Below are 115343 nucleotides of genomic sequence, written 5' to 3' on the forward strand. Positions count from 1 at the left end.
GCCTTCAAAATAAAGACCATCAAGACAGTTGCTCCCACATTTAATCGGTGTTAATTGATAATCACCGGCTCACTCAACTCCTCCAACGTCTTGCCCCGGGTCTCCATCCCGAACATCCACACCACCCCCGCCGCAATCGCAAAACACATCGCCCCCAGCGCAAACACCCCGCCTTGCCCGGTCATCGGGAACACCAACCCGGTCACCAACGGCCCGAGCAACGACCCCACGCGGCCGATGGCTGAGGCGAACCCCGAGCCCGTGGCGCGTGCCGATGTCGGGTACAACTCAGGGGTGTAGGTGTAGAGCACCGCCCACATGCCGAACAGAAAGAACTGCATCAGCAGCCCCGAGGTAATCAACAGACTGACGTTGCCGCCGAACACCGCACTCTGGCCATAAAGAAACGCCATGACGCCGCCGCCGAGCAATGTCACGACGCACACCGGTTTACGCCCCCAACGCTCCACCAGCCAGGCAGCCATGAGGAAACCGGGGATCCCGCCAAGAGAAATCAGCACCGTGTAATACACCGACTGGGTCACGGCGAAACCCGACTGTTGCAACAACGCGCTGAGCCAGGACGTCAGGCCATAGAAACCCAGCAAAGCGAAGAACCACACGCTCCAGATCATCATCGTGCGCTGACGATACTGCGGCGACCAGATCTCCCCTAGCGCAGAGAAGAAAGTACCCGGTTGACTCGCCATCCGTGGCAGGCGAATGGGTTCAGGCAAATCCGCACGGCCCAGTGAAGCCCGAACCCGGTCTTCGATGCCGAGCAAGACCTTATCCGCCGCGTCATGATGCCCGGCCTGCTCCAGCCAGCGCGGTGACTCGGGAATGAAAAAACGAATCGCCAGGACGAACACCGCCGGCACCGCCAACACCAGAAAGATGTCGCGCCAGCCAATCACCGGCAACAGGAAGTACGACAGCACCCCGGCCGCGACGAAACCGAGCGGCCAAAAACCATCCATCAACGCGATGTAACGCCCACGTCTCTTTGCCGGAATCAGCTCGGACAGCATCGACTGCGCAATCGGAAACTCCATGCCCATGCCGATCCCCAACAGGACTCGGAACAACGTCAGCGTTTCGACGTTCTGCGCCGTGGAGCACAGGTAGCTGGCGATGCCCCACAGCACAATGCTCCACTGGAACACCGGTTTGCGTCCGAAGCGGTCGGCCAACATGCCGGACAGCGATGCGCCCAGAACCATGCCGAAGAAACTCGAACTGGCCAGCAACCCGGCCTGCGCTGTGCTCAGGCCGAACTCGGTTTTGATCGAGCCGAGGAGGAAGGTCATCATCGCCAGGTCCATGGAGTCGAAGAAAAACGCCAAGGCAATGATGATGAAAATAATGCGGTGATAACCGCTGATGGGCAGCCGCTCCAATCGTTCTGCCGCGCTGAAGCTTCGTGTTTCCATGCCACATTCCCCCAATCCTGAAAGTCCCCGGATCGAGTGTGCGCGATAGCGGCTGGGGGTTATTGCTGGATACGACCTGTCCACAGCTCTGAACGACGCCTGAAACAAAGATCCCGGACGTCGCACCTCGATGGCTCTAAAGCGCCATTTCCAGTTCGGTTTCCTTGGCGAAGCGATGAATCTCCCGTTGCCCCGCAGCGGTGATCTGCAACGCTCGCGAATCGTTGGGCAGGCTCAACCAGCCCGATTGCATGAACAGCTGCAACAACGCCGCGCCCAATGATCCGCCCATGTGCGGACGTCTTTCGCTCCAGTCCGGGCAAGCGCAAGCGACTCTGCTGTTGCGATGAGCCAGCGCCTGGATGAACACACCGCGTGTTGCCAATTGTGTGGCGCCCTTGTGAGTGATCATGACCCGCTGATCGAATTGCTCGATCCATCCCGCATCCAGCAGGCGCTGGTAGAGGTCGGCGGCCAGGGTACCGCCCAGATGGTCGTCGCAGAGTCTGGCCCGCAGAAGTGACGAAGGCGCCGCCTGAGGTTTGGCGATAGGGCTGGTGCGTTTGAAAACCTCTGGAATGTCCCGAGGAGCGCTGGCCAGGGTTGCGCTGGCCAAGGCCTCTATCGCGGCGCCGACTTCGGGCGCGGCAAGCCGGAAAAACCGTTTGCGTCCACGGGTTTCGACTTTCAACAGACCTCCGGCGGACAAACGCCCTAAATGCGCACTGGCCGAAGACGGCGACAGGCCGGCCAGCAGCGCCAGTTCCTCGGTTTGCCGCGCCGAGCCGTCCATCAAAGCCCACATCATTGCGCTGCGCTTTGGGTCAGCCAGCAATGTGGCGATCTGGCTGATGCAAGGTGCATGTTCCATGTATTCACTCCCTGTTGAATCGTTTCGTCTACTGCTCAGAGACATCTTGACCAGTAATGTGTCGTCGGCCAAGACGCGAAAACCGCCATAAACCGGGCAAAGTCACCCACTCACCCAGGCCATTGCTTCGCGGGTGCAACGAAGGTCGGTAATGACCATGGGGTCTGACCGAATCGAACCTGAACTCGCCATTGCGAGGTCGACGGTGCGTACATGAGGCGGGCGCTAGTATAAGCGGGTTAACCGCCGGTTCCTGCTCTCGGGGATCTTTTGGTGGTGATAGTTCCTGACAGAAATTTCGCTATTTGCCTGCGACTAATGATCGACATCCGATTTCGTCGGAAATTGACTGCTTATGCGAGCGCATCGGCTGGCAAGCATTTCCCGCAAAAGGTTCACCGGCTTACTCAATTGTGCGCGATGGGCGCACAGCAAATTCAGCGGTGCGCGCTCACAGAGCAACTCCGGCATCAACACGTTCAATCGACCGGCCAGCACATCGGCAGCGACATCGAGCCAGGACTTATACGCAATCCCCGCCCCCGCCATGGCCCACAGACGCACAACATCGGCGTCATCACTGAAGCGATCGCCACTGACCGTCAGGCTTACTTCGCGTTTGCCATCGTGGAAACTCCAATGATCGTGAACCCGGCTACCGAGCATGAACAACAGGCAATTGTGCTGAGCCAGTTGCTCCAGATGCCGAGGTTCGCCATGCCGGGCCAGATAACTCGGCGCTGCACAGAGCACGCGACGGTTCTGCGGGGCGATGGGCAACGCCACCAGGCTCGAGTCTTCCGGCTCGCCATAACGCAGGGCAATGTCCACCGGTTGGCGGAACAGGTCGGCGATGCGGTCGCCCAGCAGCAACCGTACCGTGAGTTTCGGATGCTCGCGCTGAAACTCGTCAAGCCACGGCAACAACAGGTTGCGACCGAAATCCGAAGGCGCCGACAGCTGCAAAATCCCGCTGACCTGATCCTGCCCACTGGCCAGCAAGCGGCGGCCCTCATCGAGATTGCTCAAGGCTGCCCGGGCGTATTCCAGAAAGCCCTCGCCTTCAGCGGTCAGGCGCAGACTGCGGGTAGAACGGGCGAGCAAGCGCGCGCCGAGTTGCTGTTCGATGCGCTTTAACGCCGCACTGGCCACCGCCGCCGACATATCCATCACCCGCGCAGCCGCTGACAGACTGCCCAGGTCCGCGGCCCGGACGAACAACTGCAAGTCATCGAAACGCAACATCGTCAGCCTCGATTATCAAAAAAATATTGAAAGAGACTGCTCTTTTAGCGGGTTTTATCTTGCCGGGAAATAACCAATCATCTGTCCCATCGAAATCATTCCCTCTGAGGAACCCACCATGAAAGCCATTGCCTACTACGCCTCCCTGCCCATCAGCGACGAAAAATCCCTGCAAGACATCGAACTGCCAGAACCGGTCGCCGGTCCGCGCGACCTGTTGGTGGAGGTCAAAGCCATCTCGGTCAACCCGGTGGACACCAAGGTCCGCCAGAACGTCCAGCCTGAAGGTGGCGCGGCAAAGGTGCTGGGCTGGGACGTGGCCGGTGTGGTCAAGGCTGTCGGCAGCGAAGTGACCTTGTTCAAGGCTGGCGACAAGGTGTTCTACGCCGGCTCCATCGCCCGTGCCGGCGGCAATAGCGAGTTGCATGTGGTGGACGAGCGAATCGTCGGCCATATGCCGAAAACCCTCGGTTTCGCCGAAGCCGCCGCCCTGCCGCTGACCGCCATCACCGCGTGGGAACTGCTGTTCGAACGCCTGCAAGTGCGCGAAGGCAAAACCGATGAGGGCCAGAGCCTGCTGATCGTCGGTGCCGCTGGCGGTGTGGGTTCGATCCTCACGCAACTGGCCAGCCAGCTCACCGGGCTGAAGGTCATCGGCACCGCTTCCCGTGCACAAACCCAGAGTTGGGTGCGTGACCTGGGCGCCGATCAGGTGATCGATCATAGCCAGCCGCTGAGTGAAGAACTCAAACGTGCCGGGTTCGAGCATGTGACCCACGTCGCCAGTCTGACCCAGACCGATCAACACCTGGATCAACTGGTAGAGGCGTTGGCGCCGCAAGGCAAACTGGCGTTGATCGATGATCCGAAGTCCCTGGACGTGACCAAGCTCAAGCGCAAGAGCCTGTCGCTGCACTGGGAGTTCATGTACACCCGCTCGCTGTTCGAAACCGCAGACATGATCGAGCAGCACAAACTGCTCAACCGCGTCGCCGGGCTGATCGATGCAGGCACGTTGAAAACCACGGTCGGCGAACACTTCGGGACCATCAACGCGGCCAACCTGCGGCGTGCCCATGAGCTGCTGGAGAGCGGCAAGTCCAAGGGCAAGATTGTGCTTGAAGGATTCTGACCTGAAGATCAAAAGATCGCTGCCTTTGTGGGAGCCGGCGATCTTTTGCCGTCAGTCAGAGAATTGACCGTTGTCACAATTGCGATCGTATTCAGGTCTACAATCGAAATCTCTGCAAACAATCATTTACGTGATGTCTTTTACGAGACGTCTTTTACGATAGGAGCTCAGCAATGAAGATCCTGATAAAAGAAGTGGCAAAATCCCGCTGGCAGGTCCGCCTGGATCAACACGCTGTGATGTTCCGCAGTGAGGCCGAAGCCTTGGCCTTCACTAAAACGCTTGAAGCGCGCTTGCACGCGCCCCATCAGATTCCCGACCGTCAGCAGCGCGCTGCTGGCTGAGTCCGTCCTCAGACCTGGGCCTGCGCCAGCGCCCGGGTATTTTGCAAACGTCGGGTGAGCATCGCTGCGCTCACCACCAGAATCCCGCACAGGCTGATGACCATGGCCATCGGCATGGCGCTGCCATCGTGCAAAACACCCACCAATGCTGCGGCCCCGGCGGCGACGCTGAACTGCAGGCAACCGAGCATCGCCGATGCACTGCCCGCCCGCGCGCCCTGCCCGTTCATGGCGCAGGCCGAGGCGTTGGGCACAATACAACCCAGGCTGGCAATGCAGAGGAAAAGCGGAATCAGCAACGGCCACAACTGCGCGGTGTGCAACGCGCTGACCGCCAACAGAGCCAGACCGCCCGCCAGATAGAGCCAGACAGTACGCGCCAGTAAAAACGCCGGACCGCGCTTGGCCAGCATCCGGGCATTGACCTGGGCCACCAGAATGAAACCCGCCGCATTAATGCCGAACAGCCAGCCGAAATGCTCGGCCGGCACACCATAGAGTTTGATGAAGACGAACGGTGAACCGGCAATGTAGGCAAACATCCCGGCGATGGCGACACCACCGGTCAGGGCATGGCCGAGGAAGATGGGGTCCGCCAACAACCGACCGTACTGACGCAGCGCGCCCGACAACGGTTGGCGCGGCACATGGGCCGGCAGACTTTCCGGCAGCCCGAGGGCCACTGCCAATCCTGCCAGTGCACTGAAACCGGTCAGCACCAGAAAGATCGATTGCCAGCCAGTCGTGTTAACCAGCAACCCGCCCAGCATCGGCGCAAGAATCGGCGCCAGGCCCATCACCAGCATCAACTGCGAAAAGACCTTCGCCGAACCCACCGCATCGCATTTATCGCTGACCACCGCCCGCGAAATCACCATGCCCGCGCAACCGCCCAGCGCCTGGATGAAACGTGCGCCGATCAGCCACTCCAGCGTCGGCGCATAAGCACAGGCCAATGAAGCGGCGGTGAACAAGCCGAGCCCTGTCAGCAAGGGAATCCGTCGCCCAAAGCGATCAGCCACCGGGCCGTACGCCAGTTGGCCAATGGACAGGCCGAGGAAATAGGCCGCCAGGGTCAGTTGAACGTGTTTTTCGTCGGTACCGAAAGCGAGCGCCATCGCCGGGAATGCCGGCAGGTAGAAATCGATCGCCAACGGACCGAAAGCGCTCAAGGCGCCGAGAATCAGGATTGTACGGAGGTTCATCAGGCGTCCAGGTTAGGCATGCAGGTTGGCCATGGATCGGCAGGCCAACAGTCTAGCCGGGCGTGGACGCCTTGAACATTCCGTTAGGTCGCTAACTATTAAAAAACTCAGGCCAATTTGACGCCATAACCTTCTTCGCTGATCGCGGCGATCACTTGATCGGCCGTCAGCGCACTTTCAACGCCGACTTCTTTTGCCGCCAGATCAATGCGCACGCTGGCCGCGGGATCCTTGGCTTGCAGCGCCTGAGTAATGGCCTTTACGCAATGACCGCAGGACATGCCTTCAACATTGAACACTTGCATGGGACGTCTCCTTAATGGGGCCCGTTAATCGGGTTAAGGGCAGTCTCGAGCTTGCCACCATGGCAAGGTCAAGTTCTGAAGCAAGCTGCCGGGCTGGCAATCGGCGTCGTGCTCGGCCAAGCTGCGTCCATCTATGACTCGACATCAGGAGATTCAGCCATGCGCTGGTCAGTTCTCAGCCTGTTTGGCTTCCTCAGCCTATTTGCCGCGACACCATCGGTTCAAGCCGCCGGGGAGGATTATGGCGTGCTGATCATTTCCCGCGAGCGCCTGGAAGTGTCGACTTCCTGCGAAATCGGTGTGTACATCCAGGATCAGCTATCGGCGCGACTGTTCCAGGAACAGAGCACCTCGTTCAACCTGCCGCCGGGCAATGTGTCTCTGCGCCTCAAACTGCTGCCGGGCCAGGCCCTGGGTTGCAACCCTGGCATGCTCGCACCGGGTTCGCAGAACATCACGCTCAAGGCCGGGGATGTGTTGAAGTTCCGGATTGCGATGACGCAGGAAGGGATGTACCTCAAGCCTGCGGCTTTGGAATACTGAGTCGGCTGCGATCTTTTGATCTGAGACATGGCACTTGACCTTGCCAGCATGGCAAGGTTGATCCTGTAGGCAATCTCTACAGGGAGCGTGACCGATGTCCGAATCCACCACCTTCGATCTGCCGATTGCCGGCATGACCTGCGCCAGTTGCGCCGGGCGTGTCGAGCGTGCCTTGAGCAAAGTCATCGGCGCCACAGCCGTCAGCGTCAACCTGGCCACCGAACTGGCCCGGGTTCAAGCGCCCAGTGACAGCCTGCCGGCGTTGATGGAGGCGGTGCAGCAGGCCGGTTACAGCGTGCCACAGCAGACCCTGGAATTGAGCATCGAAGGCATGACCTGCGCGTCCTGCGTCGGTCGCGTCGAACGGGCGCTGACCAAGGTGCCGGGGGTCAAAAGTGTCAGCGTCAACCTGGCCAACGAGCGTGCACACCTCGAGCTGCTCGGCCAGGTCGACCCGCAAACCCTGATCGGCGCAGTGACCAAGGCCGGTTACTCCGCCAGCGTCTGGGAAGTTGAACACCCGCAAACCGACAATCAACAACAACGATTGCACCGCGAACGCTGGGCTTTGCTGGCGGCTATCGCCCTCGCCTTGCCGCTGGTGCTGCCAATGGTGCTGCAACCTTTCGGCGTGCACTGGATGCTCCCGGCGTGGGTGCAGTTCGCGTTGGCGACGCCGGTGCAATTCATCTTCGGCGCGCGCTTCTATGTCGCTGCGTGGAAAGCCGTGCGTGCTGGTGCCGGCAACATGGATTTGCTGGTAGCCCTGGGCACCAGCGCCGGCTACGGCTTGAGCGTTTACGAGTGGGCCACCGCCGCCGGCCGCCTGCCGCACCTGTATTTCGAAGCCTCGGCGGTGGTGATCGCTTTGGTATTGCTAGGCAAATACCTGGAAAGCCGCGCCAAGCGCCAGACCGCCAGCGCCATTCGCGCCCTTGAAGCCCTGCGTCCGGAGCGAGCCATTCAGGTTATCGATGGCCGCGAACAGGAGGTTGCGATCAGCGCTTTGCGCCTCAACGATCTGGTTATGGTCAAACCCGGTGAACGCTTCCCGGTGGATGGCGAAGTGGTGGAAGGCCAGAGCCACGCCGATGAAGCACTGATCAGCGGCGAGAGCCTGCCGGTGCCAAAACAGCCGGGTGACAAGGTCACCGGCGGCGCGATCAATGGCGAAGGTCGGCTGCTGGTTCGGACCTTGGCGCTCGGCGCAGAAACCGTGCTGGCGCGGATCATCCGCCTGGTGGAAGACGCGCAAGCGGCAAAAGCACCGATCCAGAAACTGGTGGATAAAGTCAGCCAGGTGTTCGTGCCGGCGGTGCTGCTGATCGCGCTAGCGACCTTGATCGGTTGGTGGCTGTACGGCGCGCCACTGGAAACTGCGTTGATCAATGCGGTCGCGGTATTGGTAATCGCCTGCCCTTGTGCACTCGGGCTGGCCACGCCGACGGCAATCATGGCCGGCACCGGTGTGGCGGCGCGCTACGGGATTTTGATCAAGGACGCCGAAGCTTTGGAGCGTGCCCATGAAGTCAGCGCCGTGGTGTTCGACAAGACCGGCACGCTGACTTCGGGTACGCCGCGCATCGCGCATTTGAGTGCCATCGAGGGTGATGAAGCTGCCCTGCTGCAAATGGCTGGTGCGCTGCAACGCGGCAGTGAACACCCGCTGGCCAAGGCTGTGCTGGATGCCTGCACCGAGCGCGGCCTGACCGTGGCGGATGTCAGCGACAGTCAATCGCTGACCGGGCGCGGTATTGCCGGCAATCTCGATGGTCGGCGATTGGCTTTGGGCAATCGGCGTCTGCTGGAAGAAAGCGGACTGAGCGCCGAACCATTGGCCGACTCCGCAACCGCTTGGGAAACCGAAGGCCGGACCCTGTCCTGGCTGATCGAACAAAGCCCTGAACCACGGGTGCTCGGCCTGTTCGCCTTCGGTGACACGCTCAAACCCGGCGCCTTGCAAGCAGTGCAACAGCTGAATGCACGGAACATCAGCAGCCACCTGCTGACCGGCGATAACCGCGGCAGCGCCAAGGTGGTCGCCGAGGCACTGGGCATCAGCGATGTCCACGCTGAAGTATTACCGGCGGACAAAGCCGCCACCGTCGCCGCACTGAAAAAAACCGGCGTGGTGGCAATGGTCGGCGATGGCATCAACGACGCACCGGCCCTTGCCGCGGCAGACATTGGCATCGCCATGGGCGGCGGCACCGACGTCGCCATGCACGCTGCCGGGATCACCTTGATGCGCGGCGATCCACGGCTGGTGCCGGCGGCGCTGGAAATCAGCCGCAAGACCTACGCGAAGATTCGCCAAAACCTGTTCTGGGCCTTCGTTTATAACCTGATCGGCCTGCCACTGGCGGCGTTCGGCTTCCTCAACCCGGTGCTGGCCGGTGCGGCCATGGCGCTGTCGAGCGTCAGCGTGGTGAGCAATGCGTTACTGTTGAAAACCTGGAAACCCAAAGACCTGGAGGACAACCGATGAACATTGGCCAAGCGGCCCGCCAGAGCGGCCTGAGCGCGAAGATGATTCGTTACTACGAGTCCATCGGCCTGCTCAAGGCGGCCCATCGCACCGACAGCGGCTACCGGGTCTATGGCGATGACGATCTGCATACTCTGGCGTTCATCAAGCGCTCTCGGGATCTGGGTTTCTCGCTGGAAGAGGTCGGCAAACTGCTGACCCTCTGGCAAGACCGTCAGCGAGCCAGTGCCGATGTGAAGGCGCTGGCCCGTCAGCACATCGACGAGCTGAACCAGAAGATTCGCGAACTCGGGCAACTGCGCGACACCCTGCAAGACCTGGTAGAACATTGCCACGGTGACCACCGCCCGGACTGCCCGATCCTCAAGGAGCTGGCGTCGGGCTGCTGCGCCGAACCCGCCCATTCCTGAACGCCAACCCCTTCGCCACCAGCAACGTGGTGAGGAGAATGCCTTGGAACAACACCACTGCGCCGGGCGTCCACCAGGAATAGAACGGCGCGGCGATCAACATGCCGATACCGAACCCGGTCATTTGCAGCAGCGTCAGGAAACTGAAAATCGGCAGGCGCAGGTTTTCCCACAGGTCAGGTATCGATCATAGAATCCGGGGGCAACACAACACTTGTGGGAGCGGGCTTGCCCGCGATGCAGACGACACGGCTCCAAAAAAGCATCTACAAAAAACCCGGCCGAAGCCGGGTTTTGGGTCAACCGATTACTGCATCCAAGGTGGAGGCGGCTCTTCGGTCTTGCTCGGTGGCGCGTCGTCCGCAGTGCGGATCGCTTGCTTGCGCTCTTCATCAAGACGGGCCGCCTCGATCTCGCGCATGATTCCGCCAACGTCCGCCAGTTCTTCCGGCTCGTCGAACTCGCCGGTCAACACACTGGCCGGGTGCAAAGTGCCGGCTTCGTACAACGCCCACATTTCCTTGGCGTACTTAGTGCGTTTCAGCTCCGGTGCAAAACGACCGAAGTAAGACGCCATGTTGCCCACGTCCCGCTCCAGCATGTTGAACGCGTGGTTGTTGCCCGCCGCATCCACCGCTTGCGGCAGGTCGATGATGACCGGGCCGGTCGGCGTCAGCAGTACGTTGAACTCGGACAGGTCACCGTGCACCAAACCGGTACACAACATCAGCACGATTTGCGAAATCAGAAACGCGTGATATTCGCGCGCCTGGTCCGGCTCCAGCACCACATCGTTCAGACGCGGTGCGGCATCGCCGTACTCGTCGGCCACCAGCTCCATCAGCAGCACGCCTTCGAGGAAGTCATACGGCTTGGGTACCCGCACACCGGCACCGGCCAGCCGGAACAACGCCGCCACTTCGGCATTCTGCCAGGCGTCTTCGGTTTCTTTCTTGCCGAACTTGGAGCCCTTGGCCATCGCTCGAGCCTGCCGGCTGTTGCGCACCTTACGGCCTTCCTGATACTCGGCCGCCTGACGAAAACTGCGTTTATTCGCCTCCTTGTAGACCTTGGCACAACGCAGCTCGTTGCCGCAGCGCACCACATAAACAGCTGCTTCTTTACCACTCATGAGTGGGCGCAGCACCTCGTCGACCAGACCGTCCTCGATCAGGGGTTCAATGCGTTTTGGAGTCTTCATCAGCTTTTATTGTGGGTCCTTTATTACCAAACACGCGAAAGTCATTCGTTATACGGCAATCCTCTCATTCGCGGGAGGGGTTGCCGACCTATGAACGTTCCCATGAACATCAAGAAGCACACAATGTGCCGGATTAATCGGACACAACCCATTGACCGCTCAGGATCATAGCTGAGCCTGCGCCACTTGTTGACGAAGGGCTACAAGGGCATTTGCGACAGAATCTGACACGTAGATCCCTACCCTTCGCCGGATTTCTCTCAACAGACCTCAATTTCCTCGCTCATCAGCCGAAGGCATTAGAGGGAACAGAAATTGTCCGACGATCGTAAACGTTTACAGCTGCCAATAATCCGCGAGTCATCTGCACTGCGTGGGCCTACAAGAAAAAACTGGAGCGCGGATGAACATCAAACAGAAGTTGACCTGGGCGTTTGCAATCATCGCCTGCTTGCCCGTGGTGCTGGTCGCCACCCTCGTGGTGCTGAACTTGCGCAGCGATGCCAAGGATAATTTTGTCGACGGCAGCGGCCGCGAGATTCGTCAGGTCAGCAATGCCATGCAGCTGTTCTTTGACGGCATCAGCCAGAACGTCGATTACCTGGCCACCCAACCGCTGATCAAGAACTCCGACGACAGCCTCAAGACCTACATGAGCGCCAACGCCGAGAGTATTCCCCAAGGCGAGTCGGACAAAAAAATCTTCGCCCTCCTCCAGGACCTGGGCAACAGCCACCCGGCCTATGCTTATGCCATCCTTGGCACCGCAGCGGGCGGTTACGTGTCCTGGCCAGACGATGCGAAGCTGAGCAATTACGACCCGCGCCAGCGCCCTTGGTATAAAGCCGCGCAGGCCAAACCCGGCAAGCCATTTCGCACCGAAGCCTATTACTGGGCTCAGGATGACGCGACTTACGTCAGCACCGTGCGCACCATCGATAACAAACTGGGCAGCAATGGCGGCGTGGTCAGCATCGACGTGACACTCAAGCAGCTCACCGAAATCGTCAAACAGATCAAACTCGGCGAAACCGGCTACCTGATGCTGGTGGAAAACACCGGCACAATACTGGTCGATCCGAAGCAACCAGCACACAACTTCAAGGCCCTCAACAGTCTCGGCGATGGCTACGCGCAACTGGCCAAGGCCGGCAAAGGGCTGGTGGAAATCGAGCTCAATGGCGAGCGCTACATGGCCAACGTCTGGCCGTCGGAACAACTGGGCTGGACCTTTATCGGCCTGATCAAGCAGACCGACGTGATGAGCTCGGCCACTCAACTGACCTGGCTGATCGCGATCATCGCCGCCGTGCTGGCGGTGTTCTTCGCCATCGTCGGCGCCAGTTTCGCCAGCCTGATCGTACGGCCGATCCGCAGCGTGGCCAGTGGTCTGGAAGGCATCGCCCAAGGTGAAGGCGACCTGACCAAGAACCTGCAAATCCGTGGCAGCGATGAAACTGCGCAACTGGCCAACTGGTTCAACCAGTTTCTGGCGGCGATTCGCAACCTGATCCAAAGCATCGGCGGCGCCGCGACCAAAATCCTCGCCACCTCCCAGAGCTCGACCCAAGTGTCCAGCGACATGGCCGAAGCCGCCGGGCGCCAGCGTGAAGCGGTGGACATGGTGTCCACGGCGTTCCACGAAATGGTCGCCACCGCCAACGAAGTTGCACGCTCCTGCAGTCAGGCCGCCGAGTCGGCCGACAGCGGCCAGCGCCAGGCGCGTGAAGGTCAGCAGCAGATCGATGCCGCAGTGAGCAGTGTTGATCGCTTGAGCCAGGAAATCGAACAGTCGGCGCAATCGATGCAACAGCTTGAGCGCGATAGCAACGACATTCAGTCGATCCTCGGGACCATTCGTTCCATTGCCGAACAGACCAACCTGCTGGCGCTGAACGCCGCCATCGAAGCGGCCCGAGCCGGTGAGCAGGGTCGTGGTTTTGCGGTGGTGGCGGATGAAGTTCGCGCCCTGGCCAAACGCACTGCCGACTCCACGGCGGAAATCGACGGGTTGCTGGGCAACCTGGCCAAGCGCACCAGCCAGGTGACGCAGCAGATGCATGCGAGCCTGGAAGTGTCGCAGCAATCGGTGACGCGGATCGGTGAAGCGCGCAGCAGCTTCGGGCAGATTCGTGAGTCGGTGGATGTGATTCGCGACATGAACACTCAGATCGCCACGGCGGCGGAGGAACAGCATCAAGTGGCGGAAGACATCAATCGCCACATCAGCCAGATTCATGGCGACGCGCAGTTGGTGGCGGAACTGGCGAACTCGGCGCGGCTGGATTCTCAGAGCCTGGCGGGGTTGTCGAATGAGCTGGATGGGTTGGTCCGGCGGTTCAGAACCTGAGTAGGCATGATCGTTCCCACGCTCTGCGTGGGAATGCCTCAATGGACGCTCCGCGTCCGCTTCGGCAGGGACGCGGAGCGTCCCGGGCTGCATTCCTTTGCTGCGCGTGGGAACGATCATTCAACTACTGTTTGAACAACTCCCCGGGGGTAAACCCGAACAACCCCTTGAACGCCGCAATAAACGCCGACGTCGAGTCATACCCGCAAGACAGCGCGGCATGGGTCACGCTGTTCCCCTCCTCCAGCAAACTCAACGATGACAGCAGTCGCATGCGTTGACGCCAGCCGCGGAAGCTCAAGCCGGTTTCACGCTGAAACAAGCGCATCAAGGTTTTCTCCGACGTGCCCAAACGCTCGGCCCACTCCTGCAAGGTCGCATTGCGCTCAGGGCTGTCGATCAGCTCGTTGCATAAGCCCAGCAAACGTTCATGCCTGGGTAGCGGCAAGGAAAACCCCACCTCCGGCAGACTCGCCAACTGATCCAGCAACACGCCCACCAACCGCGCCTCCTGGCTGTCGCCCTGTGGATATTCCACCGGCAACAAGCAAAAACGCTTGATCAACTCCCGCGCCAATGGCGTGACTTCCAGCACCCGGCAACGCCCGTCCGCCCATGGGCAATCCTCGCGGCGCACGTACAGGCTGCGCATCTCGGCACGCATTGAGGTCACGACCTGATGCTCGAGATCCGCCGGAATCCAGATGCCCCATTGCGGCGGCGCAAAGAAACTGCCCTCGGCGGTATGCACACCGAGAACGCCGCTGATGGCGTAGGAAAACTGCACCCAATCGTGACGATGGGGCGGTGTCCACGAACCGGCGTTCAGACTTTCCGCCCGCGCATACAACGGTCGCGGCAACACGGTGAGCGTAGGAATGATTCGTTCGAGGGAAAGTTGTCCGTTAGTCGGCATTGATTGGCCTTATGTCGCAAGACGGCTGATGAGGCCGACGTTAGGCTAAGTCATCAATTCTTACAAATGGATTCGGTGCCGGTCATGCATGCCTTCAAACACCTCAAACGCGTGGTCACCGACTGGTTCTTGTGCGGCATGCTGATCGCCACGCTGCTGGCGTATGTCTTCCCGACCTTCGGCGCCACCGGCGGCGGGATGCACGCGGAGTACGTGATCAACATCGGCGTGTTTCTGGTGTTCTTCCTCCATGGGGTCAACCTCTCCAGCGAGCAGATCCGCCATGGGCTGAAAAACTGGAAGCTGCACGTGATGGTTCAAACCTTCACCTTTGCGGTGTTTCCGTTGATCTGGCTGCTGAGCGACAAACTGCTGGGTTCGCACATTCCCTCACTGCTGATGCTCGGTTTCCTCTACCTCTGCGCCCTGCCTTCGACCATTTCCTCGTCCGTGGCCCTGACCGGTAGCGCCGGCGGCAACGTACCGGCAGCGATTCTCAACGCAAGCCTGTCCAGCGTGCTGGGGATTTTTCTGACACCGTTGCTGGTGAGTTTCGTGGTCGGTAGCGGCGCGGGGGGTATCGAACTCGGTGCAACCCTGCTCGACTTGTGCGCCATGCTGCTATTGCCACTGGTGCTCGGGCAATTGCTGCGGCCGTGGCTGGGCAAATTTTTCGCTCGGCACAAGCGCTACACCAACATCGCCGACAAACTGGTGATCCTGCTGCTGGTGTACTCGGCGTTTTGCAATTCGATGGTGTCGGGGATGTGGCAACAACAGGGCAACAGCGTGATTCTCACCGCGTTGATTGGCAGTGCGATTCTGCTGGCGATCATTCTGTGGATGACCACCCGCACCGCTCGCGCGCTCAAGTTCAGCCCTGCCGATGAGATTGCCGCGGTGTTCTGCGCCAGCAAGAAATCCCTGGCGGCCGGTGCGCCGATGGCGGCACTGATCTTCGGTGCCAACCCCGGCCTTGGCTTGATCCTGCTGCCGATCATGATCTATCACCCGTTGCAGTTGATCGTCTGCTCGGTGATGGCCGAGGGTTACGCCAACCGCAACCGGGAACTGGCCGCGCAGCAACGCGCGACACTACTCAACCCCCAGTAATCAGGAATCAGTAATCAGCGCTCGATAATCGCCGTCACGCCCTGACCGCCTGCGGCGCAGATCGAAATCAAACCTCGCCCCTTGCCCGCCGCACTCAGCAGCTTCGCCAGGTTAGCGACGATACGTGCACCGGTGGCCGCAAACGGATGCCCGGCGGCCAGTGAACTGCCCTTGACGTTCAAGCGGCTGCGGTCGATGGAGCCCAGCGGCGCGTCGAGGCCGAGACGGGTTTTGCAGAACTGCGGATCTTCCCAGGCCTTGAGTGTGCAGAGCACCTGCGCGGCGAACGCTTCGTGGATTTCGTAGTAATCGAAGTCCTGCAAGGTCAGGCCATTGCGCGCCAGTAAACGCGGCACCGCATAAGCCGGCGCCATCAGCAGGCCTTCGGCACCGTTGACGAAATCCACCGCCGCCGCTTCGCCGTCACGCCAATAGGCGAGGATCGGCAGGCCGCGCTCTTTCGCCCAGTCCTCACTCCCCAGCAACACCACCGACGCGCCATCGGTGAGTGGCGTGGAATTGCCCGCGGTCAGGGTGCCCTTGGCGCTTTTCTCGAAGGCCGGTTTTAGTGAGGCGAGTTTTTCCAGGGTCAGATCCGGGCGCAGGTTGTTGTCCCGGGTCAGGCCGAGGAACGGCGTCATCAAATCGTTGTGCCAGCCTTCGGCATAGGACGCGGCCAGTTTCTGATGGCTTTGCTGGGTCAACTGATCCTGCTCGTCACGCGGGATGCTCCAGGTCTGGGCCATCAGCTCACAGTGTTCGCCCATCGACCGGCCGGTGCGTGGCTCGCCGATGCTTGGAAAGTCGGGCATCAAGTGGCGGGGACGCAGTTGCAGGAAAGTTTTCAGTTTGTCGGCGGTGCTTCGGGCGCGGTTGGCCTGCAAGAGGATCTTGCGCAGGCTTTCGTTGACGCCGATCGGCACGTCCGAGGCGGTGTCGACACCGCCGGCAATGCCACATTCGATCTGACCCAGGGCGATTTTGTTCGCCACCAACAACGTAGCCTCCAGGCCCGTACCGCAGGCTTGCTGGATGTCGTAGGCCGGCGTCATCGGCGACAACCGCGAGCCCAGCACGCATTCGCGGGTCAGGCCGTAGTCCCGCAAATACTTGAGCAGTGCACCTGCCGCCACTTCACCCATGCGCACACCGTGCAGGTTATAGCGCTCGATCAGGCCTTCCAGCGCTGCGGTGAACATCGCCTGGTTACTGGCAGTGGCGTACGGCCCGTTGGACCGGGCAAAGGGGATACGGTTACCACCGATAATCGCGACGCGACGCAGCTGAGTCATGAAAAGCTCCCTATTCTGGTGAAGACTACAATCCTCAAGCGTAGGCCGTATCTCGTGGATCGAACGACTAATTGCCATTCCTGGTCCACACTTTTAACCCCAGCTGCTGGAGCGTGATCCATGTCTGACCGCTATATCGACTTCGCCAATTCGTCCATAGGCCATCGTGTGGTCGGTGCCCTGGGTCTGCCGTCGCCGGTACGACTGGAACGCTGGCAAGCAGGCCGGCTACGGCCAATCGAGGGGGCGCTGTTGATTGGCGGCGGCCCGCTGACAGAAAAAGTCGGCAGCCTCGCCAACCGCCTGACCGACACGATTTACAGCTACGGCACCGATCCGACCCTGGCCACCGCGTGGATTCCCGGCCATGGTCAGAAACTCAAAGCCGTGGTGTACGACGCCAGTGATCTGGTGCAGGTCGATCAGCTGAAACAGCTGCGCGAGTTCTTCCAGCCGCTGATGAAAAACCTCGATCACCATGCGCATCTGGTGATTCTTGGCCGGGCGCCAGAGACTTTGAGCGACCCGTTCGCCGCCAGCGCCCAACGCGCCCTGGAGGGTTTCAGCCGTTCGCTGGCCAAGGAACTGCGTAGCGGCGGTACTTTGCAGCTGATCTATGTCGGCGAAGGTGCCGAAGATCAACTGGAAGGCCCATTGCGGTTTTTCCTCTCGCCCAAAAGCGCGTTCATTTCCGGACAAGTCATTCGCTTGAAGGCGTGTGAGGCGCAGGTGATGGACTGGAGTCGCCCCTTGTCGGGACGCAAGGCATTGGTGACGGGCGCGGCTCGCGGCATCGGCGCCTCGATCGCCGAAACCCTGGCCCGCGACGGCGCCGAGGTGATCCTGCTCGACGTGCCACCGGCCAAGAGCGATCTCGAGGCCCTGGCTGCACGCCTCGGCGGACGCGGCATCACCCTGGACATCTGCGCCGAAGACGCCGCCGCACAATTGATCGAGCACTTGCCGGACGGTGTCGACATCGTGGTCCACAACGCAGGCATCACCCGGGACAAAACCCTGGCCAACATGACCCCGGAATTCTGGGACGCGGTGTTGGCGGTCAATCTCAACGCGCCGCAAGTGCTGACCAAGGCTTTGCTCGACAGCGGCACTCTGCGCGACGACGGCCGAGTGATCCTGCTGGCGTCCATCAGCGGCATCGCCGGCAATCGCGGGCAAACCAATTACGCGGCGAGCAAGGCCGGGTTGATCGGCCTGGCCCAGGCCTGGGCGCCGCTGCTGAGTGAACGTGGCATCAGCATCAATGCCGTGGCGCCAGGGTTCATCGAAACCCAAATGACCGCGCACCTGCCCTTCGGCCTGCGGGAAGCCGGGCGGCGTATGAGTTCGTTGGGCCAGGGCGGCCTGCCGCAAGACGTCGCCGAAGCCGTGGCCTGGCTGGCACAACCGGGCACCGGAGCGTTTACCGGGCAGGCGTTGCGCGTGTGTGGGCAAAGCGTTTTGGGAGCCTGACCATGACCACCGACTGGCAAACACTCAATAGCGAACCGGGCCTGCAAACGCTGTATGTGAAGGCGGCAACGCGACGCAAAATCACCGGCACCACCCTGCCTGACCTGGGTTATCACTGCTGGGTCAATGTCGATCCGAAACGCCTGGAGGCTTATCGCAAGGTCTGTGGTTTCGCCGACAACGGGCTGCTACCACCGACGTATCCACACATCCTGGCGTTTGCCTTGCAGATGCAATTGCTCACGGCCAAGGCGTTTCCATTCCCGCTCCTGGGGCTGATTCACTTGAGCAATCGCATCCGCATCTTGCGCCCCATGGGTGGTGTGCACCGGGTGCGGGTCAGCGTGAAAGTGCAGAACCTGCAACCCCATGCCAAGGGTGCGACGTTCGAGTTGGTGACGACGCTCGACGATCAGTTGGGGCCGCTGTGGGAGGCTGAAAGCCAGATGCTTTGTCGCGGCGTCAAACTGGAAGGCGAGCCCGTCGAAGAAGCTTTTGCGTCGACGCTGTCGCTGGCCGAAGTCGCCCACTGGAAAGCGCCGGCGGACATTGGCCGTCGATACGCCAAGGTGTCTGGAGACTACAACCCGATCCACCTGAGTGCGATCAGCGCGAAGCTCTTCGGTTTTCCCAGCGCCATCGCCCATGGTCTATGGAACAAGGCCCGTACGCTGGCAGCCCTGACCGATCATTTACCAACGGCCAACGTCGAGATTGCGGTGCAGTTCAGGAAACCGGTGCGCCTTCCCAGTGAAGTGACGCTGATGTCCAGCGCGGCGGGGTCCAGCGGGGATTTTCAGTTGATGGGCGCGGGGGATCTGGAACACATGGTTGGGCAGTGGCGGCCGGTTGCCTGATGGTTCGGTCTGATCGTTCCCACGCTCTGCGTGGGAATGCAGCCCGGGACGCTCCGCGTCCCAAGAGCCGAACGCAGAGCGTCCGTAGAGGCGTTCCCACGCAGAGCGTGGGAACGATCAAAACAGTGGGGCAGCGTACATCCGGGAGAGACTGGTTGGCTGTCAGGCCGCCAAGATCAGGAACTAACCACCCCAGGAAACAAATTGTTCAACGTCTCCAACAACCGCACGTGATAAATCGGCTTGCGAAACAAATCCAGCACCTGCAACCGCAACATATCACTCACATCCTCCATATCCGCATGCCCCGACGTCACAATCACCGGCAAATGCTGACGAGCCGTATGCTCACGCAATCGCTTGATCAACGACATGCCACTCTCCTCCGGCATCCGCAAATCAGTAATCACCAGCGCAATATCAGGATGACAAGTCAAATGATGAAGGGCGAGTTTGACCGACGTTGCGGTAAAACAAGTAAAGCCCTCGCCCTCCAGCAACTCCGCCAGTTCCAGTAACGCATCCTCCTCATCGTCGACCAGAAGAAGCTGTTGCCGAGGAATCGCTGGAGCGTTCATGGGTAACACCTGCAATGGACTAAGCCTTGACGTTAGAAGCCCTTTGCGGGATTGGCAAATGAATGCCTGTTGCCAACCTTCAAATCAAAGCGCGGCTGAAATTGTGGTGAACATTGCGGTGACACTCGCGGCGATGGGTGTCGCAAATGCTGCCAGCGCAACGGCCACCATACCCGCAATAATCGCGTACTCGATACCCGAAGCACCTTCAGTATCTTTGGCCAGACCTCTGTAAAAAACGAATTCGGATTTGATCTTCTGAACAACTTTAATAAAGGACATGACGTGTCTCCTATGACAGCGGATGTTGCACGGCCGCAACATGATTCCCCTATGCCAGCATCAGCATTGTCGGCAAACCCAAGACCAACAACTGTAAGAACCTATTAATACTTAAGTAGTAACCGGTTCATTGACGTCATAAAACAGCGTTTTTGGCTTCGAGCCGTTACTTTTGTCAGATATTTACCGCCCTGTAATGGCGTTTTGCTCTACCTGCGCTACCGTCAAATAGCGAAATAGTTCCATGTTCATAGCTGCCTGATTGCGAAGTCATCTCATTGAAGCTCCTGGGGGGCGTTAACGCAGCAGGAAAGGGAGAGCCTTCATGAACAGTCGCGTCACCATGGGCCTGGCCGGGCTGTTTCTGGTAGGCGCCATCATTGCCGGTTACTGGGGGCTGGCGTTGAGTCGCCAACCGGCACCCGAATCCGTCGCGCAACCCGGCACATCATCGGCCCCAATACTGGCGCCGGCGGACGACCCGACCCGCCAGCCGGTGGTTGTGCTGCTGCGTGACATCGCGCCGTTCGAGCAAATCACCGCCGCCGACGTGACCGTGGAAAAACTCCGTACCGCCCCGGCCGGCAGCCTGTCCCGTCTCGATCAAGCCATTGGCCGTATGCCTTGGCGCACGCTGACTGCCGGCAGTTGGCTCAATGATGAAAGTTTCGAAACCGGCGGGGCGCTGGCGCGAATGATCCGCCCCGATGAGCGTGCCCTCGCCGTGGCGGCGGATGACGTGGTCAATGTCGGCGGTCAACTGAGCCCCGGCGACTATGTCGACGTCCTGCTGTTTCTGCGCATGGACACCAACAACCTCCAGCAATCGGCCCAGGTCGTAGTCCCGGCATTGCGGGTGCTGGGTGTCGGCGACCAGTTGGGGCTGATGAACGATGGGCAGCCTGCCAACCCGGCGCGCAGTCACGAAGAGCGACTCAAGCAGGAACAACTGCGCGCCAACGCCCGCACCGTTTTGCTCGCGGTCCCCGAAGCCCTCTTGAGTCGCCTGATGCTCGCGGCTCAGGTCGGGGTTTTACGCCTGGCCGTGCGCAGTGCCGAAGAAAAACGTCTGAACCAATACTGGGCCGGCAACCGTGATTCAAAGGCGAGCCTGGCCAGTGCCAACCGCGAACTGGTGCAGTTCAGTCAACTGGCCCTGGCCGGCACACCCAAACCTGCCACCGGCGGCGCAGCACCGCGCAAGACGAGCGTGGAAGTCATCCGCGGCAATGAAGTCACCCAACAAACGCCCTGAATCGAGCGAGGACGCTTCTCCATGCGCAGACGTTTCACGCAGTACTTGCTCGACAACGGCTGTTTCGATAAATGCAGCGGATTATCGCTATGAGCCAACCCCAGAACCTGAGTCAGACGTTCCTCGCGATCACGCGCAACAGCACCGACTTCGAGTGGCTGCAAGGTGCCCTTGCCCCTTTGGGCCGAGTGATCAGCGCCGGTGGCGGCAACCTCGATGAACTCTTGACGCTGGTGGACGTGACCTTTGCCAGCCTGGTGTTCGTGGGTCTGGACCGTGAGCATGTGGTGGCCCAGAGCGCGTTGATCGAGGGTGCCCTGGAAGCCAAACCAATGCTGGCGATCGTTGCCTTGGGCGACGGCATGGACAACCAACTCGTGCTCAATGCCATGCGTGCCGGCGCGCGGGATTTCGTCTCTTACGGCTCGCGCTCCAGTGAAGTTGCCGGGCTGGTGCGACGCCTGAGCAAACGCCTGCCGACCGTGGCGCCAAACCTGCAACAGAGTCAACAGGGTGGCCTGACCGTGCTTTACGGTGCGCAGAGCAATGCCGACGGAGCGTTGCTCGCCAACCACCTGGCGCACGTGGTGCAAAAGAGCGGCCAGCAGACACTGTTGCTGGATCTGGGCCTGCCGCGTGGCGACAGCCTTGCGTTGCTGGGGCTGGAGAGCTCGTTTCATTTCGGCGATGCGTTGCGCCATCTGAGGCGCCTCGACGCGACGCTGATCGACAGCGCCTTCACCACCTGTGACGCCGGGCTGCGGATTCTTGCCTATGCCAGCAACGACGAACCGCTGGAACAGACCAGTGCCGCCGAGCTGTACATGTTGCTCAGCGCCTTGCGTCAACATTTCCAACACATCGTGGTGAACCTCACCGGCCAGTCGGACAGCGAAGCCTTGCGCACCTTCGTCAGCCATTGCGACAAGTTGCTGTGGTACACCGATCAGAATGTGCTCGACTGCCGACGCAACCTTGAGGTGCTCGGCCGCTGGCGCGAAAAAGGCCTCAAGCTCGATCACGCCAGGTTGCTGGTAGACCGCTATCTGCGCAACGTCGCGCCAGACTCCGACACCTTGAGCAAAAGCTTCGGCATGGAGGTTATGGCGGTCCTTGCCTACAGCCCTGAAGTACGGCTCAACGCAAAAAATCAGGGGGTGAGCCTGTTCGAACTGGCTCCGCGCGAAGGCCTGACCCAAAGCCTGCGCGCCCTCGGCGAACGTCTGGCTAAACGCTCCGAAGACCTGGATAAACCCAAGGCTGGCTGGTTTGACCGATTGAGGGGCGCGCAATGAGCGGGGAAAGACTCTTCGGCGCGCCCTCCCACGGGTCGGCCGGCAATACCGACCACGAGGGCCTGAAACTGGTGCTGCACCGCTACATCATCGACGCCATCGAAGAGTCCGGAAAAAACCTGCTGGAAGGTTCGCGGCCAATGCTGTCGCAGTTCGTCATCGACAAAGTCGCCGAGTACATCGCCCGTCTGCACTTGGCGATTTCCCGTTATGAGATGGAGCGGCTGGCTGAGGAAATCGTCGACGAGCTCACCGGTTTCGGTCCGCTAGAGGTGTTGCTGCGTGACTCGACGGTGACCGAAATTCTGGTCAACGGCCCGCACCGGGTGTTCGTCGAACGCGACGGTGTGTTGCACCTGAGTGACCTGCGATTCATCGACGACCACCACGTCGAGCGGGTGATGCAACGAATTCTCGCGCCTCTGGGCCGACGGCTCGACGAGTCTTCGCCGATGGTCGATGCGCGCCTGCCCGATGGCAGCCGGGTCAACGCGATCATCCCGCCCATTGCCCTCGATGGCCCGTGCCTGTCGATTCGAAAATTCCGCAAGGACATGCTCAAAAGCTCCGACCTGATGGCGATGCAAACCATCGATCAGGCGATCTTTGAATTTATTCAGGAGGCCGTGGGCAAGCGTTGCAACATCCTTGTCAGCGGCGGTACCGGCACCGGCAAGACCACGCTGCTGAACATTCTCAGCCAGTTGATCGCCCCTCACGAACGCCTGGTCACCATCGAAGACGTCGCCGAATTGCAACTGGGCCATCCTCATGTGGTGCGCCTGGAAACCCGACCGCCGAATGCCGAAGGCCACGGCGAAGTGAAGGCCAGCGATCTGATTCGCAACGCACTGCGGATGCGCCCGGACCGGATCATCCTCGGCGAGATTCGCGGCGTCGAAGTGGTTGACGTGCTTACCGCGATGAACACCGGGCACGACGGTTCCATGAGCACCGTACACGCCAACAATGCCCAGGATGCGCTGTTGCGCCTCGAGACCCTGGTGGGCCTGACCGGACGCGCCATCGCCGAACGCACCCTGCGGCAAATGATCTGTGCGGCGCTGGACGTGGTGATCCAACTGACGCGCCTGCCCGATGGTCGCCGCTGCGTCAGCGAAGTGGTGGAGGTCGTCGGTATTCGTGATGATATCTATGTGACCAATACGCTGTTCCGCTTCGACCGACGCACCGGTTTCGGTTTTCTGCGCGAGGCGGTCAACCCCGCTGGCGATAAACTGCGTCGTGAGTCGGCGCTCTCTCCCTTATCGCACTGAAGGGTCATGGCATGCTCAAACCGACGCTGCTCATCCTGATTTGCCTGACGTTGCTGGGCCTGTCGATCCGTTTGTTCTACAACGGTTTGCGCCAGAGCGGCATCGATCGAACCCTCGGTCGCTTGATGCAGGGGCAACCGCAACTGGCGGTGGCGAAATCATCCTGGGCTGGCCTGGAACGAGCCTTTCTACGCGCCGGCCTCGGTCGGCCCACCGAGCGCTTGGGGTTGTGGCTGTTGCTCTGGGCCTTGGGCATCTTGCTGGGCGTTGCCCTCGCGGGCTGGATCGGTTTGCTGGCGTTGTTGCTGATGCCGCCGCTGGCTTTGCGGCTGTACATCAGTTGGTGCTATCAGCGCCGGCTCAAGCGCATGATCGAACAACTACCACCGTTGCTCGATCACACGGTGCGCAGCCTGAAATCCGGACGCACCCTGGCCGATGCGGTACTGGTCGCCATCGACGCCGCCGAAGACCCACTGAAAAACGCCATGGGCCGGGTTCAGCGCAACGTGCAACTGGGCGTCAGCCTGCCTGATGCTGTCACGGACTTCGCCGAACTGTACGAGAAAGACGAGTTTCGCTTGTTCGCGCTGGGCCTGAAGGTCAATCACCGCTACGGCGGTAATGCCAGTGAGCTGTTTGAGAACCTGATCAAAATGATCCGCGAACGAGACCAGGCTGCGCGCCAATTGCGCGCCATGACGGGCGAAACCCGCATCACCGCGGTGGTGCTGGCCCTGATGCCGGTGGGGCTCGCCGCTTATTTCTTGCTGTCCAATCCGAAATACCTGCTCGCCATGTGGAACAGCAGCTCGGGGCAAATGATGCTCGCGACCGCGTTCGGCCTGCAGGTCGTGGGTTGCCTGGCGCTGTGGCGCATGTTGCGTAGCGTATGAAAATAGCCCTGCTGATCAGCGCATTGTTGTTTCTGGCGGCCACGCTGTTGCTGCTCAGTGGGCTGCTGGACCAACATCGGCGTGCTCGCCAAGTGGCTCAACGACTGGACGGCAAACCACTGAGCGACCATCGCGTCCGTCACTGGTTGCAAGTGCTGGGCGACAGCCGCATCGGTCAGCGCTCGGTCAAACTGGACAACGAAACCCAAATGCTGCTCAACCGCCTCGGCTGGCGCAGCGCTCGGCAACGCTCGCTGTTCGCTGCCTGCCAGATCGGCATACCGGTGCTTGCGTTGGTCCTGAGTCTATTGATCCAGAGTGTGTTCTTTGCGCAGGTTAACAACCCTTGGATCACCCCGGCCTTCGCCACTGCCCTCGGTTACTTACTGCCCAAACGCTTGCTGGCCGCTGCCGCACACCGTCGACAAAAACAACTGGCGATCGAGATTTCCACCTTCATTCCGCTGCTGCGCATCCTGTTCGAATCCGGCATGGCGGTGGAGCAGTCGCTGCGCGTGCTGAGCATCGAAGGCAAACAATTACTTCCAGCCCTGACCCATGAACTGCGCCTGATACTGACGCGGGTCGACTCCGGTCTGGAACTGGGCGAAGAACTGAACAAGGCCACCCAGTTACTGGCGGTGGACGAATTCACCGACACCTGCGTGATTCTTCAGCAATTGATCCACCAGGGCGGCGGCGCCATGAAATCACTGCTGGGGCTCAAGCTACTGCTCGATGACCGACGCCTGACACGCTTGCAGGAATACATCTCCAAGATGTCCGCGAAAATGTCCGTCGTGATGATGTTGTTTCTCTTCCCGGCATTGCTGATCGTACTGGCCGGCCCCAGCTTCACCGCTTTGGCCCGGGCCTTTGTTCGTTGAAAGGCCAACGGCGATCCCGTAGAAGCGAGGCTTGCCCGCCAAGGCGACCTGACAGCCAACCAATCCCTCGCAGATGCACACGATTCAATTGCGGGAGCGAGCCTGCTCGCGATGGCGGCGTGTCAGACGACATCCATGTTGAATGTGAAATCGCCTTCGCGGGCAAGCCTCGCTCCTACAGGGGGTCAGCTGTGTGGCGCGTTTTTTGGTATGGCAACGTTATCCAGCATCCGGTTCACCGCCAGTTCTGCCAGCATGACGATCTGTTGAATCGCCATCGCCGTGTGCCGGTGCGGCCCTTCCAGATACCCTGCAAAATCACTCGCCATCACACTGGCCTGGGCCAACGATTCACAGGTGTGGGCCAACAGGTCTTCGTCTTTGATATCCGGCGCAACCATATACATCGTGCTCGGCTTGCGGGCCACGGGGGATTTGAGGGCGGATGGGTTGAGATAGTGATCGAGCGCGCGGTTAGCGGCGTCGTGGAATTTTTTTGAATCAGCAGATTCGTAAGGGGAAACGTTGTCGGTTTCTGGGGGATTTGGGGTTGCTTTGAACATGGTTACACCTCCGGGATGAAATGGAGCCACTTCCAAATTGCCGCGACGCAATTTGGGGTGGCAGCTGTACGCGGGTTCGCGGACCGATCCCTGAGGCTTGCTCGGCATACCCGAAGGTATCCCGCGCACAGTCGCCATGACACGAAACGACAGACACCCAAAAGTGTTGTAGTTCGGTGGAGCGATTATGCCTCAAGAATCGAGCCGCGACGCCCGGTCGCTGAATTGTCAGCGACGGACAAAGGCTAGAGACGCAGCGTCCGACGGGCAACCTGAAAAACATGTGGGAAGGTTCTGATGTTTTTACTGATCAATAAACATCATTGCCTGTAAGCCCGCCATCGCGAGCAGGCTCGCTCCCACAGTGGAGCGGCGTACGCCCGCCCCTCACCACTCAATAGGCCGAGCGTTAGCTCGCCTGCAGCTTTTGATCTGGCTTTTGATTTTGATCCACCCGCCCCTTCGGGAGGCTGAGTGGAGGTGTTCATCTGGGGATTGGCGCGCAGCGCCGTTCGACGCAGTCGAACCCATCGCATGTAGGTCGTAGCGAAGCAGACCGTAGGGCGATGCCCCCAGATGGATACCGGAGCGAAGGAACGCCGAGCCTTAGCGAGGGGCCGTACGCTTGGGGCGAGACCTTTTGGTTCCTTTTGGGGCGTTTGCCAAAAGGGACTCGCCGTAAGGGCGAAACCGTAAGCCGCCGTTACCGCAGAAATGGATATGTACACCATGAAACAGCGTACACCCGAAAAACTCAGTGCGCAGTAAGCCGCCGCACACCAGCATTACCAGGCGACAACGCCAACGCCACTTGCGTGCGGTTATGCATATGCGTCAACCGCAACACCTGCGACACATAAAGCTTCACCGTGTTCTCGGTAATCCCCAACTCACAGGCAATCTGATAATTGGTCTGCCCCTTGCCCACCAACTGCGCCACTTCCAACTGCCGCGGTGACAGCTGATTGAAAACCGCTGGCATCTCCACCCGCTCAACCTCACTGAATGCACCGTCAGCCGAATCAGACGAAGACACCGAAGACGGTCCCCGACGAACCTTGTCCAGATCCTGATACAACTCGTCGATCGACTCACAAAGGTACTGCAACTTCTGACTCAAATGCCCCAACTGCAGGTTTTTCTGCCGCTCCTGCAAGACCTCTTCCTGGCGCTGCAAACCTTCAAGCAACTCAGCCAGATCTATCGGTTTCTGATAGTAGTCAGCGAACCCGGCGCGCAACGCCTTGATCACATCCTGCTTGTCTGCGCGACCGGTGAGCATGATCGCCTCGAACGCCCGGTGCTTGCCGGACAGCTGTTGCAACGCCTGGACGAGTTGAATGCCATCCATGTCAGGCATCCGCAAATCACAGAGCACCAGGCCGATATCCTCATACTCATTGAAACGCTCGATCGCCTGCTTGCCGGACTGACAAGGAACACAGCGATAACCATTGCGCTCGATGAACTCGCAAAGTTCTTCGACAATCAATGGTTCGTCATCGACCACAAGGACTTTTATTGCCGAGATACGCTTGTTCACGTGTCACTCCATGCCAAGTCTGGCTTGACCGTTCCTGTACCCACTTCCAAAGGCTGTACAACAACTGTTTTGAAAGTAGACGCACTTTCCAACGATGTACATAGAACGAGTGGCGCCCGGCGACTAATGCATCCAGACCAGGGTGAGCAACATGCCTACCAGTACGAACGGGGCAAAGGGCTGCTTTTTTGACGTTCCTGGTCCCAGGTAACGAAGACGATCCCTAAGCCCCTGCCCCATATACAGCCAGAGTCTTGGCGCCAACAGCAGCCAGAACGCACTGGCCAATCCAGCGCCGATGAAGCCACCGAGCAGGTGCATACCGTCCGTCGCAAGACCCAGCGTCGCCATCAGTTTCACGTCGCCCGCCCCCAGACGTTTCAATGCATAACCGGGCAAGGTGAAAGCCAGAGCCAACAACAAAGCCCAGCCGCCCTGCGCAGCCTCGGCCCCCAACCATGTGGTGCCCGTCCACAACAGATACGTCAGCGCCAATACGCCCACGCCAAGGGTCAGGCCATTGGCGATGTGCCGCTCCCGGACATCCTGAGCTGCGCAAAGCGTCAGCCAGATCAGTAGGACAAAGTTCTGCATCCGGTAAAAACCGTCCGTTTTGGCTGAATGATTCTATGCTGATACTACGTCGTGATGGTCAGGGTAGACGCACTCATGAAAACAGGCCTCCCCCGCAAACAAAAAGGTGCCGTGGCGATTGAATTCGCTTTGGTGTTCATCATCTTTTTCGCCGTGTTTTATGGGCTGGTCAGTTACAGCCTGCCGCTGTTGCTGATGCAATCGTTCAATCAATCGACGGCCGAAGCGGTGCGCCGCAGTGTGGCGCTGGACCCGAGCACCGCCAATTACGACACCGCCGTCAGAAACATAGCGACCACCGAACTGACCCGGCAGCTGGCCTGGATTCCCGCCGCGCTGAACTTCAATGTGGCCACCGACGCCAGTGCCACCTACACCGGTGGCGTACTGACGGTCACCATCAATTACCCCACCAGCAAACTGAATCAAGTCCTGCCGTTTTTGGTGCTACCGGGGATCGGCTCGGTGCCCAATCTGCCGGCAACCCTTACCGCCCAATCGAGCCTGCAATTTTGAGTTCCGGAGACAAGCTCTTCGGGCGCCTGCTCAATCGCCAACCTCCACAGCCCTCCAACAGTGCGGACACTGCGAGCGTGCAACGTGTGGGTTTGCAGTTGCATCTGAATGACGAGGGCCGGGTGATTCAGCTGAGCGGCCCGCTGCGGCATCTGCTGGCGCAACAAATGCCCGGCGCACAGACACCGCATCTGCTCGATTACCTCATGCCCCACAGCAGCCTGTCAGTCGAAGGCACGCCTGCCGAGTGGCAGGGACAGAGTCTGGACCTGGATTTTTTCAGCCTCGGCGAACAACCGCTGCATCTGCGTGGCTGGGTGCAGCCGTTGGGCGAAAACTGGCTGTTGCAGTTGATCGACATCGGCGACCTGTTGCTCGAACGACGACAAGCGCGCAGCCGCGAACAATGCCAATTACTCTCCGCGCAGATCAGCGAACAGTTGCGCCTGTGCAGTTTGACGCGCTTGCCCGAGGTGCTGGCGGAGCAACTGCAAGGCTTGGCTCAGCGTTTTCAGATCCCGTGCATCGCCATGGCCTTGCTCGATGAACAGGCCGAGGGTTGGCTGATCCACCAGCATTACGCGGCCTTCGATGCACCCGGGTTGTGGAAAATCGATCAACGCCTGGGTACCGGCCTCGACAGTTTGAATGGCTCCGTCCCCCAGCAACTGAGCCCCAGCGAACACCCGCGCCTGCAAGGCATCTTCGGCAATGCCGAAGGGTTCGCGGTGCCGTACCACAATGCCCAAGGCGTGGTGGCCTGGTTACTTTGTGGTCTCTACCCGGTGCAAGAACGTGCCCCCGACCTGAGCGAGCGCGACTGGCTGCAACTCACCGCCGCGCTAGCCGGCCCGCTGCTGGAGCGCTTGCGCGAGCATCAGCACCATCTGCAACTGGAGCGGCTGGAGTCTCTGCAAGCTTTGCTCGGTACCGGCTGGTGGGAGGTCTTCAGCGATAGTGCCGAGGTGCAATTGGCGCCATCGCTGGCCGGTATGCTCAACCTTGCGAGCACTCGTTTGCCGCTGCACGACTGGCTCGAACAGATCCACCCCGCCGACCGTGAAGAGCTGACGATGCGCCTGCAAACCTTGCAGGACGAAGGTGCGCCATTGCTGCTGTGCGTGCGCCTGCATCGCCCCGACGTGGCGCAAACGCCGATCTGGTATCGACTGCAAGGGCAAGCCCTGGGCATCGGTAGAAACCGGCGGCTGGTGGGCTTCATGCTCGACATCAGTGACATCAAAAATCAGCAGCAGAACGCCGCTGCCGCCCATGCCCGGCTGGACAATCTGATCGCCAGTTCACCGGCGGTGATCTACGTGCAGCGCTATGTCGAAGGTGCGCTGCAACCGACATTTTTCAGCGACAGCCTGTTGCCGCTGCTCGGTTGGTCGCTCGCCGATTGTGCCGCCGGCGCGCTGGTGGAACGGGTCCACCCCGAGGACCGTGACTGCTATTTTGAGCGCACCCGGCAACTGCTGCGCGAAGGCTCCGTGCGTGCCCGTTATCGGCTGCGCGACAGTCGCGGCGATTATCACTGGCTGCTCGACGAAGCCAAACTGCTGCGCGACGACCTTGGGCTGCCGGTGGAAGCCGTGGGGCTGTGGCTGGATGTCACCGAAGCGACCCTGGCCGCCGAGCAAGTAAAACAGAGTGAAGAGCGCTATCGGATCCTGGTGGAAGATTCCCCGGCGATGATCTGCCGCTACCTTCCAGATCTGACACTGACCTTCGGCAACCGCCCGCTGGCGACCTACCTGGAATGCCAGCCCGAGAAGCTGCCGGGAGTGAACCTGGGCAGCTGGATGTCGCCGGAGCAGCGCGAAGCGTTCCTCCAGCGGCTCAGTCACCTGAGCCCGGAGTTCCCGGTCAGCACCGCGGAAATCAACCTGCAACTGCCAGGACGGGAACACGCCTGGTGGGTCTGGTCGGATCGCGGAGTGTTCGACGAACAGGGGCAGTTGCTTGAAATACAGGCGGTGGGCCGCGACAACACCGAAGTCCGGCGCGCCCAACAGCAGCTCACCCAGAGCGCGAAAATGGCCACCCTCGGCGAAATGGCCACCGGGCTGGCCCATGAAATCAATCAGCCGCTGAACGTGATGCGCATGGCCATCGTCAATGTACTCAAGCGCCTGAGCAATGGCGACGCGCAAATCGATTACCTGACAGACAAGCTCAACCGCATCGACGCGCAAGTCCAGCGTGCGGCGCGGGTGGTGGATCACATGCGGGTATTCGGTCGGCGTTCAGAGATCGAGCAGCACCCGTTCAATCCGGCTCAAGCCATTGAAGGCACGCTGTCACTGCTGTCCGAAGGCATGCGCGGCAAAGGCGTCGAGCTGCGGGTCAGCGAGACCGGATTCGAAGTGCAAGTGCGCGGTTACGTCGATCAGCTGGAACAGGTGCTGATCAATCTGATGGTCAATGCGCGGGATGCGCTGCTGAGCAAACGCGAGGCCGACCGGGAGTTCAAACCGTGGATTTCGGTGTACGCCGAACGCGATGAACACTGGGTGCGACTGTGGGTTGAGGACAACGGTGGCGGTATCGATCCACGGCTGCTGGAGCGGATTTTCGAACCCTTCTTCACCACCAAACCGGTGGGCATCGGCACCGGGCTCGGGTTGTCGGTGAGTTACGGCATCGTCGCAAACATGGGCGGACGTTTAAGTGTAAGAAACTCGACCGAGGGCGCGCGGTTTTGTATCGAGTTGCCGATTGTCACGGGCGATCAGATCACCAGCGTCGCCCGCCCCGAGTGACAGCTGAGGTTGGCGCCGACGTCGACCTTGTTCAAATCAATCCCAAGGCTTAACAGCAAGGTGTTGGTCAAGCTGTCGAGCAACGGGCTGAGCACGCTGTTGATCGCGCTGATCAGCAAGGTGGTGACGTTGCTCAGGATGGCTCCCAGACCGCTGACAAGACTGCCCGACGGGCCATACATGTCCACATGAATGTTAACCGGCGTGTTGAGCAGGTTGCTGACAATACTGCTGGTGGTGAACGAGTAGTAGAACGGTGGCTGGTTGATTTCCGGCAGGCTGCTGGCAGGCGGTGCGGAGTAGACGTGGGAAATGTTGGCGTTCGCCGCCACACTGGTGTCGGCGATGATATCGATGCCACCACCGACGCCGGGCACACGCGGATCGCAGGTGATGGGCAAGAACAGAAGCCTGTGACAGGTTTTGATCCCGATATCGATCACCTTCAACGGCTGCACCGTGACCGTTGGTGGCGTGGTGTTGCTGCCGAACATGCTGGCCGCATCGATCCGGCCAATTTTCAGGTTCACCAGCGACGTAGTGGTGTTGGTGGTCAGGGTCTTATTGGTGTTGCTGATGCAGCTGTAGGCCGTGACGTAACTGCTGGCACTGGCGACGTCCAGCGCAACGTCGAGCCGTATCGGCCCCGGCAACACCATAATGTCAGGCGTCTGGCAGGGCACGCCGATGGCACAGGTCAGTGAATTGAGCACCGCCACCAGGTCGAGATTGAGCAACGCATTGAGGGTGTTGGTCAACGGTCCTGCCAGATCCGCCGCCGCATTGACCAGCGCCGCGATGGCGTCCAGCGCTGGCAAGTCGATCGACAGCAATGTGCGAACCTGCGCGGTTCTCACGTAGATCCGATTGGGTCCCAATGGATCCAGCACCGCGTTTTTCGGATTGCCGATCGCCGAGAGTTGCGGCGGTTCCAGCACCTGCACCCGAGCCGTGATTTGCGCCAGCCCCGCCAGATTGATCGGCAGTGTCGCCACCAGGCCGTTCTTCTTGTTGGCCAGTTGCACGATGCCTTCGATCAGGTCGAACACGCTCACGTTAATCGTCGACGCCGACAGGTTGCTGCCATTCTCGACGTGCAACAAGTTGCCCAGCACCACGGTCGTCGAGCCAGCGGCAACCTTGAGTGCTTGCAGGCCGACAATGGTCGCCGTCGCGCCGAGTGTGCCACCGGGGTCCAGCACATTGACGGCGGTCTGGATCAACTGGCTGACGGCTACCGAAGTGCCCAACACCTGGCTATACCCGGCGGCGTTGACGCCAAGGTCGACCTTCAGTCGATCGAGGTAACCGAGCAGGCTGATGTTGGTGTTCAGCAACCCTTCCCAACCTGCCACGGAGAGGTTCAGATTGCCGCCCAACAAACCACCGAACAGCGCATTGAGGGTGGCCGACTTGCTGGTATCGACACTCAACACCGTAGTGCGAATGGTCAGCGATGCCAGCGGTGGCGGCAACGTGGCGACGGCGGTTGCGGTCAGGTTGAGGGTCTCACCGGCCGGAGCACCGCCGAACACGGCACCAATACCACCGGCGACACTCTGCAGAATCGAATGGCTGACGGTCACCCGAATGGCTTCGCTGCTGCTCGGATCAGCCATAAAAACCCGAAGATTGTTGGCGTCCAGGGTCAAGGCGCCACAGGCCACCGTCAGGTTGCGCGTGGGGTCAGGCAGGGTGAAATTGTTGCGGTTTGCGCTGGCGGTGGCATAGGCCGTAGCGGTGGCACCTGCGGCGCAATCACCGTTGCGCGTGGCAGCCTCCAGCGCGGCCATATCCGCCACCCGTTGCAAGCTGCGTTTTTCCAGGTACAGGCGACCGCTGTCGACCACCAGCAGCAGGAACACCAAGGCCATGCCCAGAGCCAGCACCGCCATCAATCCGATCGCTCCCCGTTGCCGGGCCGGGCTACGAAACTGCAAGCAGGGAGACATGGCTCACTCCTTTGCCGGCGCACTGCCGAGGGCTACCTCCAACGATGTGAAGCAGTGTAGACAAGGGTCCGCCAGATTGCTGGCAACATGCTACTGCCGATGACAAAGAAACCATGAGGAGCGAGCCTGCTCGCGATGACGGCGGCACATCTGAAGTTGATGTGACTGACAGACCGCTATCGCGAGCAGGCTCGCCCCCACAGTGGATCGGTGGTGTTGGTTTAGTGTGGTGGATAGTTAGCCAATATCCGCGCGACCGTCTCGCGGATCGTATTGCTGCGGTCCTGTGGATTCGGAGTACGGCTGAGCGTCTGCTCGTCGCTGCCGCGCCACACCAGCTTGCCGTCCTTGCCATCGAGCAGGTCGACCTGGATGGTCGCCACCTTGTAGCTGATGTTGCGGGTTTCGTTGTACATCGGCCCGCCCCAGTAGCCGTACCATGGGCCACCATAACCGCCGCCATAGTAGGTGGTCACTTGTTGCTGGCGATCTTCGACGATCAAATAGGCCTGTACCTTCAGGTCCGAGCTGGCACCGGCGGCGGCCGGGCGCAAGCCGCGTTGATCCAGCTGATCGGCAACGGACTGGCGGATGCGTTGTTCGGTCAGGTCACTTTTGATCCGTGGATCATCGGGACGGTATTGCACGGCGGGCTCTTTCCAGCTCCAGCTACGATAGGCGGCAAAGTCGCGGCTGGCATCGAAATCATGATTGACCTGATTGGCGGTGCAGGCAGAGAGCAGCGCGGCCATGGTCAGTAAAGCGAGACGGCGGAACATGATTTTTCTCCGGTAGAAGACATGCACCTGCGGGAGACTTCCTGTAAAGGAAGCTAACTAGGAGGATACGCCGACATGGCCTTTTCGACAGCTTCGCGTATGGCATCGGTACGCTCGCTCTGGCTGCCCTGACTGCTGGTTTCGGCACTGGCACTCCATACCGGCTCGCCAGTGCTCGCGTCGAACAGATCGACGCGCACCACCACGACTTGTACCTGATAGGTACGGATGACCGGCACCGTGTTGTACATGCCGTAACCGCTACCGTAGCGGTTGTAACCGCCATAACCACCGCCGTAGTAGCCCCCGCCATAACCATAGTCATCCCGAACCTGACGCAAGCGGGTTTCCAGACGCAGTTCGGCGCTGACCAACAGGTCCGCCGGGCGGTTGCCGTGCAGTGGGCGCAAGCCGCGTTGATCAAGGGCATTACTGACCGCTTCGGCCACCTGCGCCGAGTCGGCCCAGGCCGTGCCCGGTGGCAGGCGTCCGTTAAGCCAGGCCCAGCTGCGATAGCGTCCGTAGTCGCGTGGCGGTGCCGGGTAGGCGCTGCGGTCAAAGGAGGTGGCGGCCTGGGGCGGTGCCGGCGGCAGGGGATTGGAGGTCGCGACATAAGGGTTGCTGCCCTGACAGGCCGCCAACCCGAGACAGATCACCAGTAACCCTGAACGACTTTTCATTTCGCGCTCCGGTCAGATCGGCCGACAGATCCAGTGCAGGTAACGCCCAAGCCCGGCGAAGCTTGGGTGACGGCGGTGGGCCAGTTCCATTTCGAGCAAGTCCGGCAGTTCGACGCGAGCCTGAAATTCCACCGGCATGTAGTCGTAAAAAACCCGCACCCCACTCTGGGTTTCGACCTGCCACATGCTCTCAAGTTGCGCCGCCAGTTCCCGTGGATCCAGTGGTTGCTGCGGTGTCAGGCTCTGCTTTTCACCGGCCATGTCGTTCTTGCGCATCTTGCGGAAATGGCCCTTGAGCAGGTTGCGATAGATCAACGCATCGCGGTTGTAGAACGCCAGGGACAACCAGCCGTCCGGCTTCGTCAACTGATGCAGCACCGGCAGAATCGCATGGGGTTCTGCCAGCCATTCCAGCACGGCGTGGCACAGCACCAGGTCATAAGGTTCGGTGAGCTGTCCGAGCAGGTCCTGCCATGGCGCCTGGATGAATGTCGCCGCTTGCCCCGCTTCGGCGAAGCGCTGACGGGCGCCTTCAAGCATTGGTTCGGCGGGCTCGGCGAGGGTCACCTGATGACCGCGCTCGGCCAGCCACAACGACATGTGGCCCAGGCCGGCGCCGATATCCAGCACGCGCAACGGGCGGTCTGGCAGGGTTTCGGCCAGATCGGCCTGCAGCACCGCGAGCCGGATCGCACCTTTGGCGCCACCGTAGATTTTTTCGGCGAAGCGAGTCGCCAGTTGATCGAAATGACGGTCGCTCATCAGCTGAACCGCCGTTCGCTGTCCGCGAGTTTGCCGCGCACCACTTCATTCATGTCCAACCCCAACTCGCTGCACAGCAGCAGTAGATACAGCACGATGTCGCCCACTTCCTGCCCGACATGGGCAAGCTTGTCCGCCGGCAACTGGCGCGACTGGTCTTCGGTCAGCCACTGGAAAATTTCCACCAGTTCGGACATTTCCACGCTTGCGGCCATGGCCAGGTTTTTCGGGCTGTGAAATTGCCGCCAGTCATTGCGGTCGCGAATGGCGTGCAGGCGTTCGGTCAGTTCAACAAGGTTCATCGGGCTCTCCTGAAGGCGTATAGCTTCGGGGGGATGGAGGGTGAAGGCAAGTAGCAGCGTTGTGCCTGCGCACTTTGCGCCATACTCCAAAAGATCGAAGCCTTCGGCAGCTCGGGAACTCAACAGCACGATCAATAGCCCAAGGCTCGGATCCGGCAACCACGCCACCACTCCATCAGGACGTACACATGCAGGTAGAAAGCTTTTTCGAATGGCTCGGCCAGATAATCGGTTCGGCCATCCGGTTCATCATCGATGCCCTCAGTGGTCTGTTCAACCTGTTGAGCAACGCCGGCAGCAATTTTGTCGAAGGGTTGGCCCAGGCGCTGGGCATGGACACTTCGATCGTCAGCATCATCACGCTGATCATCGGGTTGATGCTGCTGTGGGCGGCGATCCGCGCCTTCATGAACGCCTCGATCATCATGGGGATTATCTGGTTGTTGCTGGGGTTGTGGTTGCTGAGCTGGATTATTCACTAACACCCTTCCCTCCTGCCCTGATCGTTCCCACACTCTTCGTGGGAATGCAGCCCGGGACGCTCCGCGTCCTTGACAGCGTGACGCAGAGCGTCACAGGAGTCATTCCCACGCAGAGCATGAGAACGATCATGCAAAACAATCTGCCGCTACAATGCAGGCGCCCCCAAGGAGCCTGCATGCCCAACCTGATTGCCGACTGGCGCGACCGTCCGACCCATCGTCGAGTCTGGGCGCTCGCCGCCCCGATGATTCTCTCGAACATTTCCGTACCGCTGGTGGCGCTGGTCGACAGTACCGTCGTCGGCCACCTGCCCCATGCTCACCAGCTCGGTGCTGTCGCGGTGGGCGCCAGTCTGTATACCTTTCTTGCCTGGGCCATGGGCTTTCTGCGCATGGGCTCCACCGGGTTCGCCGCCCAGGCTGCCGGGCGCGGGGATGGCGCAGCGTTGCGGCAGATTTTGCTTCAAGGTCTGTTGTTGGCCATGGGTCTGGCCATTTTGTTGGGCGCATTGGGCGTGCCGTTGAGCGGGGTCGCGTTGCACTTCATGCAACCGTCGGCGGAGCTGGATCAGCTGACCCGCGAGTTCTTCCACACACGGCTGTTCGGCCTCCCTGCGGCGCTGGCCAGTTACGCGCTGGTGGGCTGGTTTCTCGGCACTCAGAACGCCCGGGCGCCGCTGGCGATTTTGCTGAGCACCAACCTGGTCAATATCGCACTGAATCTGTGGTTCGTGCTCGGCCTGGAGTGGGGTGTGGTCGGCGCGGCCCGGGCCTCGGTGATCGCCGAGTGGACCGGCGCACTGATCGGCCTGTTCATGACCCGCAACGCCCTGCGCGCCTATCCCGGCCATATCGCCTGGGCAGCGCTGGCGTTGTGGCAGAGCTGGCGCCCATTGCTGGCGGTCAATCGCGACATTTTCATTCGCAGCCTGGCGTTGCAGTCCGTGTTTTTCCTGATCACCGTGCAGGGTGCGCGGCTGGGCGATGCCACGGTCGCCGCCAATGCGTTGCTGCTCAACGGCCTGCTGCTGACCGCCCACGCGCTGGACGGTTTGGCCCACGCGGTCGAAGCACTGTGCGGACACGCCATCGGTGCTCGCGACCGAGAGGCCCTGCGCCGCTCATTGGTGGTGGCGTGCGGTTGGTCGTTGCTGGCGAGTGTGGGGTTTGCCTTGCTGTTTCTGTTCGCCGGGCACCTGTTCATCGAGATGCAGACCGACATCCAGAGCGTGCGCGACACCGCATTCGTCTATCTGCCTTACCTCGCCACGCTGCCGCTGATTGCCGTCTGGAGTTACCTGCTCGACGGCCTGTTCATCGGCGCCACCCGCGCCCGGGAAATGCGCAACGGCATGCTGCTGACGGTGATCCTGTTGTTGCCCTTCGCCTGGGCGCTGCAAGGTTTGGGCAACCATGGACTGTGGATAACCTTCCTGTTGTTCATGTTGCTGCGCAGCCTGACCCTCGGCGCGTTCGCCTGGTACTTGCGCAAACAAGACAGCTGGCTCAACGGATGACGAGGGTTAGCTTCAGGGTTGATCGTTCTGCCACAGGTTGCGCAGGCTATCGAGACGCTCCTGCTGGGTGATTCCCGACAACGACTGCCCAGGCACTGCGTCGGGGTGCTGCAAGCGCAACCATAACCAGCCATCGAGCACCGGACGTTCGCTGAAACCCAGCGCCAGCCCTTCCTGCAAGTAAGCCCATACGTTGTTGTAGTCGGTGCCTGTGGATCGGCTCCAGCGCCAGGCGTGTTGTTCCAGCAGGCAGGTTTGCAAGGTGTCTCGCTGACGCGGGCTGAGGTTTTCTTCGATGGCCAGCGGCCGGACCGCAAGCCGCGGATTGAACAACTGCTGCCAGCCCTGACAGCCTATGGCCCGGTCGGCCCAAGTGCCGCCGAACCAGCGCAACTGATCGATTGGACCGAGCCAGCGACTCAGCTCCTGCGCATCGCAGGCATCAAAAAAATAACTCGCCGTGTGTGGGTTGTAGTAATTCAGCAAGGCCCGGTGATGCAGACCCAAAGTGACCGTGAGCATGCGTCGCAAATGCTCCAGCAACCGCGATGGCGATGCTTCACTGGCCAGCAGCAACCCGCTCCAGGTATCTGGCGCACTTTGGCACAACTCGGCCAGCGCCGGGCATTCGCGAAGGTTGACCAATACCGGCCCATACTCACGCAATGGGTGAAACTCGGTGCCTTCGAAAAGCCGGAACCATCGGACATGAGCAAACTGTTGTCGCAAACCCGCGTCGGCCTGAAGCACGTCCGGCACATCGAACAACAGCCATTGCGGGGTCGAGTCGGCCGCCTGAACGGCGATCATGCCGCACCGCTCTGGCCGAGCTGCGTCGCCGCCCGGCAGGTGCAAAAGGATTGTGCGCAATGACTGAAACTGCCGCCGCCGGGTAACAGGCACAGGAGCACCAAGGGTTCGCTGGATTGCAGCAAGCCCTGCAAGCCCTCGAGCACCGGGCTGACATCGGTCGTCAAGGTGGGTTGCAGGTCGGGTATGACTGGCTCTGCACTGGAGGCTGCGCCGGGAAGAAATCCGCTGATCAAGGGTTGATCCGGATCGCCTTCGATAAAGCTCACCAGCACCTGCGCCCCTTCACTCAACGGCAGGGTGCCCGCGCCTTCCAGCTCGGGAGCCAACGGCAACCAGCAGTGGCTGGGCGCTGCGCCCTCTCCCTGGTAAAGCCAGTCAAACTGCACGGCAACCGGTCTGGACGGATCCGGTTGAAATTCATCGACCTCGACCACCCACGCCCGCTGCAGGCTGTGCATCCTGGGTTTCACGCCCGAATGAGGTGCCACGAAAGGCATTTCCTGCACAACGGCCCGTAGTTGGTTGCTATAAGGAAGCTCTGGTTGCTGCCCTCCCTGATGCTCGACATGGGTCAATAGCCAGAGACGATTCCAGTCCACACACGGATGGCCGGACAGCGGCATCAGTTGGCCGCTGCGCAGGGTCGCCAGATTGGTCTGGCCTTCGGCGATTTGCCCGCAGCCGTGCAGCTTGAACTGACGCACACCTGGTTGTTCGTTCTCACCCTTGAAGACGCTCTCTTCGCCACGGCTAAACTGCCCCAGGCCATCACCGAAAACCAGACAGTGTCCGCGTGAGCGGTGTTCGAAGTAGTAATGAAGCCGTTCCTGGGCGCACAGGCGCTGGAGAAATTGCAGGTCTGATTCCCGGTACTGCGTGCAGAAATCACGGGACGGGTACTCGCCGCTCAGGTCGAAGCGCCGATCCTTGCCGGCAATGCCGTGCTCCTTGAGTACTTGAGCGAGAATATCCGGCACCGAGCGCTGGCTGAAGATTCGCTGATTGAAGCGCTGGGCCAGACACGCCAGCCTGGGCCCCAGACGCACACGGCAAAGCCCGGGTTCGCCACCATGGCCAAGCTGAACGAGGCCAAGCAACTGCCCGTGAATACCCTGCCCCCGGGGCCCGAAGTGTAAAAAGGCCGAGCGGTACAGCAGGTTCGCAAGGTCCAGCGTCGGGTCATCGTTCAGCAGATCCACCTCGAACACAAAAGGCTCGCTGATGGCTTCACTACCGGTAAAGGCCAAAACCTCAAAGGGATCGGGAAGACCCGCTATATCCAGACGAAATGACGGCTCGTTGACTGGATCGAACATCGGCGATTCTCTACAGGAGGGGCGGCTGGGGATTCTCGCTGAGAGACATGGCCGAGTAGAGTGCCGAAGTACAACTTAGGAAATGACCTACGTGAAAAGAAGACCACATCCCTTGGATAGCCCGGTGCGTGGGTCATTTCGCTTGAAAAAAGAGAAGTCCCGCACCAGGCCATCTGAAATTTCCCTCAACGAATGGAGAATTTTCAGACAACCCGATGAGAACGGAGCGTTACCTCAAGAAGACAGGTAAGACGAACGGGTCAGGCCCAGACGCAAGGCATCGAGGAACTGGGTGCGCTCGGCGGCGCTGATGCGGGCACTGGCGCACTTGTCGCGGTAGTGGGTCATCAGCTCTTCCGGCGACAAGTGCACGTAACGCAGCATGTCTTCGATGGTGTCGTGGGTTTCGATACCGGCGTGGTACACGCTGCCGTCGGCATTCTGATAGATGTTCACCGAGTCGGTGTCACCGAACAGGTTGTGCATGTCACCGAGAATTTCCTGATAAGCACCCACGAGGAAGATCCCCAGCAGATAGTCTTCACCTTCGTTCAGACCGTGTACCGGCAAGCTGGTCTCGATGCTCTGCTCGTCGACGTATTGCTTGATCTTGCCGTCGGAATCGCAGGTCAGGTCTTGCAGCACCGCACGGCGCAGTGGCTCTTCGTCGAGACGGTGCAGCGGCAAAATCGGCAGGACCTGGCCGATGGCCCAGGTGTCCGGCAGGCTCTGGAATACCGAGAAGTTGCAGATGTACTTGTCGGCCAGCTTGTCGTTGAGTTCGTCGAGCACCTGACGGTGGGAACGCTGACGGGCCTTCAACGAGTTGTGCAAGCGGCGGCAAACGGCGAAGTAGCATTGCTCGGCCAGGGCTTTTTGCGCCAGGGTCAGTTTGCCATCGGCGTATTGAGTGGCCACGTCGCTCATGTAGTGCGTGGCGCGCCAGTAGGTCTCGGTGACCATTTCGATGTCGGTCGGGCCAAGCAGGTCAACCAGCCACTGCACGGTTTCCGGCAGCTCTTCCTTGTTTTCGATCTTCGGCACGTCGTCGTTGTGTTTCTCGACGTCGGTCACCTGCACCACCAGCATGGCGTGGTGAGCAGTCAGGGAGCGACCGCTTTCAGAGAAGATGTTCGGGTGCGGCAGGCTCTGCGCGTCGCAGAACTCCTTGAGCATCCCGACCACGACACCGGCGTAATCGTCCATGTCGTAGTTGATCGAACTGGCGTTACGCGAGTGAGTACCGTCGTAGTCCACGCCCAAGCCGCCGCCGACATCGATGTGATCCACCGGCAGGCCAAGGTTGCGCAACTCGCCGTAGTAACGGATCGCTTCCTTGAAACCGTGCTGGTAGTCCGCCAGGTTGGCGATCTGCGAGCCCATGTGGAAGTGCAGCAGGCGAATGCCCTGATCCAGACCGGCAGCGCGGAAACGCTCGACCACCGACAGCAGTTGCGCCGCCGACAAGCCGAACTTGGATTTTTCGCCACCGGTGTCTGCCCACTTGCTCGACGCCAGGGACGACAGACGCACGCGCAGGCCGACCTGCGGCTTGACCTTGAGCGACGCCGCTTCTTCGATCACCAGACCGACTTCGGACTCTTTCTCGATCACGATGAACACGTTGTGACCGAGCTTCTGGCCCATCAGCGCCAGACGGATGAACTCGCGGTCCTTGTAACCGTTGCAGACGATGGTGCCGCCCTTCGGCGCCAGCGCCAGTACCGCCAGCAGCTCAGGCTTGGAGCCGGCTTCCAGACCGATCGATACGTTCTGGGTGGCGATGATGTTTTCAATCACCGCTTCCTGCTGGTTGACCTTGATCGGGTACAGCGCGGTGTACTTGCTCTGGTATTCCAGGCGCTCGATGTTGGCGTCGAATGCACCGGTCAGCTGACGTACACGGTCTTGCAGGATGTCAGGGAAACGCACCAGCAACGGCAAGGACAAACCGCTTTTGCGCAGTTGATCGACTTGCTCGAAGAGGTCGATAGGCGAACTGGTCGGACCGTTCGGACGAACTTCGACGCGACCGGCGTCATTGATCGCGAAATACCCGGCCCCCCAATGGCGAATCCCGTAAACACTGCGGCTGTCCGCAACTGTCCATTGGCTGCCATCGTCTTTGCGTGTGCGTCGTACGGACATTGAAGTCCCCTATAAAGAAGTCATAGAGCGTCGCCTGGGTTCAGGCCGGCGCAGTCTAAAGAATGAAAATGACGGTTCGTCAACGAGGGGGTAGACCTCGCTGACCGCAGTGAGTTTAGAAACCGGTCATGAACAGGCTCTGTGAAAACCATGGAGACGACGCCAGGCCGAAATGAAATCAGGGCTGGATCAAGCCGCGGGTGGTTTTCACAGAGGCTGCTAGCCGCCGGACTTCTTCGCCTTGAAACCGTGTTTGATCAGCTCGGCCAAGAGTAGCTCGACATGATCGCCCTGGATTTCGATGATCCCGTCTTTCAACGCCCCACCGGTCCCACAACGTTTCTTCAACGTGGTGGCCAGTTCCTTGAGCGCGTCTTCGGCCAGCGGCACGCCGGTGATGGTGGTCACCGTCTTGCCGCCACGGCCCTTGCTTTCGCGACGCACGCGAGCGATGCCGTCGCCGGCCGGGATAACGGTTTGTTTGCAGATGCAGGCATCCACCGGTTGACTGCAATCCGGGCAATGACGACCTGCGTCGGTGGAAAATACCAGGCCACCAAGGGCGGCGAAGGATGCGGCTTTTTTGGCCACCGGCAATCCTCTTGGGAGGACAAAGACTGGTCGTGGCAGGGCCATCGACCGCGAAGCCCCACTCAGGCAGGGGCAGCGCTACTGACCGGACGCCCTTACAAAAGGAGTACCGGTTCAGCTTGAAAAGGTCGCGCAGTGTAACGGCAAAAAGCCGACTTGCTAAGAGCCAATCGGCGCCAATTTATAGCTCTTTTGCGACGCCATCCCCTTGGGCGCGAAGATAGCGCTGCAAGGCCGCCAGAGAGTCCGGGCAATAAGGCTTCTGCGTGATTTCCAGCAGGACCTGATCGATCGGGATGAAGCGCGCTTCTAGCACTTCTTCCGGTTGCAGGATCAACGGACCGTCCCACACCGCCGAAAACGCCGAACACCAGAGTCGGTTGCCGGTGTCCTCGAAGAAAAAGTGATCATGGGCAGTCAGTTCCACACCGCTCACGCCCAGCTCTTCTTCCAGCTCACGGGCCGCCGATTCGGCGTAAGTCTCGGTGGCCAACACCATGCCGCCGGCCGCCACGTCCCAGTAACCGGGGTATATCGCTTTGCTCAGGGTGCGCCGGTGCACGCACAGCTCACCGGCAGAATTGAACAGCATGATGTAGGTGCCGCGGCCGATCAGCTCGCGTTCGCGCAGCTCGGAACGGACCAGAGCGCCGAGCAGGTTGTCCTGCTCGTCGACCCAGGCGATCTGTTCGGCATCGGAGGCCGCGCGATGGGCGGCCTCCCGCATGCTATCGACCAAGCTATCGGCCATGACTCAGCCCTGATTGAGCAGTTGACGCAAATCGATCACCGCGGCGTTGGCCCGGGAGATGTAGTTGGCCATGACCAGCGAGTGGTTGGCCAGCACACCGAAGCCGCTGCCGTTGAGGATCATCGGGCTCCAGACCGGCTCTTGCGAGGCTTCCAGCTCACGAATGATCTGGCGCACGCTGACCGTGGCGTTCTTCTTCGCCAGCACATCGGCGAAATCGACTTCGATGGCACGCAGCAGGTGAGACAACGCCCAGGCCTGACCGCGGGCTTCGTAGAACACGTTATCGATCTGCAGCCACGGGGTTTCGATGACTTCTTCGTCAACCTGCGGCACCTGCCCCAGCGCCGGGACTTCGGTTTTCAGCGCGGTGTTGAGCTTGACCCGGCCAACACTGGCCGACAGCCGTTGCGACAGCGAACCCAGACGGGTTCCGACATCACCCAGCCAGTTGTTCAGGTTGTCGGCGCGGGCATAGAACAGCGCACTTTTCTGGTCAGGCCCCGACAGACGTGCCTGATAGCGGCTCAGGGAATTGATGCCTTCCAGGTACTCGGATTCACTGGATGGCAGCACCCAGCTTTTGTTGTCAAAGTTGAAACGCGGCTCGGCCTTGGCCAGGTCGGCGTCTTCGGCGGACTGCGACTGGGAACGGGCGAAGTCTTTACGCAGCGCACGACTCAGGTCGCGGACCTGGACCAGCACGCCATATTCCCAGCTCGGCATGTTGTCCATCCACAGGCCCGGCGGGAAACGGTCGTTGGAAATATAGCCGCCCGGTTTGGTCAGCAAAGTGCCGGCAACGGTCTTGAGGGTTTCCACCGTGGTGTACCCGACAACCATTTGCTTGCCATCTTTCTCGGCCGCCACCTGAGCATTCTGCTGAACCGGAAACAGCGCAGGCTCCTGGCTCCAGTACCAGCCCAGCGCGATCGCCACCAACAGGTAAAGAACAATCAGAGTAGCCAGCGCCCGGCTGAACAACAGGCCGCCAAAATAACTGCGGGTGGCCGATTTCGGTTCAGCGGCACGTTCAGGCGCGCTGCCTGTGCGGTTCTTCCAGTCCAGCATGGCGGTATCCTTTCAATCACTTGAGTTCATCGGTTCGACCACAACCCTACGCCATCGTGCGTCATTTGCCCGCATTAAATCCGGCGGGACACAGCGAACCACACAATGACTGCAGCCGAGTCGCCACTATAAATGAAGCACAGCGTTGAGCCTATGCGACCAGTCGGTCAGAAACTGAATGAAGTCGCTTTGCAGATTATTGACCTACGACACTCATGCAATCGAAAAGAGGTGCTAGCATAGAGCCACCAGTCGATCTCAGCATGCACCCTAACTAGTAGTCAGGATATGACCGAGCCAGAAGACCCCAGCCGTGAGCGCCTCAAGCACCACTTTGCCCAGCGGGTAATTCATCAGGCACGTCAGATTCTTGAGATATGGCAACGCCTGCAACGCAACGAATGGTCCACCACCGACTTGTCGGAGCTGAGTGAGGCCAATCTGCGCTTGCTGCGCTTTGCCGAACGTTTCGAACAACCGGAACACACCCAGCTGGCGCGCCACATCGGCCAGTCGCTGGAAGCGGTCGATGCCAACCGCGGACGCCTGAGCAGCGGACTGATCACTGACCTCAATCGCCTGATGCAGCGCCTGTCCCGCACCGGCCTGCGCCATGGCGACCAGCTCGAACAAACCTTCCTGCCGCCGCTGCGCAAACCGATCTACGTGATGTTGCAGGATCACGACCGGGCTGAGCGGCTGGCCAAGCAACTTGAATTCTTCGGGCTCAGCGCTCAATCCCTCGACAGTGTCGCCGCGTTCCGCTCCTCGATGGTCGAGCGGTTGCCGGCGGCGATTGTCATGGACGTCGACTTCAGTGGCACCGGCATCGGCCTGAAACTGGCGGCCGAAGCCCAGGAAGGCCTCGATCAACCCCTGCCGCTGTTGTTTTTCAGCCTGCACGAAACCGATACCCCGACCCGCCTCGCCGCCGTGCGCGCCGGTGGCCAGGAGTTCCTCACCGGCACCCTCGAAGCCTCGAGCCTGCTGGAAAAGATCGAAGTCCTGACCTGCGTCGCCCAGTACGAACCTTATAAAGTGCTGATCATCGACGACTCCCGCGCCCAGGCCTTGCACACCGAACGCCTGCTCAATAGCGCAGGGATTGTCACGCGGACCTTGATCGAACCGATCCAGGCCATGGCCGAACTGGCGGACTTCCAGCCGGACCTGATCATCCTCGACATGTACATGCCGGCCTGCACCGGTACTGAGTTGGCCAAGGTGATCCGGCATAACGACCGCTATGTCAGCGTGCCGATCATTTATTTGTCGGCCGAAGACGACCTGGACAAGCAGCTCGACGCCATGAGCGAAGGCGGCGACGATTTCCTGACCAAACCGATCAAGCCACGGCACCTGATCACCACCGTGCGCAACCGCGCGGCGCGGGCGCGCAATCTGAAAGCGCGGATGGTGCGCGACAGCCTGACCGGCTTGTACAACCACACCCACATTCTGCAATTGCTCGAAGACTGTTCATTCCGCGCCCGGCGCGAAAACAAGCCGCTGAGCTTTGCGATGCTCGATATCGACCACTTCAAACGGGTCAACGACAGCCACGGCCATCCCATGGGCGACCGGGTGATCAAGAGCCTGGCGCTGTTCCTCAAGCAACGGTTGCGCAAGACCGACTTCATTGGCCGTTACGGCGGTGAAGAGTTCGCCATCGTCATGCCGGACACGGATATCGAATCGGCCTACAAGGTGCTCGATGAAATCCGCCAGCGCTTTGCCGAAATTCATTACCCGGCTCAGCCGCAGGATCTCTGGTGCACCTTCAGCGCCGGCGTCGTTGAACTGCGCGAAGACTCTGACAGCCTTCTGATGGCCAGTCAGGCAGACGAGGCGCTGTACCGCGCCAAAGACGCCGGACGCAACCGCGTGCAAGCCGCGCGGGAATCAAAGCAAAGTGCCACTTTTTCATCGGAATCGACCCATTCGGTCATAACTCTGTAATAGAAACGCAATAACTTCAGGCACTTACCATTCTGCCGTTGGTAGACCATGATGCGCCTGAAGCTGTTGACCAATCTCAATACCCTCCTTCTGGTCGCCGTGTGCGTGGCCCTTGGCGCCACACTCTGGTGGTCGCAAAAAGCCCTGGAACGCCCTTATCTGTTGATGGAGCGTTACTTGGGTCTGTCTCAGCAGTTCCAAAATGAAGTGGCGCGCAACGTCGAGGATTACCTGACCAGCGGCGATGCCCTGCGTCTGAGCAATGCCAGCCTGGCCATCAGTAGCCTGCAAAAGGAACTCGGTGAGTTGCCGCCGGTATTGGCTGACACCTTGCGTCCGAGCCTGACGAATCTGGATGAATTCAGCAAAACTGATCTGTTGGCCGCTGGCAAACTCGCTGGCGACCCGCAAGCACTGCTGCTGCAAGCCGAACGCGAACTCGGTGCCAGTCTTGATCAGATCAGCCAATACGCCAGCGGCAACGCGGCGTACCTGACGCCCTTGCTGATTGCCTCCCAGCACTTGGGCAAATTGTCCTTGGCTCGGGACAAACTGGTCAGCAGTGGTCGCAGCGAACTGGCCGCTGATGTCGAACGCGAAGTCGCTAACATCCGCACTCAAGCCGAGCAACTGGACGCTTTACCGCTGCTGGGTGTGACCGCCAGCACCGAATCGAACACCGATGATTTCGCCGCGATGATGGGGCTGGATAACACCGAGAAAACCGTCGCCGAAGATGCCGGCGTCGGCCTCAAGCGTGAACTCAACAGCCTGCTCACCCGCTACCCTTCGGAACTGGCGCGCACTCGCGAACAGATCCAGAAACGTACCGACCTCAGCACCGCGACGCACTTGAAAATCGCCGCCGTGCAGCAGTCCATCGCCGGGCTGGAACCGGTGGTGCGTGCCCAGCACGGGCAGATCCAGAGCGAAGTGCGGTTGATGCAAGGGGTGATGATCGGGCTGATTTTGCTGATCGCATTGCTCATCGATACCTTGCAGCGACGCCTGGCCCGAACCCTGACCAACCTCGCCCCGGCGCTGTCGACCTGGGCCGAAGGTGACTTCAGCCGCGACATTCAACTGGGCGCGACCAACCGCGAACTGCATGACATTCAAGCCTCGCTCAATCGCTTGCGCGCCTATCTGGTCGACCTGGTGGGCACCATTCGCCTCAACGCCGAGCAAGTCGCCGGCAGCAGCCGAACGTTGGCCGAATTAAGCAATGACCTGCACAGCGGCGCCGAGCATCAGGCCGGCGACACTGCGTTGATCCGCGATTCTCTCGGTGAACTCGAGGCGACAATTCAACAAGTCGCCGGTGACGCCAGCCAGGCTGCCGATGCCAGTCGTCATGCGGGACTGGCGGTGGAACACGGTCAGAAAGTGATCGGCCTGAGCCTCACTGGGCTGCATGCGCTGGTGGGCGAAGTGCAAGGCAACGCGCAGATGATCGAACATCTGGCTGAAGAGTCGGCGACCATCGGCGGCGTGCTGACGGTGATCCGCTCGATTGCCGACCAGACAAACCTGCTGGCCCTGAACGCCGCCATCGAAGCGGCCCGCGCCGGAGAAATGGGCCGAGGGTTTGCGGTAGTGGCCGAAGAGGTTCGCTCACTGGCACAACGCACCGCCGGGGCCACCGCCGAGATCCAGACCCTGATCGCCGGCCTGCAAACCGCCGCGCGGCAATCGGTCGAAGGCATGCGCGCCCAGGTCGAACACGCCGAAGCCACGGCCAATCAGGCCCAGGCGGCTGACGGTGCGCTGGATAAAATCGTCGGGGCGATCCAGACCATTTCCGACACCGCCGTGCGCATCGCCGATGTCACCGCCCAGCAAAGCGGCGCTGTCAGCGAAATCCGCGATCACAGTGAGCGGATTCACCAATTGGGTGGGGATAACCTGCTGCGCATCGGCGAGGGGCGTGAGCAAGGGGAGAATTTGTTGGTGCTGGGCGGGCGGTTGCATACAGCCGTTCAGGCCTTTCGGGTCTGACAGTTTCTCTTCCCAATGATCGTTCCCACGCTCTGCGTGGGAATGCCTCAATAGATGCTCTGCGTCCGCTGTTGGGACGCAGAGCGTCCCGGGCTGCATTCCCACGCAGAGCGTGGGAACGATCATGCCTCCTGCATACCCTTCCGACGTCCGCTATCATGCCCACACTTTCGATACGCGAGATTGTCATGCGCCGTTTGCTCTGCCTGTTGTTTTTAGTGCTCGCCCTGCCGGCCTTTGCCGCCGGGTTGCTGGACAGTCGGCCCAGTTCCACGCTGGGTTCGATCAACAACAGCGCCGACTTCCTGCCGGTGCGCGAAGCCTTTAAGTTGAGCCTGGTAGAAAGCACGCCGCAATCAATCAAGCTGCGCTTCGTCGCCACCGAAGGTTATTACCTCTATCGCCATCGCTTCCAGTTTCGCGCCGACCCGGCCGACATTGGCCTCGGTGCGACGCAACTGCCCAAGGGCGAACAAAAACACGATGAGTACTTCGGCGATGTCGAGGTTTATCACGGCATTCTCGACATAGAACTGCCGCGCACGGATTCCCGCGCCTTTACGCTGGTCGTGAGCTATCAGGGCTGCGCCGACAAAGGCCTGTGCTACCCACCCGAGACCGAACGCCTGAGTATTGAGGGCAGCGGCGCCACGACCACAACCTGGGACTGGCGCGAACTGGCGCTGTTTTTCCTCGCCGGTGTTGGCCTGACCTTCACCCCCTGCGTGCTGCCGATGCTGCCAATCCTCTCCGGGGTGGTCCTGCGCGGGCAGGTCGGTGGTTTACGCGGCTTCAACCTGTCGTTGGCTTATGTGCTGCCGATGGCCGTGTGTTTCGCCCTGCTCGGTGCCTTGATGGGAATGTTCGGCGCGCAGCTCAATCTTCAGGCGCGCTTGCAGTCGGCCTGGGTGCTGGTGCCATTCGCGATGTTTTTCGCGGTATTTGCATTGGCCATGTTTGGCGTCTTCGAACTGAAACTCCCCCACGCCATCAGTAGCCGCCTGGACCGGATTGCCGGGCGTACCGAAGGCGGCTCACTGTGGGGCGCGGCGGTGCTGGGCGTGGTGTCGAGCCTGCTGGTTTCGCCTTGTGTATCGGCACCGTTGGCCGGCGCGCTGCTGTACATCAGCGCCAGTGGCGACGCTCTGGGCGGCGGCTTGAAATTGTTCATGCTCGGCCTGGGCATGGGCGCGCCGCTGTTGCTGGTGGCGACCGGTGGCGCGGCCTGGTTGCCGAAAAGCGGCCCGTGGCTGATCTACGTGAAAAACGCGATTGGGGTGCTACTGCTGGGGCTGGCGATTGCTTTGCTCAGTCGGGTATTGCCGGGCCAGATCACCTTGCTGTTGATCGGCTTGCTCGCCGGCGGCGTCGGGTTATTTATGGGCGCGCTGGAATTTGTCTATAAACCGCCGAGAAAACGCCTGGGACAATTGCTCGGGATGCTCCTGCTGTTTTATGCCCTGGCCTGTTGGTACGGCGCGTTCAGTGGCCAGACCGACCCGCTCAACCCCATCGGCCAACCGCGCATTGTCGTGGACAACAGTCAACCGCAAATCGTCGGCAACTGGCAAACCATCACCACTCCAGCGGAACTGGACCGCGTCCTCGCCGAAGCCAAATCCTCCGGCACGCCGCTGCTGCTCGACTGGTACGCCGACTGGTGCATCAGTTGCAAAGTCATCGAACACGAAGTTCTCAACGATGCCAAGGTCATCGAAAGCCTCAAAGGCTATCGATTGATCCGTTTCGACATCACCGCCAGCAATGTCGAACAACGCGCCCTACTCGACCGCTACACGCTATTCGGCCCTCCGGCGCTGATGTTTTTTGGTAAAGATGGCGTCGAACGTGCCGATGTGCGGGTGATCGGTGAGATCAGCGCGAAGAACTTCGCCGAACGTGTTGCGAAAGCAAATGACCGGAATTAATTACCTGGTCATATATTTCGCGTAAACATCGGCCATCGTGCCGGCTATTGCATAGAACTGGACAGTCACAAAGGCTTTGCGGCATAGTCGCCTGGTTCTGACAATTGCACACAGATGACAAAGGAGCAGCAGATGGCGACCCTATTGGTTTTACACGGCCCCAACCTGAACTTGCTCGGCACCCGGGAACCGGGCGTCTACGGTGCAACAACGCTGGCGCAGATCAATCAGGATCTGGAACAGCGAGCACGCAATGCCGGCCACCATTTGCTCTACCTGCAAAGCAACGCCGAGTACGAATTGATCGATCGCATCCACGCTGCTCGCGGCGAAGGTGTGGACTTCATTCTGATCAATCCAGCAGCTTTTACGCATACAAGTGTCGCATTACGTGACGCGCTGCTGGCCGTGAGCATCCCATTCATCGAAGTGCATTTGTCTAACGTGCACAAACGCGAACCTTTCCGCCATCACTCTTACTTCTCCGACGTTGCGGTGGGAGTGATCTGCGGCCTTGGCGCCAGCGGTTATCGACTGGCCCTGGAGGCCGCACTAGAGCAGCTTGAAAGACAGGCAACGGCTTGAACAACAAGCGTTAAACGCCCCTGACCGACCCTTGGGAGTTGATGATTCATGGATATCCGTAAAGTTAAGAAACTGATCGAATTGCTGGAAGAGTCCGGTATCGACGAACTCGAGATCAAGGAAGGCGAAGAGTCCGTACGCATCAGCCGTCACAGCAAGACGCCGGCTCAGCAGTACTACGCTCCCGCTCCTATGCATGCTCCGGCGCCTGCGCCTGTTGCTGCTGCTCCGGTTGCCGCCGCAGCTGCTGCTCCGGCTGCTCCGGCTGCCCCAACGCTGAACGGCAACGTTGCCCGTTCGCCGATGGTCGGCACGTTCTATCGCAAATCTTCGCCGTCCTCGCCGTCCTTCGTTGAAGTCGGCCAGACCGTGAAGAAAGGCGACACCCTGTGCATCGTCGAAGCCATGAAGATGATGAACCACATCGAAGCTGAAGCCAGCGGTGTGATCGAATCCATCCTCGTCGAAGACGGCCAGCCGGTTGAGTACGACCAACCGCTGTTCACCATCGTTTGAACCGCGGAGAAACTTTGATGACTGCGAAGTTGGAAAAAGTTCTGATCGCCAACCGCGGTGAGATTGCCCTGCGGATTCTACGTGCCTGCAAAGAGATGGGCATCAAGACTGTCGCCGTTTATTCCAAGGCCGACAAAGAGCTGATGCACCTGGGACTGGCAGACGAATCCGTCTGCATCGGTCCGGCCTCGGCCGCGCACTCTTACCTGCACATTCCGGCCATCATCGCCGCTGCTGAAGTGACTGGCGCTACCGCCATCCACCCAGGCTACGGCTTCCTTGCGGAAAACGCCGACTTTGCCGAACAGGTCGAGAACTCCGGGTTCGCGTTCATTGGCCCGAAAGCCGAGACCATCCGCCTGATGGGCGACAAGGTATCGGCCAAGCACGCCATGATCGCTGCCGGCGTGCCGACCGTTCCGGGTTCCGACGGCCCACTGCCTGAAGACGAAGAAACCGCTCTGCGCATCGGTCGCGAAGTCGGTTACCCAGTGATCATCAAAGCCGCTGGCGGCGGTGGTGGTCGCGGGATGCGCGTAGTTCACAAGGAAGAAGACCTGATCTCCTCGGCGAAACTGACCCGCTCCGAAGCGGGCGCAGCGTTCGGCAACCCGATGGTCTATCTGGAAAAATTCCTGACCAACCCACGCCACGTGGAAGTTCAGGTGCTTTCCGATGGCCAGGGCCATGCGATTCATCTGGGTGACCGCGATTGCTCGCTGCAACGTCGCCACCAGAAGGTTCTCGAAGAAGCACCGGCACCGGGCATCGACGAGAACGCGCGCGAAGAAGTCCTCGCACGCTGCGTCAGGGCTTGTATCGACATTGGCTATCGTGGCGCCGGCACCTTCGAGTTCCTGTACGAAAACGGCCACTTCTACTTCATCGAGATGAATACTCGTGTCCAGGTAGAGCACCCGGTTTCGGAAATGGTCACCGGCATCGACATCGTCAAGGAGATGCTCAGCATCGCCGCTGGCAACAAGTTGTCGTACACCCAGAATGACGTCGTTATCCGCGGTCACGCGCTGGAATGCCGGATCAACGCCGAAGACCCGAAAACGTTCATGCCTAGCCCAGGCACGGTCAAGCATTTCCACGCTCCAGGCGGCAACGGCGTCCGCGTCGATTCGCACCTGTACAGTGGCTATGCCGTTCCGCCGAACTACGATTCGTTGATCGGCAAGCTGATCACCTACGGCGCAACCCGTGATGAAGCCATGGCGCGCATGCGCAATGCGCTGGACGAAATCGTTGTCGACGGGATCAAGACCAACATCCCGCTGCACCGCGATCTGGTCCGTGATGCTGGCTTCTGCGAAGGCGGAGTCAACATCCACTATCTGGAACACAAGCTGGCTGGCGAAAAGCATTAAGCAGTGATCCATACCAACAAAGCCGCTCTCGAGCGGCTTTGTTGTTTCTGGACATTGCCCGGCCCTACAAAAAAGCATGCACGTATCGGCCTTGTCGTCTTCTGCCTCGCGCTCGCGTAAACTTGCGCGCTTCTCGCAGCCCGCTAGGCTGCAATCTATATTTTTCAAAGGTGCCCGCCATGCCTTGGCTGCAAGTCCGTCTCGCCATCAGCCCAGAACAAGCCGAAACCTACGAAGACGCTTTCCTGGAAGTGGGCGCCGTATCGGTGACTTTCATGGACGCCGAAGATCAGCCGATTTTCGAGCCGGAACTCAATACCACCCCGCTGTGGTCGCACACGCACCTGCTGGCGCTGTTCGAAGGTGGCACCGAAGCCTCCAGCGTGCTGGCCCATCTCGAGTTGCTGACCGGCAGCCCGTTGCCGGAGCATCACAGCGAAGTGATCGAAGACCAGGACTGGGAACGCAGCTGGATGGACGGTTTCCAGCCGATGCGTTTCGGCCAGCGCCTGTGGATCGTGCCGAGCTGGCACGCCGCGCCAGAGCCTGACGCGGTGAACCTGTTGCTAGACCCGGGGCTGGCGTTCGGCACTGGCACTCACCCGACCACTGCGCTGTGCCTGGAATGGCTCGACGGTCAGGACCTGAAAGGTTGCAACGTGCTCGATTTCGGTTGCGGCTCGGGGATTCTGGCGATTGCCGCGCTGTTGCTGGGTGCCAAGCAAGCCGTCGGCACCGATATCGACGTGCAGGCACTGGAAGCCTCCCGCGACAATGCCGGTCGCAACAACATTGCTGACGAACTCTTCCCGCTGTATTTGCCGCAAGACCTGCCACAGGTTCAGGCCGACGTGCTGGTGGCCAACATTCTTGCCGGCCCGCTGGTTTCGCTGGCGCCGCAACTGTCTAGCCTGGTCAAGCCGGGCGGTCGCTTGGCGCTGTCGGGCATCCTCGCCGAACAAGGTGAAGAAGTCGCCGCCGCCTACGCTCAGGACTTTGATCTGGACCCGATTGCCAATCGCGACGGCTGGGTACGCATTACTGGCCGTCGGCGCTAGAATGAGCGCCTGCATAAACCGGATTGCCGCATGACCGACAGCTTCGTCACTCAGTGCCCGCATTGCCAAACCAGCTTCCGCGTCAGCCATGCTCAGTTGAGCGTGGCCCGTGGAGTGGTTCGTTGCGGCTCGTGCTTGCAGGTGTTCAACGCCGCCAAGCAGTTGCTCGAGCAGCGGGCCGGCAAGGAGACGGTCAAACCGGTTGCACCGGCGCCCGTCGAACCGCCCGTACAGCGAGCCATCAGCCAAAAGCAATGGACCGCTGCGGAAATGGATCTGGACAGCCTGGATCTCGACGAAGAGCTCGCCCGGCTCGAACAGCGGGAAATCCAGCCAACTACGGAATTCACTCGGCCCCGCGAAGACAGCCTCAGCGCTCGCCGCGATACCACCGAGCACGACCAGGCCCCATGGTCCGACAGTCTCTTCAGTGAATCGGCCGCCGATCGTGCAAAAACCGCCGACGCACCCACGCCAGAACCGACGATCGAGCCGAGCAAACACTCGCGCACCGAGCCTTCGCTGTCGCTGGAGCCCGCGGATCTGGACGACGAACCCGAGATCCAACAGCTGCGCCTGCACGACCCGCTCGACGCCCCGATCCCCTTTGGCAGCCTGTCGGCGACTCCCGATGAAGTCGACGACGACCTGCCCTCGGTCGAGCCCCTGCGCAAGCGACGCGAACGCAGCGGGCCGGCTCTGCGCGCGGAAGAGCTGGAGGATCTGACCGACGACCCGTTGCAACTGGACTGGCAAAAACGTCGCTCACCCTGGGGCCGGCGCTTTTTCTGGCTGCTGCTGATCCTGCTCGGCGCCGCCGGCCTCGCCGGTCAATACGTCGCCTACCACTTCGACGAACTGGCGCGCCAGGACCAGTACCGTCCGTGGTTCCAGCAACTGTGCCCGCAGATCGGCTGCACCGTGCCATCCAAAGTCGACATCGCGAAGGTCAAAAGCAGCAATCTGGTGGTCCGCAGCCACCCGGACTTCAACGGCGCCCTGGTGGTCGATGCCATCATCTACAACCGTGCGCCCTTCTCCCAGCCCTTTCCGCTGCTGGAGCTGCGCTTTGCCGACCTCAACGGCCACCTGATCGCCAGCCGTCGCTTCAAGCCCGGTGAGTACCTCAACGGCGACCTCGAAGGCCAGGCGGAAATGCCGCCGCAAACGCCGATCCACATCGCGCTGGACATTCTCGACCCAGGCCCCAAAGCGGTGAACTACAGCCTGAGCTTCCATTCGCCCGAGTGAAACACTCAAGCGTTGCAGGCTTGACGGCGGTTTCCTGACTTTGGCCGTTCAAACCAAACCGCTGGCGATAACGAATTAGTTGTTCAGATTTTGTTCAATTCAGCCTTTATCCAGTCATCGAGAGCGGGTATCATGCCAACCCTTTTTCGAACTCTCATGATCCGGCCCCACAACAGGGAAGTCCTATGTCGGCGGTACGCATCGGTCCATATACATTGCACAACGGCTTGATCCTCGCCCCCATGGCGGGCGTCACCGACCAGCCCTTTCGTCAGCTGTGCAAACGACTGGGCGCGGGCCTTGTAGTCTCGGAAATGGTCACCAGCGACATGAGCTTGTGGAACACCCGCAAATCTCGGATGCGCATGATCCACGAAGGCGATCCCGAGCCCCGCTCGGTACAGATCGCTGGCGGAGATGCGCAGATGCTGGCGGATGCAGCCCGGGCCAACGTTGAACTGGGCGCACAGATTATTGATATCAACATGGGCTGTCCGGCCAAGAAGGTCTGCAACAAGGCCGCCGGCTCCGCCCTGTTGAAAGATGAAGCGTTGGTGACCGAGATCCTGCAGGCCGTGGTGGCCGCAGTCGATGTGCCGGTCACCCTGAAGATCCGCACCGGCTGGGACCGGGCGAACAAGAACGGCCTGACCGTGGCGAAGATCGCCGAACAGGCAGGCATTACGGCGTTGGCGGTGCATGGCCGCACCCGTGCAGATCTGTACACCGGTGAAGCCGAGTACGACACCATTGCCGCGATCAAGCAGGCGGTGTCGATCCCGGTCTTCGCCAATGGCGATATCGATTCGCCCGAGAAGGCCCGGTACGTCCTCGACGCGACCGGTGCCGATGGCCTGTTGGTAGGTCGGGCTGCCCAGGGGCAGCCATGGATTTTTCGTGAAATCGACCATTATCTGCGTACCGGCGAAAAACTCCCGGCACCGGAACTGATCGAGGTGGAACGTATTCTGCTTGAGCATCTGGCTGCGCTGCATGCCTTCTATGGCGACGTCATGGGCGTGCGCATAGCTCGCAAGCATGTGGGCTGGTATCTCGCAACCTTGCCGGGCGCCAGGGAGTTCCGCGCCCACTTCAATCGTTTGGAAGATACGGAAGCACAATGCGCCTACGTTCGGGCCTTCTTCGCCGAACGCTACAAGAGCCTGACAGGGGACGGAGAAGGGGTGGCTGCATGACGATGATGACCGAGACTTTAGTGAGTGGAACAACACCCGTGAGCGACAACGTGAATTTGAAACAGCACCTCAACACGCCGAGCGAAGAAGGTCAGACCCTTCGCGGGAGTGTCGAGAAGGCGCTGCACAATTATTTCGCCCACCTTGAGGGCGCTGCCGTCACGGATGTGTACAACCTGGTGCTTTCCGAAGTCGAGGCTCCCCTGCTCGAATGCGTGATGAACTACGTCAAGGGCAACCAGACCAAGGCCAGTGAGCTGCTCGGGCTGAACCGGGGCACCCTGCGCAAGAAACTCAAGCAGTACGATTTGCTGTAAGCATTCAATCAAACCAGAAAGGCGCCCGCGTAAAACCGGTCGCCTTTTTTGCTGACTCCTTTGCTTTTGATGGAAATTGAAATGACCGACCAGACTACCCGCCTGCCGATCCGCCGCGCCTTGATCAGCGTTTCCGACAAGACCGGGATCCTTGAATTCGCCAAGGAGCTCGAAGCCCTGGGCGTCGAGATCCTTTCCACCGGCGGGACGTTCAAGCTGCTGCGTGACAACGGTGTTGCCGCAGTGGAAGTCGCGGATTACACCGGTTTCGCAGAAATGATGGACGGTCGGGTGAAAACCCTGCACCCGAAAATCCACGGCGGGATCCTCGGTCGTCGCGGTATCGACGACGCCATCATGAACGAGCACGGCATCAAGCCGATCGATCTGGTTGCGGTCAACCTGTACCCGTTCGAAGCCACCATCAACAAGCCAGGCTGCGACCTGCCGACCGCCATCGAAAACATCGACATCGGCGGCCCGACCATGGTCCGTTCGGCAGCCAAGAACCACAAAGACGTAGCTATCGTGGTGAATGCCAGCGATTACGCCAACGTCCTGGAAAGCCTCAAGGCCGGCGGCCTGACCTACGCTCAGCGTTTCGACCTGATGCTCAAGGCCTTCGAACACACCGCCGCCTATGACGGCATGATCGCCAACTACATGGGCACCGTGAACCAGGCGGCTGAAACACTCAGCACCGAAGGTCGCAGCGAATTTCCGCGCACCTTCAACAGCCAGTTCATCAAGGCCCAGGAAATGCGCTACGGCGAGAACCCGCACCAGAGCGCGGCGTTCTACGTTGAAGCCAAGCCTGCGGAAGTCGGCATCGCCACCGCGACCCAACTGCAAGGCAAAGAGCTGTCGTTCAACAATGTGGCCGACACCGACGCCGCGCTGGAATGTGTGAAGAGCTTCGTCAAACCGGCCTGCGTGATCGTCAAGCACGCCAACCCGTGCGGCGTGGCCGTGAGCCCGGACGCTGAAGGCGGCATCCGTCAGGCTTACGAACTGGCCTACGCCACCGACACCGAATCGGCGTTTGGCGGCATCATCGCGTTCAACCGCGAGCTGGATGCTGAAACCGCCAAGGCCATCGTCGAGCGTCAGTTCGTCGAAGTGATCATCGCCCCTAGCGTCAGCGAAGAAGCTCGCGCCATCGTTGCTGCCAAAGCCAACGTACGCCTGCTGGCCTGCGGCGAGTGGTCAGCTGATCGCGCTCCGGCCTGGGACTACAAACGCGTCAATGGCGGTTTGCTGGTGCAGAGCCGCGACATCGGCATGATCAGCAGCGAAGACCTGAAAGTGGTGACCAAGCGCGCACCAACCGAACAGGAAATCAACGACCTGATCTTCGCCTGGAAAGTCGCCAAGTACGTTAAATCCAACGCCATCGTCTACGCCAAGAACCGTCAGACCATCGGTGTCGGCGCTGGCCAGATGAGCCGCGTGAACTCCGCGCGTATTGCCGCGATCAAGGCTGAACACGCCGGGTTGCAGGTAGCAGGCTCGGTGATGGCCTCCGACGCCTTTTTCCCGTTCCGTGATGGTCTGGACAACGCGGCCAAGGTCGGCATCACTGCGGTGATCCAGCCGGGCGGCTCGATGCGTGATAACGAAGTGATTGCTGCTGCCGATGAAGCCGGTATCGCCATGGTCTTCACCGGCATGCGCCACTTCCGTCACTAACTAGACGACGGCCGCACTGAAGCCGGCATCTGCTGCGTTGGAGCCGACCTCGATGATGCTCATTGCCAAAAGGCAACTCCGCTCATCGAGATCGACTCCGCCTTGCATCTACCGACTTCATTGCGACCTCCTACAGCGTGAAGCGCTTTAGGTTCTAAAAACAGAATTAGCGTCATCCGAGGTTTTTGAAATGAATGTTTTGATCATTGGCAGCGGTGGCCGTGAACACGCCCTGGCCTGGAAAGTGGCTCAGGATCCGCGCGTGCAGAAAGTTTTCGTTGCCCCGGGCAACGCCGGCACCGCCATTGAAGCCAAGTGCGAGAACGTCGCTATCGACGTGCTCGCCCTCGAGCAGCTTGCAGATTTCGCGGAGAAAAACGTTTCCCTCACCATCGTCGGCCCGGAAGTGCCGCTGGTCGCCGGTGTCGTCGATCTGTTCCGCTCCCGTGGCCTGGATTGCTTCGGCCCGACCGCTGGCGCTGCTCAGCTGGAAGGTTCGAAAGCCTTCACCAAAGACTTCCTGGCACGCCACAAGATTCCGACTGCCGATTACCAGAACTTCACCGAGATCGAGCCGGCCCTGGCTTATCTGCGTGAAAAAGGCGCACCGATCGTGATCAAGGCCGATGGCCTGGCCGCCGGTAAAGGCGTGATCGTGGCCATGACCCTGGGCGAAGCCGAAGACGCGGTGCGCGACATGCTCGCCGGCAACGCGTTTGGCGACGCCGGCTCCCGCGTGGTGATCGAAGAGTTCCTGGACGGCGAAGAAGCCAGCTTCATCGTCATGGTCGACGGCAAGAACGTATTGCCGATGGCCACCAGCCAGGACCACAAACGCGTCGGCGACGGCGATACCGGCCCGAACACCGGCGGCATGGGCGCTTACTCCCCGGCACCGGTCGTCACGGCCGAAGTCCATCAGCGGGTCATGGACCTTGTGATCTGGCCGACCGTGCGTGGCATGGCCGAGGAAGGTAACGTTTATACCGGCTTCCTCTATGCGGGCTTGATGATCGACAAGGCTGGTAATCCAAAAGTTATCGAGTTCAACTGCCGTTTCGGCGATCCTGAGACCCAACCGGTGATGCTGCGCTTGCAGTCGAGCCTGGTGTTGCTGGTCGAAGCGGCTCTGGCGCAAGCGCTGGACAAGGTCGAAGCGCAATGGGATCCACGTCCGAGCGTCGGCATTGTATTGGCCGCGGGCGGGTATCCGGGTGACTACGCCAAAGGCGCTGCCATCAACGGCCTGGACGCAGCCGCGACACTGGAAGGCAAAGTCTTTCATGCCGGCACTGCGCTCAAGAGCGGTCAAGTGGTGACCGCCGGTGGTCGAGTGCTGTGCGCTACCGCCATGGGCACCAGCGTCGATGCAGCCCAGCAGCAGGCTTACAAACTGGCGGCTAAAATCGACTGGGAAGGCTGCTTCTACCGCAAGGACATTGGCTACCGCGCCATTGCCCGCGAGCGTGGCGAAAATCAGGAATAAGCTATCCATCCGGCCAGGCAAGGGCTTGCGGCCCTTGCCTGACTATTCCGGCGCCGCGCATAGTTATACTCTGGCATCAACCTATGAAGGGATTTCGCCGTGCGCTGGCTCAGGATTGCCATAGGCTTCACCGTCACTCTGCTGACCTTGCTCTGCATGCTCCCGGCCCAAGCCGCGCAAGGCAGTGGCTGGGCGGTATTGCTCGACGAACAGGGCGACCTGCAGCTGAGCGACATCCGCTCCAGCCGCTACACCAATCAATTCAGCCCCATTGAACTCGAGCGCCTCACCGCGGCCGCGCCCGAGGGTGCGCTATGGCTGCGTTTCAGGCTCGCGCCCGGCAAGCATGAACAGTTGCTGCGAGTGTTCGCGCCGGACCTGTCGCACCTCAATCTGTATGTGCTCGACGGCGACCAGTTGATCGATCAACTGAATACCGGTGCCGGGCAGCTCCAGGCTACCCGCCCCCTCCCCAGCAGCGACTTCATGTTGCCACTGCCACAAAGCGACAAAACCCTCGATGTCTACCTGCGGTTGGTCTCCGAACACCAGTTGCGGCCTTACATCACCCTGCAATCGGCGGTCATGAGCGCAGCCACTCAGAACCTGACGCTGATCTACGGCCTGCTCTTTGGCTGCCTCGGGATGCTGATCCTGCATAACCTGACCCGTTACATCTACACCCGCTCGCGCAGCAGCCTTTGGCTGGCAGCGTGCGAAGGGCTGCTGATGCTCAGCCTGGTGTTGCTGCTGAACCTGGCCCGGCCATGGTTGCCGAACTGGTCCGCCGTGCAAACACCCGGCGCCTACCTCGCCTTGCTGATGACCGCACCTTGCGGCCTGATGTTCGCCTACCGTTTCTTCGCTCCGCTCGGCCCCCACCCGCTGAACAAGCTGCTGCTGGGGGACATCCTGTTCATCGTGGTCTGCGGTTTGCTATTGCTGTTCGTCAACACACTGCCACTGAACCTGATCACCTACGGGCTGGTTGCTCTGGCGGGCCTGAGTATGTTGTTCGCCGGTGCCCATCACTGGCAAAAAGGTTATCGCCCGGCGCGCCTGTTCGTGGCGGCCATGGTGGTATTCAACCTCGGCACATTGATTATCCTGCCCGCGCTGCAGGGGCTGACCCTGGTCGCTCCGCAAGGCCTGATCATCATTCTGCTGGTGTTTATCTGTATCAGTGGCCTGTTGATGAGTATTGCCTTGGGCGAGCGACAGCGCAGCATCACCGAAGACCGTTTCAGCGTCAGTCGCGATCTGGCCGCGAGCAACGCCGAAATCAACGCAAAAGCCGAATTTCTGGCGAAGATCAGCCACGAAATCCGCACCCCGATGAATGGCGTGCTGGGCATGACCGAACTTCTGCTGGGCACACCGTTGTCGGTCAAGCAGCGTGATTACGTGCAGACCATCCACAGCGCCGGCAACGAACTGCTGACCCTGATCAACGAGATTCTCGACATTTCCAAACTCGAGTCCGGGCAGATCGAACTGGACGACGTGCAGTTCGACCTCAACGCGCTGATCGAAGACTGCCTGAGCATCTTCCGCGCCAAGGCCGAGCAACAGAACGTCGAGCTGATCAGCTTTATCCAGCCACAGGTGCCACGTGTCATCAGCGGAGATCCGACGCGCCTGCGCCAGACCCTGCTGAGCCTGCTGGAAAACGCTCTGAAGAAGACCGACGAAGGCGAGATCCTGATCGTCGTCGCTCTGGATGAACGCAACGCCAAACCGCGACTGCGCATCGCCGTGCAGGACAGCGGCCAGCCCATGGAGGCGGAAGAACGCGACGCGCTGATGCATGCCGAACTGCACAGCAAACACTTTCTCTCGGCCACCAGCCTGGGGGGCAATCTTGGACTGGTCATCGCCCGTCAGCTGATCCGTTTGATGCAGGGTGAATTCGGCATCAAGAGCGGCGCCAACCAGGGCAGCACTTTGTGGCTGACCCTGCCACTGGACCCGGACCGTCTCGAACATCCGACGTCGGACCTGGACAGCCCGCTGCAAGGCGCACGCGTACTGGTCGTGGACGACAACGACACCTGTCGCAAGGTGCTGGTGCAGCAGTGCAGCGCCTGGGGTCTGAATGTCAGCGCGGTGCCGTCCGGCAAGGAAGCCCTGGCGCTGCTGCGCACCAAGGCCCACCTGCGCGATTACTTCGACGTGGTCCTGCTGGACCAGAACATGCCCGGCATGACCGGCATGCAACTGGCTGCCAAGATCAAGGAAGACCCGAGCCTGAATCATGACATTCTGCTGATCATGCTCACCGGCATCAGCAACGCCCCGAGCAAGATCATCGCGCGCAATTCCGGGATCAAGCGAATTCTCGCCAAACCGGTGGCCGGCTACACCCTCAAGACCACGCTGGCGGACGAACTGAACCAGCGCAACAAAGGCCTGTCCGTCTCCCAGCAACTGCCCACCGGCCCTACCCTTCCGGTCAAGGTGCCTAGCGATTTCCGCATTCTGGTGGCCGAAGACAACAGCATCTCGACCAAGGTCATACGCGGCATGCTGGGCAAACTCAATCTGCAACCGGACACCGCCTGCAATGGCGAAGAAGCCCTGGCGGCGATGAAAGCCCAGCGCTACGACCTGGTGCTGATGGACTGTGAAATGCCGATCCTCGACGGTTTCTCCGCCACCCAGCAACTGCGTGCCTGGGAAGTCGGCAACCAACGGATACGCACCCCCGTGGTGGCGTTGACCGCACACATCCTCGCCGAACACAAAGAGCGCGCGCGCCAGGCGGGCATGGACGGGCACATGGCCAAACCGGTCGAGCTGTCGCAACTGCGCGATCTGATCGAGCATTGGGTTGCACAGCGCGATCATCAGAGTCGGGCGACGGCTCAAACCTCCTGAGCAGCCTTTTGCGATTCGATCAGATCCGGAGCGTCGTCAGTCAGGCGTAACATCATAACCTGGCCCTCACGCTTTTCCCTGATCTTGAAGGCAACAGCCTCACGTGCAGGACCGTAGAGGACTTCTGAAAGATTGGCCCGGGCGTAACGCATGCTGACAACGCCAGGCACATCCTCGGCCCGATACAGTTGGGTCAAAGGGTTGGGGTTTATCTCCAGAGACGTCTTGAACTCAAGGTACATGCTTGTGATTGCGGTCGGTGCTCTCGCCAGAATCACCAGCAGACGCACAGCCTTGGTAGGCGCAGTCACTTCGGTCGATTCATCGACGGACACCTTTTGCATGTGGCTGCGCAGCAAGCTCATACCAGGGTCTGCGCCCGACACACCCGCCACCCGTGCCAATGTTGCGGCAGTAGCTTGCCCTTCGCCTGAATCACCTTTGGACATTGCCGCGATCACCCATTCGATCGCAGACTCGACGCTGTTCTCGGTGATTAGCCTTTCCTCTCGCGCCTTTGTTTGCCGCAACCAGAAATCATCTAAAACCTCCACATAAGCGTTATACCAATCAGCCTTTGGATCTTTTTCAACCTTTTTATTGGCAACCAATTGCGCCAGAAGCACCGAATTGACTAAATCATCATGAGCTGCCAACCCATCAGATTCAGGAACAATCACGATAGCCCTACCAACGACCGACACAGAATAATCGCAACTCATATCAGCTCCTCGTTCATAAAGAAGGGCAGCCGATACTCGACTGCCTTTCCCAGATCAATTAGATGTCATAGTCAACAATTTTGCCGGCATGGGCGATAAGTTTGTTTTCAATAGTTGCACGAGTGCCTTTGGCGACCGTATCATTCTTTTCAAACATTGTCTCACCGCGATACAGTTTCACACTGCGAGTATCCACATCCACAAACAGCACTTTGGTCGACGTGTTCCTGCGGAGAAAGCGCACCGCACCGACGGCCATAATGGCTACGCCATTATGTTCAGTGCATGCACCGGCCGATATTCCGCCGACACCATGCGCCAACAGATTTCGCTCATAAACTGTCAGTGCCGTATCGCGTTTTTGCAGGGCTGCAATCGCATCCCCCGCCACTTTCAGCATCAATGCAGTCGTCGGACCAGGCAGCGCGAGGCCAGCGACCACAGAGCCAAGAATTTCCAATACCAGTTTGTCCATGCGGACACTGGTTCCGCTGATGTGCAAGTCGTTGTAGTACTTGGCCGTAGGCGTCCAGCCCGAGTCTTGCATGACTTTCCGAAACAGCTGATACCACTCTACACCCTGGGATTCCTCTGGATATTTTTTGTTCGCTACAAGGCTCGCAAAGAGGAAAGAATTCTGCGCATCCGACCGGTTCTCAGCACTGAGGCCACTACTGAAAGACAATACACCTTCGCCGACGATAGAGGCTTTCGACGGTTCTTCAACGGTATCACCCACTGTAAACATACTACGAGGGCGAATAGCCATCCCATCATCCAGCTCATACTCCTGCAGACTTTTAACACAAGCGGCAATATATTGCTCACTAACTACTTTGCTATTCATAATAAATTCCTTATTTATATTCAAGCAAGCTCCTCATGAACTTGCCAGAGAACAATAACCAAACAAGCGAACACCAACAAACCAAAATATGTAACTTCATATCCCGCCACCACATAACAACCAACACCATATACTTAGTTCAGAACACGCAAGCAAAGATAAATAACAATCAGGTCGTTGAAACCCGATCCCCACACGCCACTGATCGACTGATAGACTTCGCCTCACCACTCTCTTGCTGCGAGCCGAAACCATGCTCCACGTGTTATTCAGCGTTTACCTGAAGATGCTGGTGCTCTACAGCCCGTTCTTCGTGTTGTCCTGTTTCATCAGTCTGAGCCGCGGTTATTCGCGCAAGGAACAACGTCGCCTGGCCTGGAAAGTGGCGATTGCCACACTGGTTTCCAGTGTCTTGCTTTACCTGTTCGGGAGGGTGATATTTGACGTGTTCGGCATTACCGTGGATGCATTTCGCATCGGCGCCGGCAGCGTACTGTTCATCTCGGCGCTGGGCATGGCTCAGGGCAAGTCGGTGGTGCAGACCGACAATGTGCAGCAGGACGTGACCATCGTTCCGCTGACCATCCCCCTGACCGTCGGCCCGGGCACCATCGGTGCGTTGTTGGTGATGGGTGTCAGCCAACCGCACTGGGACGACAAACTCACCGCGATCCTCAGTATTGCCCTGGCCAGTTTCACGGTGGGGGTGGTGCTTTACTTGTCGAACCGCATCGAGCGGCTTCTTGGTGACCAAGGCTTGCAGATCGTCAGCCGATTGATGGGACTGTTTGTTTGCGCATTGGCAGCGCAGATTATTTTTACCGGGGTTAAAGGATACCTGGTTCCCTGATACCGGAATGCTCTGGGCCGCGAGTTCGAAAACCCGCGGCCCCCTTCGTCGTAACGCAAGGCCGCATCATACTCCGGCATGGCTTTGAAACCATTCAACCCCCACTCCAAATCGCGGCGCCCTAACAACGTCGAAAAGAAATCAGTCTGCTTTAGCGTTACAGAAGTTTTACTGTTCATTATCATTTCCTTATGAAAACAAACCGACAGCCATTCACACACTGAACAGATCCAATGTGTGAATGGCTTACAGAATTAACTTTCTACTGCTTCAACTTTTTCGACCGATACAAGCTTATTGAGCAATACGTTATTGGAGGTGTCCTTTCTGGCGAGCAGGGCACTCACCAGTGTCGATACCGCAAAGGATTGATAGTCGTCCAATGCCAGAAACACATCTCCGCGCAAGGCTGGGTCCACCGCAAATACCTGACGAAAGATCAAACTGTGTCCGCTGTCGGAATCAACAATCACCAAGTGCTCATCGACCCGGTTAACCCACAACTGATCAACAGCTACGCTTTCCCAGATCAGCTTTCCTGGAACCGTAGGCGGGTGATCGAGTGAATAGCGGCAATCGACGATGACCGATTCAAGTTTCAACCACGCCGCCCTGGTAAGCCGGCTGGTTATCGAACCTTGACCCATTTTCAGAACCAGGATGCGGACATCATCGGCAATCAACGGGAGTAGGTTCTTGCCCATCTTCGCCCCTTCAACCGTTAGAACTTCGTCATTGCGCTGAATATAGACAAAAGGCCCGACCTTGTTTTCTTGCGGATAGGTGTGCACGAAACCATCCGCTTGTTCGTGCAGCATCACATTGGTTTGCTTCTGAGTGCCCACCAGCGAGTATTGCGCGTCGGTGGCAATTGTCGGAATCCGGATCAACCGTCCGGTCCGAACCACGTACCATTGCAAGTAGTCGGCGTCTTTGACGCAAAGAAAGTCAGCGCATCGATGTTCGTTCGCCAGCGCCGCCAATCCGTCACGCAATTCACCTTCCAATGCAGCGACCCAACGGCTGTCAACGCCCGTAATCCGTGCCGGTTCGTTGTGCTGTAAATCCAGTTCCACGCCTTCACGAGTCGTTGCCCTCAGGCCAGCGCCTTCCACCGTCACGTCGACAAAGGTCCAGGACGCCCACTCCTGCTGGGGGGCCGGCAATGCCTCAGCCTGTAACAGCGTCGTTCCCTGGGCAAATGCCGCGTCCAAGCGGTCCGGATCGATAAAACCCTGGCGGACAATCTTGCCGGTTGAAAGATCGAACAGCCAAACGGTCTGGTTGTCCGGAGTAATACTCAGCAACCGTACTTCTTTCCCCTGCCCCAGCTCCGCGAGTAGCAGTCGATCGTCAAGGTACCAGGCACACAAACCGGCATCGCCCTGTAAGCCTGTCAAACCCAGGATGGCAAAGCTGGACACCGGGTACTGTGTCACCACCGTGGCGAGTGCGGACCACCATTGGGGTCGATCTTTGAGCCAGGCCTCAGTCACCCCGCCCAATCGCAGATGCCCGTCCGGCATCACATTAAAGAACAGGCCGGAGTCGGTCAGCGCAAGATAGCCCTGCTCAACGGCGACAACATTTTTCACCTCCAGAGGGCCAAATCCGCTGGAGGTCCATTGCGCGCGACCATCCACTATCGACCTTTGCTGTCGCACGAGTCTTCGGTCAGTTTTGTCGAAGGTGACAAACACTTCACCCTGGACCCCAGCAGGAGCGATGAGCAGAAGGTCGGCCAAAGCCTTGATCGAGTCGTTCCATCCCCGCGAATGGTGACGCCTGGCGGGTGCACGGATGATCAAGCCGTCACTGTCCCGGACCCAGATCAGATCTCGAAACTTGTCATCCAGTTGCCAACAAATCGATACCAGCGCACCGGGGCGCCAGTTCACGGTATTCGTTGACTCTCTCGGCAACACATAGTCGCCCAGCACCTGCTTCCAGTCAGTCAGCATGTCCGCGTCCAGAGCTGGCTGGAGTGCGGGAACCAGACCCAGGGTGATCGAACTTAGCCACACCGCACGGTCATGGATCATGTAGGTCAGTTCATCATGCTGACCGTCCTTTCGAAGGACCTGTTGCACGACCTGAACGGCACCATGAGCCGTCACCTCGCATCGGATAATGGTCGCTTTGCCCTGCGGTATGAGCAGACGATAGCGCTGAACCAGCGTGCCAGTGGTCGCGTCGACCTGCCAGACATCAAAACTCTCGGGGTGATAGAAGTAGGCAAAATCCTCCACCACTGCTCCCAATACGGACTCATCGGCCAATATCACTTCCGGATCGCGTACATACAGAAAGCGATCCCGAGCCGAGTCGTAATACGCGGCCACCGTCCTGGGCTCATCCGGCTTTTCGAATGGAACGACAAACCCATGAACGGGGGTATATGGCATGGCCAGTCGATGTTCACGGGCCAGTGATTTGAAATGATCCAGCAACGCTTGCTCCCCGAGCGCCAGATCCGCATCTTCTTCGACCACCTCCAACCGCAGGGCAACAAGATCAACGCGCATGATCTTGTTGCCAGCCAGCTTGAGCAATACGTCGTGAGCGCCATTGCCACTGAATTTCACACCCAAGGTGTTTAAAACAAGTCGACCGGCGGCTTCTATCCGGATGTCTGCCTCCCCCAGCCACGGAGCCAGCAGCACCCAGCGCATTGCAATGTGGCTCGGTGCGTCGAGTTCGAGGCTCACGCCTGGGTTGAGCAACACGGAACATTGAGCGCCTGCCCCTTCTATCCGGTAGGAAACCATGCCGTGCCACGCCTTCGGCAGCGCAGGCACTACCAGAGAGCGTTCGATGTTGTCGAGACGAACGTTGAAAACCGTTGGCTTGTATACGGGGTACAACCGGTTGACCACGTACTCACCGGGAAACGAGTAGAACGAAAACAGAAACTGCCATTGCCCCTGTTCGTTCTTTTTCTCCAGCCGGCGTGCCGTGTCGAATCCACCGGCATGACGAAACGTGACAAACGGCATCAACTTGTATTCGTAGCCGAACCACGTCTTGGGTGTGCAAGGCAGAACGATCGTTTGCCCTGCCTGCGGTGAGAAAGGTGCCGAACCGGGCAATTCAAGTCCCTGCCGAATATCGGTGGCACGAGCGTAATCCACATCGTAATCCGGGACCCCAAAATGGTCCCGAAGCGGAAACAGCTTCGGGCTGTCGAAATGGACAGTGGATTCGTGCAGATCCAGATCGGCGAATACCAGCGATGGATGTGCAATCCAGGCATTCGACGCCTTATCCAGGTGATAGCCGCCTTGCAAATAAGCCTTTTGCAGCCCATCAAAAAACAGCGCCACCTCCTTGGCCTCCTCCGCAATGGTGGCAAAACCTTCGGCCAGCGCAGCAACGCCCACCGTCAGCCCGCCCAGAATCACCCCGCCGCCTCCCAATACCGCAGCCACCGTACTCGCACCTGCCAGTGCGGCGCCCAGGCCGGCAGCGGCCAATGCCACGCTGGCGGAGTCGAACGCCAACTGCGTCCCGAACTGCGCCTTTTCAATGTCATTGGTTGCGTGGCTCAATTGGTAAATATCAAAGCCGACATTCACCAGTCCCAACACCGTACCCACCCCTTCGTTGGCAATATGCCCCAAGGCTCGTTGCACGAGCGGCGCGCTGGTTCGGGCGATCAGTTTTTCATCATCCAGTGCCTGGCGAACCAGTTTTACAATGCCAATGACATCCACGACATTGCCATGGGCAAGCTGGGCATAGTTCACATAAGCATGCAGGCGAATAGCGGTGGTCAGCGCATTGTCACCACCGCTTGCCGCGCCTTCATGATGTCGCAGCGCGTTCATTAAAGCCTGTATGGTGAAACCGGCAGTGAGCGTATGGACACTGCCTGCGTCAGTCGGATCGAACTCGGAGACTGGCGACCGTTGTGTGCTGACCAACGTCTCGAAAAGCCCGGAGAGAAACTCCTTTATCCTCAGAATCCGGTGATCATCAGTCGTGACATGCGCCATGGTCTGCCCAGCCTTGGGATCGACCAGACTGATCTTGTATTCCCCGCCTGGAGTAACCTCCAACGTCTCGAACAACGGGACGGCATCCGCCGATAATTGGTGTCGGGTCTGCAATTGCCTTGTCGCCTGGGCGATCTGCTCTCCCCACCAATGACTGTCCAGCCTCAACAGGCTCCTGCCCAAATGTGAATTGTCGACCAATGATCGTCCATGGGCGTTATTCAGGCGCTGGCGAAGCGATCGCGCGGCTTGTCCCGACAATGGATCCGGCGTCAGTATTCTCGCTACATCAAACCCGGCGGACAGTGGCAAGGCAGACACCCGCTCCCCCTGCAGTTCGATCAGATCGAACATGGGCCGAACTTCGGCACCGTAAGCGGCATAAAATCTGGCCATGCCCATTTTGAGGAAAAAGTGCTCCATCGCCCGCCTGAACATGGCCGCATTCTCGAATTCGAACAGACCGAAGTTGGGATCATAAAAATGATAGAGGACGTGTTCACCAAAGACCGTTTTCGCCACCAGCATCGAGTGATTGTCAGAGTTGAGCATCAGCGTACGGGTGTTGCCATGGTTCTCCAGTGCAGCAGTGACCTGCTCCAGATCGGCGCGGCTCAGCAGCGTCCCCACTTCACTCAATTGAGTACCCCGCAGTTCCTCCAGCGCCTGCACAAAGGCTACCGACTCACTTTGCCCCGGTTCGATGGCGGTCAGGTAGAAGCGTTCGCGCAGACGATGGGAGGCCATCTCACCCTGCGCAAGGGCCGCACTCATCATCAGCGCCAACGGGTAGCAGCGCCCACCGATCGTCTCTCCGTCGCCGTTGAGCAACAGATCCTGGGGAACCAGTTTTACGCTGCTGGCTTCGAATTGGCCGAGCACTTGATCCAGCCGTTCACTTATCTGCAGGCGATGCTCAAGGGTGGCCACCTGCTGGATCCGCGCCACATAGCGGCCCCATTGATGCAGGGTCTGCGCCTTCATCAATGCTGCTTTTTTCAGATCCAGTGCACTACCGGAGAATGCCGACGGCTCATCGTCATCGCTGGCCAGGCCGCCCATGAATGCCGGGGCCTTGCGCTTGTACAGATACCGTTCAATGACAGCGTAACGACTGGAGGTGCCCAATTCACGAACGCTGTTGGCCAGATTGTCCAATTCGTCGGTGAAATTCGCGAAGTTCTGGCTATGCAGTGAGTCCATCCCCAACAACATGCCCAACGACAGCCTTTGCAGCGGGTTTGTCTCAACGAGATGAAGTTCGCCATGGGCCATCCCGCTCAGCACCTCATCCAGTCCCAGGGTCTGGATCCGCGCATTGCTGAGGAAGGCCGAAGGCCGCGCGCCGGCAGCCTGATTCTTGATGGCCTGACGGTCAGCAAAGCTCAGCGGTAACGACTCCTCGAAGACAATCGCGCCATCATGCCCCTGTCTCATCGCCTGGATGAACGGCTCGCCAAGCCCGTCGACCAGACGCTGCAAAACGTCGGTCAATAGCACCGCTCGCCCTTCGATCAATGGCCAGCCTTGTTCGAACTCAATCGTCGAGCCCTTGAGCAGTTGTGCGATATCGCCTTGATAGCGGGTTTTGTATTGGCCCTCTTGCCAACGCTTCTGCTCATCTTTGACCCAGTCCACAGGATCGGTTGCGTTGTCTTTCCAGGAATGATCCAGCTCCTCTTCGGTGGCGCGGTTAACCGATGCGTAGCGCGCAATGGCCGCCTCCTCGCGTACGGTCTCAGCCACCGAGGGGGTCAAGTGCGCTTTGGCGTAATCGGCCATGCCATCACGCATGGCACCTGGACCGGTCAGGTAGATGGTTCCTTCGCTTTGAAGGCGGATGCCGTCGCTGAAGTAGCTCGCGGCAGCACTTGCCAGAAATCCCGCGAAGATCTCTTCTTGATTTGGCAGCTCGATCAGCGGCCCATACGTTCTTTCCAGCACTTCCTGAGCTAGCGGCAACATCTCTGCAAAGTCGTTCAATGCAACACTGCGCTGCGCAGCCAAGCGAGTCGTGGCATCGATCAAGTCATAGTTGAACCGCATACGTTCAATCACGGTTTGCAGCGTCGCCGAACGGGAATGTGCCATCAGGAACGCATTCGTAATCGAATTGCCTTCAGCCACGGCACGCAGCATAAAAGGTCGAGCCAGCCGATCCGTCGGCGGCTGGAAAACCTGGCTCAGGGCCGGCCGGCTTTTGGCAAAGGCCTCCAGTGCCGGCAGGTGTTCTGAAGGAATGAAGGTGGAATAGTCGGTGGATGCTGCCTGACGCCCCGGCATCCATTCTGGATTGTGATTGAGCAACAACTGCAAAATCCCCAGGCGGGCATCGCTGGCCAAAACACTGACGTCGACGCCGCCCAGGGTTTTCAGCAATGGCGGCAGGTTATCGACATCGGCATAACTGCCGCCTTCGTCATACAGGACTTCGGCGCGCACAACATCGGACGCCGCTGCCAGATTGCCGCGCAAACGGGTTTCCCGTTCGTAGATGTCCTGCAATTGCAACGGCACTGCGGCACCGTCAAGGTCGCGCAACTGCAAGTCACCCTCAGCCATCTCGAGCACACTGCGACGATTTCGTTGCAGCAGCGCTTCCAGTTCCGCCGCATCCTGACCATAGGCGCGGGTCAGCAAATCCATTCGGGCCTCATCGGCCGACTCGCCTTTTGCCACCGCGGCATTGATGTGCGCATGCATCTGTTGCTTCAGAACAATGGCGCGTTCCTCGTACAGTCTGGCCAGTTCATCTTCAGCGATAACCTTGTCACCCACCTGCGACAGGGCATCGGCCTTGGCGGCCTCAACAATCAGCTTGTTGGTTTGATAGGCCAGCAGCGCATCGCTGTCGTACCAGAGATTGAGTGTGTAGCCATGCCCGGCCAGCACTTGTTTCCACACGTTGAGGTAATCACGCTGAATGGCGCCGACACCACCGCCCAGCCAGACAAAGTGCAACGTCTTTGAAACTTCCGTAGCCGCTATTTTCATCTGCTCGACGCCGAACTGAACACGCGACTCGAACCCTTCGACCTTGTCGTATATCTGCGACAGATTCGGGGGATGCTTTTCACTCGCCGCAGCAGGCGTTTGCACTTCCAGATCACGCCTCACTCGAGGGTCGCCCAGCAATGGCTCCAGTGTCTGTTTGAATAGTCGCAACGGCTCGAGCAACCTTGGCGAATCCATTACCCCCACGCAGGCAAAGTAATAACGCAACAGCGCCTCGTAAAACTCGCCGTCCTTATGCGGCAACAATACCTGTTCAAGATCCGCCAGTTTGAAAAGCTCGACAAAATTAACGTAAGTGTCTGTATTTCCGACTTCCCAATCTTTCATAAAATATAACCCAGTACATTTCCATCATTGAATGAATAAGCAGCATTACTCGGCAGGCGTGCACAACTATCTGCATGCCTGCAAATCGAGGTGCGCCCTGTTACAAGTTAAAATCAGTCAGTGGCACGTTAAGTCCCGGGCAAACTATTGTGTAAAGACGGTGAATTCAAACTTCAATAAATTCAAACAATGTCAAAAGAAACATCGAAAAACACTCAATCCGGCCAGCCGAATTCATCAGCGACAAAGTCGCTTACTGGAATAAGCGACCTATAACGCACAAGGCCGCGAACCCAATGGTTCGCGGCCTTGTTTTTAAACCTGATATTTAAAATCGTCAGAGCTTACTAAAATTCACAAACAATCGAAGCTGCTTACAACTCCCCTTTTGTGGCGAAAAGAAGCGATGTCAGGAAACAGGCTTTTCTCCGTACCAGCGTGGCGTGTATACCCATTCGCCGCCCCCGGCGCGGGGAAAGGTGCAGGTGGTGGAGGAACCGATCAGCACCATGGTGCGCATGTCCACTTGTTCCGGCGTGAGCGCACCGAGTGTGGTGACTCGTAGCGTCTGGCCGGGCCGGCCGATATCACGCCCCAGAACCACCGGGGTTTCAGGCGTACGGTGCTGTGCGACGATTTCCAGAGCACGGCCCAACTGCCACGGCCGAGAACGGGATATCGGGTTATAGAAAGCCAGCGCCAGATCGGCTTCGGCGGCCAGGTCCAGGCGCTTCTCAATGATCGACCACGGCTTGAGGTTGTCCGACAGCGACATCACACAGAAGTCATGCCCCAGCGGCGCACCGGCCTGAGCGGCCGTCGCCAGCGAAGCAGAAACCCCCGGCAGAATCTCCAGATCGACGCTGTGCCAGGCCGGCTCACTCGACTCGTGCAATGCTTCGAGCACCGCGGCGGCCATGGCGAACACGCCGGGATCACCGGACGAGACCACAATCACCGACCGCCCTTGGGCCGCCAGTTCGAAGGCGTGACGGGCACGCTGCATCTCCTCGCGGTTGTCGGTGCAATGCAGCACTTGATCCGCTCGAAACGGCCCGGCCATGCGCACATAGGTTTCATAACCGAGCACATCGGTGGCTCTGGCCAGTTCAGCCTTCACCGCAGGCACCATCAATTCGGCAGCACCCGGGCCCAGGCCGATCACGGCCAGCCGACCACGAGGGCGGCCAATCTGCGCGATGTCCAGCGGTTGTTCAGCGATCGCCAGCGCCAGGTTCGCGTCGATCGGGATAATCGTGGCACCCGGAACAGCCCCGCGAGCCAACTCGCTGGCATCGCTGGCAGCCGACGCAAAACGCAGCGGCACCCCCAACTCAAGCGCCGCTTCGCGCAACGTCGGGTTGGCCATTTCCGTGGCAGGCGCCAGCAGGCACGCCAGCGATTGCCCGGCGACTTGGGCCTGACGCAGCGCCGCGCGAATCGCCTGGGGCAAATCCGCCACACTGGCGCTGACCGCCAACAACACACTGCGCGGGTAGATCAACAATTCATTGGCCGCCGGCGTCCGTTCGGCGCTGCCGACATGGATCGACAAATGAGCCTCGGGATCCTGCGGTAATTGTACTTGCGCCAACCAGGGGGCAGCGCCTTCGATGCGCACGTGTTCGCCGGCCAGCAAGTCCGAGACGAAGCGCTTGCCCAGCTCCAGATCGCCCAAGGCATAGCCGCTGGGTGGATTGAGCAGGCAAGTGCCGAAACGCAATTCGCCGCTGGTGGTGATCGCCGCCGCGACATCAAGGCCGGCGGCAATCTCGCGCGCCATGACATTCACTCCGCCGAGACCGCCGAGCAGTGGCACCACCGCGCTACCGTCTTCGGCCACGGCCAGCACCGGTGGCTCGGCGCCCTTTTCCAGCAGCAACGGCGCCAGGGTGCGGATCACAATCCCGGCGGCGCATAGCGCGATGATCGGCGTGTCCTGTTGATAAAGTTCGCGCAGGGTTGCGCCGAACTCGTGATAGACACGGTCCGCGCCCTCGACCCGTTCGGCCAGTCCATGGATCAGTGCGCCGGGGTATAGCTGCGCAATCTTGCGCGCGGTCGCGAGGCTGCCATTGCCGAGAATGACAATCGCCGGAGCGGAATGGGCCATCAGCCTTGCCACCTTTCACCGGGAACGATGATCAGCGAAAAATAAGGCGAGGACATCGGCTCGACCTGATCCAGCGGCACGATTTTCTGATTGGCCATGGTCGCGCGCTCCACGTACAGCGCACGCTCCGCCAGACCGAGTTCTTCGAGCACCTGACGGACCTTGGGAAAGTTGCGCCCCAGTTTCATGATCACCGCCGCATCGGCATCGGCCAGGCGACGCTTGAGGTCTTCGTGGGGCAGTACACCCGACAACACCGACAGGCTCTGATTGCGATACACCAACGGTGCGCCGAGTACCGAGGCACCGCCGAGCATCGAGCAGACACCCGGCACCACTTCGGCTTCATAACGTTCGGCCAGTCGATCGTGCAGGTACATGTAGGAGCCGTAGAAGAACGGATCGCCTTCGCAGATCACCGCCACGTCACGGCCAGCGTCCAGATGCGCGGCGAGTTGTTCGCCGGCAGCATCGTAGAAATCGCTAATCACTTGTTCGTACGACAACGGCGCCGGCAGCGTTTCGGTGGTTACCGGGTAAACCAGCGGCAGCAGAGTTTGTGCGTCCTGCAGATGTGCTTCGATGATGCCGAAGGCGTTGCCTTTCTTGCCCTTGGCGACGAAGTACGCCACCACCGGCGATTCGCGCAGCAGGCGCAAGGCTTTGACAGTAATCAGTTCCGGATCACCGGGGCCGACGCCCAGGCCAATCAAACGTCCAGGTTGCTGCATCATTCGATCTCCGTGGCGAGGGCGTTGACGGCGGCGGCGGCCATGGCACTACCGCCCAGCCGGCCTTGCATGATGACGAAAGGCACGCCACGGCTGTCCGCCGCGAGCATCGCCTTGGATTCGGCGGCGCCGACGAAGCCCACCGGGAAGCCGAGGATCAGCGCCGGTTTCGGCGCGCCGGCGTCGAGCATTTCCAGCAGATAAAACAGCGCGGTCGGCGCATTGCCGATCACCACCACGCTGCCTTCCAGGTGCGGTCGCCACAACTCCAGCGCGGCAGCGGAACGGGTGTTGCCCAACTCGCGGGCAAGCTCCGGAACGCTCTCGTCGCGCAGGGTGCAGATCACTGGGTTATTGGCTGGCAAACGCGCACGGGTCACGCCTTCGCTGACCATCCGCGCGTCGCACAGAATCGGCGCACCAGCCGCCAGTGCATCGCGCCCGGCCTTGCCGGCGCCTTCGGAAAATTGCAGCCCGTCGATGGCCTCGACCATGCCGCAGGCGTGGATCACCCGCACCGCGAGTTTCTCCAGATCGGCCGGAATGCGCGCAAGGTTGGCCTCGGCGCGAATGATCGCGAAGGAGTTGCGATAGATCTCCTGACCGTCGCGGATGTAATCAAGCATCAAGGGGGCTCCGTGAGCGGGCGTCGAGCAAGGCTGCGACCGCTTCAATAGTAAGGTTGTGTGCGTGCAGGACACCGAAACCCGGCTGCGCTGCGTCGCGAAAATAGAGGTTGTAGTGACCGGGAGAAACCGCCAGCAAGGTCACTGGAGCAACGTGCGCGGCCGCGCAGGAACGCGGGCAACCGGACAGGTGCACGTTCGGTGTCTGGCCGTGACGTTGCAACAGCACCGCCAGTTGTCTGGCATCGCCCTTGGTGTCGGCCAAGCCCTTTGCGCAGCCGTTCGAGCCGGTGCAGGCGATGAGATGCGCCAGAGCATCATCGGCTGAGCAGCGCAGGCCGAGGTGTTCGAGGTTGTGGATAACGTGAGGCGCGTCGTCGCCATGGACGCCGGGCAATATCAGGCTTTGCCAAGGCGTGAAACGCAAAGAGCCGTCACCCTGCTCGCGCGCCAGTCGTGCGGCGCCTTTGAGCATCGCCGGATTCAGGCGACCCAGCAGCGGCACCGCGCCGATGTACACACGCCCGGCTTCACGCTGTGGATGAGCGCCGATGTGCAAGGCACTTGGACTGACCTCGCGCTGCGAACCCTCAATGGACATCAACGGCACACGTTCGGAGAGGCGCGCGACAAACCCGTCGAGCGTGCATTCGGCGAGCAGATGTCGCATACGGGTCTGCTCGGGGCGCGCCCATTCCAGGAACAACTCCAGCACCGCGACCACCAACGCATGACCCCGCTCCAGCGACACCGCGCCTACGGGCGGGTCGACAAGGCAGCCCGCCAGGCCGAACACAAACACTCGCTCACCGTCTCGTTCAGCAGCGGACAGCCATACATCATGAGGGTGTTCGAGCATTGCCAGACCTTCGCCGCCATCCAGCTGCACCGCGAACTTGGCGCTGAGGTCGTGGAAGCGTTCATCGCTTTGCAGCGTGGCGAGGATCTGCTCGGCCAATGGGCGCGTATCGATCAGCATCTGCCGATCAATGCCGGCGCCGGGGCTGAGCATCAGATTGCGCACGTCATCGCCCGCCGCGCTGGTCGGGCCGAGCCCGGCTGCCATCAGGCTGGCGATCAAGGCGCCGTGTTCGCTGCCGATCCCGCGAATTTGCAGGTTGGCGCGGTTGGTTGCCTCGATCACCCCGCCAGCGAAACGCTCGGCAGCATCGGCCACGGCTTCGGCCTGATCGGCCGAGATCGCCCCCCCATTGAGTTTGATCCGGCAGATGCCGCCGTCCAGCGCCTGGACGATACGCAGCAACCCCGGGCAAGCCGAGGGGCGTAAAGCGGTGGACATCGGACGTTCGTTCAATGAGTGACCGGCTGACTGGAGGCACGTGAAGGGTGAAGGGCTGCCATTATGCCTGCTTTGCCCGAGCGCATGAAAAGTCTGCCGGTCGGAAACGCTGCCGAAGTATCAATCAAGCAAAAGAAGGCTTCGGCCTGCGTGGAATCAGAGTTCGTACTCGCTGAACTTGAGTGCAAGGGCTCGAGTGGCTTCTTCCACGCGCTGTCGAATAGCGTCCATGTCTCGCCGCTTGATCTCCAAACGCCGAATCCGGATATCCAGTTGAGACTGACTCTGATCTATCGTCCAGAACAGGTAGGGTGTAGTGATACCCAGCTTGATCAACCTGATATGGCTGACCACCATTTCCAGATCTCCGTTAGGCTTATAACTGACCGGGACGATGTTGAATCCGAATACTTTCCCGCTCAAGCCCGCGATCTTCGCCAGCAATTCGGCGTCATTCTCTAGCTTTCCAAGTACTGACTCAATCTGTGCTATTTGTGCGCTCGTGAGGTAGGGACGCGCCACTTTCAACCAGGCCTGTTTCAAACTCCCTGAGAACTGCGGCTTGATGTACTCGACCGGTTCGGCAAGCGTCCAGTCCATTGACCAGAACATACCGGCGTAATGGTCGAACCAGGGCCCCGGCTGCGTCTCGCTCCTTGCGACTTTATCCGCGCCATGCTGGGCCAGAAAAATGCAGTTTTTGACAAAGCCATTGTCGGCGAGGGCCTGGCCAGCCGTGCCGGTCAGCAGCACATTATTCATCATCAGCGCATCATGTTCGATGACGCCTTCAGCTAACACGTTATCCATATAAGTTTCTTTTCATCCTTGATAGTGTCGCGACCAACATCAACTACTGGCAGCTATTTAATACATATAAGGTTGCGCAACCTGAACAAAAACAAAACTACCAAAACCATCATTACAACAGGCATTTTTTCGTCAACATTAAGTGTCTGAAAACTGAAGTACGCTTTCCCCGCCATAGACCCGCGTCAGATGACAGAAGCCGCGCTATCATGTCGCCTTTGACGATGAACATTGGATTAAGGAACAACATGGCCTCCTGGCTGACAGTAGTGGGCATTGGCGAAGACGGCTTCAAGGGCTTGGGGAAAAATGCCCGACACGCCCTGTTGCGCGCTACGCGGATCGTTGGCGGCCAGCGACAACTGGATTTGCTGCCGGCCTGCATCCGTGGCGAGCGGCAGTTGTGGCCCAGTCCTTTCTCCCTTGAACCCGTTCTGGCGCAGCGTGGCGAACCGATCTGTGTACTGGCCAGCGGTGATCCGATGTTCTTTGGCGTCGGCGCCAGCCTTGCCCGGCAAGTGCCCAACGCTGAAATGCTGATCCTGCCAGCGCCCTCCTCCTGCTCGATTGCTGCCGCGCGAATGGGCTGGCCGTTGCAGGAGGTGGTGACACTTTCAGTGGTTGCCCGGCCCCTCGCCGCACTCAACGCGCAGTTGTTCAGCGGCGTGCGCTTGCTGGTGTTGAGCAACGACGGCCAGAGTCCGGCGGCCATCGCGGCGTTACTGCGCGAGCGCGGTTTCGGGCCGAGTCGCCTCACCGTGCTGGAACATCTGGGCGGCGAAGCCGAACGACGCATCGAGGGTGTCGCCAACGACTGGAGCGAGCCGCAGATCGCCGACCTGAACCTGATCGCCATAGAATGCATCGCTGAACCGAACACGCCACGCCTGTCACGCCTGGCCGGTCTACCGGACTCTGCCTTCCAGCACGACGGCCAACTGACCAAACGCGACGTGCGCGCCATCACCCTCGCCCGCCTCGCACCGACACCCGGCGAACTGCTGTGGGACGTCGGCGCTGGCAGTGGTTCGATCGGCATCGAATGGATGCGTGCTCACCCGAGTTGCCGGGCGCTGGCCATCGAAGCGGATGAAGGGCGGCAGTTGTTGATCGAACACAACCGCGATGCCCTCGGCGTCCCCGGTCTGCAATTGATTCGCGGCAAGGCACCACACGCCTTGGCCGGACTCGAACGCCCGGACGCGATTTTCATCGGCGGCGGCGTCACCCGCGAAGGCGTGCTCGACACGTGCTGGGCGCAACTCAAACCCGGTGGCCGGCTGATTGCCAATGCCGTCACCCTGCAAAGCGAAGTGACCTTGATGGCCTGGCGCGAACGCCACGGCGGTGAACTGACCCGCATTCATGTCGCCCAAGCGCAACCGCTGGGCGAGTTCGACACTTGGCGTCAAGCGCTGCCGATCACCTTGCTGGACGTGACGAAACCCCTCGATGCGTGACGAAACCGCCGAACAACCCGCCCCGCTGCGCAGCGGCCTGACCACCGGCAGTTGCGCCACCGCCACCAGCCTCGCGGCGGCACGCCTGCTGCTCAGTGGCATCGAAGCGGACGCCGTCGAGATCATTCTGCCCAAAGGCAAACGGGTGCAGATGCGCCTGGAATTCTGTCGGCTGATGAACGACGGCGCCGAAGCCGGAACCATCAAGGACGCCGGCGACGACCCGGACGTGACCCACGGCGCCCTGCTCTTTTCCCAAGTGCGCCTGCACAGTGAGCCAGGCATCCGCTTCAGCGCCGGCCGTGGCGTGGGCACTGTCACTCGGCCCGGGCTGGTACTGAACGTCGGCGAGCCGGCGATCAACCCGGTGCCGCGCAAGATGATCACTGATCACCTGACGTTGCTGGCCGAGGAACTGAATTACCAGGGCGGCTTCGAGGTCACGGTGAACGTCGAGGACGGTGAAGCCTTGGCGCTGAAAACCATGAACCCGCGACTGGGGATTCTCGGTGGCTTGTCGATCCTCGGCACCAGCGGCATCGTCCGGCCGTTCTCCTGCGCGGCCTACATCGCCTCGATCCACCAGGGCATCGACGTCGCCAAAACCAACGGATACCTGCACATCGCCGCATGCACCGGCAACGCCAGCGAAGACACCATGCGCCGAGTCTACGATTTGCCGGAAATCGCCCTGATCGAAATGGGCGACTTCGTCGGCGCGGTGCTCAAGCACTTGCGCAAAGTGCCTGTGGATAAACTCAGTCTGTGCGGTGGCTTCGGCAAGATCAGCAAACTGGCGGCCGGGCACATGGATTTGCACAGTCGGCATTCAAGCATCGACCTGCCGCAACTGGCCGAATGGGCTGCGGCGGTCGGCGCGGATGAAGCGTTGCAACAGGCGATCCGCGATGCCAATACCAGTCAACAAGCCTTAGCGATGGCCAGCGCGGCCGGGATCGCCCTTGGCGACGCGGTGTGCCAGCACGCCCTGGACTTTGCCCGCAGCGTGGTGCCGGCGCAGGTTCAGGTCGAAGTGTTCGCCATCGATCGCCAGGGCGGGATTGTCGGCCATGCGGGAGTTCTTCAATGAAGCGCGTGTTGTTGCTCGGCGGCGTGACTGAAGCGTTGGCCATTGCTCGAACCCTGGGGCCGGAACACATCTATAGCCTGGCCGGCGTCGGTCGTGTGCCGACGGATCTGAACTGCCAGGTCCGCGTTGGCGGCTATGGCGGCGCTGAAGGTCTGGCGCAGTTCATCCGGGATGAAGGCATCGACCTGCTGCTGGATGCGACCCATCCCTACGCAGCGCAAATCAGCCACAACGCCGCGACCGCCGCGCGATTGTGCGACATTGCGTGCTGGGCTTTGCGACGTCCGGCCTGGCAACCACACGCCGGAGATGACTGGCGTGAAGTCAGCGACTGGGCCGAGCTGATCGAAGCACTGAAACCCTTCCGGCGACCGCTGTTCACCCTCGGTCGCGAGCCATTGCAGCACCTGCACGAAATCCCGCCGGAGCAATTCTGGACGTTACGTGCGCTGGACGTTTATCCCGGGAATGAGCGCTGCGAAGTGATCGGCGCGCGTGGGCCGTTTCTGATCGAGGATGAACGCGAGCTGTTCGAACGTCGGCAGATCGATGTGCTGATCAGCAAGAACAGCGGCAGCACCGCCACGGAACCGAAACTGGAAGTGGCGCGGGAGCGTGAAGTGCCGGTGCTAGTGTTGAAGCGGCCGGTGTTGCCGGGGGTTGAGCGGGAGTTTGGGTCGGTGGATGAGATACTGGCAGAACTGAGCGCAATCTAACGGACGCGTAAGTAATTGTGGCGAGAGAGCTTGCTCCCTCGCCACAGGATTGTGAATTAGCCTCAACTCATCCGGCATTTCCAATCGATACCGCTACACTCGTTTGAAAGTCTGCTGCGACACCACACCGCACGCGGCTTTTTTACTTATCGCCCCTGATCAGGCTAAATAGCCGCGCCTGATTGCCCACTCAACCGGATCTGCCCTCATGTCCCGACAACGGCTCGCATTTGCCTGGATCGCCTGCTTTGCAGTGCTGTTCAACATGCTCGCCATGCCGATGTCCGGAGCGATGGCGCAAACGGCGAAATCGCCGGCCGAACAGTTGCTGTGGGGCAGCTTCTGCTCTTCCAGCGGCACGAAGCTGGTGGCGATTTCCCTAGGCGACATCGAGCAGAAAGCCCCACAAAGCGACGATCATTCCAACATGCAGCATTGCTGGTGTTGCTCGGGCTCCGCGCCGTTGGTGGCGTTGCCGGGGCATGCTCCGCAGTTGTATTTCGCTCGTTTCGAGGCCAATCGAAGCCTGCCGCCTGCCACGCTCGACATACCGACACCGCGCGAGCAATGGCCGAGTCTTAACCCCCGCGCGTCCCCTCTGGTGTGATTCCTTCTCGCAATTGACCTGCGTTTTGAATCGTTCTGGAGAACTGCCATGTTGAACAAACTCATCGTTCTGGCTGTATTGCTGCTGCCTGCCTGTTTTGCCAATGCTCACGAATACAAGTCTGGCGAACTTGAGATCGCCCATCCGTGGTCGCAAGAATTGCCGCCCAACGCGCCCACCGTCGCCGCGTATTTCGTGATTCACAACAGCGGCAAAACCGCCGACCGATTGCTGAGCGTCGACTCGCCAATCGCAGGCGTTGCCCAGTTGCACGAGCATGTGATGCAAAACGGTCTGATGAAAATGCAGCAAGTGCCCAGCGTCGAGATTCCGGCGGGCGGCGAAACCACCTTCGCACCGATGGCGTATCACGTGATGCTGCTGGAGCTGAAAGACCGCAGCCTGTTGAGCGACGGCAAGCGCTTCCCGCTGACGATGCACTTCGAAAAATCCGGCGATGTGACGGTCGAAGTCGCGGTGCAGAAAAAGGCGCCGGACAGCATGCAAGCGCACATGCACGCCCAGTAATCGCCCCTGTTGAAAACGCCTATGCGCCCGTATAGCGCCAGGCCATCCGTGCACCGCCGTCAGCCAATGAGCCTGACGCGCGGCAGCTGGATCAGCCTGTTCGCCATGCTGATGATCTTTATCGGCCCGCTGATTTCTCAGTCGATGCCGATGGATCAACGCGCCTCGATGTCGATGGACATGCCCATGGACATGTCGGCCATGGCGCATGGCGCGCAACCCGCCGCCGAGCATTGCCCACCCAAAGCCGACCATCACGCACTCTGGGAAAAATGCGGCTATTGCAGCCTGCTGTTCAATTGCCCGGCGCTCACCGGTGGCGCTTCATTCGCCGCTTTCGACGCCCCTCCCGCCACCACCTTCACCACACCCGCCACCCGCCTGGGCCACGCCCGGCAAACCTTCTTCCCCGGTGCCCGCACTCGCGCACCGCCCATCGTCGCGTAAACACCCACCTCCGATCTCACACGGTTTAGAAGACAGCCGCAGGCTGCCGGCCGTGTCGTTTACGACTGTTCGATGGAAATTGTCATGTCCAGGTTTTCTGCTGACACACGTTTGGGCGCTGCCCAGGCTTCTTTTGCCCTGAACGAATCTCGCGTTCGTTTCAGGCACGCCACAGCCGTTCTTTGCGGCTTGCTGCTGACACCGATGGCGCTGGCCGATGAACACGCCGACCACACCGAGGAACTGAGCCCGACGGTGATCACCGCCATTGCGCCTAGTTCGCCGCTGACCATCGTCACCAACCCCAAGGACCCGCGCCAACCGGTGCCGGCCAGCGACGGTGGCGATTATCTGAAGACCATCCCTGGCTTCGCGCTGGTGCGCAACGGTGGCACCAACGGCGATCCGGTATTGCGCGGCATGTTCGGCTCGCGACTGAATATCCTCACCAACGGCAGCATGATGCTGGGCGCCTGCCCTGGCCGCATGGACGCGCCGACTTCGTATATTTCACCGGAAACCTACGACAAACTCACCGTCATCAAAGGCCCGCAAACCGTGCTCTGGGGCCCCGGCGCATCGGCCGGCACCGTCCTGTTCGAGCGTGAGCCGGAAAGCTTCGGCGAACTCGGCACCCGGGTGAATGCCAGCGTGCTGGCCGGCTCCAACGGGCGTTTCGACAAGGTGGTGGACGCTGCTGCCGGCGGACCACTGGGTTACGTGCGAGTGATCGGCAACACCGCGCATTCCGACGATTACAAGGACGGCAACAACGACACCGTGCCCTCGCGCTATGACAAGTGGAACGGCGACGTCGCGGTCGGCTGGACCCCGAACGCCGACACGCTGCTGGAACTGACCGCTGGCAAGGGTGACGGCGAAGCCCGTTACGCCGGGCGTGGCATGGACGGTTCGCAGTTCTTGCGCGAAAGCCTGGGCCTGCGCTTCGAACAGTCAAACATCGGTGAGGTACTGGATAAGATCGAGGCGCAGGTCTACTACAACTACGCCGACCACGTGATGGACAACTACACCCTGCGCACACCGTCCGGTACCGGGATGATGGCCGGCCCCATGGCCTCCAACGTCGACCGTCGAACCCTCGGCGCGCGAATCAAAGCCACCTGGCGCTGGGCCGATGTGCAACTGATCAGTGGCCTGGATGCGCAAACCAACGAACACCGCCAACGCAGCGCCATGGGCGTCGACACCTACAAGGACGTGCCGCGCAACAAGGACGCCGACTTCCACAACTACGGTGTGTTCAGCGAACTGACCTGGTACGCCGCCGACCGTGATCGGCTGATCACCGGTGCGAGACTGGATCGTGCGTCGGCCAAGGATTATCGGCAAACCATCGGCTCCGGGATGATGGCCCGCCCAAACCCGACGGCCGACGACACCCGCGCCGACACACTGCCCAGCGGTTTCGTGCGTTACGAGCATGACCTGGCCGACAGCCCCACCACGCTGTATGCGGGCCTCGGTCACGCCCAGCGTTTCCCGGATTACTGGGAGCTGTTTTCGCCTAAATCCGGTCCCGCCGGTTCGGTGAATGCCTTCGACTCGATCAAGCCGGAAAAAACCACCCAGCTCGACTTCGGCCTGCAATACAAGACCGAAGACCTCGAAGCCTGGGCCTCGGGTTACGTCGGCCAAGTACGTGACTACATCCTGTTCAACTACACGCCGGGGATGATGGGCATGACCTCGCAAGCCGAGAACATCGACGCGCGAATCATGGGCGGCGAACTCGGCGCGGCCTACAAGCTGACGGCCAACTGGAAAGCCGACGCGACCCTGGCTTACGCCTGGGGCAAGAACAGCAGCGACGGCAGCGCGCTACCGCAGATGCCACCGCTGGATGCGCGTTTCGGCCTGACCTACAGCGAAGACAACTGGAGCGCCGGCGCCTTGTGGCGGGTGGTTGCGGCGCAGAACCGCATCGACCAGAACAAGGGCAACGTGGTCGGCAAAGACTTCGACACGAGTTCGGGCTTTGGGGTGTTCTCGCTCAACGGCGCGTACCGGATCAACAAGAACTGGAAGGTCAGCAGCGGCGTCGACAACTTGTTTGGCAAGGCCTACGCCGAACACTTGAACCTGGCGGGCAACGCCGGTTTCGGCTTCCCGGCCAATGATCCGCAAGCCATCAACGAACCGGGGCGCACGCTCTGGACCAAGGTGGATATGAGCTTCTAAAAGCATCGCGAGCAGGCTCGCTCCCACATGGACAGTGTTGAACCTGTGGGAGCGAGCCTGCTCGCGATCGGTTGCGCAGCAACCGCAACAAACAACTAAAAGATCCAAGCCTAGCGGAGCGTTCCTGATGAAACAGCCCAAACCGAATTTCTACAACCTGGCCTGGCGCTGGCATTTCTATGCCGGCCTGTTCGTCGCGCCATTCATGGTGATGCTGGCCCTGACCGGCATCATCTACCTGTTCAAGCCGCAACTCGATCCGTTGATGTACGGCAGCCTGCTGAACGTCCCTGCGGCCCATCACAAAGTCTCCGCCGACGACCTGCTCAAGCGCGTAAAAGAGGCGTACCCACAAGGCCAGATCAAACAGTACCTGCCGCCAATCAACGCCGAACGCAGTGCGCAGTTTGTGGTGATCAACGAAGGTCATGAACTGAACGTGTTCATCGATCCGTACCACGGCGACATCCTTGGCGAGCAAGACGCGAAGCAGAATCTGCAAGCGATGGCGCGCTCGATTCACGGCGAGTTGATGATCGGCACCGTCGGTGATCGGCTGGTAGAACTGGCCGCCGGTTGGGGCGTCGTGCTGGTGGTTTCCGGGGTATTTCTGTGGTGGCCGCGCGGCCAGTCCGCCGGGATTCTCTGGCCACGCTTGAACAGTCGTGGCCGAGTGCTCTGGCGTGACCTGCACGCCGTAACCGGGTTCTGGGGCGCGGCATTGCTGCTGGTGATGCTGCTCAGCGGCATGACCTGGACCGGGTTCTGGGGCAAGCAATACGCCGACCTCTGGAACCGCTTCCCGGTCGCCATGTGGAATGACGTGCCGAAGTCCGATGTCGAGGCCCGCAGCCTCAACAGCGCCACGCGCCAGACCGTGCCTTGGGCCATGGAAAACACGCCGATGCCGATGTCCGGCGACCATGCCGAACACATGGCTCACACCAGCACGCAAGCCGGTCCGGCGGCGCCGACCATCAGCCTGCAAGACGTGCAAAACATCGCCGTGCAGCGCAAGGTCGAGCCCGGCTACAGCATCACCTTCCCGACTACAGCCACCGGCGTGTTCACCATCGCCGTGTTCGCCGACGACCCGCGCAACGACGCCACCCTGCATGTCGACCAGTACACCGGCGACGTCCTCGCCGACGTGCGCTGGCAGCATTACAGTAACGTCGCCCGGGCCACGGAAGTCGGCGTGATGCTGCACGAAGGCAAGATGTTCGGCCCGTTCAATCAGGTCATCGTGCTGCTGATCTGCCTGATGATTCTGCTCAGCGCCGTGAGCGGCGTGGTGATCTGGTGGAAGCGCCGGCCACAGGGCAAACTCGGGGTGCCGCCGTTGCGTCACGACCTGCCGAAATGGAAAACCGCGATAGTCATTATGTTCGGGTTGGCGGTGATGTTTCCGTTGGTGGGGGCTTCGTTGATTGTCGTGTGGGTATTGGATTGGGCGCTGCTGTCGCGCTTGGGCCGGCAAACTGAATCCACCTCACCTTCATTATGAAAACAGGCGAGATACGCGTACGCGCAAAGCCAATACAATGCGGGCCGCGATCTTTCTTCGTCACCGCCGATTGATCGTTCCCACGCGCAGCAAAGGAATGCAGCCCGGGACGCTCCGCGTCCTCTCCAGAGCCGAACGCGGAGCGTCCGTTGAGGCATTCCCACGCAGAGCGTGGGAACGATCGTTAACGCCAAGAGAAATGCATGACCTCGCTGAACCTCTCGAACCTCGCCTGGACACCCCTGGGCCACGGCCACTGTCATCACCAGTTCCAGCTGCGTGACGCATCGCTGCACGTGGCCGCCGGTGAGTTCGTCGGGTTGATCGGCCCCAACGGCAGCGGCAAAACCAGCCTGTTGCGGTGCGCCTATCGTTTCAGCAAACCGGAAAGCGGTGAGGTCAAACTCGACCACCACAACGTCTGGAAGCAATCCTCACGCTGGTGCGCGCAACGCATCGCGGTGGTGTTGCAGGAGTTCCCCGACGCCTTCGGCCTGACCGTCGAGGAAGTGGTCGCCATGGGCCGCACGCCGCACAAAGGCCTGTTTGATGGCGACACCCTTGAAGACCGAAAACTCGCGACCCACGCCCTCGAATCGGTCGGCCTCAAGGGCTTCGAAGACCACGCTTTTGCCACCCTTTCCGGTGGTGAAAAACAGCGCGTGATCCTCGCCCGCGCCCTAGCCCAACAGCCGCAATTGCTGATCCTCGACGAGCCGACCAACCACCTCGACCCGCGCTATCAGCTGGAACTGTTGCAACTGGTCAAACGCCTGCAGATCGGCACGCTGGCGAGTATTCATGACCTCAATCTGGCGGCGGCCTTCTGCGATCGGCTGTACGTGATCCATCACGGTCGCATCGTCGCCAGTGGCACCCCCAAAGAAGTTCTGACCACACACCTTTTGCACAACGTGTTCGGCGTCGACGCCCTGATCGATGACCATCCCTTGCACGGCTACCCACGAATCACCTGGATAACCCAACCATGACTTTGCGTTCCCTGCTTTGCATCGCGCTGTTGCTGGGCAGTGCCCAAGCCTTCGCCGAGGCCACGAAATACCCGCTGACTGTCCAGAGCTGCAACCGCGAAGTGACCTTCAAGCAAGCGCCGAAACACGCGGTCAGCCACGATATCAACATGACCCAGATGATGCTCGCCCTCGGTCTCAAACCCAGGATGGTCGGCTACAGCGGCGTGTCCGGCTGGAAATCGGTGACGCCCCAGATGCAGACCCTCCTCGACGGTTTGCCGGAGCTGGCGGCCAAGTACCCGTCAGTGGAAACCCTGCTCAACGCCAACGTCGATTTCTTCTTTGCCGGTTGGGACTACGGTATGCGCGTCGGCGGTGATCTCACGCCGCAAACCCTGCAACCGCTGGGTATCAACGTCTATGAGTTGACCGAGTCCTGCGCCTTCGTGATGAAGCGCCCGCCGGCCAGCCTGGAAGACACCTACAACGACCTGCGCAACCTCGGAAAAATCTTCGACGTGCAGGACCGCGCCAACGCCGTGATCGCCCGGATGCAGGCGCAAGTCGCCGAGGTGCGCCAGGACCTGCCGGCGGACAAGCCTCGGGTATTTCTGTACGACAGCGGTGAAGACCGGGCCATGACCTCCGGGCGTCTGGGCATGCCACAGGCGCTGATCGACGCGGCCGGCGGGCGCAACATTCTCGACGACGTCGAGGCGAGCTGGACCCGGGTGAATTGGGAGAACGTGGTCGAGCGCAATCCGCAGGTGATCGTGATCGTTGATTACGGCGAAGTCACCGCCGAGCAGAAGGAGCAATTTTTGCTGAACAACCAGGCCCTGCAATCGGTGGACGCGATCAAGAACCAGCGCTTCATCGTCATTCCGTACGTGCAGGCCACGCCCGGGATCGACAACGTGCTGGCGGTCGAAACCCTGGCCAAGGGTTTCCACGGCGAATGATCGACCGTCGTTATGCCTTGTTGCTGATGGCCCTCGGCGCGCTGTTGCTGGTGTCGTGCGTGGTGTCGCTGGGCTTCGGCCCGGCGCGGGTGCCGGTGGAGGTGGTCTGGCGAATATTGCTGCACAAGATTTTTGGTTTCGGTGCTGCGGACTGGACTGCCGGCCAGGAACACATCGTCTGGCTGATCCGCGTGCCGCGCATGTTGCTCGGTGCGCTGGTGGGCGCCGGTCTGGCGTTGATTGGCGCGGTGCTGCAAGCGGTGACGCGCAATCCGTTGGCTGATCCGCACTTGTTGGGCGTGACCTCCGGCGCGACCCTCGGCGCGGTGATCGTGGTGCTGCATGTCGGTGAGATTGTCGGGTTGCTGACCTTGCCCATCGCGGCGTTCATCGGTGCGTTGTTGAGCATGTTGATCGTGCTGATGATCGCCAATCGCAATGGGCGGCTGGACAGTGATCGGCTGCTGTTGTGCGGCGTGGCGGTGTCGTTCGTGATGATGGCGGTTGCCAATCTGCTGTTGTTTCTCGGTGATCACCGCGCCAGTTCGGCGGTGATGTTCTGGATGCTTGGCGGGCTTGGGTTGGCGCGTTGGGAACTGCTCGCCGTACCCGCCGCCAGTGTGTTGCTTGGGTTGGTGTTGCTGCTGGGCATGGCCCGGCCGTTGAACGCGTTGATGGCGGGTGAACAGACCGCCGTCACCTTGGGCCTTAATGCCCGCACCGTGCGCTTGCGGGTGTTTTTGATTGCCTCATTGATGACCGGGGTGCTGGTGTCCATCAGCGGCTCGATTGGTTTTGTCGGGCTGATGGTGCCGCACATTGCCCGGCGGTTGGTGGGCGCCGAGCATCGTCGGTTGCTGCCCGTCTGCGTGTTACTGGGCAGCCTGTTCCTGGTCTGGGTCGACGTGGCCGCGCGCACCCTGATCGCCCCGGAAGACCTGCCCATCGGCGTCGCCACCGCCGCCATCGGCGGGCTGTTCTTCATCGGCCTGATGCGCCGCCGCTAATTTCCAAAAGAACCACTGCACCTGTGGGAGCTGGCTTGCCTGCGATGACGGCGGCACATTCAACATCACCGTGACTGACCCTCCGCTATCGCGGGCAAGCCCGCTCCCACAGGATTTGTGTCGTACACAAATTTGGGGATTGATCGTTCCCACGCTCCCGCGTGGGAATGCCGCCAGGGACGCTCCGCGTTCCGCTGTTGAATGTTTAACGGATGTGTCAAAACACGGAACTTTCCCACGCTTTTTTCAGGTTGTTCGTCGGACGCGAGCCCTCTAGTCTTGGGCTGTCGCTGAAAACTCAGCGATCGGGTGTGAGAACCCGGTAACAGAGATGTATGAATCTACCGTCAGTATCACCATAATTGCCGCCAGCTATTCGCTGTCTGCAATGCTCTATGGCGGCTGTGTGCGGGCGGACTTCGGTCCGGCCGGTTCTCTGTTCCCGGTTTTCTCACCCTGCACATAGCTGCCACCACTTTCCGTGTGAGAAACGGCAAGTGATGGCCCCTGCATGAACAGAGAACTTAAATGAAGAAATCAGTCCCCGATCCCCCGGATCAATACACCGAAAAACCCCGCCGCCCCAGCACCATGTTCATGGTCGCCCCCAATATGGATACCGAAAGCCTCCTGGCCCACGCCTGTGAATCGTTGGCCACAGCGAGTGTCCTGGCCAGCGACTTTGCCAACGACCTAACCGGCCCACAGCGCTACACGGTGTTGGCGATTCAACAGAGCATCATGCTGGCGGAACTGGCGGTGAACCGGGCGCTGGATAACGTCGACCCGGCGTAGACCGCGTTATCGACCATCGCGGGCTTGCCCGCGATGGCTGCGTCGCCCCAATGTGGCGCACCTTCTCGCACCAACGCGCCAGCCCCGTCCCTTCATGGTGCGTCACCCAAACCCCGCAACCGCTCTAATACGACATTTCCTTGCCCTTCCCCGACCGGGCACAGCCCTTGCTAAAGACCCTTCAGTCGTCCGCATCTGCCAACCATAAAAAACTTTAACGTTCATGGAGATCGCACAATGAAGCGTCGCAGTTTGATCAAGGCTTTCACACTATCGGCAAGCATTGCCGCGATGGGCATGGCCTGGACGGTCCAGGCCGCCGAGACCATCAAGGTCGGTATTCTGCATTCGTTGTCCGGCACCATGGCGATCTCCGAAACCTCGCTCAAAGACATGGCGTTGATGACCATCGACGAAATCAACGCCAAGGGCGGTGTGAACGGCAAAATGCTGGAGCCTGTGGTCGTGGACCCGGCATCGAACTGGCCGCTGTTCGCCGAAAAGGGCCGGCAGTTACTGACCCAGGACAAGGTGGCGGTGGTGTTCGGTTGCTGGACCTCGGTGTCGCGTAAATCGGTGCTGCCGGTGTTCGAAGAGCTCAACGGCCTGCTGTTCTACCCGGTGCAATACGAAGGCGAAGAGATGTCGCCGAACGTGTTCTACACCGGCGCGGCACCGAACCAGCAAGCGATCCCAGCGGTGGAATATTTGATGAGCGAAGAAGGCGGCGGCGCCAAGCGTTACTTCCTGCTCGGCACCGACTACGTTTACCCGCGCACCACCAACAAGATTCTGCGCTCGTTCCTGCACTCCAAAGGTGTGGCGGACAAGGACATCGAAGAGGTCTACACCCCATTCGGCCACAGCGACTATCAAACCATCGTGGCCAACATCAAAAAATTCTCCGCCGGTGGCAAGACAGCAGTCATCTCCACGGTCAACGGCGACTCCAACGTGCCGTTCTATAAAGAGCTGGCTAACCAGGGCCTGAAAGCCACCGACGTTCCGGTCGTGGCGTTCTCCGTGGGCGAAGAAGAACTGCGTGGCATCGACACCAAACCGCTGGTGGGCAACCTCGCGGCGTGGAACTACTTTGAGTCGGTCGAGAACCCGCAGAACAAGAAATTCGTCGCAGACTGGAAAGCCTACGCCAAGAAACACAACCTGCCGGGCGCCGACAAAGCGGTGACCAACGACCCGATGGAAGCCACTTACGTCGGCATCCACATGTGGGCGCAAGCGGCCGAGAAAGCCAAGTCCACCGACGTCGACAAAGTCCGCGAAGCCCTGGCCGGCCAGACCTTCGCCGCGCCGTCCGGCTACACCTTGACCATGGACAAGACCAACCATCACCTGCACAAGCCAGTGATGATCGGCGAGATTCAGGCCGACGGTCAGTTCAACGTGGTGTGGCAGACCGAAGGGCCGATCCGCGCTCAACCATGGAGCCCGTTTATCTCGGGTAACGACAAGAAGCCGGACTATGCGGTGAAGAGCAACTGATTCACCCCGCTTAGCCTGATCGTTCCCACGCTCTGCGTGGGAATGCCTCAACGGACGCTCTGCGTCCGCTTTGGGACGCGGAGCGTCCCGGGCTGCATTCCCACGCGGAGCGTGGGAACGATCATCATAGGACACCTGCTATGCCCACCGCCCTTTACCGTCTCATCCTCGCCATCGCGCTGTTATTGCCGATGGTCGCCCACGCCGGCGACGCCGAAGACTTCGTCGCAGCCAATCCCGTGCAACAAGCAAAACTTCTGGAAGCCTGGGCCGTGCAGCCCGATCCGGCCCGTATCGAACTGATCAACGCCCTGCAACAAGGCGAGTTGACCGTCGACGGCCAACCGAAAACCCTGCGCCTGAACAACCGTCTGCGCGGTCTGATCGACACTGCGCTGGCCAGCCACCAATTACTCGCCGCCGACGCCAAAACCCGTCTGACCGCCGCGCAGCAATTACAGAAAAGCGCCAAACCGGCGCAGCTGAAATTCCTCGACCAGCAATTGGCTGGCGAAAAAGACGAAAGCGTTCACGCCGCCCTGAGCCTGGCACTGGCCAACCTGCAACTGGTCGACAGCGACCCGGCCGTGCGCCTCGCCGCCGTACGTTTGCTCGGTGAAACCGGCGACCCACTGGCCCGCACTCGCCTCGAAGGTTTGCTCGAACCCGGCGTCGAAGCCGATGCCAATGTGCGCACCGCCGCCGAAACCAGCCTCGCCCAGGTCAAACGCAAACTGCTGATCGGCGAAATGCTTGGGCAGGCCTTCAGCGGCATGTCCCTGGGTTCGATTCTGCTGCTGGCGGCGTTGGGGCTGGCGATCACTTTCGGCCTGCTCGGCGTGATCAACATGGCCCACGGCGAGATGCTGATGCTCGGCGCTTACTCGACGTACGTGGTGCAGTTGATGTTTCAGCGCTTCGCCCCGCAGGCCATTGAGTTCTACCCGCTGATTGCCCTGCCGGTAGCGTTTTTCGTCACTGCCGGGATCGGTATGGCGCTGGAGCGCACGGTGATTCGGCACCTCTACGGTCGCCCATTGGAAACCCTGCTCGCCACCTGGGGCATCAGCCTGATGCTGATTCAGTTGGTGCGGCTGGTGTTCGGCGCGCAGAACGTCGAAGTGGCCAACCCGGCCTGGCTCTCAGGCGGGATTCAGGTGTTGCCGAACCTGGTGCTGCCGTACAACCGCATCGTGATCATCGCGTTCGCCTTGTTTGTGGTGGTGCTGACCTGGCTGCTGCTGAACAAGACGCGACTAGGCCTTAACGTGCGCGCCGTCACCCAGAACCGCAACATGGCCGCGTGCTGCGGCGTACCGACCGGGCGCGTCGACATGCTCGCCTTCGGCCTCGGCTCGGGCATCGCCGGGCTCGGTGGCGTGGCGCTCAGCCAGATCGGCAACGTCGGCCCGGACCTCGGCCAGAGCTACATCATCGACTCGTTCCTGGTGGTAGTGCTCGGCGGTGTTGGTCAATTGGCCGGCAGCGTGCTGGCCGCCTTCGGCCTGGGCATCGCCAACAAGATTCTCGAACCGCAGATCGGTGCGGTGCTGGGCAAAATCCTGATCCTCGCGCTGATCATTCTGTTCATCCAGAAACGTCCGCAAGGCCTCTTCGCACTGAAAGGACGGGTGATCGACTGATGAATCAGCCCCTGATGCTCACGGCCACACAAAAGGCCGGCCCCAAGGTCACGATTGCCGTTGGCGCAGTGATCCTTGTTTTACTGCTGGCGCTGCCATTGCTGTCGTTGTTGTCGCCGGACAGTGCGTTTCATATCTCAGCCTACACACTGACACTGGTGGGCAAAATCCTGTGCTACGCCATCGTCGCCCTAGCGTTGGACCTGGTCTGGGGTTACGCCGGCCTGCTGTCCTTGGGCCACGGTCTGTTCTTCGCCCTCGGCGGTTACGCGATGGGCATGTACCTGATGCGCCAGGCCTCGGGCGATGGCCTGCCAGCGTTCATGACGTTCCTGTCGTGGACCGAATTGCCCTGGTACTGGACCGGCACCAGCAGCTTCCTCTGGGCCCTGTGCCTGGTGGTGTTGGCGCCGGGATTACTGGCGCTGGTGTTCGGTTTTTTCGCCTTCCGCTCGCGGATCAAGGGCGTGTATTTCTCGATCATGACCCAGGCCCTGACCTTCGCCGGGATGCTGCTGTTTTTCCGCAACGAAACCGGGTTTGGTGGCAACAATGGCTTCACCAACTTCCGCACCATTCTCGGGTTTGGCATCACTGAACCGGGGACTCGTGCGGTGCTGTTTTTCGCCACGGTGCTGTTGCTGGTGGCGAGCCTGTTCATTGGCTGGCGTCTGGCGCAGAGCAAGTTCGGCCGGGTGCTGACTGCGTTGCGCGATGCGGAAAACCGCTTGATGTTCTGCGGCTACGACCCGCGCGGTTTCAAACTGTTTGTCTGGGTGTTGAGCGCGGTGTTGTGTGGCTTGGCGGGCGCGTTGTATGTGCCGCAAGTCGGGATTATCAACCCGAGTGAAATGTCGCCAACTAACTCTATTGAGGCCGCCGTTTGGGTGGCTCTCGGTGGGCGCGGCACGCTGATCGGCCCGCTGCTCGGCGCGGGGGTGGTCAACGGCATGAAGAGCTGGTTCACCGTGGCGTTCCCGGAATACTGGCTGTTCTTCCTTGGCGCGCTGTTTATCGTCGTGACGTTGTATCTGCCTAAAGGTGTGATCGGTGTGCTGAAGAAAAGGGGCGAACAATGAGGATCACTGCAACGGCTGAATTCATGCTCGAACCGGCCTTCTTCCCCGTGGAGCCCAACAAGGACGCCGGCAGCAGCCGCGACGCCATTGGCCTCGGGCAACGCGTAGGCCCCGGCTTGAATACGCGCCACGGCACCATCCTGACCCTGGAAGACATCAGCGTCAGCTTCGATGGTTTCAAGGCGCTGAACGATCTGAACCTGTACATCGGCGTCGGCGAATTGCGCTGCATCATCGGCCCCAACGGCGCGGGCAAGACCACGCTGATGGACGTGATCACCGGCAAGACCCGTCCCAGTCACGGCAAGGCCTGGTTCGGTGAAACCCTGGACCTGACGCAGATGAGCGAAGTGCAAATCGCCCAGGCCGGTATCGGTCGCAAGTTCCAGAAACCAACCGTGTTCGAAGCCCTGAGCGTGTTCGAGAACCTGGAACTGGCGCAGAAGACCGACAAGTCGGTATGGGCCAGCCTGCGGGCTCGTCTCAGTGGTGAGCAGAAAGATCGCATCAGCGAGGTGCTGGAAACCATTCGCCTGACCGCCTCGGTCAATCGCCCGGCGGGTCTGTTGTCCCACGGTCAGAAACAGTTTCTGGAAATCGGCATGCTGCTGATGCAGGACCCGCAACTGCTGCTGCTCGATGAGCCGGTGGCGGGGATGACCGACGCCGAAACCGAATTCACCGCCGAGCTGTTCAAGCGCCTGGCGGGCAAGCATTCGCTGATGGTGGTGGAACACGACATGGGCTTCGTCGGCTCGATCGCCGACCACGTCACCGTGTTGCACCAGGGCAGCGTATTGGCCGAAGGGTCGCTGGAACAGGTGCAGGACAATGAGCGGGTGATCGAGGTGTACCTCGGTCGCTGATGAGCAATTGATCGTTCCCACGCTCTGCGTGGGAACGCCGCCTGGGACGCTCCGCGTCCCGCTGACAATGCAGGGCTCAAGTCCTGTGCATAGGTGACGCGGAGCGTCACGAGATGCATTTCCACGCAGAGCGTGGGAACGATCACAGGGGGAAATTTGAACATGCTGCAAGTCGACAAGCTGCACCAGTACTACGGCGGTAGTCACATCCTGCGGGGCCTGACGTTTGAGGTGAAGGTCGGCGAGGTCACCTGCCTGCTCGGACGCAATGGCGTGGGCAAGACCACCCTGCTCAAATGCCTGATGGGTTTGCTGCCGGCCAAAGAAGGTGCGGTGAATTGGGAAGGCCAACCGATCACCACGTTCAAGCCGCACCAACGGGTGCATGCCGGCATCGCTTACGTGCCCCAGGGCCGGGAAATCTTTGGCCGACTGACCGTGGAAGAAAACCTGCTGATGGGCCTGTCACGGTTTCCCGGCTCTGAAGCGAAGGAAGTCCCGGGGTTCATTTACGAACTGTTCCCGGTGCTGCTGCAAATGAAGCAACGGCGTGGCGGTGATTTGTCCGGCGGCCAGCAACAGCAACTGGCAATTGGCAGAGCACTGGCCAGTCGTCCACGGCTGCTGATTCTCGACGAACCCACCGAAGGTATTCAGCCGTCGGTGATCAAGGAAATCGGCGCGGTGATCAAGCAGCTTGCAGCGCGCGGCGACATGGCGATTTTGCTGGTGGAGCAGTTCTACGATTTCGCCGCCGAACTGGCCGATCAGTACCTGGTAATGTCCCGGGGCGAGATCGTGCAACAGGGCCGCGGCGAAAATATGGAAACCGAAGGTGTCCGTGGACTGGTTACGATCTAACCTGCTGCCTCCTGACGATAATCAGAAATCATGAATTTACCTGCCCCTATCACGCTGTTCACCCCCTGCTGGCATGCCGAACTGGAACTCGGCTACGCCCGTTTTGGCGAGAGCACACGCCCGGTACAGCGCCGCCACAAAGGCCCGCTGCGAGTGCAGAAGCATTTGTACGCCGAAGGCCCCGAGGTGTGTCAGCACATCATCGTCCACCCGCCCGGCGGGATTGCTGGTGGTGATCGGCTGGACATCTCGGCCAGCGTCGGTACGGGCGCCTGGGCGCAAATCACCAGCCCCGGCGCCGCCAAGTGGTATCGCGCGGCGGGGCCGGCTTATCAGAAACTCGACCTGCGCGTGGCCGCTGGTGCTACGTTGGAGTGGCTGCCGCAAGAGACGATCATCTTCAGCGACGCTCAGGCGGAACTCAGCACCCGCATCGACCTTGAGGGCGATGCGCGACTGTTCTACTGGGATGTGGTGGCGCTGGGCCGTCCGGCCAGTGGCGAGCGTTTCGACCTCGGGCATTTTCAGGCGCACCTGGATATCCGCCGTGACGGCCAGTTGCTCTGGCACGAACGTCAGCGCATTGTCGGGGGTGATGGTTTGCTGGATTCGCCGATCGGGCTGGATGGCCAACCGGTGTTTGCGACGTTGCTGGTGACGGGTGAAATCGATAGCGAACTGCTGGAGAAGTGCCGCTCGCTGGCCAATGACGTGCGCGGAGATTTGACGCAGTTGCCGGGGCTTTTGGTCGCCCGGTGTCTGGCCAGTGAAGCGCTGTTGGCACGTGGTTGGCTGATTGATTTGTGGCGATTGCTCAGGCCTGCGTTGCTGGGCCGAGAAGCTATCCCCCCAAGAATATGGAACACCTGAAATGCTTTTCTGTGGGAGCGGGCTTGCCCGCGATGGCGGTCTTACAGCCAACATCTCTATTGGATGTGATGGCCCCATCGCGGGCAAGCCCGCTCCCACAGGGGATCTGTGCAAGCAGATCCAACTCTTTTTAATCTGCCCAGATGGATTTTTACGATGGACCTGACCCCACGCGAAAAAGACAAGCTGCTGATCTTCACCGCCGGCCTCGTAGCCGAGCGGCGTTTGGCGCGCGGCGTGAAGCTCAATTACCCGGAGGCCATGGCCTATATTTCCGCGGCGCTGCTCGAAGGTGCGCGTGACGGCCAGACCGTGGCCGAACTGATGCACTACGGCACCACCCTGCTCAGCCGCGAACAAGTGATGGAAGGCATCCCGGAAATGATCCCGGAGATCCAGGTCGAAGCGACGTTTCCCGACGGCACCAAACTGGTCACCGTTCACCAACCGATCGCCTGAGGCCGCGCTATGACTTACCACATCCGCGATGCGCTGCTCGCCGACCTGCCGGCGATCCGCGACATCTACAACGACGCAGTGCTCAATACCACGGCGATCTGGAACGAACAGGCCGTGGACCTGGACAACCGCCAGGCCTGGTTCAGCGCCCGACAGGCCCAGGGTTATCCGGTGCTGGTGATCGTCGACGGTGACAACAACGTACTCGGCTACGCTTCATTCGGTGACTGGCGCCCGTTCGACGGGTTCCGCCACACGGTCGAGCACTCGGTGTACGTGCGCAACGACCAACGTGGCAACGGCCTCGGGCCGCAACTGATGGAAGCGCTGATCGAACGCGCCAAAGGCTGTAACAAACACGTGATGGTCGCCGCCATCGAAAGCGGTAACGGCGCCTCGATCCGGCTGCACGACCGGGCCGGTTTCGTCGTCACCGGCCAAATGCCGCAGGTGGGTACCAAGTTCGGCCGCTGGCTGGACCTGACCTTCATGCAACTGATCCTCGACCCGGGCGTTATGCCGCCCGGTTCCCACAAGGAGTGATACCCCATGAACGCCGCCCAACTGCGCCGCGTCAATGTTGAAAGCTTTGCGCACTATCGTCAGGGTTTGATTGATTTGCTGCTCGATGCCGTCGGCTATGGCGCCAGTGTCGGGTTCATGGCGGATCTGGATGCGACCCAGGCCCGAGCCTATTTCGATGAAGTCCAGGAGAACCTGAACAAAGGCAACGTGCTGCTCTGGGTGGTGGTCAAGGACGAACAGGTACAGGCCAGCGTGCAACTGACGTTGTGCCAGAAAGCCAATGGGTTGAACCGCGCCGAAGTGCAGAAACTGCTGGTGCGTGAACACGCCCGTCGTCGCGGTCTGGGCCAACAAATGATGCATGCAGTTGAACTCGCCGCCCGCCAGCACAAACGCGGCATGCTCTACCTCGACACCGAGGCCGGCTCCCCCGCCGAAGACTTCTACAAGGCGATGGGCTACACCCGCGCCGGCGAAATTCCCGACTACGCCTGCGACCCGAACGGCCAGTACAAACCGACTGCCCTTTACTACAAGATTCTCCAAGGAGCCCATTGATGATTCCCGGTGAATACCAGATCCAGCCCGGCGACATCGAACTCAACGTTGGCCGCCGCACCCTCAGTTTGAAGGTAGCCAACAGCGGTGACCGGCCGATCCAGGTCGGCTCGCATTATCACTTCTTCGAAACCAACGACGCTCTGACCTTCGACCGCGCCGCCAGCCGCGGCATGCGCCTGAACATCCCCGCCGGCACCGCCGTGCGCTTCGAACCGGGGCAGAGCCGCGAGGTCGAGCTGGTGGACCTGGCCGGGCATCGCCGGGTGTTCGGGTTTGCCGGCAGGATCATGGGCGACCTCGACTGACTGATCGTTCCCACGCTCTGCGTGGGAATGCATCCCGTGACGCTCCGCGTCACATAACGGCGGACGCAGAGCGTCCATGGCGGCATTCCCACGCAGCGCGTGGGAACGATCAATGAAGGAACTGCAATGAAGATTTCCCGTCAGGCCTACGCCGACATGTTCGGCCCCACCGTCGGTGACAAGGTCCGTCTGGCCGACACCGAACTGTGGATCGAAGTGGAAAAGGACTTCACCACCTATGGCGAAGAAGTGAAATTCGGCGGCGGCAAAGTCATTCGCGACGGCCAGGGCCAAAGCCAATTGCTAGCCGCGGAAGTGGTCGACACGTTGATCACCAACGCCCTGATCATCGACCACTGGGGCATCGTCAAGGCGGACGTCGGCCTCAAGGACGGGCGCATCGCAGCCATCGGCAAGGCCGGCAACCCGGACATCCAGCCCAACATCACCATCGCGGTCGGCGCCAGCACTGAAGTGATCGCCGGTGAGGGCATGATCCTCACCGCCGGCGGCATCGACACCCATATCCACTTCATCTGCCCGCAGCAGATCGAAGAAGCGCTGATGAGCGGCGTCACCACCATGATCGGCGGCGGCACCGGGCCGGCCACCGGTACCAACGCCACTACGTGTACCTCCGGGCCATGGCACCTGGCGCGCATGCTCCAGGCCGCCGATGCCTTCCCGATGAACATCGGCTTCACCGGCAAGGGCAACGCCAGCTTGCCGGAGCCGTTGATCGAACAGGTCAAGGCCGGCGCCATCGGCCTCAAGCTGCACGAAGACTGGGGCACTACCCCGGCGAGCATCGACAACTGCCTGAACGTCGCCGATCAATACGACGTGCAGGTGGCGATCCATACCGACACCCTCAACGAGTCGGGCTTCGTCGAAACCACCCTCGCCGCCTTCAAGGGTCGCACCATCCATACCTACCACACCGAAGGCGCCGGCGGCGGTCATGCCCCGGACATCATCAAGGCCTGCGGCTTCGCCAATGTGCTGCCGAGCTCGACCAACCCGACCCGGCCGTTCACCCGCAACACTATCGATGAACACCTCGACATGCTGATGGTCTGCCACCACCTGGACCCGAGCATTGCCGAAGACGTGGCCTTCGCCGAAAGCCGCATCCGCCGCGAAACCATCGCCGCCGAAGACATCCTTCACGACCTCGGCGCGTTCTCGATGATCAGCTCCGACAGCCAGGCCATGGGCCGCGTCGGTGAAGTCATCACGCGCACCTGGCAGACCGCCGACAAAATGAAAAAGCAGCGCGGCCCGCTGCCTCAGGACGGTGAAGGCAACGACAATTTCCGAGCCAAACGCTACATCGCCAAGTACACCATCAACCCGGCGATCACCCACGGCATCAGCCATGAAGTGGGCTCGGTGGAAGTGGGTAAATGGGCCGATCTGGTGCTCTGGCGCCCGGCGTTTTTCGGAGTCAAACCGACGTTGATTCTAAAAGGCGGTGCCATTGCGGCCAGCCTGATGGGCGACGCTAACGCTTCGATCCCGACCCCGCAACCGGTGCACTATCGCCCGATGTTTGCCAGTTACGGCGGTTCGTTGCACGCCACCAGCCTGACGTTTATCAGCCAGGTGGCGCAGGAGGCCGGCTTGCCCGAAGCCTTGGGCCTGAAGAAGAAAATCGCCGTGGTCAAAGGCTGCCGCGACGTGCAGAAAACCGACCTGATCCACAACGATTACCTGCCAGTGATTGACGTCGATCCACAAACCTATCAAGTGAAGGCGGACGGCGTGTTGCTGTGGTGTGAGCCAGCGGAAACCTTGCCGATGACCCAGCGCTATTTCTTGTTCTGAACAATGTAAGAAGCCCCGAACGCCAGACGTTCGGGGCTTGCGGGTTAACTTCCGATTTTAGTGTTCACCTTGTCCAGTCTGGCTCGGTTCAGAGCCTGTTGGGTCAAGGTTTTTTCAAGATCCTTGATGGCCTGGAACACCTCTTCATCCTCAGCGTTTTCCAGCCTCAGCTTGAGGACATCGAATTCCTGACGATAGGTTTTTTCCATGAAGGTTTGCCAGATCGGTTGCTCAAGGATCCGCTCGGTCAGCAAGTCCCCTTCTTCCAGGGCCAGCACGCGTTGATAGGCCGCCTCGATCATCTCTTTGCTCACCTTGGAAATAGTCCGAAACTGCATGCCTCGCGCCTGCCATGGCAGATCCAGACGTTCCGCCAGATCCGTCATGTAAGCCAGATGCACCTCGACTTCATCGATGGTTCCACCTTCAGTGCCGGGGCGATAAAAGGTTTCTCCCGCCCGCAAGCGTTCAGCGACACGCTCACGGGCAATCCTGCCCAGTTCGTCCAGACGCGCCTTGCCCCTCGCCAGTTGCAGCAACTCGGCTTCCACCAGCCCCGGATTGGCTAATCCATGGGCCTCGTGCACTAATACTTCGACGCCCATGGCGTTGAACAACTGAGTACCGCCATCAACACAATTGGTGGTGCTGGTCGCCTCGGCAAAAAGCTTTTCACGCAGTTCAGTGTTCTCGGCCATGGCCTCGAGCATGCGCCACACTTTGGCGGTGAGTTCGGTACGATAACTTTTGTCGCCGGCCCTGAAATCATAGGACTCGGTCAATCGCCGGATTTCATTGAAAAACCGCAACGAGCCATGCTCGTCTTCCACGTAGTCCCAGATTTCCTGCTTCGCATTCCACTGGGCGTTGCTCATCCCTTCTCCCCATTCGGAGCTGTCGAGTACGCCACGTGAGGGATAGGCGCGATCAGGGTCCAGACCGAGCGATTCGATGTACGTGCGCACCTGATCAAGGTTCTCGGGCGAAATCCAGCCCTCCTCCCGAGTAAAGAATGTGCGCGCCAGCAACTCCGCACGGAAGGAGCCAGGCGCCACGTCAGGAATTTGCGTGAGCCTGTTGAACTCAAGGTTCAGATAAATGTTGCGCGGGCGATTCTGGCCAAGATAACCCGTGGGCCAGGTATTAAGCTGGCAATTGTCAAGGGTAATCGCCTGCAAACCGGGCATACGACTGACATCAGGCGGCAAGCGCAACGGGTTGTTATTCAGACGCAACAGGCGCAAGCGAGTCAGTCCTCTGAGGTGGGCGATCCCCTCGCTGTCCAGGGAGATGTTGTTATCGCTGAGCACCAGATGAGTCAGCCAGCGCATGCTGCCGATCTCTTGAGGAAAAGAGGTCAAACCGTTGTGCGTCATGCTCAACTGCCGCAATTGCCGGAATGGTCGCAGGAATCCAACCCGCTGATTACGCAGGCCTGCATTGTTCAGGCTTAATTCGGTGACGTGATCAAAATTGGCCGCCAGTTCAGGCATCGTCGCCAAATGCCTGTCCAGAGGAAAACCATCCAGATTCAGTACCTGCGGTGCCACGATGCCTGGCGCCTCAGCGCCCGCCGGGCCGGTGCGCTGCCAGCAGCGGCGGAGCTTTGCGTAGATGTCGTTCCTGGCGCACCATTCCGAGACGCCTTCGGGTGTAACACGCCAAGCCTGGGTAGGCTGGTTGACCCATTGGCGCATGGAGTCATTGAAGCGGTCGAACTCGGTTTCCAGCGCAGTCAGTCGCTGGTCGGCCCGCTCACCAAAATCGTTCAGCAGCGCCTGTATCTGGCTGTCGTCCAGGCCTGGATAGAGTGTTCTTGTACGAATCCGCAAAATATCCGGATCTTGCGAGCGCGCCCTGTAGGAGCGCATTCCGCCACGCAAACGCATGATCTGCGGATCGTAAGCGGGTTTGCGTATCGGGTGATCCAGCAGAGTTTTCGAGAACGCGTCGTGTGACATCGGCATTTGTTTAACGGCCTGACGCAGCTGTGCCCCCTGATTGATCTCATACCCCAGCGTTTCGCGGTCGGCATCGGGCAAGGCATGCAGCAATGCTCCGTACAGATCGTCCGCTCCATGCAGATGGCCACCCTCATTGTCATAAGTGTCAAAGCGCCCGTCTTCGCGCAAAGCCAACACCTTGCGCACAGAGGCATCGAGCGGACCAACGCTGTCGCGCAGCGTACCTGTGAAAGAGAACCGGCGGACTTCAATGCGCATATCCTTTGGCCATTTCGGCCAGTTTCCCAGGGTATGGAGCGCCAGCCGGTCGGTATCAGCATTGCTCAACTCGTCTAGATAAAGGCCTTCATAGGCTCGACTCAAACGCAAGCCGAACACAGACGATCGCGCCATTTCGCGCAAGCGCAACGGGATCCGTCGGTCTCGGGTCAATTTCAACAACTCGGCTTCAGTGGCATCGTCCAGCAGGGCTTGCGCCGCGGCGTTCGACAGGTCCGGAAAATCCCGCTGCAGGAGGTTAATCCGCGCATCGCTAGTGACTTCCCGGGCCTTGTATAGCGTATCGAACAGCATTTTTTTGCTGTTTTGCGCCTTGTGGGCGAGGCGTTTTTTCAGCTCGACGATACGTGCCGAGCGTTGTTTCGGAACTTCGCTGCCGAACCAGTCCTGCAACTGCGCCTCGTTAAGGGCGTCAACCACCCGTGTCGGCAGGCGACCTTCGCAAACATCAGCCCGGGACAGGTTGAGGGTATTTTCAGGCGTAGCCATGGCCGCACCGAAACTCAGTGACGACTGGCCCGAAGCGGCATCGGCTTCCAGCGCCAGGGCCCTGGATTCAGGCCAGCCGGGTAACTCGGCAACAAACCCGGTCACTTTCTCCGACAGTTCCTGCGGCACCTGGCCGTTCAGGATCTGCGCACTCAGCTTGTCGGCGTCCGCGTAGGCCTTGAAGCGCTTCAGCGTGTCCATGAGCAAGGGGGCCGGTGGATCATTTTCGACATGCATACGACGCAGCACGCCTTCGTCGACACCGCTGACATGTCGGACCTGATCCAGCACTTCGTCACTGATCCCATCCACTGACGGACCGAGACGCCGCAACAGCTTGCCCTTGTCCCATGCCATCGGTTCTTCGAACTCCGTGTGCCAGGCGCCGGCACCGTTGTGTTCGACGTTCAGTTGATAGGCATTCGGGCGCCTGGAATGTTGCAGTCGAGGCTGTCCGGTGAGCGGATCCTCCTTGAGCACGAATTGCTTATCCTCGAGCAACAGCATTTTGCGCCCGTCATGCTCAATGACGCCGAGATCATCGGGCGTTGCGGTTTCGGGCAGCGTCAGACGGTGCTCGTAAGGCCCATGATCGGGTTTGATCAGACGCGTTTTTCCGCTGGGCAGTTCCACCGGTTTAAGGCTGTCTATCAGGGGCGATGGTCTGATCGGTGTAGGGCCGCCGGGCAGCACATGGCCCATGAACATCAGGGCCAATTGCGCACTGTTGATCAAGAAACTGTTGATGTGCGCCGCGCCCTCTTCGACGTCCCCCTTGCTCCAGTCTTCGATACCCTCGACCAGCTCCCCCAACAATTGCGCGGCCATCAGGCCCAGCATGGCCGGCCCCAGCACGGGCACCAACATTGCGCCAACGTTGAATACGTTCCAGGCGATGTCCAGATAACCGCTCAGGCGTTTCCAGCGTGCGTCGGCGTCTTCGTCATCAGTCGGCACCGCGATCAATCGGGCATCGGCAATGGCTTTGTCGCGACGCTCACGAAACAGACGGTCCCACAGTTCGTCGCTGATCAGATGAGTAACAGGGTTCGCATTAGGGTTTTCGACCGGCGTTTCTCGCCACCATGGCCCCATGTCGAGCGGTTCGCGCTGTTGCCAGGTGATGGTCTTGAGCCGTTCATTGACCCGGCTGAAAAAAATTGCCTTGTCTTTCTGTGCGACAAAACGACTGAAAAAACGCTGATAGTCACTTTCACGCAGTTGGCCGATCAGCGTTTTCATGAAGTCGGTGAGCGAGGCATATTCCTTCAGCGGATGATCCGGGTCATCCGGTACCCAGGCGATCAAATGCCCGCTCAGCCGATCCTGACTGTAGATTTCGTCCTTGCGCAGCATCTCTTCCACCACGCCTTTCGGGCCGTTGGCGAAAAAGGCCTTGAGCATGCCAAAGGTATCGAAGCGATTGGGTAGCGATGCAGTTACCCGTTGTGAGAACTCAAGCCAAGGCTTGAGTGCTTCGGGCGCCAGGCCATCAACGGCCTTTTTGACAGCCGCTGGTTCGGCCACCGCGCTGAACAGCACAACGCCGGTCATCCGGCATCCCATTATCGACAAACGATGACTTTGCAGCGGACGGTCATTCCATTGGATGTCAGGCTTGCCATCGATCAGTGCGCCGATCGTTGTGTAACCGTGCAGGCCGATATCGCCCTTGAGATACGCCATCATCGACGCCAGTCTGAGGGCCGCTTTGTCACTGGCGATCGAACGCTCCTTGAGCAGGCGAGCGGCGTTGGCATTTGCGGGAGCGAGCAATGACTTGATGTGGGTCTGGTATTGCCCGCCAATGTCGAGGCGGCGGCACAACGCCGCAATTTTTTGCGGGGTGATGACCTTGATCTCATGCAGGCCGCCACGAAAGTCCTTGCGCAACACCGCGGAGCCGCTGCGAAACGCACCCTCGCGGGTTTCATCCTCTTCGAAGTTGTGCAGCGCCGCTTCGAGCAGCGTGGAGCGACGGATGATGCTGGCCTGGTTATCGATGACACCGGCGATTTTTTTCGGCACATACAAGCGTAATTGCAGGTCGTTCGGATCGCCATGCTCGTTGAAGTTCGAGAGCAGCAGGGTTTTGAGCAATGGCTCGGCAAAGGCCTTGATATCGTGCTGCAAATCGCCGAGCAATTCGTCCAGCGGCCCTTGCAGGCGCCAGCGCTCGTCGACGAGCTGCTTGAGATGGTCACGATCCACCGGTCGGGCTTTCAGATACCAATCAGGAAATACCGGCTGCATCTGCGCCACAGATAGAAGTCTGGTCTGTGGCGCCTCGGTGATTGCCTTGGGGATCAACGGTTTTATTCGCGGGTAGTGCACCCCTTTTTCGTCCTTTTGGGCCGGACTTGATGGCACGTTTGGATTGCTTCCTTGCAATTCAGGCATGTCTTGAACACCTTCAAACCAATGGATGGAGTCCTATGGTTACGCGCTGACCCAGTGAACAAAAGCGCAAAAAGTTGTTGATTCTCCACGCAAAAAAGGCGCCACGCAGTCGAAATCCAGAAGCTGAAAATAACTATCTACCGCACCCCACAATCCAGAATCTGCGTGCACCATCGAAGTGGTGTTCCATCCCAAAGGAGCTACTATGCTTAACGCTGTTTTGCATTTATCGCGCAGGAAAAACGGGTAATGGGACTTTCTGAATTTATCGTGGCAAACGTCGGCCGCGTGGTCGACGAGTGGGAGTCTTTCGCCCGAACCATTGCTCCGGAGCCGGTTGCCATGGATAGAACGCTGCTGCGCGACCATGCCAGGGCGATTCTGCTGGCCGCCGCCCGCGACATGACACTGCCCCAGACCAGCCGTGAGCAGGCCGCCAAGGCCAAGGGCGATGGTCCGGACAAAAATCCGGCGCTGGATCAGGCCAGCGCCAGCCATGGCGAATTGCGCCACAATACCGGCTTCGATCTGGTGCAGATGACCGCCGAATTCCGCCATTTGCGTGCCTGTGTGATTCGTTTGTGGGTCGACAGCCTGACGACACCGGATCTGGCCCAGTTGCAGGAAATGATCCGTTTCAACGAAGCCATCGACGAAGCGCTGGCCGAATCCACGGCGGCCTACGCCGAACAGGTCAATCGCTCGCGGGATATCTTTCTCGCGATCCTCGGCCATGACCTGCGAGCACCGCTGCAAGCGGTGAGCATGTCCACCGAAATACTGATGCGCAAAACGAACCTTGAGGGTGACGCATTGACCTGTGCACTTCACATCAAGCGTGGCACTCGCCACATGGCGGTGATGGTCGGCGATTTGCTGGAGTTGGTCCGCAGTCGCTTGGGCAAGAGCCTGCCGATCGAACCGACGCCCATGGATCTGGCCGATGCGGTGCGTGAAGCGATTGAGCAGGCCTGTGCCGCTCATCCGCTATGCGATCCGACATTGAGCGTCGAAGGCGACACCCAAGGTGTGTGGGATGGCCGAAGGCTCGATCAGATGCTGCAGAACCTGATCGGCAATGCCTTGCAACACGGCTCGAACAACAGCGCGGTCAAACTGACCCTCAAGGGCGAAGCTGACAGTGTTCGGCTTACGGTACACAACGACGGTGCGCCGATTCCAGCCGAGGCGATCGGCGCGATCTTCGACCCACTGGTACGCAGTGCCGACGAAGAACTCGGCGGGCCGACCACCAGTCTTGGCCTGGGACTGTTCATCGTCAAGGAAGTGGTCAAGGCCCATCAAGGGACGATTGAAGTCAGCTCCAATGAGACCGACGGCACGTTGTTTACCGTGGTGTTGCCCAGGAAGGTGTGACCCCCCCTCGCCACAGGTAGTGTTTACAGCTACTCGACCACCAACCGCCCCAACCGCTGCTTGAGCATGCGGTTCTCGGCCCGCAGTTGCTGGACCTCTTCGAGCAGGTCCAGCGCCAGGGCGACGCCTTCCCATTCCAGCTCCAGGTCGCGCCGCAGCTTGGCGGCGCGCTTGGCCAATGTCAGTTCATAGTCGGTGAAACGCCAATCCTTGGGCAGTGCTCCCTGAGGTTCGAGGATGCCGTGTTCGACGATCTCGATCACGTGCACGACCGACAATTCGGTCGCCTCACAGAATTCTGCCAGGTCCAATTGAACGATCACGGGGTCGCTCATGATTGGCTACTCCTTATCTCAAAATCAAAAGTTCTCTCGCGGATCGAAAGCGGCTTTTTTCGCCAGCTCCTCCCACAATTCTTTGACGTCATGGTCGAGTTTTTTCGGCATCACCGCCTTGAGCTGCACGAACAGGTAGCCTCGGTGACCCGCCTTGTGCATCAGGCCGTGGCCCTTGGCGCGCATGCGCTGGCCGTTCTGGCTGCCGGCCGGAATCTTGAGGTTGATCTTGCCGGTCAGGGTCGGTACCGCGACTTCGGTCCCCAGCGCCAGTTCCCACGGTGCCAGCGGCAAGGTGATGATCAGGTTCTCGCCTTCGACGTCGAATTTGGGGTGCGGCGCAAAACGGATGGTCAGGTACAGGTCGCCATTGGCCCCGCCACCGATGCCCGGAGCGCCCTGGCCCTTGAGGCGGATGCGCTCGCCGTCGGTCACGCCGGCAGGAATCTTCACGTTCAGGCTTTTGCTGGTGTTGCTGACATGCTGGCCGGCAGCGTTGTAATGCGGCACCTGGAAGCTGACTTTCTTCGATTCGGTCGAGAGGGTTTCTTCCAGAAAAACCGGTAATTCCATTTCCACGTCTTGCCCTCGACGCCCGGCGCTATGGCTCGACCGTCCACCACCACCGAAACCCGGACCACGGTTGCCGAAGATCGAACTGAAAAAGTCAGAGAAATCGCCCGTGTCCTGGCCACCACCACCGAAACCACCGCGGCTCTGCCAACCTGGCGGGCCCTGAAAAGGCTGACCGTGCTGACCGTATTTGCGCAAGTCGTCGTATTCGGCGCGCTTGTCGGCGCTTTTCAGCGCTTCATAGGCTTCCGACGCGTCCTTGAACTTGGCCTCGGCGTCCTTTTCCTTGCTGACATCGGGGTGGTATTTGCGTGCCAGCTTTCGATAGGCGGCCTTGATCGCCTTATCGTCCGCGGTCGGCTCCACACCGAGAATCTTGTAATAGTCTTTGAAGTCCATCGAGGGAATCACCATCCATTATCGAAATCGCGCAGCCAGGCACAGCATGCTCTTGTTTGCAGCATTTGGATTGACCAATCTCAACTTTGTGACCGGGCAGCGCATCAGAAGTTTATCGGCAGCAGACGTGGTTCTTGCAGTCGCCCTGAGGGCTGCCAAGCCTATGCAGGCAAGTTTGGGGGTAATTGGCCATCTTTCAAGCGCTGATCACTGCGATTTAACGGATAGTCGGCCTTCGAATCTTCGCCGCACTGACATACACTGCGCGGCCGTTTTTTAACCGGAACTTGAAAGACATGAAAAACGCATCTCCAGCCCGTGCCTGTGGTATCGACTTCGGCACGTCCAACTCCACCGTCGGCTGGCTGCGCCCCGGCATGGAAACGCTGATCGCGCTGGAGGACGACAAGATCACCCTGCCCTCGGTGGTCTTCTTCAATATGGAAGAACGCCGCCCGGTGTACGGCCGGCTGGCGCTGCACGAGTATCTGGAAGGCTACGAAGGCCGGCTGATGCGCTCGCTCAAGAGCCTGCTGGGCTCCAAACTGATCAAGCACGACACCAGCGTCCTCGGCACGGCGATGCCGTTCAAGGACCTGCTCGGGCTGTTCATCGGCCAGTTGAAAAAGCGTGCCGAAACCGCCGCCGGTCGGGAGTTCGAAGAAGTGGTGCTGGGCCGTCCGGTGTTTTTCGTCGATGACGATGAAATGGCCGACCAGGAAGCCGAGAACACCCTGGTGGATGTAGCCCGTGCCATCGGCTTCAAGGACGTTTCTTTCCAGTACGAACCGATTGCGGCGGCGTTCGACTATGAGTCGACCATCGAAAAAGAAGAGCTGGTACTGATTGTGGACATCGGCGGTGGTACGTCGGACTTCTCGCTGGTGCGCCTGTCCCCTGAGCGCCGCAATCACGATAACCGTCACGACGATATTCTCGCCACCGGTGGCGTGCACATCGGCGGGACCGATTTCGACAAGCAGCTGAGCCTGCAAGGCCTGATGCCGCTGTTCGGTTACGGTAGCCGGATGAAGAGCGGCGCCTATATGCCGACCAGCCACCACATGAACCTGGCGACCTGGCACACCATCAACTCGGTGTACTCGCAGAAGTCGACCCTGGCCCTGGGCAGCATGCGTTACGACATCGAGGACACCGGCGGCATCGATCGCCTGTTCAAGCTGATCGACCAGCGCGCCGGGCATTGGCTGGCCATGGAAGTGGAAGAAACCAAGATCCAGCTGACCCACGCCGACAGCCGCCATGTGCCGCTGGATCGGATCGAACCGGGTTTGAGCGTGGAACTGAGCCGGGCACTGTTCGAATCGGCCATCGACAACCTGCTGGAGCGGGTGCGCAACAGCGTGACCCAGTTGCTGAACGACGCCAACGTGCGGGTCGATCAGGTGGACACCGTGTTCTTCACCGGCGGTTCGAGCGGGATTCCGGCACTGCGCAATAGCGTCTCGGCGATGCTGCCGAATGCGCAGCACGTGGAAGGCAACATCTTTGGCAGTATCGGCAGCGGGTTGGCGATCGAGGCGATGAAACGCTACGGCACCCTCGCGTAATGATCGTTCCCACGCTCTGCGTGGGAATGCCGCCATGGACGCTCTGCGTCCGCTGTTGAGGCTGTGACGCGGAGCGTCACGGGATGCATTCCCACGCAGAGCGTGGGAATGATCGGGCGGGGTTACACCATCCCCACCTGCTTCAACTCACTCTTCAGATACGCGTAATAAATCGGCCCCGCCACCACCCCCGGCAGGCCGAACGCGGCTTCGAACACCAGCATTGCCAGCAGCAACTCCCACGACTTGGCACTGATCTGCCCGCCGACAATGCGTGCGTTGAGGAAATATTCGAGCTTGTGGATCACAATCAGGTAACCCAGCGCCGCCACCGCCACCCAGATCGATAGCGACAAGCCGACGATGGTGATCAAGGTGTTCGAGATCAGGTTGCCGATCACCGGCAACAAGCCGAGCAGGAAGGTCAGCACGATCAGGGTTTTGGTCAGCGGCAGCTTGATCCCGAACATCGGCAGGACCACCGCGAGGAAGATTCCGGTGAAGAAGGTGTTGAGCAGGGAAATCTTGATCTGGGCGAAAACGATGTTGCGAAACGCCTGGACCAACAGGTGCAAACGGTCGAACAGTGCCGCGGCCAAAGGCTTGCGCTTGGTCACATCCGGCACTCGCTGCAAGGCGATGATCGCCCCCAGCACCATGCCGATCAGCAGCGTCACGAACATGTGCGCTGCGTCCTTGCCCACCAGTTGCAAGTCACTGAGGTGCTTGCTCATCCACTGGCCGATGGCCACGCGAAACTCGGCGGCACTGGCCGGCAAGTAAGCGTCGATGAACGGCGGCAACTGCCCGCGCGCGCGGTCGACCACCACCATGAATTTATCGAGAGAAGCGCCGGGGTTTTCCGCCTCGTGCAGCAGAAAACTGATCGCACCGGCAAAGATCAGCGCCAGCACGCTGACCACTAATGTCCCCAGCAACGCCACCGCCAGCCAGCGCGCACGACGGCCTTCGATCAGCCGCTGCAATTGCGGCGTGAGCATGTTGACCAGTTCGAACACCAACAACCCGGCCAGCAAGCTGGGCAACAATCGCAGAGGGAGCACCAGCAGCAAACCACCAAAAATGATGACCCAGCTGATAAGCAACAAAACCTGACGTTGAGAAAACGCTGACATACAGCCTCAAAACGAACTACGTAAAAGGATTGGCAGTCTGCCAGCGTTCCGGGGCGAGCACTAGGGATTGTGTCGGCCGACCTTACCGGCCACCAAGCTTCCCGAGCTGACCGCGCTGCTTATTTTTTCTTCAGGCATTCGCTCATGAAGGCTTTGCGCGCATCGCCCTTGAGCGCCTGGGTCGTGGCGTCGGCATTACAGGTTTTCATCTTTTCTTGTTGAGGGGTCATGGGCTTGGCGGCATCGGCGGCCGGCGCGGCTTTGAGGCAGGTACTCATGAAGGCTTTGCGCTCGTCGCCCTTGAGGCTTTTTGCGGTAGCGTCGGCATTGCAGGTGGTCATTTTGTTCTGTTGGGCAGTGGCGGCGAAACCCTGGGAGCAGAGCAGCAAACCGATCATCAACAACGGGGCACGCAACATCTTCATGGAGTGTTCTCCTTGTTACCGCACCGATGGATGCGGCCTTGTTTCGGAGTGTAGACAAAGCCTGTTACACGTTCACCTGCTATCGAGGTGGCTGCGTCGATATTGCTCAGGCGTGCACCCGGCCTGACGCTGAAACATCGCGATAAAGGCCGAGCCGGTGCTGTAGCCCATGTCGAAGGCGATTTCCTGAATGCTGCGCTGGCTGTCCAGGGACTCGATCGCCGCCAGAAACCGCAACCGTTGCCGCCACTCACCGAAACTCATGCCCAACTCGCGGACAAACTGCCGGGCCAACGTGCGCTCACTGACGTGAATGTGCGCGGCCCAGTGCGCCAATGGCCGGTTATCTCCAGGCTCGGTCTGCAAGGCTTCAAGAATTGCGAGCAGCCCGGGGCTGCTGGCGTAGGGCAAGTAGCACTCATGCATCGGCGCCTGTTGCAGTTGGTCCACCAGCACTTGAGCCAGTCGCTTGTCTGCATCGTGCTCGGGAATTTTCACATCGCGGGCGGCGAAGTCTTTCAGGATCGCCTTGAGAATGTCGCTGATCGCCAGGGTGCAGGCCTGCTGCGGCAGATCACGACACAGCGTCGGCGCGAGGCAGACCGCGCGATAGTTGATCGGCTGATTGCTATAGAAACTGTGCTCGGACCCGGGCGGCACCCACACCGCGTATTGCGGCGGCGACATGAAGCGGCGGCTGCCGATCTCCATGTGCAAGACCCCATTGGCCGAATACTCGAGGGTGCCCCAAGGATGATGGTGGGCCGAGGCGTATTCATGGGTGTTGAAGTCGGCATAACGGAAATAGACCGGGGCCGGCAGCTCGCTGAAATCCAGCAGATCAATGTGTTTGCTATTCATGCTGTCCGGAATCAGAGGCAGGTTGTCTGGATCGAAGTATAGGCGTTGATCCAGACAAGCGGATAATCACCCTTCATTAACGTTCTGGTTTTCCCCGATGCAATACGCTTATCCCCTGCTGGCCATCTTCATTTGGGCCGGCAACACCGTGATCAACAAACTCGCGGTGGGTGCGATCTTTCCCGCCGAAATCGGTTTCTACCGCTGGCTGCTGGCCGCACTGCTGTTCACACCTTTCATGCTTAAACCGGTGATCGCCCACTGGCCGTTGATCCGCCCGAACCTGGGCAGGATTTTCATCCTCGGGGTGCTTGGCATGGCGGTTTATCAAAGCCTGGCTTACTTCGCTGCGACGCTGACTTCGGCCACCAACATGGGGATCATTTTGTCGCTGATGCCCTTGATGTCGCTGGCCATGGCGATTGTCAGCCTCGGCCAACGCCTGACCGCTGGCGCACTGGCTGGCGCGGTGTTGTCGTTTGCGGGTGTCTTGGTGGTGGTGTCGTCCGGCAGCCTTGGTGCGTTGCTGGAGCACGGGGTTAACCTGGGTGACGCGATGATGCTGATCGCCACGCTGGCGTATGCGATTTACAGCACCCTGCTGAAAAAATGGCAGCTGCGTTTGCCGCCGCTGGTGTTGCTGTATTTGCAGGTGTTGGTCGCGGTGGTGGTGCTGTTTCCGCTGTTCCTCGCCTCACCGAAAATCGGCCCGACCCTGCAGAACATTCCGCTGGTGCTCTATGCCTGCCTGCTGGCCTCGATGCTTGCGCCGCTGGCGTGGATGCAGGCCGTGGTGCGCCTGGGGCCAAGCCGGACCACGCTGTTTTTCAATTTGCTGCCGTTGATTACGGCGCTGATTGCGGCGGTGGTGCTGCATGAGCAGTTGGCGCTGTATCACCTGGTGGGTGGGGTATTGACGTTGGGTGGGGTGATTTTGTCGGAGCGCTGGACCACCGTGCTGGGCCGTAAGATCAGCGCTGCCTGATATGACGCTTTCGCGGGCAAGCCACGCTCCCACAGGTTTGGTGTCGTGCTCATTGCCGACGTCCGACACAAAACCTGTGGGAGCGAGGCTTGCCCGCGAAGAACGATAACGCGGTCTCACTGCCGTTCACACACCGGCGGCCTTCAACCTCGCTGCATGCTCGACAAACAACCGCACCGGCTCTGCGCCCTTGCCCACCAACCCCAGCGATTGGTTGACGATATCAAAGTGATCCATCGGGTATTCATCACCGATCACCGTCCCCAAATGCGAGCTGTAACGCCCGACCATCCCGTCGCAATGCCCCGCCTCACGCACGAAAGTCCTGGCAAACAACCGGCAACTGCGATTGGTCCCGTCGAACAGGTTGCACCCGCGATCGGTCTTGCCCGGCTGTAACGTCCCGGACCAGGAGTAATAACGCACGCCATTGACCACTTCCGGACCATGCCCGCCCCAAGTGTCAGGCAGGCCTTGGGGATAACGCTGATTGAACAGCGCCACGCCCGCCGTGGTCAGGGATTGGTGCGAAGCCGGGATATCCACCGGCAGTCTCGGCCCGCGATAGCCGGTTTCCAGCAGGCACATCAACGCGCTGATCAACCAAAGCAAAAAGCTCAGGAGCCGGCCCTTGGCGCTGTCAGCCGGATAATGGGTGTGCAGATGGTCTGCCAGTTCCGAGCCGTGATTCGGCCCGGCCACCGAGGTCACCGAAGCCACCTGGTCCGGGCGTTTAGCCGCGGCGTAACGGGCGGTCAGCGAGCCCTGGCTGTGGCCGATCAGATTGACTTTCTCGGCCCCGGTTTCGCGCAGAATTTCCTCAATCCGCGCCAGCAATTGCTCGCCGCGTACCTCGGTGGAATTAAGCGGCGAGACCTGCACCGCAATCACGGTCGCCCCATCCCGGCGCAATGCCGAAATGATTCCGAACCAATAGGGATAAAGCAGCAGACGGATAAACCCGAGCATCCCCGGGACCAGCACCAACGGGTAACGCGTGGCGGAGCCTTGCGACATGGATAAACATCCTTGTGGTCGGTGAGATGAAGCAAGGCTGGATGCAAGGCATCAGCCAAGCATCGCCACCCCAGATGACAACTCGACGACCAGTCTATGACATCCTCTACTTCAACCCCACCACACCCGCGACAATCAGCCCGACCGACACCAGCTTGAGCGCAGTCAGGCTTTCGCCCAGCAGTGCGAAGCCGAGAAACACCGTGCCCAGTGAACCGATGGCGGTCCAGATCGGGTAGGCGATGCTTACCGGCAATTCGCGCATGGCCAGGGTCAAGAAGTAAATCCCGCCCACCGCGGCCACCACGGTCATCACCGAGGGCCAGAGCCGGGTGAAGCCTTCGGCGTACTTCATGCCCATGGCGAAGGTGAC

At 60.0% G+C, this 115343-nt stretch carries 97 protein-coding genes and 3 pseudogenes (1 of these 100 running past the window's edge); 59 read left to right on the forward strand and 41 right to left on the reverse strand.

Annotated features, from left to right (window positions below):
- Window positions 1–50: 50 nt before the first annotated feature.
- The 3 genes from MMG91_RS21235 to MMG91_RS21245 form a co-directional block, all read right to left on the reverse strand.
- Window positions 51–1433 (reverse strand): MFS transporter, encoded by a 1383-nt coding sequence (locus tag MMG91_RS21235; RefSeq protein ID WP_305448081.1) that lies wholly within the window; start codon window positions 1431–1433, stop codon window positions 51–53.
- A gap of 136 nt (window positions 1434–1569) precedes the next feature.
- Window positions 1570–2304, reverse strand: coding sequence for a helix-turn-helix transcriptional regulator (locus MMG91_RS21240; RefSeq protein ID WP_030128369.1), 735 nt, complete (start codon window positions 2302–2304; stop codon window positions 1570–1572).
- 315 nt (window positions 2305–2619) lie between these two features.
- Complete coding sequence (locus MMG91_RS21245; RefSeq protein WP_305504353.1) at window positions 2620–3549, reverse strand: LysR family transcriptional regulator; 930 nt, start codon at window positions 3547–3549, stop codon at window positions 2620–2622.
- A gap of 118 nt (window positions 3550–3667) precedes the next feature.
- On the opposite strand from MMG91_RS21245, the gene MMG91_RS21250 reads away from it, so the two are divergent.
- Entirely contained in the window at window positions 3668–4681 is a 1014-nt protein-coding gene (locus MMG91_RS21250) for a zinc-binding alcohol dehydrogenase family protein (RefSeq protein ID WP_305504351.1), read from the forward strand.
- A 173-nt stretch (window positions 4682–4854) separates the two neighbouring features.
- Window positions 4855–5025: a hypothetical protein gene (locus tag MMG91_RS21255; protein WP_305448077.1), complete on the forward strand. Its 171-nt coding sequence runs from the start codon at window positions 4855–4857 to the stop codon at window positions 5023–5025.
- Window positions 5026–5033: 8 nt separating this feature from the next.
- Here the strand turns inward: MMG91_RS21255 and MMG91_RS21260 are convergent, their stop codons facing one another.
- Both MMG91_RS21260 and MMG91_RS21265 read right to left on the reverse strand, forming a co-directional pair.
- Entirely contained in the window at window positions 5034–6230 is a 1197-nt protein-coding gene (locus MMG91_RS21260) for a multidrug effflux MFS transporter (protein ID WP_305504349.1), read from the reverse strand.
- A gap of 107 nt (window positions 6231–6337) precedes the next feature.
- Window positions 6338–6535: a heavy-metal-associated domain-containing protein gene (locus tag MMG91_RS21265; protein WP_008069687.1), complete on the reverse strand. Its 198-nt coding sequence runs from the start codon at window positions 6533–6535 to the stop codon at window positions 6338–6340.
- Window positions 6536–6694: 159 nt separating this feature from the next.
- On the opposite strand from MMG91_RS21265, the gene MMG91_RS21270 reads away from it, so the two are divergent.
- From MMG91_RS21270 to cueR, 3 genes are all read left to right on the forward strand, one after another.
- Window positions 6695–7078: a hypothetical protein gene (locus tag MMG91_RS21270; RefSeq protein WP_310660600.1), complete on the forward strand. Its 384-nt coding sequence runs from the start codon at window positions 6695–6697 to the stop codon at window positions 7076–7078.
- Window positions 7079–7172: 94 nt separating this feature from the next.
- On the forward strand, window positions 7173–9566 hold the full coding sequence (locus MMG91_RS21275) for a heavy metal translocating P-type ATPase (RefSeq protein ID WP_310660601.1): 2394 nt from the start codon (window positions 7173–7175) through the stop codon (window positions 9564–9566).
- Complete coding sequence (cueR, locus tag MMG91_RS21280) at window positions 9563–9976, forward strand: Cu(I)-responsive transcriptional regulator (RefSeq protein ID WP_007907120.1); 414 nt, start codon at window positions 9563–9565, stop codon at window positions 9974–9976. Before MMG91_RS21275 ends, cueR begins: the two co-directional genes overlap by 4 nt.
- On the opposite strand, the pseudogene MMG91_RS21285 reads toward cueR, so the two are convergent.
- Together MMG91_RS21285 and MMG91_RS21290 are read right to left on the reverse strand one after the other, a co-directional pair.
- Window positions 9930–10145 (reverse strand): annotated as a pseudogene (locus tag MMG91_RS21285) (MFS transporter); the annotation flags it as partial. The gene cueR and the pseudogene MMG91_RS21285 overlap by 47 nt on opposite strands.
- 138 nt (window positions 10146–10283) lie before the next feature.
- A complete protein-coding gene (locus MMG91_RS21290) occupies window positions 10284–11177 on the reverse strand; it encodes a PA4780 family RIO1-like protein kinase (RefSeq protein WP_305448071.1) in 894 nt (297 codons plus the stop codon).
- Between the two features lie 403 nt (window positions 11178–11580).
- Between MMG91_RS21290 and MMG91_RS29005 the strand changes: the two are divergent.
- Together MMG91_RS29005 and MMG91_RS29010 are read left to right on the forward strand one after the other, a co-directional pair.
- Window positions 11581–12669 (forward strand): annotated as a pseudogene (locus tag MMG91_RS29005) (cache domain-containing protein); the annotation flags it as partial.
- Window positions 12670–12798: 129 nt separating this feature from the next.
- On the forward strand, window positions 12799–13527 hold the full coding sequence (locus MMG91_RS29010; RefSeq protein ID WP_370694720.1) for a methyl-accepting chemotaxis protein: 729 nt from the start codon (window positions 12799–12801) through the stop codon (window positions 13525–13527).
- Between the two features lie 124 nt (window positions 13528–13651).
- On the opposite strand, the gene MMG91_RS21300 is transcribed toward MMG91_RS29010, so the two are convergent.
- Window positions 13652–14443, reverse strand: a complete 792-nt coding sequence (locus tag MMG91_RS21300; RefSeq protein WP_310660602.1) for a helix-turn-helix transcriptional regulator — start codon at window positions 14441–14443, stop codon at window positions 13652–13654.
- 84 nt (window positions 14444–14527) lie between these two features.
- On the opposite strand from MMG91_RS21300, the gene MMG91_RS21305 reads away from it, so the two are divergent.
- On the forward strand, window positions 14528–15556 hold the full coding sequence (locus MMG91_RS21305) for a bile acid:sodium symporter family protein (RefSeq protein ID WP_310660603.1): 1029 nt from the start codon (window positions 14528–14530) through the stop codon (window positions 15554–15556).
- Window positions 15557–15570: 14 nt separating this feature from the next.
- Here the strand turns inward: MMG91_RS21305 and MMG91_RS21310 are convergent, their stop codons facing one another.
- The gene (locus tag MMG91_RS21310) at window positions 15571–16848 is read right to left on the reverse strand and encodes an acetyl-CoA C-acetyltransferase (RefSeq protein WP_310660604.1); all 1278 of its coding nucleotides are present in this window, start codon (window positions 16846–16848) and stop codon (window positions 15571–15573) included.
- A gap of 120 nt (window positions 16849–16968) precedes the next feature.
- Here MMG91_RS21310 and MMG91_RS21315 point away from each other — a divergent pair, with 120 nt between their 5' ends.
- On the forward strand, window positions 16969–18321 hold the full coding sequence (locus tag MMG91_RS21315; RefSeq protein WP_305504337.1) for a 3-oxoacyl-ACP reductase: 1353 nt from the start codon (window positions 16969–16971) through the stop codon (window positions 18319–18321).
- Window positions 18322–18323: 2 nt separating this feature from the next.
- Complete coding sequence (locus MMG91_RS21320; protein ID WP_305448065.1) at window positions 18324–19178, forward strand: MaoC family dehydratase; 855 nt, start codon at window positions 18324–18326, stop codon at window positions 19176–19178.
- Between the two features lie 176 nt (window positions 19179–19354).
- Here the strand turns inward: MMG91_RS21320 and MMG91_RS21325 are convergent, their stop codons facing one another.
- The gene (locus MMG91_RS21325) at window positions 19355–19756 is read right to left on the reverse strand and encodes a response regulator (protein WP_310660605.1); all 402 of its coding nucleotides are present in this window, start codon (window positions 19754–19756) and stop codon (window positions 19355–19357) included.
- An 84-nt stretch (window positions 19757–19840) separates the two neighbouring features.
- Window positions 19841–20038 carry a Flp family type IVb pilin gene (locus MMG91_RS21330; RefSeq protein WP_310660606.1) on the reverse strand — a complete coding sequence of 66 codons (198 nt, stop codon included), beginning with the start codon at window positions 20036–20038 and terminating at the stop codon, window positions 19841–19843.
- Window positions 20039–20363: 325 nt separating this feature from the next.
- On the opposite strand from MMG91_RS21330, the gene cpaB reads away from it, so the two are divergent.
- From cpaB to MMG91_RS21355, 5 genes are all read left to right on the forward strand, one after another.
- The gene (gene cpaB, locus MMG91_RS21335; RefSeq protein ID WP_305448062.1) at window positions 20364–21293 is read left to right on the forward strand and encodes a Flp pilus assembly protein CpaB; all 930 of its coding nucleotides are present in this window, start codon (window positions 20364–20366) and stop codon (window positions 21291–21293) included.
- Between the two features lie 89 nt (window positions 21294–21382).
- A complete protein-coding gene (locus MMG91_RS21340) occupies window positions 21383–22588 on the forward strand; it encodes a pilus assembly protein (protein WP_310660607.1) in 1206 nt (401 codons plus the stop codon).
- Window positions 22585–23865, forward strand: coding sequence for a CpaF family protein (locus MMG91_RS21345; RefSeq protein ID WP_310660608.1), 1281 nt, complete (start codon window positions 22585–22587; stop codon window positions 23863–23865). Before MMG91_RS21340 ends, MMG91_RS21345 begins: the two co-directional genes overlap by 4 nt.
- An 11-nt stretch (window positions 23866–23876) precedes the next feature.
- Window positions 23877–24761, forward strand: a complete 885-nt coding sequence (locus MMG91_RS21350; RefSeq protein ID WP_305448059.1) for a type II secretion system F family protein — start codon at window positions 23877–23879, stop codon at window positions 24759–24761.
- Window positions 24758–25648, forward strand: coding sequence for a type II secretion system F family protein (locus MMG91_RS21355; RefSeq protein WP_310660609.1), 891 nt, complete (start codon window positions 24758–24760; stop codon window positions 25646–25648). The genes MMG91_RS21350 and MMG91_RS21355 overlap by 4 nt, the downstream gene beginning before the upstream one ends.
- Window positions 25649–25833: 185 nt before the next feature.
- Here MMG91_RS21355 and MMG91_RS21360 read toward each other — a convergent pair whose 3' ends face one another.
- From MMG91_RS21360 to MMG91_RS21370, 3 genes are all read right to left on the reverse strand, one after another.
- A complete protein-coding gene (locus MMG91_RS21360) occupies window positions 25834–26211 on the reverse strand; it encodes a DUF6124 family protein (RefSeq protein WP_310660610.1) in 378 nt (125 codons plus the stop codon).
- A gap of 754 nt (window positions 26212–26965) precedes the next feature.
- The gene (locus MMG91_RS21365) at window positions 26966–27754 is read right to left on the reverse strand and encodes a response regulator transcription factor (protein ID WP_310660611.1); all 789 of its coding nucleotides are present in this window, start codon (window positions 27752–27754) and stop codon (window positions 26966–26968) included.
- 123 nt (window positions 27755–27877) lie between these two features.
- On the reverse strand, window positions 27878–28348 hold the full coding sequence (locus tag MMG91_RS21370; protein WP_310660612.1) for a prepilin peptidase: 471 nt from the start codon (window positions 28346–28348) through the stop codon (window positions 27878–27880).
- Window positions 28349–28423: 75 nt separating this feature from the next.
- On the opposite strand from MMG91_RS21370, the gene MMG91_RS21375 reads away from it, so the two are divergent.
- Window positions 28424–28864 (forward strand): TadE/TadG family type IV pilus assembly protein, encoded by a 441-nt coding sequence (locus MMG91_RS21375; protein ID WP_305448054.1) that lies wholly within the window; start codon window positions 28424–28426, stop codon window positions 28862–28864.
- A complete protein-coding gene (locus MMG91_RS21380) occupies window positions 28861–31629 on the forward strand; it encodes an ATP-binding protein (RefSeq protein ID WP_310660613.1) in 2769 nt (922 codons plus the stop codon). Before MMG91_RS21375 ends, MMG91_RS21380 begins: the two co-directional genes overlap by 4 nt.
- Here MMG91_RS21380 and MMG91_RS21385 read toward each other — a convergent pair.
- The 5 genes from MMG91_RS21385 to MMG91_RS21405 form a co-directional block, all read right to left on the reverse strand.
- Window positions 31599–33581 carry a pilus assembly protein TadG-related protein gene (locus tag MMG91_RS21385; protein ID WP_310660614.1) on the reverse strand — a complete coding sequence of 661 codons (1983 nt, stop codon included), beginning with the start codon at window positions 33579–33581 and terminating at the stop codon, window positions 31599–31601. The two genes, MMG91_RS21380 and MMG91_RS21385, sit on opposite strands and share 31 nt — an antisense overlap.
- 221 nt (window positions 33582–33802) lie before the next feature.
- Window positions 33803–34360 carry a DUF4136 domain-containing protein gene (locus tag MMG91_RS21390; protein ID WP_310660615.1) on the reverse strand — a complete coding sequence of 186 codons (558 nt, stop codon included), beginning with the start codon at window positions 34358–34360 and terminating at the stop codon, window positions 33803–33805.
- Window positions 34361–34413: 53 nt separating this feature from the next.
- Window positions 34414–35040 (reverse strand): DUF4136 domain-containing protein, encoded by a 627-nt coding sequence (locus tag MMG91_RS21395; protein WP_310660616.1) that lies wholly within the window; start codon window positions 35038–35040, stop codon window positions 34414–34416.
- Window positions 35041–35052: 12 nt separating this feature from the next.
- Entirely contained in the window at window positions 35053–35802 is a 750-nt protein-coding gene (locus MMG91_RS21400; RefSeq protein WP_310660617.1) for a methyltransferase domain-containing protein, read from the reverse strand.
- Window positions 35802–36104, reverse strand: a complete 303-nt coding sequence (locus MMG91_RS21405; RefSeq protein WP_310660618.1) for a MazG-like family protein — start codon at window positions 36102–36104, stop codon at window positions 35802–35804. The genes MMG91_RS21400 and MMG91_RS21405 overlap by 1 nt, the downstream gene beginning before the upstream one ends.
- Window positions 36105–36292: 188 nt before the next feature.
- Here MMG91_RS21405 and MMG91_RS21410 point away from each other — a divergent pair, with 188 nt between their 5' ends.
- Entirely contained in the window at window positions 36293–36586 is a 294-nt protein-coding gene (locus MMG91_RS21410; RefSeq protein ID WP_305448049.1) for a hypothetical protein, read from the forward strand.
- A 176-nt stretch (window positions 36587–36762) separates the two neighbouring features.
- Complete coding sequence (locus tag MMG91_RS21415; RefSeq protein WP_310660619.1) at window positions 36763–38103, forward strand: MATE family efflux transporter; 1341 nt, start codon at window positions 36763–36765, stop codon at window positions 38101–38103.
- Window positions 38104–38115: 12 nt separating this feature from the next.
- Here MMG91_RS21415 and MMG91_RS21420 read toward each other — a convergent pair whose 3' ends face one another.
- The 6 genes from MMG91_RS21420 to MMG91_RS21445 all read right to left on the reverse strand — a co-directional run bounded on the left by MMG91_RS21420 (window position 38116) and on the right by MMG91_RS21445 (window position 44793).
- Window positions 38116–38913, reverse strand: a complete 798-nt coding sequence (locus tag MMG91_RS21420) for a DUF4123 domain-containing protein (RefSeq protein WP_310660620.1) — start codon at window positions 38911–38913, stop codon at window positions 38116–38118.
- A complete protein-coding gene (locus MMG91_RS21425; protein WP_310660621.1) occupies window positions 38910–40232 on the reverse strand; it encodes a contractile injection system protein, VgrG/Pvc8 family in 1323 nt (440 codons plus the stop codon). Before MMG91_RS21425 ends, MMG91_RS21420 begins: the two co-directional genes overlap by 4 nt.
- Before the next feature lie 234 nt (window positions 40233–40466).
- Window positions 40467–42380: an arginine decarboxylase gene (speA, locus tag MMG91_RS21430; protein WP_310660622.1), complete on the reverse strand. Its 1914-nt coding sequence runs from the start codon at window positions 42378–42380 to the stop codon at window positions 40467–40469.
- Window positions 42381–42599: 219 nt separating this feature from the next.
- Window positions 42600–42971, reverse strand: coding sequence for a translation initiation factor Sui1 (locus MMG91_RS21435; protein WP_095052966.1), 372 nt, complete (start codon window positions 42969–42971; stop codon window positions 42600–42602).
- Window positions 42972–43152: 181 nt separating this feature from the next.
- Window positions 43153–43722 carry an NUDIX hydrolase gene (locus MMG91_RS21440; RefSeq protein WP_305448045.1) on the reverse strand — a complete coding sequence of 190 codons (570 nt, stop codon included), beginning with the start codon at window positions 43720–43722 and terminating at the stop codon, window positions 43153–43155.
- Between the two features lie 3 nt (window positions 43723–43725).
- On the reverse strand, window positions 43726–44793 hold the full coding sequence (locus tag MMG91_RS21445; protein ID WP_310660623.1) for a DUF2333 family protein: 1068 nt from the start codon (window positions 44791–44793) through the stop codon (window positions 43726–43728).
- A 288-nt stretch (window positions 44794–45081) separates the two neighbouring features.
- Between MMG91_RS21445 and gcbA the strand changes: the two genes are divergently transcribed.
- The 13 genes from gcbA to MMG91_RS21510 all read left to right on the forward strand — a co-directional run bounded on the left by gcbA (window position 45082) and on the right by MMG91_RS21510 (window position 63029).
- Window positions 45082–46752 carry a diguanylate cyclase GcbA gene (gene gcbA, locus MMG91_RS21450; protein ID WP_310660624.1) on the forward strand — a complete coding sequence of 557 codons (1671 nt, stop codon included), beginning with the start codon at window positions 45082–45084 and terminating at the stop codon, window positions 46750–46752.
- A gap of 954 nt (window positions 46753–47706) precedes the next feature.
- Complete coding sequence (locus MMG91_RS29015) at window positions 47707–48750, forward strand: methyl-accepting chemotaxis protein (protein WP_370694721.1); 1044 nt, start codon at window positions 47707–47709, stop codon at window positions 48748–48750.
- Window positions 48751–48938: 188 nt separating this feature from the next.
- Window positions 48939–50678, forward strand: coding sequence for a protein-disulfide reductase DsbD (locus MMG91_RS21460; protein WP_310660625.1), 1740 nt, complete (start codon window positions 48939–48941; stop codon window positions 50676–50678).
- Window positions 50679–50810: 132 nt separating this feature from the next.
- Window positions 50811–51263: a type II 3-dehydroquinate dehydratase gene (aroQ, locus tag MMG91_RS21465; RefSeq protein ID WP_007937215.1), complete on the forward strand. Its 453-nt coding sequence runs from the start codon at window positions 50811–50813 to the stop codon at window positions 51261–51263.
- A gap of 48 nt (window positions 51264–51311) precedes the next feature.
- Entirely contained in the window at window positions 51312–51779 is a 468-nt protein-coding gene (gene accB, locus MMG91_RS21470; RefSeq protein ID WP_310660626.1) for an acetyl-CoA carboxylase biotin carboxyl carrier protein, read from the forward strand.
- Window positions 51780–51796: 17 nt separating this feature from the next.
- A complete protein-coding gene (gene accC / locus MMG91_RS21475) occupies window positions 51797–53155 on the forward strand; it encodes an acetyl-CoA carboxylase biotin carboxylase subunit (RefSeq protein WP_305448041.1) in 1359 nt (452 codons plus the stop codon).
- A gap of 179 nt (window positions 53156–53334) precedes the next feature.
- Entirely contained in the window at window positions 53335–54213 is an 879-nt protein-coding gene (prmA, locus tag MMG91_RS21480) for a 50S ribosomal protein L11 methyltransferase (RefSeq protein ID WP_305448040.1), read from the forward strand.
- A gap of 30 nt (window positions 54214–54243) precedes the next feature.
- Window positions 54244–55464: a DUF3426 domain-containing protein gene (locus MMG91_RS21485; RefSeq protein WP_305448039.1), complete on the forward strand. Its 1221-nt coding sequence runs from the start codon at window positions 54244–54246 to the stop codon at window positions 55462–55464.
- 185 nt (window positions 55465–55649) lie between these two features.
- On the forward strand, window positions 55650–56660 hold the full coding sequence (dusB, locus tag MMG91_RS21490) for a tRNA dihydrouridine synthase DusB (protein ID WP_007907421.1): 1011 nt from the start codon (window positions 55650–55652) through the stop codon (window positions 56658–56660).
- A complete protein-coding gene (fis, locus tag MMG91_RS21495) occupies window positions 56657–56977 on the forward strand; it encodes a DNA-binding transcriptional regulator Fis (RefSeq protein WP_007907419.1) in 321 nt (106 codons plus the stop codon). The genes dusB and fis overlap by 4 nt, the downstream gene beginning before the upstream one ends.
- 81 nt (window positions 56978–57058) lie before the next feature.
- Window positions 57059–58666: a bifunctional phosphoribosylaminoimidazolecarboxamide formyltransferase/IMP cyclohydrolase gene (gene purH / locus MMG91_RS21500; protein ID WP_305448037.1), complete on the forward strand. Its 1608-nt coding sequence runs from the start codon at window positions 57059–57061 to the stop codon at window positions 58664–58666.
- A 190-nt stretch (window positions 58667–58856) separates the two neighbouring features.
- Window positions 58857–60152 (forward strand): phosphoribosylamine--glycine ligase, encoded by a 1296-nt coding sequence (purD, locus tag MMG91_RS21505; protein WP_310660627.1) that lies wholly within the window; start codon window positions 58857–58859, stop codon window positions 60150–60152.
- A 99-nt stretch (window positions 60153–60251) separates the two neighbouring features.
- A complete protein-coding gene (locus tag MMG91_RS21510; protein ID WP_310660628.1) occupies window positions 60252–63029 on the forward strand; it encodes a response regulator in 2778 nt (925 codons plus the stop codon).
- On the opposite strand, the gene MMG91_RS21515 is transcribed toward MMG91_RS21510, so the two are convergent.
- Both MMG91_RS21515 and MMG91_RS21520 read right to left on the reverse strand, forming a co-directional pair.
- Window positions 63017–63751 (reverse strand): hypothetical protein, encoded by a 735-nt coding sequence (locus tag MMG91_RS21515; RefSeq protein WP_310660629.1) that lies wholly within the window; start codon window positions 63749–63751, stop codon window positions 63017–63019. The genes MMG91_RS21510 and MMG91_RS21515 overlap by 13 nt on opposite strands.
- Before the next feature lie 58 nt (window positions 63752–63809).
- Window positions 63810–64598: a hypothetical protein gene (locus tag MMG91_RS21520; RefSeq protein WP_310660630.1), complete on the reverse strand. Its 789-nt coding sequence runs from the start codon at window positions 64596–64598 to the stop codon at window positions 63810–63812.
- 253 nt (window positions 64599–64851) lie between these two features.
- Here MMG91_RS21520 and MMG91_RS21525 point away from each other — a divergent pair, with 253 nt between their 5' ends.
- Window positions 64852–65448: a MarC family protein gene (locus MMG91_RS21525; RefSeq protein WP_305448032.1), complete on the forward strand. Its 597-nt coding sequence runs from the start codon at window positions 64852–64854 to the stop codon at window positions 65446–65448.
- 254 nt (window positions 65449–65702) lie between these two features.
- On the opposite strand, the gene MMG91_RS21530 is transcribed toward MMG91_RS21525, so the two are convergent.
- The 6 genes from MMG91_RS21530 to MMG91_RS21555 form a co-directional block, all read right to left on the reverse strand.
- A complete protein-coding gene (locus MMG91_RS21530; RefSeq protein ID WP_310660631.1) occupies window positions 65703–72785 on the reverse strand; it encodes a TcdA/TcdB pore-forming domain-containing protein in 7083 nt (2360 codons plus the stop codon).
- Window positions 72786–73194: 409 nt separating this feature from the next.
- Window positions 73195–74898 (reverse strand): precorrin-3B C(17)-methyltransferase, encoded by a 1704-nt coding sequence (cobJ, locus tag MMG91_RS21535; RefSeq protein ID WP_310660632.1) that lies wholly within the window; start codon window positions 74896–74898, stop codon window positions 73195–73197.
- On the reverse strand, window positions 74898–75629 hold the full coding sequence (locus MMG91_RS21540) for a precorrin-2 C(20)-methyltransferase (protein ID WP_310660684.1): 732 nt from the start codon (window positions 75627–75629) through the stop codon (window positions 74898–74900). The genes cobJ and MMG91_RS21540 overlap by 1 nt, the downstream gene beginning before the upstream one ends.
- Window positions 75629–76255, reverse strand: a complete 627-nt coding sequence (locus tag MMG91_RS21545) for a precorrin-8X methylmutase (RefSeq protein ID WP_305448029.1) — start codon at window positions 76253–76255, stop codon at window positions 75629–75631. Before MMG91_RS21545 ends, MMG91_RS21540 begins: the two co-directional genes overlap by 1 nt.
- Window positions 76248–77555 carry a precorrin-3B synthase gene (gene cobG, locus MMG91_RS21550; protein ID WP_305448028.1) on the reverse strand — a complete coding sequence of 436 codons (1308 nt, stop codon included), beginning with the start codon at window positions 77553–77555 and terminating at the stop codon, window positions 76248–76250. The genes MMG91_RS21545 and cobG overlap by 8 nt, the downstream gene beginning before the upstream one ends.
- Before the next feature lie 156 nt (window positions 77556–77711).
- Entirely contained in the window at window positions 77712–78365 is a 654-nt protein-coding gene (locus tag MMG91_RS21555; protein WP_310660633.1) for a hypothetical protein, read from the reverse strand.
- Window positions 78366–78613: 248 nt separating this feature from the next.
- Here MMG91_RS21555 and cbiE point away from each other — a divergent pair, with 248 nt between their 5' ends.
- The 23 genes and pseudogenes from cbiE to ureC all read left to right on the forward strand — a co-directional run bounded on the left by cbiE (window position 78614) and on the right by ureC (window position 101159).
- Window positions 78614–79825 (forward strand): precorrin-6y C5,15-methyltransferase (decarboxylating) subunit CbiE, encoded by a 1212-nt coding sequence (gene cbiE / locus MMG91_RS21560; RefSeq protein WP_310660634.1) that lies wholly within the window; start codon window positions 78614–78616, stop codon window positions 79823–79825.
- The gene (locus tag MMG91_RS21565) at window positions 79818–80915 is read left to right on the forward strand and encodes a cobalt-precorrin-5B (C(1))-methyltransferase (RefSeq protein WP_310660635.1); all 1098 of its coding nucleotides are present in this window, start codon (window positions 79818–79820) and stop codon (window positions 80913–80915) included. Before cbiE ends, MMG91_RS21565 begins: the two co-directional genes overlap by 8 nt.
- Window positions 80912–81631 (forward strand): cobalt-precorrin-6A reductase, encoded by a 720-nt coding sequence (locus tag MMG91_RS21570; RefSeq protein ID WP_310660636.1) that lies wholly within the window; start codon window positions 80912–80914, stop codon window positions 81629–81631. Before MMG91_RS21565 ends, MMG91_RS21570 begins: the two co-directional genes overlap by 4 nt.
- 208 nt (window positions 81632–81839) lie before the next feature.
- Window positions 81840–82238: a DUF2946 domain-containing protein gene (locus MMG91_RS21575; RefSeq protein ID WP_305504276.1), complete on the forward strand. Its 399-nt coding sequence runs from the start codon at window positions 81840–81842 to the stop codon at window positions 82236–82238.
- 48 nt (window positions 82239–82286) lie between these two features.
- Window positions 82287–82766 (forward strand): copper chaperone PCu(A)C, encoded by a 480-nt coding sequence (locus MMG91_RS21580; protein WP_310660637.1) that lies wholly within the window; start codon window positions 82287–82289, stop codon window positions 82764–82766.
- A gap of 21 nt (window positions 82767–82787) precedes the next feature.
- A complete protein-coding gene (locus tag MMG91_RS21585) occupies window positions 82788–83213 on the forward strand; it encodes a DUF2946 domain-containing protein (protein ID WP_310660638.1) in 426 nt (141 codons plus the stop codon).
- An 84-nt stretch (window positions 83214–83297) separates the two neighbouring features.
- Entirely contained in the window at window positions 83298–85415 is a 2118-nt protein-coding gene (locus MMG91_RS21590; RefSeq protein WP_310660639.1) for a TonB-dependent copper receptor, read from the forward strand.
- 127 nt (window positions 85416–85542) lie between these two features.
- Window positions 85543–86922, forward strand: a complete 1380-nt coding sequence (locus tag MMG91_RS21595; RefSeq protein ID WP_310660640.1) for a PepSY domain-containing protein — start codon at window positions 85543–85545, stop codon at window positions 86920–86922.
- A 203-nt stretch (window positions 86923–87125) separates the two neighbouring features.
- The gene (locus MMG91_RS21600) at window positions 87126–87914 is read left to right on the forward strand and encodes an ABC transporter ATP-binding protein (RefSeq protein ID WP_310660641.1); all 789 of its coding nucleotides are present in this window, start codon (window positions 87126–87128) and stop codon (window positions 87912–87914) included.
- On the forward strand, window positions 87911–88858 hold the full coding sequence (locus MMG91_RS21605; RefSeq protein WP_310660642.1) for an ABC transporter substrate-binding protein: 948 nt from the start codon (window positions 87911–87913) through the stop codon (window positions 88856–88858). The genes MMG91_RS21600 and MMG91_RS21605 overlap by 4 nt, the downstream gene beginning before the upstream one ends.
- Window positions 88855–89865, forward strand: a complete 1011-nt coding sequence (locus MMG91_RS21610) for an iron ABC transporter permease (protein WP_310660643.1) — start codon at window positions 88855–88857, stop codon at window positions 89863–89865. Before MMG91_RS21605 ends, MMG91_RS21610 begins: the two co-directional genes overlap by 4 nt.
- Window positions 89866–90411: 546 nt before the next feature.
- A pseudogene (locus MMG91_RS21615) lies at window positions 90412–90660 on the forward strand (DUF6124 family protein); the annotation flags it as partial.
- Between the two features lie 237 nt (window positions 90661–90897).
- Window positions 90898–92163, forward strand: a complete 1266-nt coding sequence (urtA, locus tag MMG91_RS21620; RefSeq protein WP_310660644.1) for an urea ABC transporter substrate-binding protein — start codon at window positions 90898–90900, stop codon at window positions 92161–92163.
- A 140-nt stretch (window positions 92164–92303) separates the two neighbouring features.
- Window positions 92304–93806, forward strand: a complete 1503-nt coding sequence (urtB, locus tag MMG91_RS21625) for an urea ABC transporter permease subunit UrtB (protein ID WP_310660645.1) — start codon at window positions 92304–92306, stop codon at window positions 93804–93806.
- The gene (gene urtC, locus MMG91_RS21630) at window positions 93806–94885 is read left to right on the forward strand and encodes an urea ABC transporter permease subunit UrtC (protein WP_310660646.1); all 1080 of its coding nucleotides are present in this window, start codon (window positions 93806–93808) and stop codon (window positions 94883–94885) included. The genes urtB and urtC overlap by 1 nt, the downstream gene beginning before the upstream one ends.
- Window positions 94882–95751: an urea ABC transporter ATP-binding protein UrtD gene (gene urtD, locus MMG91_RS21635; RefSeq protein WP_305448010.1), complete on the forward strand. Its 870-nt coding sequence runs from the start codon at window positions 94882–94884 to the stop codon at window positions 95749–95751. The genes urtC and urtD overlap by 4 nt, the downstream gene beginning before the upstream one ends.
- Before the next feature lie 162 nt (window positions 95752–95913).
- Complete coding sequence (gene urtE / locus MMG91_RS21640; RefSeq protein WP_310660647.1) at window positions 95914–96612, forward strand: urea ABC transporter ATP-binding subunit UrtE; 699 nt, start codon at window positions 95914–95916, stop codon at window positions 96610–96612.
- Between the two features lie 30 nt (window positions 96613–96642).
- Window positions 96643–97482, forward strand: a complete 840-nt coding sequence (locus MMG91_RS21645) for an urease accessory protein UreD (RefSeq protein WP_310660648.1) — start codon at window positions 96643–96645, stop codon at window positions 97480–97482.
- Between the two features lie 156 nt (window positions 97483–97638).
- Window positions 97639–97941 carry an urease subunit gamma gene (gene ureA, locus MMG91_RS21650; protein WP_007937143.1) on the forward strand — a complete coding sequence of 101 codons (303 nt, stop codon included), beginning with the start codon at window positions 97639–97641 and terminating at the stop codon, window positions 97939–97941.
- A gap of 9 nt (window positions 97942–97950) precedes the next feature.
- A complete protein-coding gene (locus tag MMG91_RS21655; protein ID WP_310660649.1) occupies window positions 97951–98484 on the forward strand; it encodes a GNAT family N-acetyltransferase in 534 nt (177 codons plus the stop codon).
- Between the two features lie 6 nt (window positions 98485–98490).
- Window positions 98491–99024, forward strand: a complete 534-nt coding sequence (locus MMG91_RS21660) for a GNAT family N-acetyltransferase (protein ID WP_223483934.1) — start codon at window positions 98491–98493, stop codon at window positions 99022–99024.
- Window positions 99024–99332, forward strand: a complete 309-nt coding sequence (locus MMG91_RS21665) for an urease subunit beta (protein WP_008011171.1) — start codon at window positions 99024–99026, stop codon at window positions 99330–99332. Before MMG91_RS21660 ends, MMG91_RS21665 begins: the two co-directional genes overlap by 1 nt.
- A gap of 126 nt (window positions 99333–99458) precedes the next feature.
- Entirely contained in the window at window positions 99459–101159 is a 1701-nt protein-coding gene (gene ureC, locus MMG91_RS21670; protein ID WP_310660650.1) for an urease subunit alpha, read from the forward strand.
- Window positions 101160–101203: 44 nt separating this feature from the next.
- Here the strand turns inward: ureC and MMG91_RS21675 are convergent, their stop codons facing one another.
- Window positions 101204–106291 carry an NEL-type E3 ubiquitin ligase domain-containing protein gene (locus MMG91_RS21675; RefSeq protein WP_310660651.1) on the reverse strand — a complete coding sequence of 1696 codons (5088 nt, stop codon included), beginning with the start codon at window positions 106289–106291 and terminating at the stop codon, window positions 101204–101206.
- A 249-nt stretch (window positions 106292–106540) separates the two neighbouring features.
- Here MMG91_RS21675 and MMG91_RS21680 point away from each other — a divergent pair, with 249 nt between their 5' ends.
- Window positions 106541–107668, forward strand: coding sequence for a HAMP domain-containing sensor histidine kinase (locus MMG91_RS21680; protein ID WP_310660652.1), 1128 nt, complete (start codon window positions 106541–106543; stop codon window positions 107666–107668).
- 29 nt (window positions 107669–107697) lie between these two features.
- On the opposite strand, the gene MMG91_RS21685 is transcribed toward MMG91_RS21680, so the two are convergent.
- Both MMG91_RS21685 and MMG91_RS21690 read right to left on the reverse strand, forming a co-directional pair.
- Window positions 107698–108003, reverse strand: a complete 306-nt coding sequence (locus MMG91_RS21685) for a chaperone modulator CbpM (protein ID WP_305504249.1) — start codon at window positions 108001–108003, stop codon at window positions 107698–107700.
- 24 nt (window positions 108004–108027) lie between these two features.
- On the reverse strand, window positions 108028–108975 hold the full coding sequence (locus tag MMG91_RS21690) for a DnaJ C-terminal domain-containing protein (protein WP_310660653.1): 948 nt from the start codon (window positions 108973–108975) through the stop codon (window positions 108028–108030).
- 296 nt (window positions 108976–109271) lie between these two features.
- On the opposite strand from MMG91_RS21690, the gene MMG91_RS21695 reads away from it, so the two are divergent.
- Window positions 109272–110546, forward strand: coding sequence for an Hsp70 family protein (locus MMG91_RS21695; RefSeq protein WP_305448001.1), 1275 nt, complete (start codon window positions 109272–109274; stop codon window positions 110544–110546).
- Window positions 110547–110668: 122 nt separating this feature from the next.
- On the opposite strand, the gene MMG91_RS21700 is transcribed toward MMG91_RS21695, so the two are convergent.
- From MMG91_RS21700 to MMG91_RS21710, 3 genes are all read right to left on the reverse strand, one after another.
- Entirely contained in the window at window positions 110669–111682 is a 1014-nt protein-coding gene (locus tag MMG91_RS21700) for a hypothetical protein (protein WP_310660654.1), read from the reverse strand.
- A gap of 119 nt (window positions 111683–111801) precedes the next feature.
- Complete coding sequence (locus tag MMG91_RS21705) at window positions 111802–112107, reverse strand: PsiF family protein (RefSeq protein ID WP_305447999.1); 306 nt, start codon at window positions 112105–112107, stop codon at window positions 111802–111804.
- A 72-nt stretch (window positions 112108–112179) separates the two neighbouring features.
- Complete coding sequence (locus tag MMG91_RS21710; RefSeq protein ID WP_310660655.1) at window positions 112180–112968, reverse strand: helix-turn-helix transcriptional regulator; 789 nt, start codon at window positions 112966–112968, stop codon at window positions 112180–112182.
- Between the two features lie 97 nt (window positions 112969–113065).
- On the opposite strand from MMG91_RS21710, the gene MMG91_RS21715 reads away from it, so the two are divergent.
- A complete protein-coding gene (locus MMG91_RS21715) occupies window positions 113066–113953 on the forward strand; it encodes a DMT family transporter (protein ID WP_123358647.1) in 888 nt (295 codons plus the stop codon).
- A 126-nt stretch (window positions 113954–114079) separates the two neighbouring features.
- On the opposite strand, the gene MMG91_RS21720 is transcribed toward MMG91_RS21715, so the two are convergent.
- Both MMG91_RS21720 and MMG91_RS21725 read right to left on the reverse strand, forming a co-directional pair.
- Window positions 114080–114970 (reverse strand): triacylglycerol lipase, encoded by an 891-nt coding sequence (locus MMG91_RS21720; protein ID WP_305504245.1) that lies wholly within the window; start codon window positions 114968–114970, stop codon window positions 114080–114082.
- Between the two features lie 106 nt (window positions 114971–115076).
- Window positions 115077–115343, reverse strand: partial view of a multidrug efflux SMR transporter gene (locus MMG91_RS21725; protein WP_310660656.1) — the 3' portion only. It continues 39 nt past the right edge of the window; only the last 267 of its 306 coding nucleotides appear in the window; its start codon lies beyond the right edge, outside the window — the gene reads right to left on this strand; it ends in the stop codon at window positions 115077–115079.

This window comes from Pseudomonas sp. JL3 (assembly GCF_031570575.1).
In the GTDB taxonomy this organism is placed as follows: Bacteria; Pseudomonadota; Gammaproteobacteria; order Pseudomonadales; family Pseudomonadaceae; genus Aquipseudomonas; species Aquipseudomonas cucumis.

Bases quoted from the DNA above. Each gene is read 5' to 3' on its own strand.
- cueR (WP_007907120.1), top strand. From the start codon at position 9,563: ATGAACATTGGCCAAGCGGCCCGCCAGAGCGGCCTGAGCGCGAAGATG.
- MMG91_RS21695 (WP_305448001.1), top strand. From the start codon at position 109,272: ATGAAAAACGCATCTCCAGCCCGTGCCTGTGGTATCGACTTCGGCACG.
- MMG91_RS21390 (WP_310660615.1), bottom strand. From the start codon at position 34,360: ATGTTCCGCCGTCTCGCTTTACTGACCATGGCCGCGCTGCTCTCTGCC.
- MMG91_RS21715 (WP_123358647.1), top strand. From the start codon at position 113,066: ATGCAATACGCTTATCCCCTGCTGGCCATCTTCATTTGGGCCGGCAAC.
- MMG91_RS21345 (WP_310660608.1), top strand. From the start codon at position 22,585: ATGAGCGGGGAAAGACTCTTCGGCGCGCCCTCCCACGGGTCGGCCGGC.
- MMG91_RS21720 (WP_305504245.1), bottom strand. From the start codon at position 114,970: ATGTCGCAAGGCTCCGCCACGCGTTACCCGTTGGTGCTGGTCCCGGGG.
- MMG91_RS21300 (WP_310660602.1), bottom strand. From the start codon at position 14,443: ATGCCGACTAACGGACAACTTTCCCTCGAACGAATCATTCCTACGCTC.
- MMG91_RS21275 (WP_310660601.1), top strand. From the start codon at position 7,173: ATGTCCGAATCCACCACCTTCGATCTGCCGATTGCCGGCATGACCTGC.
- MMG91_RS21305 (WP_310660603.1), top strand. From the start codon at position 14,528: ATGCATGCCTTCAAACACCTCAAACGCGTGGTCACCGACTGGTTCTTG.
- MMG91_RS21605 (WP_310660642.1), top strand. From the start codon at position 87,911: ATGACTTTGCGTTCCCTGCTTTGCATCGCGCTGTTGCTGGGCAGTGCC.
- aroQ (WP_007937215.1), top strand. From the start codon at position 50,811: ATGGCGACCCTATTGGTTTTACACGGCCCCAACCTGAACTTGCTCGGC.
- MMG91_RS21240 (WP_030128369.1), bottom strand. From the start codon at position 2,304: ATGGAACATGCACCTTGCATCAGCCAGATCGCCACATTGCTGGCTGAC.
- MMG91_RS21440 (WP_305448045.1), bottom strand. From the start codon at position 43,722: ATGGCCGATAGCTTGGTCGATAGCATGCGGGAGGCCGCCCATCGCGCG.
- MMG91_RS21340 (WP_310660607.1), top strand. From the start codon at position 21,383: ATGAGCCAACCCCAGAACCTGAGTCAGACGTTCCTCGCGATCACGCGC.
- MMG91_RS21415 (WP_310660619.1), top strand. From the start codon at position 36,763: ATGCCCAACCTGATTGCCGACTGGCGCGACCGTCCGACCCATCGTCGA.
- MMG91_RS21585 (WP_310660638.1), top strand. From the start codon at position 82,788: ATGCGCCCGTATAGCGCCAGGCCATCCGTGCACCGCCGTCAGCCAATG.
- MMG91_RS21525 (WP_305448032.1), top strand. From the start codon at position 64,852: ATGCTCCACGTGTTATTCAGCGTTTACCTGAAGATGCTGGTGCTCTAC.
- MMG91_RS21310 (WP_310660604.1), bottom strand. From the start codon at position 16,848: ATGACTCAGCTGCGTCGCGTCGCGATTATCGGTGGTAACCGTATCCCC.
- MMG91_RS21250 (WP_305504351.1), top strand. From the start codon at position 3,668: ATGAAAGCCATTGCCTACTACGCCTCCCTGCCCATCAGCGACGAAAAA.
- MMG91_RS21420 (WP_310660620.1), bottom strand. From the start codon at position 38,913: ATGATCGCCGTTCAGGCGGCCGACTCGACCCCGCAATGGCTGTTGTTC.
- MMG91_RS21575 (WP_305504276.1), top strand. From the start codon at position 81,840: ATGTCCCGACAACGGCTCGCATTTGCCTGGATCGCCTGCTTTGCAGTG.
- cobJ (WP_310660632.1), bottom strand. From the start codon at position 74,898: ATGGCCCATTCCGCTCCGGCGATTGTCATTCTCGGCAATGGCAGCCTC.
- MMG91_RS21580 (WP_310660637.1), top strand. From the start codon at position 82,287: ATGTTGAACAAACTCATCGTTCTGGCTGTATTGCTGCTGCCTGCCTGT.
- MMG91_RS21590 (WP_310660639.1), top strand. From the start codon at position 83,298: ATGTCCAGGTTTTCTGCTGACACACGTTTGGGCGCTGCCCAGGCTTCT.
- MMG91_RS21610 (WP_310660643.1), top strand. From the start codon at position 88,855: ATGATCGACCGTCGTTATGCCTTGTTGCTGATGGCCCTCGGCGCGCTG.
- purD (WP_310660627.1), top strand. From the start codon at position 58,857: ATGAATGTTTTGATCATTGGCAGCGGTGGCCGTGAACACGCCCTGGCC.
- MMG91_RS21370 (WP_310660612.1), bottom strand. From the start codon at position 28,348: ATGCAGAACTTTGTCCTACTGATCTGGCTGACGCTTTGCGCAGCTCAG.
- MMG91_RS21655 (WP_310660649.1), top strand. From the start codon at position 97,951: ATGACTTACCACATCCGCGATGCGCTGCTCGCCGACCTGCCGGCGATC.
- MMG91_RS21445 (WP_310660623.1), bottom strand. From the start codon at position 44,793: ATGCTGGACTGGAAGAACCGCACAGGCAGCGCGCCTGAACGTGCCGCT.
- speA (WP_310660622.1), bottom strand. From the start codon at position 42,380: ATGTCCGTACGACGCACACGCAAAGACGATGGCAGCCAATGGACAGTT.
- MMG91_RS21260 (WP_305504349.1), bottom strand. From the start codon at position 6,230: ATGAACCTCCGTACAATCCTGATTCTCGGCGCCTTGAGCGCTTTCGGT.
- MMG91_RS21680 (WP_310660652.1), top strand. From the start codon at position 106,541: ATGGGACTTTCTGAATTTATCGTGGCAAACGTCGGCCGCGTGGTCGAC.
- MMG91_RS21350 (WP_305448059.1), top strand. From the start codon at position 23,877: ATGCTCAAACCGACGCTGCTCATCCTGATTTGCCTGACGTTGCTGGGC.
- MMG91_RS21660 (WP_223483934.1), top strand. From the start codon at position 98,491: ATGAACGCCGCCCAACTGCGCCGCGTCAATGTTGAAAGCTTTGCGCAC.
- MMG91_RS21290 (WP_305448071.1), bottom strand. From the start codon at position 11,177: ATGAAGACTCCAAAACGCATTGAACCCCTGATCGAGGACGGTCTGGTC.
- MMG91_RS21485 (WP_305448039.1), top strand. From the start codon at position 54,244: ATGACCGACAGCTTCGTCACTCAGTGCCCGCATTGCCAAACCAGCTTC.
- MMG91_RS21600 (WP_310660641.1), top strand. From the start codon at position 87,126: ATGACCTCGCTGAACCTCTCGAACCTCGCCTGGACACCCCTGGGCCAC.
- MMG91_RS21645 (WP_310660648.1), top strand. From the start codon at position 96,643: ATGAATTTACCTGCCCCTATCACGCTGTTCACCCCCTGCTGGCATGCC.
- ureC (WP_310660650.1), top strand. From the start codon at position 99,459: ATGAAGATTTCCCGTCAGGCCTACGCCGACATGTTCGGCCCCACCGTC.
- MMG91_RS21700 (WP_310660654.1), bottom strand. From the start codon at position 111,682: ATGTCAGCGTTTTCTCAACGTCAGGTTTTGTTGCTTATCAGCTGGGTC.
- MMG91_RS21375 (WP_305448054.1), top strand. From the start codon at position 28,424: ATGAAAACAGGCCTCCCCCGCAAACAAAAAGGTGCCGTGGCGATTGAA.
- MMG91_RS21540 (WP_310660684.1), bottom strand. From the start codon at position 75,629: ATGCAGCAACCTGGACGTTTGATTGGCCTGGGCGTCGGCCCCGGTGAT.
- MMG91_RS21235 (WP_305448081.1), bottom strand. From the start codon at position 1,433: ATGGAAACACGAAGCTTCAGCGCGGCAGAACGATTGGAGCGGCTGCCC.
- accB (WP_310660626.1), top strand. From the start codon at position 51,312: ATGGATATCCGTAAAGTTAAGAAACTGATCGAATTGCTGGAAGAGTCC.
- MMG91_RS21315 (WP_305504337.1), top strand. From the start codon at position 16,969: ATGTCTGACCGCTATATCGACTTCGCCAATTCGTCCATAGGCCATCGT.
- MMG91_RS21460 (WP_310660625.1), top strand. From the start codon at position 48,939: ATGCGCCGTTTGCTCTGCCTGTTGTTTTTAGTGCTCGCCCTGCCGGCC.
- MMG91_RS21595 (WP_310660640.1), top strand. From the start codon at position 85,543: ATGAAACAGCCCAAACCGAATTTCTACAACCTGGCCTGGCGCTGGCAT.
- MMG91_RS29010 (WP_370694720.1), top strand. From the start codon at position 12,799: ATGGTGTCCACGGCGTTCCACGAAATGGTCGCCACCGCCAACGAAGTT.
- MMG91_RS21320 (WP_305448065.1), top strand. From the start codon at position 18,324: ATGACCACCGACTGGCAAACACTCAATAGCGAACCGGGCCTGCAAACG.
- dusB (WP_007907421.1), top strand. From the start codon at position 55,650: ATGTCGGCGGTACGCATCGGTCCATATACATTGCACAACGGCTTGATC.
- gcbA (WP_310660624.1), top strand. From the start codon at position 45,082: ATGACCGAGCCAGAAGACCCCAGCCGTGAGCGCCTCAAGCACCACTTT.
- MMG91_RS21570 (WP_310660636.1), top strand. From the start codon at position 80,912: ATGAAGCGCGTGTTGTTGCTCGGCGGCGTGACTGAAGCGTTGGCCATT.
- MMG91_RS21245 (WP_305504353.1), bottom strand. From the start codon at position 3,549: ATGTTGCGTTTCGATGACTTGCAGTTGTTCGTCCGGGCCGCGGACCTG.
- MMG91_RS21270 (WP_310660600.1), top strand. From the start codon at position 6,695: ATGCGCTGGTCAGTTCTCAGCCTGTTTGGCTTCCTCAGCCTATTTGCC.
- MMG91_RS21355 (WP_310660609.1), top strand. From the start codon at position 24,758: ATGAAAATAGCCCTGCTGATCAGCGCATTGTTGTTTCTGGCGGCCACG.
- MMG91_RS21690 (WP_310660653.1), bottom strand. From the start codon at position 108,975: ATGGACTTCAAAGACTATTACAAGATTCTCGGTGTGGAGCCGACCGCG.
- MMG91_RS21555 (WP_310660633.1), bottom strand. From the start codon at position 78,365: ATGGATAACGTGTTAGCTGAAGGCGTCATCGAACATGATGCGCTGATG.
- urtB (WP_310660645.1), top strand. From the start codon at position 92,304: ATGCCCACCGCCCTTTACCGTCTCATCCTCGCCATCGCGCTGTTATTG.
- urtC (WP_310660646.1), top strand. From the start codon at position 93,806: ATGAATCAGCCCCTGATGCTCACGGCCACACAAAAGGCCGGCCCCAAG.
- MMG91_RS21675 (WP_310660651.1), bottom strand. From the start codon at position 106,291: ATGCCTGAATTGCAAGGAAGCAATCCAAACGTGCCATCAAGTCCGGCC.
- MMG91_RS21685 (WP_305504249.1), bottom strand. From the start codon at position 108,003: ATGAGCGACCCCGTGATCGTTCAATTGGACCTGGCAGAATTCTGTGAG.
- MMG91_RS21545 (WP_305448029.1), bottom strand. From the start codon at position 76,255: ATGCTTGATTACATCCGCGACGGTCAGGAGATCTATCGCAACTCCTTC.
- cbiE (WP_310660634.1), top strand. From the start codon at position 78,614: ATGGCCTCCTGGCTGACAGTAGTGGGCATTGGCGAAGACGGCTTCAAG.
- MMG91_RS21255 (WP_305448077.1), top strand. From the start codon at position 4,855: ATGAAGATCCTGATAAAAGAAGTGGCAAAATCCCGCTGGCAGGTCCGC.
- urtA (WP_310660644.1), top strand. From the start codon at position 90,898: ATGAAGCGTCGCAGTTTGATCAAGGCTTTCACACTATCGGCAAGCATT.
- cpaB (WP_305448062.1), top strand. From the start codon at position 20,364: ATGAACAGTCGCGTCACCATGGGCCTGGCCGGGCTGTTTCTGGTAGGC.
- accC (WP_305448041.1), top strand. From the start codon at position 51,797: ATGACTGCGAAGTTGGAAAAAGTTCTGATCGCCAACCGCGGTGAGATT.
- MMG91_RS21515 (WP_310660629.1), bottom strand. From the start codon at position 63,751: ATGAGTTGCGATTATTCTGTGTCGGTCGTTGGTAGGGCTATCGTGATT.
- MMG91_RS21710 (WP_310660655.1), bottom strand. From the start codon at position 112,968: ATGAATAGCAAACACATTGATCTGCTGGATTTCAGCGAGCTGCCGGCC.
- MMG91_RS21665 (WP_008011171.1), top strand. From the start codon at position 99,024: ATGATTCCCGGTGAATACCAGATCCAGCCCGGCGACATCGAACTCAAC.
- MMG91_RS21325 (WP_310660605.1), bottom strand. From the start codon at position 19,756: ATGAACGCTCCAGCGATTCCTCGGCAACAGCTTCTTCTGGTCGACGAT.
- purH (WP_305448037.1), top strand. From the start codon at position 57,059: ATGACCGACCAGACTACCCGCCTGCCGATCCGCCGCGCCTTGATCAGC.
- ureA (WP_007937143.1), top strand. From the start codon at position 97,639: ATGGACCTGACCCCACGCGAAAAAGACAAGCTGCTGATCTTCACCGCC.
- MMG91_RS21410 (WP_305448049.1), top strand. From the start codon at position 36,293: ATGCAGGTAGAAAGCTTTTTCGAATGGCTCGGCCAGATAATCGGTTCG.
- MMG91_RS21385 (WP_310660614.1), bottom strand. From the start codon at position 33,581: ATGTCTCCCTGCTTGCAGTTTCGTAGCCCGGCCCGGCAACGGGGAGCG.
- MMG91_RS21330 (WP_310660606.1), bottom strand. From the start codon at position 20,038: ATGTCCTTTATTAAAGTTGTTCAGAAGATCAAATCCGAATTCGTTTTT.
- MMG91_RS21425 (WP_310660621.1), bottom strand. From the start codon at position 40,232: ATGTTCGATCCAGTCAACGAGCCGTCATTTCGTCTGGATATAGCGGGT.
- MMG91_RS21405 (WP_310660618.1), bottom strand. From the start codon at position 36,104: ATGAACCTTGTTGAACTGACCGAACGCCTGCACGCCATTCGCGACCGC.
- MMG91_RS21395 (WP_310660616.1), bottom strand. From the start codon at position 35,040: ATGAAAAGTCGTTCAGGGTTACTGGTGATCTGTCTCGGGTTGGCGGCC.
- MMG91_RS21530 (WP_310660631.1), bottom strand. From the start codon at position 72,785: ATGAAAGATTGGGAAGTCGGAAATACAGACACTTACGTTAATTTTGTC.
- MMG91_RS21520 (WP_310660630.1), bottom strand. From the start codon at position 64,598: ATGAATAGCAAAGTAGTTAGTGAGCAATATATTGCCGCTTGTGTTAAA.
- MMG91_RS29015 (WP_370694721.1), top strand. From the start codon at position 47,707: ATGATCGGGCTGATTTTGCTGATCGCATTGCTCATCGATACCTTGCAG.
- MMG91_RS21565 (WP_310660635.1), top strand. From the start codon at position 79,818: ATGCGTGACGAAACCGCCGAACAACCCGCCCCGCTGCGCAGCGGCCTG.
- prmA (WP_305448040.1), top strand. From the start codon at position 53,335: ATGCCTTGGCTGCAAGTCCGTCTCGCCATCAGCCCAGAACAAGCCGAA.
- MMG91_RS21360 (WP_310660610.1), bottom strand. From the start codon at position 26,211: ATGTTCAAAGCAACCCCAAATCCCCCAGAAACCGACAACGTTTCCCCT.
- cobG (WP_305448028.1), bottom strand. From the start codon at position 77,555: ATGTCCACCGCTTTACGCCCCTCGGCTTGCCCGGGGTTGCTGCGTATC.
- MMG91_RS21705 (WP_305447999.1), bottom strand. From the start codon at position 112,107: ATGAAGATGTTGCGTGCCCCGTTGTTGATGATCGGTTTGCTGCTCTGC.
- urtD (WP_305448010.1), top strand. From the start codon at position 94,882: ATGAGGATCACTGCAACGGCTGAATTCATGCTCGAACCGGCCTTCTTC.
- MMG91_RS21265 (WP_008069687.1), bottom strand. From the start codon at position 6,535: ATGCAAGTGTTCAATGTTGAAGGCATGTCCTGCGGTCATTGCGTAAAG.
- MMG91_RS21400 (WP_310660617.1), bottom strand. From the start codon at position 35,802: ATGAGCGACCGTCATTTCGATCAACTGGCGACTCGCTTCGCCGAAAAA.
- fis (WP_007907419.1), top strand. From the start codon at position 56,657: ATGACGATGATGACCGAGACTTTAGTGAGTGGAACAACACCCGTGAGC.
- urtE (WP_310660647.1), top strand. From the start codon at position 95,914: ATGCTGCAAGTCGACAAGCTGCACCAGTACTACGGCGGTAGTCACATC.